The following is a 111122-nucleotide window of genomic DNA, read 5'->3' on the forward strand; positions in this document are numbered from 1 at the left end:
GGTCACGCAGGCCGACCAACTCCAGCACCTCGTCGACCCGCTGCTTCGGCAGCTCGCCGGCCTGGGCGAGCAGGCTCAGCGTGTCCCGCGCGGAGAAGTGCGGGAAGAACTGCGGGCTCTCCACGATGGCACCGACCTGGCCGGCCACCGCCGGCAGCGACCGCGGCAGCTCCTGGCCGAGGATGGCCATCCGGCCGCCGTTGGGCCGGATCAACCCGAGCAGCGTCCGCAGCGTGGTGGTCTTGCCGGAACCGTTCGGGCCGAGGAAGCCGTGCACCTGGCCGGCCTCGACCCGCATGTCGAAGCCGTCGAGCGCGTGGCGGACCCCGCGTTTCCGGCTCCGGTACGTCTTACGGAGACCCTCGATCTCCAGGACAGCCGACACAGCTGACCTCCCCCGATGTAGGTGACAGCGACACCATACGCGGTATGCACCGGAAGGCAATACCCGGTATGCACAGGCGCTCGGGGTGTCGCTCTCAGGCGCAGACGACGTGCACGCCGGCGTCGCGGAACGCCTGCACCACGTCCGGGGCCGCGCCGGAGTCGGTCACCAGCGTCTCCACCCGGTCCACCGGGCAGATCCGGGCGAATGCGTGCCCGCCCAGCTTCGACGAGTCGGCGATCACCACGACCCGCTTGGCCCGGGCCACCATCAGGCTGTTCATGGCCGCCTCGCCCTCGTGGTGCGCGGCGGCGCCGAGCTGCGGGTCGATCGCGTCCACGCCGAGCAGCGCGACGTCGAGCGTGACCTCGCGCAGCAGCGCCCCGCCCAGCGGGCCGACCAGCTCGAACGACTTCGGCCGGACCACGCCGCCGGCCACCACCACCTTCATCCGCGAGCGCACCAGCAGCTCGTTGGCGATGTTCAGCGCGTTGGTGACCACGGTGAGCTGGGCGCCCTCGGCGCTGGTGTTCAGGTCCGGGCGGACGGCCAGCGCGCGGGCCACCTCGGTGCTGGTGGTGCCGCCGTTCAGGCCGACCACGGTGCCCGGGGAGACCAGCGCGGCGGCGGCGGCCCCGATCCGCTGCTTCTCCGCCGAGTGCTTGGCGGTCTTGTAGCGCAGCGGCAGGTCGTACGAGACGCCGTTGGCGACCGCGCCACCCCGGGTCCGGGTGATCATCTGCTGCTGGGCGAGCTGGTCGAAGTCCCGCCGGATGGTGGCCTGGGAGACCGCCAGCCGTTCGGCCGCCTCCTCGACGGTGACCCGGCCGCTGTCGGTCAGCATCTCAAGCAGTGCGTTCCAACGCGCGTAGCGGTCCACCGCGGGGCCCTCCCCTGACTGTGCACGTACGGTGATTGGTTGCGTGCACAGTAGTGCGCGAAACTACGTCTGCGCAAAACCCTGGCCTGCGCGAATGAGGAGACGGTTGCCACGCCCGCCCCACTTCGCGCAGAATGACGCGCGAAAGAAGGCCCTATCGCGCCGTATTGCGCAAGGTCTCCCTCGGCGAGGAGTTGTCATGCCGTACGTGCACGCGGAGATCGCGAGCCAGCCCGACTGCTGGCGCGAGGCGGCCCGGCTCGCGCCGACCGTCGCCGACCACCTGCCGCGCTCCGGCGAGCGGGTCGCCGTGGTCGGCTGCGGCACGTCGTGGTTCATGGCGGCGGCGTACGCGGGCCTGCGCGAGCAGGCCGGTCTGGGCGAGACCGACGCGTTCCAGGCCAGCGAGTTCCCCACCGGCCGGCGCTACGACCGGCTCATCGCGATCACCCGCTCCGGCACCACCACCGAGGTGCTCGACCTGCTCGCCGCGCTGCGCGGGCGGATCCCCACCACGGTCCTGGTGGGCGATCCGGTCGCACCGGCCGGGTCGCTCGCCGACGCCACCGTCGCGCTGCCCTTCGCCGACGAGCGTTCGGTGGTGCAGACCCGCTTCGCCACCACCGCGCTCGCGCTGCTCCGCGCCCACCTCGGCGAGGACCTCGGCCGGCTGGCCGCCGACGCCGAGGTGGCCGTCCGGGCACCGCTGCCGATCGACCCGGCCGGCATCGACCAGGTCACGTTCCTCGGACGCGGCTGGACGGTCGGGCTGGCCCAGGAGGCCGCGCTGAAGTGCCGCGAGGCGGCCACGTTCTGGGCCGAGGCGTACCCGGCCATGGACTACCGCCACGGCCCGATCTCGATCGGCGCCCCGGGCCGGTTGGTCTGGGCGTTCGGCGGCATCCCGGACGGGCTGGCCGAGGACGTGGCGGCCACCGGCGCGGCGTTCGTGCACAGCCGTACGCACGGCTGCCGCACGGTGCTGACGAGCTGGGCGGCCGGCCGCAACCCGGTCGACCCGATGGCCGACCTGATCCTGGCCCAACGGTTCGCCGTGGCGCTGGCCACCAGCCGCGGCCTCGACCCGGACGCCCCCCGCCACCTGACCCGGTCCGTGGTTTTGGCGTGAGGGCGCGCGACGAGGTCGTCGTCGCGCTGGACGTGGGCGGCACCGGGATGAAGTGCGCCCTGGTCCGGCCGGACGGCACGACCGTGCACACCGAACGGCACGCCACCGCCGCGCAGCGCGGGCCGGACGCCGTGGTCGGCACGATCCTCGACGTGGCCGAAGGGCTGGCCGACAAGGCCCGCGCCGACGGGTTCACGCCGGTGGCCTGCGGCATCGCCGTGCCGGGCGTGGTGGACGAGGCCCGTGGCGTGGCGGTCTGGTCGGCGAACGTGGGCTTCCGGGACGTACCGCTGCGGAACCTGGCGGCCACCCGCCTGCGCCTGCCCGCGGCGCTCGGCCACGACGTGCGGGTGGGCGGCCTGGCCGAGGCCCGGCTCGGCGCCGGCCGGGACGCCGGCCACGTGCTCTTCGTGGCCATCGGCACCGGCATCGCCGCCGCGCACGTGGTCGACGGGTCGGCCGCCGCCGGCGCGCACGGCGCCGCCGGGGAGATCGGCCACATCCTGGTACGCCCCGGCGGCCCGCGCTGCGGCTGCGGTCGGGTCGGCTGCCTGGAGGCGGTGGCCTCGGCCTCGGCGATCGGCCGCCGCTACACCGAGTTGGCCGGCGCGCCGGCGACCGCCGCCGAGGTGGTCGACCGGGCGGTGTCCGGTGACCCGCTCGCCGGCACGGTCTGGCGGGAGGCGGTCGAGGCGCTCGCCGACGGCCTCGCCACCGGGCAGGCGTTGTACGACGTGGCGACCGTGGTGATCGGTGGTGGGCTGGCCCAGGCCGGTCCCCGGCTGTTCGACCCGCTGCGCGACGCGCTGCGCGAGCGGTTGACGTTCCACCGCGAGCCGCGCCTGGTCGCGGCGGCGCTCGGCGACGAGGCCGGTTGCCTCGGCGCCGCCCTGCTGGCCCTGGACACCCTGGCGAAGGAGAGTCGATGACCCGGCGCGTGACCGGCAAGGTGGTGACCCCGACCGGTGTCATCCGGCAGGGCTGCGTGGAGGTCCGGGACGACCGGATCACCGCGGTCGCCGACTACCCCTCGGTACGCGACGGGCACTGGATCGTGCCCGGCTTCGTGGACATGCACACCCACGGCGGCGGTGGACACACGTTCACCACCGGCGATCCGGAGTCGGCCCGCCAGGCCGCCGCGTTCCACCTCGACCACGGCACGACCACGCTGCTGGCCAGCCTGGTCAGCTCCCCGTTCGCGCTGATGCGCGACGCCACCGCCGCGTTCCGGCCGCTGGTCGAGGCGGGTGTGCTCGCCGGCCTGCACTTCGAGGGCCCCTACCTGTCGGCGGATCGCTGCGGCGCGCAGAACCCGGAGTTCCTCCGTGACCCGTCCACCGACGAGCTGACCGAGCTGATCGAGTTGGGCGGCGGCGCGGTGCGGATGGTCACGGTCGCCCCCGAGCGGGACGGCGCCACCGAGGCGATCGAGTTGCTGGTGGCGAACGGCGTGGTGGCGGCCGTCGGGCACACGGACGCCACCTGGGCGCAGACCCGCGCGGCGGTGGCTGCCGGCGCCAGCGTCGGGACCCACCTGTTCAACGGGATGCGCCCGGTGCACCACCGTGAGCCCGGCCCGGTGGTGGCGTTGCTGGAGGCCCCGAACGTGGTCTGCGAGCTGGTCGCCGACGGCGTGCACCTGCACGACGGCATGCTCGGGTTCGCCAGTTCGGTGGCCGGCCCGGAGCGGGCCGCCCTGATCACCGACGCGATGGCCGCCGCCGGCATGCCCGACGGGGAGTACGAGCTGGGTGGCCAGGCGGTCACCGTGGCCGGCGGTGAGGCCCGGCTCAGCCGGGACGGCGCCATCGCCGGCAGCACGCTCACCATGGACGCCGCGCTGCGGCACGCGGTCGGCGCCGGCGTCACGCTGCCCGACGCGGTCCGGATGGCCGCCACCACCCCGGCCCGCGCGCTCGGGCTGGGCGACCGGGTGGGCGCGCTCCGGGCCGGGCTGCGCGCCGACCTGGTGGTGCTGGACGACGACCTGAACGTGGTCCGGGTGATGCGCGCCGGCGAGTGGGTGCGGTAGGCGGCCGGTCGCCCGGCGGGCCGGCTCGCACCGCACGCCTATGATCAGGATCTGTTCCGCCACGCCGGCGAAGCTGTCCCGACTCAGCGAGGACCCAGATGGCCCGCCCGTACCAGCCCGGACCGAAGCAGTTCGTCTTCGCGGCCGGAGACGGCAACGACCAACCCGTCTCGGTGGGTGACCCGCAGGAGGCGTACGAGGCGTTCTCCGCGTTCTTCCGGGGTCGCGGGTCCGACACCTACACGATCAGCGACGAGGCGGCGGGGCAGCGGCTGGTGCTCATGCCCCGGCGGGGGGCGATCTCCCGGTTCGAGGACGCGGACCCACCCCGCTCGGCGCACCTCCTGGTCGACCGGCGCAACCGCTACCTGCCGAGCGCGATGCTGTTCTTCGAGAACGGGTACGCCGGTCTCGACCACTTCGGGCAGTGGCTGCCCGACCTCGCCGACCTCGACGCGACACCGGAGACCCGCGGCGCCGCCCGCGCCGCCATGTTCACCACGGAGGCGGCGGCGATCGGCGAGGTCGGCCGGATCTGGGCGGATTCCGGCATCGTCGACCCGACCGACCAGTACCACGTCTTTTTCGAGTCGCAGGGTCTCGACGACGACCGGGCCGAGCGGGCCGAACTGCTCCAGTTGATCGCATTCCTCGGTCTCGAACGCGTCGACGCCCCGGCCGGGGCCCCCGGGGGCGAGGTCTGGGTGCGTACCGAGCCGCGCCTGGACGCCGAGTGCGCCCGGTGGGCGTGAACGAGTTCGAGCGCTCCGTCGTCGACGGTAGTCACACCGTCGGGGTGGGGACCTCGACGCCCAGCACGGCCTGCTCGTCCGGGCGGTGCACCAGCACGTCGGCCAGGTACGAGTGGACGGCCCGGCGCATCCCGACGTCCCGGCCGGCCTGCTCGGAGAGCAGCCACTTGTGCTCGATGATCTGGGCGAACAGCTCCTGCGGCTCCAGCTTGCGCCGCAGGTGCGCCGGCACCGCCCGGACCACCGGCTCGAAGACCTCGGTGAGCCAGCGGTGCGCCGCCTGCTGCTCGTCGGTCAGATCGCTCTCCACCCGGTAGGCGTCCAGGTCGTTGAGGAGCTTGCGGGCCTGGTTCTCCTCGGCGTCCAGGCCGGTGAGCCGCAACAGCCGGCGGGTGTGGTAGCCGGCGTCGACCACCTTGGGCCGGACCAGGTAGCGCCCGTTGTCGACGGTCGACAGCGCCACCTCGGCCACGTCGAAGCCCAGCTCGTTGAGGCGGCGGATGCGGCCCTCGATGTCGTGCCGGGCGGCGCGCTCGACCTGCTGCTCGTAGGTGATCTCGTGCCAGAGCCGCTCGTAGCGCTGGACGACCTCCTCGCAGACCACCTCCGGGTCGATCGACTCGTGCAGCAGGCCGGCGGCCTGAAGGTCGAGCGCCTCGCCGAAGATGTTGACCCGGGCGATCTCCAGGTCCTCGCCGCGCTGGCCGTTGGAGAGCGAGGTGTGGAGCGCCCCGGTCTCGGCGTCCACCAGGTAGGCGGCGAACGCGCCCGCGTCCCGGCGGAACAGCGTGTTCGACAGTGAGCAGTCGCCCCAGAAGAAGCCGGTCAGGTGCATCCGCACGATCAGCGCAGCGAGCGCGTCCAACAGCCGGTTCATCGTCTCCGGGCGCAGCGTGTTGGAGAACAGCGCCCGGTACGGCAGCGAGAACTGGAGGTGCCGGGTGATCAGCACCGACTCGAGCGGCTCCCCGTCGTCGGTCTGCCGGTCGGCGACGATCGCCACCGCCTCGACCGACGGGAAGTCGATCCGCTCCAGCGCCCGCAGCAGGTCGTACTCCCGCTCAGCGATCCGCTCTCGGGTCTCCTTGAACGCGTACACGTAACCGCCGAGCCGGACGAACCGCACGATGTGCCGGGAGATGCCCTGGGGCAGCGCCACCAGATGCTCGGCAGGCCACTGCTCCAGCGGGGTCGACCAGGGGAGGTCGAGCAGCGCCGGGTCGACGAGGGCCGAGGTGATCCGCACGGCAACCAGTGTGACCGCTGACCCGGCGGAGCGCTTCCCTTCGTGGTTCGGCACACAACCGCCGATGCCCGGCCGCCGTCGCCGGCCGGTAGCGTGGTCGCGTGCGCCAGATCTCAGGGGTACGCCGCGACCTGCGGCTGCGGCCCGTCCGACCGACCGGTTGGTGGTGTGACGGGCTGCTGCTCGCCGCGCTGGTGGCGCTGACCGTGGCGCTCGCCGCCGGGCACCTGTTCGGGCTCGACCGGGCGGTCGCCGACTGGTCGGCCGCGCACCGGCCGACCGCCGCCCGGTGGGTGGCGATGGCGTTCAACCTGCTCGGTCAGGGCACCCCGCTGACGCTGCTGGCGGCCGGGCTGGGCGTGCTGCTGGCGTGGCGGATGCGCTCGGTGCGGGCGGTGCTGCCGCCGGTGACCGCGTTCGTGCTGACGTTCTTCACCATCGGCCCGCTGAAGGTGTGGACGGCCCGCCCGGCGCCGAGCGCGAGCGTCAAGGAGCCGTTCCTGCCGCCCGAGCAGACGCTGCCGTTGTTCCAGCACGAGTTGCCGGTGCGCTTCGCCCAGTCGTACCCGTCGGGGCACGTGGCGAACGCGATCGTCTGGTACGGCGTCCTCGCCCTGCTGCTGGTGCCGCTGCTGCGCACGGTCGGCCGCACCGTGCCGGCCGGGCTGGTCACCGTGGTCCGGGTGGTGCCCCCGACGGTGGTCTTCTGCACCACCGTCTATCTGGGCTGGCACTGGCTCACCGACTCGGTCGCCGGGTTGTTGCTCGGCCTGCTGCTGGACCGGCTGCTGCGCCGGGTGCCCTGGAACGCCGTGCCGCTGCCGACGCGGCTCGGCGGCTGGGCCCGGCCGGTCGACCAGCTCGACTGAAGAATCCGCCTCTTGTCCCGGCGCATCGACGCCGGTATACATTTAGCAACCTTAACAGTTAAGTTTGTTAAATGTAGGAGGTGCACGTGCTGGCGAGACGAATCAGCCGCTGGCTGTCGGCCGGCGCCGCCGGTCTGCTGACCGCGGCCATGGCGGTGGTGGTGGCCGCCCCGGACGCCCGGTCGGCCGTCGCCGACGACGAGGCGTGCCGACCCGACGGGCTCTACCGCACGCCCGGGGTGTCGGTGCCCTACTGCACCGTCTACGACACCGCCGGCCGGGAGAAGATGGGCGCGGACCACACCCGCCGGATCATCGGCTACTTCACCAGTTGGCGGACCGGCCGCAACGGCGCCCCGGCCTACCTGGTCAACCAGATCCCCTGGCAGAAGGTCACCCACATCAACTACGCGTTCGCGCACGTCGACGGCGCCAACAAGATCTCCGTCGGCAACCCGGCCGCCGCGGACAACCCGGCCACGAACATGACCTGGCCCGGCGTGGCCGGCGCCGAGATGGACCCGGCCCTGCCCTACACCGGGCACTTCAACCTGCTCAACAAGTACAAGAAGCAGCACCCGAACGTCCGTACGCTGATCAGCGTCGGCGGCTGGGCCGAGACCGGCGGCTTCATCGACGACAGCGGCAACCGGCTCGACTCCGGCGGCTTCTACCGGATGACCACCACCGGCACCAACACCGTCAACACCGCCGGCATCACCACGTTCGCCGACTCGGTGGTGACGTTCCTGCGCACGTACGGCTTCGACGGGGTGGACATCGACTACGAGTACCCCACCTCCAACAACAAGGCCGGCAACCCGCTCGACTTCGCCCAGGCCGACGCCAAGCGGGCCGGCCTGAACGCCTCGTACCAGGTGCTGATGCGCACGCTGCGGGAGAAGCTCGACCGGGCCGCCGCCACCGACGGCCGGCACTACCTGCTCACCGTGGCCGCGCCCGCGTCCGGGTGGCTGCTGCGCGGCATGGAGTCCTACCAGGCGTTGCAGTACCTCGACTACGTCAACGCGATGTCCTACGACCTGCACGGCGCGTGGAACCACTTCGTCGGGCCGAACGCGGCGCTCTACGACAACGGCGACGACGCCGAGCTGGCCGCCGGCGGCGTGTACGGCGCGTACTCCGGCATCGGCTACCTGAACACCGACTGGGCCTACCACTACTTCCGCGGCGCGCTGCCAAGCGGCCGGGTGAACATCGGCGTGCCCTACTACACCCGGGGCTGGCAGGGCGTCACCGGCGGCACCAACGGGCTGTGGGGGCGGGCCGCGCTGCCCGACCAGACGAAGTGCCCGGCCGGCACCGGCGGCTCGATCGGCTCCACCACCCCCTGCGGCAACGGCGCGGTCGGCATCGACAACCTCTGGCACGACCTCGACGCCGCCGGCAACGAGGTGCCCGGCGGCGCCAACCCGATGTGGCACGCGAAGAACCTCCAGGCCGGCATCACCGGCGACTACCTGACCGGGTACGGCCTCACCCCGGCCACCGACCCGGCCGACCGGATCAGCGGCAGCTACGCCCGCAACTACTCGGCGGCGCTGGCCGCGCCCTGGCTGTGGAACGCGGAGAAGAAGGTCTTCCTCTCCACCGAGGACGACCAGTCGCTCGCCGCCAAGGCCGACTACGTGGCCGCCAAGGGCATCGGCGGCGTGATGATCTGGGAACTGGCCGGCGACTACGGCTACGACGCCGCCAAGGGCCGGTACGGCATGGGCGACACGCTCACCACACTGCTCTACGACAGGCTGAAGACCGCGCCGGCGTACGGCGCCCGCAAGGCGAGTATCACCATGCCCACCCGGACGCTGGACGTGACGGTCGACATGGGCGGCTTCGCGCTCGGCGACAACAACTACCCGATCAACCCCGAGCTGCGGCTGACCAACAACACCGGCGCGCCGATCCCGGCCGGCGCGCAACTGGAGTTCGACTACCCGACCACCACCCCGGCCACGCTCAGCCAGCAGTCCGGCTGGGCGCTCACCACGGTCTCCACCGGCCACACCGGCAGCAACGTGGGTGGCCTGAAGGGCGACCACAACCGGGTACGCCTCACCGTGCCGGCCGCCATCGCGCCCGGCGCGTACGCCGAGGTGACGCTCAACTACCAGCTCCCGATCTCCGGCCCGGCGAACGTCACGCTCGCGTTCGGCGGCCAGACGTACGCGCTGGCCTCGGACCGGGCACGCGGTGGCGAGGTGGTCAGCCCGTCGCCGAGCCCGACCGGCTCCACCCCGCCCGGCGGGGGCACCTGCACCGCGCCGGCCTGGTCGGCGGCCACCGCGTACTCCGGCGGGGCGACCGTGTCGTACGCCGGGCGCACCTGGACCGCGAAGTGGTGGACCCAGGGCGAGACGCCGGGTAGCGCGGCGGTCTGGGCCGACCAGGGCGCCTGCGGCGGCTCCCCGACGCCCACCGCCGCGCCGACGCCCACCGGCACGCCGACGCCCACCGGCACGCCCTCGCCGACGCCCACCGGCAGGGCGTGCACGACGCCGGCCTGGGTCGCCGGCACGGCGTACTCCGGTGGTGCGGTGGTGTCCTACGGCGGGCACCGGTGGACCGCGCGGTGGTGGACCCAGGGCGACGTCCCGGGGACCAACAGCCAGGGCGTCTGGACCGACAACGGGCCCTGCTGACCTCGATCCCGGTGCCGCCGGCGGAATCCCGTCGGCGGCACCGGCCGTTCACGTCCGGCCCCTAGGCTGCCGGTGTGGAACAGCTGGCACGCCGGCTCGGCGTACCCGACGCGGTCGTCATCGGTCTGGGGTCGATGCTCGGCGCGGGCGTCTTCGTGGTCTTCGCACCCGCCGCGTCGGCGGCCGGCGGCGTCGGGCTGCTGGTCGCGCTCGCGCTGGCCGGCTTCGTCGCGTTCTGCAACGCCACCAGCTCGGCGCGGCTCGCCGCCCGCTACCCGGAGTCCGGCGGCACCTACGTGTACGGCCGGGAACGCCTGCACCCGTTCGCCGGTTTCCTCGCCGGCTGGGGGTTCGTGGTCGGCAAGACGGCGAGCTGCGCGGCCATGGCGCTGACCGTCGGGGCCTACCTGTGGCCGGGGCGGGCGCGGCTCGTCGCGGTCCTCGCGGTGGTGGCGGTGACCGCGGTGAACCTGCGCGGCATCGGCAAGACCGCGACCGCCACCCGGATCCTGGTCGCGGTGGTGCTCACCGTGCTGGCCGTGGTGGCGGTGACCGGCACGCCGCAGGTGACTGCCGACCGGCTCACCGCCTCCGCCGATGTCGGGGCGCACGGCGTGCTCACCGCCGCCGGCCTGCTCTTCTTCGCGTTCGCCGGGTACGCGCGGATCGCCACGCTGGGCGAGGAGGTGCGCGACCCGGAGCGCACCATCCCCCGCGCGGTGCCGCTGGCGCTCGGCGCGGTGCTGGCGATCTACCTGACGTTGGCCGTGGTCGCGCTCGGCGTGCTGGGCACCGACCGGCTGGCCGCCTCCCCGGCGCCGCTTGTCGACGTGGTGACCGCCGCCAGCCGGCCCGGACTGGCCTGGCTGGTCCGGGCCGGGGCCGCCGTCGCGGTGACCGGGGTGCTGCTCTCGCTGCTGGCCGGCGTCGGACGCACCACGCTGGCGATGGCCCGCCGACGCGACCTGCCGGGCGCGCTGGCCGCCGTGCACCCCCGCCACCGGGTGCCGCACCGGGCCGAGCTGGCGGTGGCCGCCGTGGTGATCGTGGTGGTGGCGCTCGCCGACGTCCGGGGCGCGATCGGCTTCTCCAGCTGCACCGTGCTGGTCTACTACGCGATCACCAACGCCGCCGCGCTGACGCTCGGGCGGGGCGGGCGGCTGCTCGCCGCGCTGGGGCTGGCGGGCTGCCTGGTGCTCGCGGTCAGCCTGCCGCTGCCCAGCGTGCTCGGCGGCTTCGGCGTGCTCGCCCTCGGCGCGCTCTGGTACGCCCTCCGCCGCGCCCGCACGACCTGAACCGGATCACTCGGTAGCGCGTGGGTGGCCGGCACCCGCGTAGGTCAGCCACAGCGTGCGGCGCTCGTCGTCGATCAGGTACCAGATCCGGCCGCCGCCGGTCACCTCGTACTGCCAGCGTTCCAGGTCCTGACCCTTCCAGTGGCTGGTCGCCAGCGAGCCCTTGAGGCGATGGTGACGGTCGGGATTGGCGGTGGATCGCGGGCCCGACCGAAGCGATTCGAACGCCCGGCGCAGGTTCGTCGGCACCTGGCGGGCCAGTTGCTCCCAGCCCTCGGCGGCAGCCGAGTCAGCGAAGCGCAGTTCGTACTCCCCGCCGACGGATGGTGGGGCCGCCCGGTCGCCCCGCTTGGGGCTCACGGCTGGGCGTCCGGCTCGGGCACCGGGCCGAAGTCGCCGCTGGGTTCCCGACCGACGTGTTCGAGCAGGGTGGGATCGGCGTGCACCTCGGCGGTGTGTCGCCACTGGGTGAGCAGGACCGCAACCGGCGACAGGTTCTCCAGCGAGGCGGCACCCTGCGCGGTCGTGGTCAGCTCGGCGAGCAACTGATCGACGTCCTCGTCGGGCAGGAAAGCCACCCAGGGCAGCGCTTCGCCCAACACGCGACGGACGACCGCCGACGGCTCGGTACGCACCATGCCGGCCAACAGCCGGGCGGTGAAGTCGACGACGACGGCGTCCCGTTCCAGCTGGTCGGCGCGAGTCAGCGCCAGGTCACCGGCACCCCGGCGGCGTAGCCGCAGGGCGCGTACCTTCTCCAGCCGGTCCGCGGTGGCGGCCGGATGGTGGAGGAATTCACTGAACGGAAGCTCTTCGTAGACCGCACCCACGACCTCCACACTACCGTGGAAGTCGACTCGACGGGATCACTCGTCCGGGTGCCTGGGCGGGGGCACGGGCGTGGTCTCGCGCAGCAGGGCGGTCAGCCCGGCCCGCCGGGCCACCACCGTCAGCCGGTCGCCGGCGTGCACCACCACACGCGGATCGACCGACCAGTCGCCCTTCTGCCCGGCCCGGGTGTGCGCCAGCAGGCGCACCTCGCCGGGGCGGGCCACCGCGCCGAGCGGGCGCCCGTCCAGCGGCGAGCCGGCCACCACCGGCACCTCGGTGACCAGCAACGCGTGCCGGTCGACCGGGATGGTGGCGATCACCGCGCGGTCCAGCAGGGCCGCCGCGAACGACGGCGCGGCCAGGTAGGAGACGCTGCGCGAGATGCCGATGCCGAACGCCTGCTGGATCCGCTCGGCGAAGTCGCCGTCGAACAGCCGCAGCACCACCCGCAGGTCGGCGTCGAGGGAACGGGCGATCAGCGCGGCGCGCAGGTTCGCCCCGTCGTCGGTGGAGACCACCACCAGCGCCTGGCTGGTGTCGACCGAGGCGGAGCGGAGCGTCTCCTCCAGGCCGGCGTCACCGACGATCACCGGCACCCCGAGCCGGTGCGCCAGCGCCGCGCCGCGTGCGTCCGGGTTCTTGTCGATGGCCACCACCTCGACGCCGAAGTCGTGCAACTGGGCCATCACCCGGGTGCCGATGTTGCCCAGCCCGACCACCACCACGTGCCCGGAGCGGTCCGGCTGGATCCGGCCGGTGTGCAGGGCCAGCCGGGCGTTGACGACGCCGTCGACCACGGCGGCCGTGATCAGCGGGATCAGCGCCAGCCCGGCCAGGTTCAGCACCACCTGCATGACCTGCGCGGCGACCGGCTTGTTGACGTCCGGGTCCTGGCCGCTGAGCGTGGTGACCAGGGTGAGGTAGAGCGCCTCACCCCAGGTGACCGCCGCCGCGCGGGCGTTCAGCCAGCCCAGCACCGCGATCACCCCGAGCAGCACCAGCACCGCGATGCCGATCTTGCGGGTGGCGAAGCTGCGGATCGCGCGGAGCAGCACCTCCACCGGCTGCCGGCGTCGCCGGGCCCGGACCAGCCGGCGCGCGGCCAGCTCGGTGCCGGGTGGCCGGCCGGTCGCCTCGGCCAGCACCACGTCGGCCGTGGCCTCGTCGGCGGGCAGCACCCGGACCAGCTCCGGGTCGGTCGTGACGGCCAGGCCGCAGACCACGTCCTGCGGGCGTACGTCGGCGCGGCGGGCCACGTAGAGCGTACGGCCGGCGTGCCGGAAGTGGGTCGGGGCCACTTCGCCCAGCGCGGCGGCGACGAAGGCGGGCGCGGCCATGGACGCGTCGGAGAGCACCGCCGAGCCGGGGAAGAGCTGCCGCAGCCCGTCCGCCAGGTTGGTGTTGAACATCCGCGCCACCAGGCGCAGGCGGGGCTCGACCTCCTGGGCGCAGAGCGCGGCGTGCATGTTGCCCACGTCGTCCTGGTGCAGCAGGGCCAGCCCGTCCGCGTCGGCCAGCCCGGCCCGGCGGAACGTGGCCTCGTCGAGCCGGTCCGCCGCGACCACGCGTACCCCGGGCACGTCCCGCCCGTCCGGGCCGTCGGAGCGGCGGCGCTCCGGCACCACGAGCGTGACCCGCACCTGACCGGCGGTCGGGCCGGCGCCGAGCAGTGCCCGGACCACCCAGTAGGCCAGCGGGTCGGAGCCGCAGACCACGAAGTGGGGGCGCTCGTCGCCGTTCGAGCGGAGCCGCCACCCGGTCGCGCGGCGCGCACGGTCGCGCAGGGGCTCGGCCATGCCCGGATCGTAGTCAGCCGCTCGCGAGGCGCACAGCCCCCTGCGATCTTGAAGGCATGGTGCCGCCGGGTACGGGTAGAGCACCGCCATGCAGACGTTCCTGCCGTATCCGGACTTCCTGGCCAGCGCCCGGGTCCTGGACCAGAAGCGGCTGGGCAAGCAGCGCGTGGAGGCCATCCAGGTGCTGCGCGGGCTGACCCGCCCGGACTACGGCTGGCGCAACCACCCGGCGGTGAAGATGTGGGCCGGGTACGAGGAGGCGCTCACCCGGTACGGGCTGGACATGTGCGCGGTGTGGTGCGAGCCGGGTCGGGCGGACACCTGCGCCGCCACGCTCGCCACCGACCTCGCCGCCGCCTGCGGCATCACCACGATCCGGGCCCAGGACGCGCTGGCCGCCACCGGTGACCTGCCGCCCTGGCTGGGCCGCGACGACCTGCACCGCAGCCATCGTTCGTCGCTGCTGCGCAAGGATCCCGCCCACTACGCGCCGCTCTTTCCCGCCGACACCCCGCCCGACCTGGACTACGTCTGGCCCCCTTCCGACCGCCCCCGCCACTGCCTGCCGTGAAAGGCGGGGGCCTTACACCTCGGGCAGGATGGGAGCACTGTTGAGCGGAGGGTGGGGCGTGGGGCTGTCGCAGAAGGTTGGTCGGCTCATCGGCGTACGCGAGCACGTGGTGGACCCGGGCGGTGGTGGCGCGCCGCGCGTGCCGCACCCGGCGTCGGCGCTGGTGGTGGGTGGTGGCATTGCCGGGATGTCGGCGGCGGTGGTGCTGGCCGAGCGCGGCGTGTCGGTGACCGTGCTGGAGGCCGCGCCGCACCTCGGCGGCCGGCTCGGCGCCTGGCCGGAGGCGCTGGCGGACGGCCCGCAGCAGAACGAGCACGGGTTCCACGCGTTCTTCCGGCAGTACTGGAACTGGCGCTCGATCCTGCGCCGCGTCGACCCGACGCTGGGGTTCCTCAAGCCGATCCCCGGCTATCCGATCCTGTCCGCCCAGTGGCCGACCGAGGAGTTCGGCAAGCTGCCACCGGCCCCGCCGGCCAACCTGCTGGCGCTGCTGCTACGCAGCCCGAGCCTGCGCCTGACGGACCTGCGCGCGATGGACCGGGACGCCGCGTTGCCGCTGCTCACCTACGACCCGGTGCGCACCTACGCGGAGTTCGACGAGCGGACCGCGGACGAGCTGCTCACCTCGCTGCGGCTGCCGGACCGCGCCCGCGCCATGCTGTTCGAGGTCTTCTCGCACTCGTTCTTCAACCACGAGGCGGAGATGTCGGCCGCCGAGATGATCGCCCAGTTCCACTTCTACCTGCTCGGCAACCCGAAGGGGCTGGCCTTCGACTGCCCGGACGAGGACTACGCGACGGCGATCTGGGAGCCGCTGACCCGGTACGTGGAGAAGCACGGCGGTCGGGTGCTGACCGGCACGCCGGCGGCCCGGCTGGACCGTACGCCGGAGGGCTGGCGGGTGACCGGCGCCGACGGCGACGGCTGGGAGGCCGGGCATGTCGTGCTCGCCGTCGACCCGCCGGCGCTGGCCGCGCTGGTCGACGCCTCCCCCGGCCTGGTCGCGACCGCGCCCGAGCTGGTGGCCCGGATGCCCGCGTTCGGCCGGCCCGGCCCGCCGTACGCGGTGGCGCGCTACTGGATGGACGGGGACGTCCGCCGGGACCGGGCGGTGTTCAGCGGCGTCTCCCGCCAGCCCACGCTGGACTCGGTGACGCTGTACCACCGGCTGGAGGCCGAGCCGCGCCGCTGGGCGGAACGCACCGGCGGTTCGGTGGTGGAGTTGCACGCGTACGCCTGCGAACCGGACGTGCCCGCCGACGAGCTGGCTGCCCGGATGCTGCGGGAGCTGACCGCGCTCTGGCCTGAGGTGGCCGACCTTCGGGTGCGTGAGCTGCGGGCCCGGGTCGAGGCGCAGGCCCCGGCGTTCACCCCGGGCAGCCACGCCGGCCGGCCGGGGGTACGCACCGACGCCGAGGGGCTCTATCTGGCCGGGGACGGGATCCGGACCGAGTTTCCGAGCGCGTTGATGGAGCGGTCGGCGGCCACCGGGATCATCGCGGCGAACCACATTCTGCGGGCGGAGGGCGCGGCGGCCGAGCCGGTCCGGTCGATCCGTCCGCGCGGCCTGCTGGCCGGCCGGTCCCGATGATCCGTCAATAAACAGTCAAAAAACGCATTATGGTCGGGCGGTGAGCACCGCGACGCGGACGGAGGAGCGGCGGGACGAACGGTCGGTCGTGGTCACCGCGCTGCGGCTCGGCTGGTCCATGGCGGACGCCTACCACCACGCGCAGACCGCCGACCTGACCGACGACGGGGACCGGCCGGCCACCGCCCCCGCGAAGCTGTCCAACCTGACCGAGATGTCGGGGCGGCACCGGCTCGGCATGTACCTGGACGGCGTGGACGTGGCGCTGGCCCGGATCGCCGCGCTGACCCCGGCCGGCCGGGTGCTGCCGGCGACCGCCGCCGCCCGGCGGGCCGCCGGGGTGGACCGCGAGCCGCTGCTGTTCGCGCTCGACGAGCTGAACGTCGACGTGCTGCGCTGGACGATGGCCACCGACCACCGGGTCGGGGTGGCGTACCGGCTCGGCCGTTCGCTCGCCGACACCGTCCGGCGCGGTGACGGCTCCGAGCTGGTCCGGCGGTTCGGCGGGCGGCAGATCCAGCTCAGCCGGTGGCTGGACGAGCTGGCCAGCGCGCTGCCGCCGTACTCGGCGGCGGTGGTGCGCCGGTCGCTGGCCGCCTGGACCACCGCGGTCGGTCGCGCCTCGGTCGGCGACCCGACCGAGGCCGGGCTCGCCGAGTTGGCCCGCGAGCTGCGCAACCAGGGCGACCTGTGGCGGGACGTGCTGACCGGCGGCCTGCATCCGCGGGACCTGCTGGACGAGGAGAACTGGGCGGTGGTGGCCCGGAACCTGATCATCCGGGACCGGAAGCTGGTGGTGCAGGCGGCCCGGGGCATCTTCTGGCCGGTGCTGGCGCCGCTGGTGGTGGTGCTGCTGGCGGTGGTCGGCGTCAGCGCCGCGGCGGCGGTCGGCTCCCCCACCACCCGGGCGGCGGTGGCGCTCGTCGGTCTCGGGGCCGGGCTCACCGCGATCTGGCGGTCGATCTCCACCCCGACGCTGTCGGTGGCCGCCGAGGTGAACCGGCCGCTGCTGGAGAGCGAGCTGGTGGCGCAGATGAGCGCCCGGATCGACCGCCCGCTCACCGCCGCCCGCCGGGCCGGACGGGCCGGCCGGCAGCGACCGCCCTCCGACGGGAGATCGAAATACGTTGCCCGGGTCTCCGGCGTGGACCTACCGTGAACGCGCAAGGTCAACCACCGCTCCGGGAGCCGTCCATGTCGCTGCGATCCGCCACCACGAAGACGTCGTGGCTGCTCGGCGACGGCTGCCCAGGGTCCGGACGGCCCGACTGACGCGCACGTCGCGCGCCCACGTCGTCGCCGCCCGGTCCCCGTGGACCGGGCGGCTTTTTCGTCGCCGCACCACCGACCGATCGTGAAGGGAGAGCCCGGTGGACGCCGTCCTCGTCATCAACGCCGACCTCGGCCCGCTGCACCGGGTCACCGTCCAGCACGCGATCCGGATGCTCTGCCGCCGGGTCGCGGAGATCCACGAGTCCGAGCCGGACCGGCTCATCGGCGTCTTCCCGATGCCGCGGGTGGTCCGCCTCGTCCGGTACGTGGTGACGCGCTGGCGGTTCAGCGCCGGCCCGGCCTGGTCCCGGGCCGGGGTGCTGGCCCGCGACGGCCGGCGGTGCGCCTACTGCGACCGCCCGGCCAGCACGGTCGACCACATCGTGCCCCGCTCGCGCGGCGGCCGTAACACCTGGGGGAACACCACCGCCGCCTGCTACGCGTGCAACCAGCGCAAGGGTGACCGGACCCCGGCCGAGGCGGGCATGCCGCTGCGGCGGGAGCCGGCGACGCCGAGCTGGGTCGCGCTGGCGCGGTGACGGACGGCCGGCGGGCACAGGGGGCGGCGCCGGGGGTACGCCTCCGGCGCGGCGCCCGCCGGCCCCACCGTCGCCGGTCCCCGCGTCTCGACCGTCACCGGTCGAGGTCGCGGGCGAGTCCGCCGAGCAGGAGGTCGAGTCCGCCGTCGAACTCGTCGTCCGGGCCGACCGCACCGGCCGCGCGCGCGGTCTCGGCCAGCAGGGGGAAGTCCTCCCGGGGCAGCGCCGCGATGACCGCCGTACCCGGGTCGGCCAGTGCGCCGAGGTGCTCCATCTGGATCGCGCCGACCACGTAGCCGAGCAGGGCGCGGAACGCGACCACCCGGCGGGTGCCGACGAGACCGGCCCGGGTCAGCACCGCGAGCACCGCCTCACCCCAACGCAGGATGCCCGGTGAGCGGTGGCGGTGCGCGGGGAGCAGCGGCACCACGGCCGGGTGGGCCGCGACCGCGACGCGCACCCGGCCGACCAGATCCCTGATGCCGTCCGGCCACGGGACGTCCACCGGCGGACGGGTGTCGACCCGGTCGAGGACCCGCTCGACGACCAACGACTCCAGTTCGTCACGGTCGGCGACGTAGCGGTAGAGGCCCATCGTGCTGGTGCCGAGCTGCGCACCGACCGCCCGCATGGTGAGGCCGGCGAGGCCGTCCCGGTCGAGCACCGCGAGCGCCGCGTCAGCGAGCTGGGCCGGGGTCAGGGAGCGGGGGCGGGGCATGGCCTTGACAGCGTACAAGATACGCCTACGGTTGTAGGAGTACGTCGTACGCCTACAACGGGAGCGCGCATGGACGTCATCACGCCACGCCACCTGACCAGCGTCACCGGCGACAGGATCGCCCTGCCGGACGCCGCCCGCCTGGTCCATCTCCAGTTCCGCCGCTTCGCCGGCTGCCCGGTATGCAACCTCCATCTACGGTCGGTCGTGCGCCGGCACGCCGAGATCGAGGCGGCCGGCGTACGGGAGGTGGTGCTCTTCCACTCCCCCGCCGACGAGCTACGCGAGCACGTCGCCGAGCTGCCGTTCGCCGTGGTGGCCGACCCCGACCGGCGGCTCTACCGGGAGTTCGGCGTGGAGTCCGCGCGACGGTCGCTGCTCGACCCGCGCGCCTGGCCGCCGATCCTGCGCGCCGTGGCGAGTGGCACCTGGCACGTCCTGCGCGGTCGGGAGCGCCTGCCGTCCCGCACACCGCACGGCGGGCGGCTCGGACTGCCGGCCGACTTCCTGGTCGCCCCCGACGGCCGGGTGCTCGCCGCGAAACACGGCGAGCACGCCTACGACCAGTGGTCGGTCGACGAGCTGCTCGCACACGTCAGCGCGAGCCGATCCGCGCGCTGATCCGCAGGTCCCGGCGGCGTCCCGGTCGGGAGGGGTGGCGGTCCATGCTTGGTCGCTTGTCGGCTCTGACCAGTGTCGCTCTGCGTAAGAACGCCGTGCGCCGCCGAGTTCGCCTCGCGCCACCTTTGCTCTGCAGCCACGGAAGCACCATGCACGTACCGTGACAACGACAGGTCGATCGCCGCCGCGCCGCGTGGATCGAAAACCCTGCTCGGAGCCCATGATGCGCCGGTGGTTGCAGAGCAAAGGAGGCAGAGGGCCACACCCGCCCTCGCGCTCAACGGCACGCTGAGTGACGATCGCGCGAAGTCACGCACAGCAACAACTGGATGCGGGCGGCGAGGGCTACGACCGGCGGTGCCGGCCAGCGCGCCGGCCACGAGACGGTCAGCGAGGGGCCGGCGGCGTCCAGCCGAAGCGCGGCGGTCGGCGGTCGTTGGCCGCCGCCACCCCCTCGCGGGCCTCGCCGCTGTCCCGCACCTGCGCGTGCCACCAGGCGATCCGGTCGGCGTCGGCGCGTCCGTCGATGATCTCCTTGGCGGCGGTCACGGTGAGCCGGGAGCGCCCGGCCACGGTGGCGGTCAGTGCCGCCACCCGGTCGGCGAGCGCGGCGGCCGGCAGCACCTCGTCGACCAGGCCGATCCGCAGCGCCCGTTCGGCGTCGACGAGGTCGCCGGTGAACAGCAGGTGCTTGGCGGCCGACGGCCCGACCAGGCCGGCCAGCCGGCGGGTGGTCGGCGCGGGATAGACCAGACCGAGCCGCGCCGGCGGTACGCCGAACCGGGCGTTCGACGCGGCCAGCCGCAGGTCGCAGGCGACGGCGAGCTGGCAGCCGCCGCCGACGCAGGCGCCCTCGATCGCGGCGACGGTGGGGCGGCCGAACGCGGCGAGCCGTTCCTCGGCGGCCACCGCGATGCTGTGGTCGCCGGCGGCCAGCAGTTCGTCCAGGTCGCCGAGGTCGGCGCCGGCGCAGAACGTGCCGGCCGCGCCGGTGAGCACCAGCACCCGGACCGCCGGGTCCGCCTCCAGGCCGTCGAGCAGCACCGGGAGCTGCCGCCACATGGCCGGGGTCATGGCGTTTCGCCGGGCCGGGTTTCGGATCACCACGGTCGCCACCGGGCCGTCCACCGTGACGGTCAACTCCGCGTCGGACATGGTGCGACCGTAACGGGCGGGGCCCGGCGACCACCCGCGTGGGGTGGCCGCCGGGCCCCGGGGTCGGGCGGTCAGGTCAGGAGACGTCGACCGCGGTGTCGTCGATGACGAACGACGTCTGGAGGGACGCGTCCTCGGTGCCGGTGAACTTCAGCGTCACGGTCTGCCCGGCGTACGCGGCCAGGGAGAACGACTTCTGGCTGTAGCCGGTGGCCTTGTTCAGGTTCGAGTAGGTCGCCAGCGTCGCCAGCACGGTGCCGGACGAGTTGAGCACCTGCACGTTCAGCTTGTCGTACTGCACGCTGGTGGTGGACTCGGCCGAGTCGATGTGCAGCCAGAAGCTGAAGTTGTAGGTCGAGCAGCCGCTCGGCAGCGCCACCGACTGGGCGATGTTCTCGTTGCTGCTGTAGCCGTAGCCGTTCAGCCACGCGAACCGGGTGCCGCTGTGCGCCGACTGGCCGGTGTAGGCGCCGATCGCGCCGGTGGTGCCGGTCCACGGGCTGGTGCCGGTCTCGAAGCCCGGGTTGCCGAGCTTCTGGCCGGCGCCGGTGCAGCCGCCGCCGGTGCCGGTGACGGTCAGCGAGTACGTGGCGGACTTCGCGCCCGACGTCGCGCTGCCGCTGACCGTCACCGAGTAGGTGCCGGTCGGCGTGCTCGCGCTGGTGGCGATGGTGAGGGTGGACGAGCCGCCCGACGTCACCGAGGCGGGGCTGAACGACGCGGTGGCGCCGGTCGGCAGGCCGGACGCGGAGAACGTCACGGTCTGCGCGGTCCCGCTGGTGGTGGCGGTGGCGACGGTGGCGGAGACGGACCCGCCCTGGGTGACCGAGCCGGCGGTCGGGGAGAGCGACACGGAGAAGTCGTTCCCGGTGGAGCTGCACGGCGCGTCGCTGCCGGCCACGTTCACCGCGGTCCACGCCGCCTGGACGGCCTTGTACTCGGTGGAGCAGTTGCCGTACAGGTCGGTCGCCGCCCGCAGGGTGTAGGCGCGGGCGGTGTTCGACGGGGTGGTGGTGTTCACGTACGAGGTGTTCGAGGTGAAGTACACGTCGAGCGCCCGGTACCAGATCTTCTCCGCCTTGGCGCGACCGATGCCGGTCACCGCCGGGGCCGAGCCGCAGACCGGCGAGGTGCCGTACGCGGTGGCGCCGGTGCCCTCGGCCAGGTTGAAGTAGAAGTGGTTGCCGACGCCGGAGGAGTAGTGCACGTCCTTGTTCTTCGTGCTGGTGGACCAGCAGGAGTCGGACGAGCCGTCCAGCGACGGGTTGTACATGTAGCGCAGCGGCGTGCCGTTGCCGTTGATGTTGATCTTCTCGCCGACCTGGTAGTCACCCGGGTCGCTGGGCGCGGCGGCGTAGAACTCCATCATGTTGCCGAAGATGTCGCTGGTGGCCTCGTTGAGGCCGCCGGACTCACCGGAGTAGACCAGGCCGGACAGCGCCTCGGTGACGCCGTGGCTCATCTCGTGGCCGGCCACGTCCAGCGAGACCAGCGGGCGGGAGTTGCTCGACCCGTCGCCGTAGGTCATCTGGGAGCCGTCCCAGAACGCGTTGACGTAGTTGTTGCCGTAGTGCACCCGGCTCGGCACGCCCTGGCCGTTACCGAAGATGCCGTTGCGGCCGTGCACGTTCTTGAAGTAGTCGAACGTCTTCGCGGCGCCGAAGTGGGCGTCCACGGCGGCCGACTGCCGGTTGGAGTTGGCGCCGTTGCCCCACGCGTTGTCGGCGTCGGTGAACGTGGTGCAGGTCGAGGTGCCGTTGTTCATGTCGCAGGTACGGCCGTTGCCGTGCGACGGGTCGATCATCGAGTAGGTGCTGCCGGAGAGCGTGGTGTCGATGCTTACCGAACCGGTGTAGATGCCCTGGCCGCTGCCGACCACCGACTCGATCTCGTCGTACGAGCCGATCACCTTGCCGGTGGTGGCGTCCGTGATGACGTGCAGCTTCGACGGCGTCTGCTTGTCCGCCTTCCAGCCGGAGGCGACCGTCTCCCAGGCCAGCCGGCCCTTGCCGCTGCTGGCGTCCACGAACAGCTCGGGCGCGCCGACCGAGGTGAGGCTGCCGGAGAACGCCTTGCGCGCGCTGGCCTTCGCGGCGTCCGCGCCGACCTTGGCGCTGGTGCCGAGCGTCAGCGGGGCGGACAGGCCGACCGAGGTGCCGCTCATGGTGCCGTTCGGCGCGGTGTGCACGACGAAGTCGCCGCCGTAGACCCGCAGGCCCTGGTAGGTCCGGGTGTAGCGGGTGTGTGCCGCCCCGGAGGGGTCGACCTTGGTGCGGACGGCCTGGTACGCCTCCCCGCCGGCACCCTGCACGGCACCGGGGTTGGCGCGGAGCAGGCTGTCGGCGCGCGCCGCGGCGGCACGCTCGGGGCTGGGGGCGCTGGGCGCTGCCGCTTGCGCCGTGCTGGTGACGCAGGCCAGCACGCCGCTGGTGAGCAGCGCTGCGCTGACGGCGGCGACGGTTCTTTTCACATGCCCTCCTGGAAGGAAGTTGTGACGGGGGTAGTCACTGGTGTAGATATAGCTGAGACATCGATGGACGTGAAAGAGGGCGACGGCTTCCCGTCTCAGACACTGACCGAACGGATGAGGGGGGCGCGGTGACCCGGAACCGGGTGGCCCCGTCGTGCGTCCGATCGGTATGAGAGCAGCCCCCGCCGCGGCGATCGCCCTCGCCGCCGTCCTCACCCCGCTCGCCGGCTGCGCCCGCGCCGACACGCCGGCCCCGGCCGGACCGGCCGCCACCGGACTGCCCGGCGTCGAGGTGGTGCTGGTGCGTTCCGGCGGCATCGCCGGGCTGACCGACACCATCACCGTGCGGCCGGACGGCCGTTGGACGAAGACCGACCGGGCCGGCGCCGCCCGCGACGGCCGGCTCACCGACGCCGACCTCGACCGGCTGCGGCAGCTCACCGTCGACCCCCGGCTGACCGCCGAGGCCGCCGTCACCGTGCCGGCGACCATGTGCGCCGACGCGTTCAGCTACCGACTCACCATCGGCCCGACCACCAGCTCCTACGTGGACTGCCCGCCGCAGGCGACCCCGCCGGCCGCCACCGCCGAGGTGGTCGGCCTGCTCACCCGCGCCACCGGCTGACCGGCCCGCTCACCAGCCGGACGCCGCCGCGAGCAGCGCCCGCCGCACGGCCTGCGTCTCGCGCCGGCCGGCCGCCGCCGGCCGGGCCGCGAGGAAGAGCGTGTTGAGCGGGGGCACCGGCGGCGTGAGCAGCGCGCGCACCGCATCCGAGGCCAGCTCACCCCGGCAGAGGTACGCCGGCAGCACGCTCGCCCCGGCGCCCGCCACCACGGCCGACCGGACCGCCCGTAGGTCGGCCACGACCAGGTTGGGGGTGCGGGTGAGCCGGGTGTCGAAGACGGTGCGCCAGTAGCGGCGCAGGATCGGCGCCTCCTCGCCGTAGGCGACCAGCGGCACGTCGCGCAGCGCCGCCGGGGTCACCGGGCCGGCCAGCCGCTCCGCCCAGGCCGGCGCCGCCACCAGCACGAACTCCTCGTCGTAGAGCGGCTCGACGACCACGCCGCGCCGGCGTGGCCGCACGCTCGTCACCGCCAGGTCGAGCCGGCCGGCGACCAGGTCGTCCAGCAGCCGCTCCGGCATCCCGGCGACCACCCGCAACTCCAGGCCGTCGGCCACCAGGCCGGCAAGCGCCGGCAGCACCCGCTCGCCGAGCAGCTCGGCCGGCCCACCGAGGAAGACCGTCCGGGCGTACGCCGCGTCCGGCTCCTCGGCCAACACGACGGCCAGCCGGTCCAGTGGCTCGGCCACCCGGCGGGCCAGCTCGTCCCCGGCGGCGGTCGGGGTGACGCCCCGGGGCAGCCGGTCGAACAGCGGTCGCCCGACCGCCTCCTCCAGCGCCCGGAGCTGCGCGGTCACCGTGGGCTGCGCCACCCCGAGCAGTTCGGCCGCGCCGGTGACCGACCCGGCCCGGTGCACGGCGAGGAAGCTGCGGAGCAGGTCCAGCGACACCTTCACATCAGCAAACCTATCGCCGACGTGACTCTCGCCTATTGGTCAGCTATGGCTCGGCGCGTCAGCATGGTGGGCATGACTCGTGCACTCATCGCGTTGACCAGCCATTCCGACCTCGGCACCACGGGCCGCAAGACCGGCTACTACGTGGGCGAGGCCGCCGAACCGTGGGAGGTCTTCCGGGCCGCCGGGTACGACGTCGACCTGGTGTCGGTGGCCGGCGGCGAGCCGCCGACCGACGGCCGGGACAGCGACGACAGGACCCAGAACGACTTCCTCGCCACCGCCGGCGTCACGGACACCCCGAAGGCGGCGGACGTCGACCCGTCCGGTTACGACGTGATCGTCTTCGCCGGCGGCCACGGCACGATGTGGGACTTCCCCGACGACCCGGACCTGGCCCGGATCGCCCGCTCGGTCTACGAGCGCGGCGGTGTGGTCGCCGCCGTCTGCCACGGTCCCTCCGCGCTGGTGAACCTCACCCTCTCCGACGGCTCGCGGCTGGTCGCCGGCAAGCGGGTGGCCGGCTTCACCAACGACGAGGAGGCCGCCGTCGGCCTCACCGACGAGGTGCCGTTCCTGCTCGCCGACAAGCTCGCCGAGGCCGGCGCGCAGCACGTGCCGGCGCCGAACTTCACCGAGCACGTGGTGGTCGACGGTCGCCTGGTCACCGGCCAGAACCCGCAGTCCGCCCGCGCCCTGGCCGAGGCCGTGGTGAAGCTGCGCGGCTGAGCGGCGGCGCGACGCCGGCCGTCAGTGCCCGGCGCGGCACCGCGCTGCCCGACCTGGACGACTGGGCCCGGCTGCGGATCGACGGTGCGGGTGGCCGGGACGCCGGCCGCCCGGTGCGGTGCGCGCCTCAGAAGCGGTAGTCGTCCGGCAGGCCGGTGGCGCGCAGCTCGGGCGGCAGGTGGGCGGCGTCGTTCAGGGCGACCACCGTCGGCGGGCCGGCCGAGCTGTAGCGGATCACGGTCAACGCGCAGTTGGCGTGGTTGAGCCCGATCCACCGGCGTTCCGGCGCCTCCAGGGCGTGCCGCACCAACCAGGCGACCAGGAAGTTGTGGGTCACCACCAGCTCACGGACGTCGCCGGAGGCGGGGGCGGTGGCGAACCGGGCCACCGCCTCCGCCGTCACGCACGGCCCGTCCCGCCGGTCCCGCTCGGAGAACTGGGTGAGGAACGCCGCGTACCGCTCCGGCAGGCCGGCCGGGTCGGTGTCGTGTGGCATGTGGTCACCGGCCCGGTCGTCGACGCCGACCGGGACACCCGGCAGCTCCGCGCCGACCAGCGCGGCGGTCTCCGCGGCCCGGGCCAGCGGCCCGTGGTGCACCGCGTCGAGGCGCGCGCCGCGCAGGCGTTGCCCGAGCAGCGTGGCCTGCCGACGGCCCCGCGCCGACAGGCCGGTGTCCCCCTCCTGCTCGGCAGCGTCCTGCTCGCCGTGTCGGGCCAGGAACAGCAGGCGGCTCGCCATCGGTCACCTCGTCAAGATCGGGATGCCGACCCTAACCGGCCGGCCGCGGTCCCCGCAGCCCGCGATCACCCGCGCGGATGCATCTGGCCGATCCGGATCCGGTTGCCGAACGGGTCGCGGATGCCGAAGTCGATCCCGTACGGCCGGTCGGTCGGCTCGTCGGTGACCTCCACACCCTTGGCCACCAGGTCCGCGTACGTCTGGTGCGCGTCGTCGGTGGTGAGGAACAGGAAACCGCCGGTGGCGCCCTTGGTGAGCAACTCCCGGACCTGCTCGGCGGTCTTCGGGTCCAGCGCCGGCGGGCCGGGCTTCTCCAACAGGATCTCCCGGTCGGGGTCGCCCGGCACGTTGACCGTGAGCCACCGCATGAAGCCGAGATCCTGGTCGGTGTTCACCTCCATGCCTAGCTTGCCGACGTAGAAGTCGAGGGCCTCGTCCTGGTCGAGCACGTAGATCTGAGAGCGGGAGATCGAAGTCATCGTCATGACGAGGACGGTAGAGCAGGCCCCCGGCCTGCTGCTTATCCAAAACTGCACGTTCGGTCGGCGGAGTGCACGCCCGTCCTGCGCCGCTTTGTTCCGCGTACCACACGCACACGTTACGTGCTGCTAACGTCACGGAAACGGTAGATACGTGACATCGGGGGAGCGCCGATGCAGGTGATGCTGGCCTGGACCGCTGACGGGCCGGACCCGGACGACGGGCGGACGGCCCGCGGCACCCGGTTCGACCGGGCCGCCGCCGAGCTGGTGCCGGAAAGCTGGCACCGCCACAGCTTCGGCGGCGCCGACTGGGGTCTGCTGGTGCTGCACCCGGCCGACCAGGGCGCCTACCGGTGGCCGACCGTCGCCGCCGACGGCCCGGTCACCGCCGTCTCGCTGGGCATCCCGGTCGGCGTCGACGATCCCGGTCCGGTGGCACTCGCCCGGCGACTGCTCGCCGGCGCGGACGTGCACCGGGAGGTCGTGCCGCCCTTCGGTCTGCTGGCGCTCGACCAGGACCGCTTCGCCCTGCAACAGGACTGGCTGGGCATGGCGCGGGTGTTCACCGGCACCGCCGGCGCGGTCACCGCCTGGTGCACCCGGCCCGGCCTGCTGGCCGCCTTCCTGCACGGCACACCCCGCCCCGACCTCGCCGGCTGGACCTCGTACCTCCTCTGCGGACACTTCGGCGGTGACCTGTCGCCACTTGCCGGCATCCGACTGCTCCGGCCCGGCGAACGGGTCACCGGGCGCCGCCGCCCCACCGGCGGCTGGCAGCTCACCACCGAGCTGCGGTACGCCACCGACGACGTCGTACGCGCCGGCCATGCCGAACGGGACCGACCGGTCGCCGAGCGGCTCGACCGGGCCGCCGACGCGCTGACCCGCGCCGTCACCAGCCTGCACCGGCTGCACGACGGGGAGGTCACGCTCGGTCTGTCCGGGGGCAAGGACTCCCGGCTCATCGCCGCGTCGCTGGTCGCGGCCGGCCGTACGCCGAACCTGGTCACCAACGACGACACCCCCGCCGAGGCCGAGGTGGCCCGGGATCTGGTCCGGCTCCTCCGGGAACGGCGAGGGCTCGCCCTGCCGCACCGCTCGGTGCCGGCCGCCGCCCCGGCCGACGTGCTCGGCGTCGGCCTGCGGGAACGGGCGCAGCGCCTCGCCGAGCGGCACGACCACCAGTTCCCGTCGACCTACCTGAGCCGGCCGGCGGTGTCCACCCGGCTGCCGGAGGCCACCCGCCCGGCGAGCCTCACCGGCGCGGCGGGCGAACTCGCGGTCGGCTACTGGTATCCCCCGGCCGGCGCCGACCCCGCGCCCACGCCCGAGCAGGGGGGCCTGACCCGGCTGCTGGCGGCGCTGCCACACGCCGCCGCGACGCCGGAGGCACTTGCCGCCGAGCGGCACCGGGTCATCGGCGTGTTGGCCCACGCCCGCGACCTGGGCCTTCGCGACGAGCACCTCATCGACCACCTCTACCTGGTGGAGCGGATGCGCCGGTGGTGCACCTCCGCCTACACCAGCGGCATGGTCACCCCGTTCCTCGCGCCGGGCTTCGTCGCCGCCACGTTCGCGTTCGGCGTCGCCGAGAAGCGGGCCCGGCTGCTGCACACCGCGTTGATCGCCCGGCTGGTGCCGGAGTGGGCCGAGGTGCCCTTCGTCAGCGCCGCCACCGGGCCGTCCCGGGCCACCCGGGTGTGGGAGGGCGACGGCGTCGCCACCGTGGCCGACCTGCTGGACACCGCGCACGGGCCGCTCACCGACCTGATCCGCCGGCCGGTCGTGGAGCGGGCGCTGCGTGCCGCGGCCCGGGGCAAGGAACCCGACCCACGGGTGTTGCAGCAGTTCACCGCGCTGGCGATCGCCTCCGAGCGGTTGGCGCCGGGGGCCACCCGCCCACCGACCGGCGCCACCTACGCCCGCGTCACCGCGCCGCCGCGTCCGCGTACCCCGCAGCGGGGCCGGCTGGCCGGGCTGCGTTGGATCCGGCGGAGCCGGCTCGGCGACCGGCTCTGGGTCATGGCGCGACGGCGGGTGCGCGGTCGCTGACGCCGGCCGGGGCCCGACCGTCGGCCGCCGGCCCCGGACCGGCCACCCCCGGCGCCGGCCCGGCGGGCCGTCCGACGGCGGCGCTCGGGCGCATCCACGCCCTGGTGAAGCAGCTCGGCACGTCGGCCGGGGCGACCTTGCGACGCCGGTAGGCCGAGGGGGACTCGCCGACGATGTCGTGGAACGTCCGGCTGAACGTGCCGAGGCTGCCGAACCCGACCAGGTGGCAGATCTCGGTGACCGGTTCCGTGGTGCGCACCAGCAGGTACATGGCCCGCTCGATCCGGCGGCGTTGCAGGTAGCGGTGCGGTGTCTCGCCGAACGTGGCCCGGAACGTGCGGATGAAGTGCGCCTCGGAGACGTACGCGATCCGGGCCAACGCGGGAATGTCCAGCGGCTGCGCGTACGCCCGGTCCATCGCGTCCCGGGCGCGCAGCATCGCCCGGTTCGACTCCTCCACCGCCCGACTCATCCCACCTCCCGCTGTGCAAGGAAGGGCCCCGGTTAACGCATTCTGCAGAGGTGGGCCCCGGTTAACACCACTCATCGTTCCACCCGATGACGCGGCGAGGACTGCCCGAGCGACCGATCCCGCCGACGCGCCGATCCGGAGCAGGGTAGAAGCGTGACATCCGTCGATTGACCGACCGCGCCGGACGGAGCCGCCATGGACGCGCTGCGGAAGACCTCGCTCGTCGCGGGCGGGTGCTACGTGCTCACCTTCGCCTCGATCCCGACCCTCACCCTGTACGCCCCGGTGCGTGAGGAGGACTACCTCCTCGGCAGTTCGCCGGAGACCCCGGTCGTGGCCGGCGGCGTCCTCGAGGTGATCGTCGCGCTCGCCTGCATCGGCACGGCCGTCGCGCTGTTACCCGTGCTCCGGCGACAGGGCGAGGCGCGGGCGGTGGGCTTCGTCGCGGCCCGCGTCCTCGAAGCCGGCGGCATCTTCGTCGGCGTCGCCAGCCTGCTGACGGTCGTGGCCCTGCGCCGGGCCGGCGCGGGAGCGGACGCGCTGGTCACCGGCCAGGCGCTCGTCGCTCTCTACGACTCGATGTTCCTGCTCAGCCAGAGCCTCATCCCGGCCGTGAACGCGCTGTTGCTCGGGTCCCTGCTGTACCAGTCCCGCCTCGTCCCGCGCGTCCTGCCGCTGCTCGGGCTCGCCGGGGCGCCCCTGCTCGTCGCCGCCGACATCGGCGTGCTCTTCGATCTCTGGGACCGGCTGTCCCCGGTGACCGCGGTCGCGGCCCTCCCGATCGCGGTGTGGGAGTTCTCGCTGGGCGTCTATCTGATCGTCAAAGGCTTCCGGCCCGCGCCGGTCATCACCGGCGCCCGGGCCGCCGGCTGACCGTCACGGGCACGCGCCGGCTGGGGCCGGGGGGATGCCTTGTGGAATTGGAGCCCCCGGCCGGGATCGAACCGGCGACATCTCGCTTACAAGCTCTGTGCATCGCGTCCGCACCGGTCCGTGCTCGGCCACACGCACGGAGCCTCGTCTGTGCTGGCACTCGTCCGCGTGCCGCCGTCCCGTGACGTTGCTGTCAGCGTTGCTGTCGCCAGACCTAGAGCGGCCGAACATCGCGGCGGACGCGTGTCGGTCGACGATACCAGAACCGAATCCCAGGACACTGCCGCTATGACAGAACCGGACGGGGAAATGCCTAGCGTGTACTTGACTGTTCCGGGCGTCGAGGACCTGGCGGGGGTGATCGCAATGTTGCGCGGTGCTGGCGCCACGGCCAGTGGTAGTCGGCGTGAGTTTGTCGTGAAGGGCCGGTTGACCGCAGAGCAGGCTTCTGCGGTCTGGCAGCTTGCCCAGCATGTTGACAGCGGCACCGAGTCCTCCCGGCTTAGCATGCGCGTGGACCCTGCCGGTGACCTAGCGGCTGCGTTGGATGTGATGTGTCCGGATGGGTGGACCATCGATGCCTTCACCCCCTCCGACGTGCACCGCGCCCAACCGAACCGGTGGTGGATGGAGCAACAACAACTTCCACGCATCTTGCGACGCTAGACCAGGGCATCGGCAAACCTGATCCGACGACAGTGGCACCCGGTTTAGGAAGAAGCTAGCCCCGACCTGCGATGCCCAGCCTCCGACTAGGAGGTACGTCGAACGGACCCCTGCCGATGCGCCTGCTCACTCGGCGCATATTCCGGACCTTGCTACGCCGCTCGTCTCCATCTTGCGACGACCTGCAAGCCTTAGGAGCCGTGGACGCAACCGCTGTTCTTGCTGGCCTTGGCTTGGTCACCACCATGGCCTCACCGCTCCTAGCATCTTGGTTCACGCATCGTCAAGGGCGCGAGGCCCGAGTCCGTGACCTGCGGATTCAGCTATACGTCGACGTCGGCGAGTACCTGGAGGGGGCGGCCAAGAGCCTGGACGCCGTCACGGAGTATTACCCGACCTCGGGGTCGCCTGGACCCAAGAACCTGGTGCATCCCACACTCCTGACTGCCCGCGTCGAACTACTGGCCGCTAAGTCCGTTCGCGAGGCATGGAGGAGCTTCGTGACGGCCGAGGACGCCATCTCCTGGGAATGGAGTGAGAATCCCGACTCCAACTCCGAGGGACATCCGTACATTCCGGAGGACCGACCTCAGGTCGGGACCTCGAGGGCGTCTATTGAGGCACTGCGGACCGCTCTCCGCTCGGCGATTACCAACCCGGATTCGAGGCGGTAGCAGCCATGTGGACACCTGACCTCGGAGACGCGCCCGGCTGGGCACAAGCCGTCTCCACAACGGCGGCTCTCTTCTGGGCATGGAGGGCGTCAAGGACAGCTCGGCAGCTTTACGACATTGAAGGCCAGCGCCAGCGCGAACAGGAACTGCGTTCCGCCAGAGCTCAGCCAGAACGGGTATGTGTCTGGATGGAGGAGGACCCAGAGAGCGAGGAGACCTTCGTCCAGCTCCCCCTACACGGCGGCGAAGTGGCGCAAGCTAGACGATGGGAGCCACTCGCTATCTTCCTGAATGGATCAGACCTTCCCGTCTTCGACGTGTCGGTCTTCTTTTCACGCACAGACGTAAGCGCCATCGACCGAGTGACCATCCCGGTCGTTAGACCTCAAGGCACAGTCAAAGTGAAGGTTCCGAGGGACGTATGCGAACCACCCGCATTCGGCGCCGGCGACCATGCCTACGAAGTCTCTGCTACCTTCCGTGATGCGGCTGGCTTTGCCTGGCACCGCGACACGATGGGTATTCTCACCGAGGACCCCACAGCGCGCTTTCTTGCTGAAAGAGGACGTCTCGGGGTACCAGCCCAGCCCGAGGGCAGATAGGTCTTTCTCCCCTATCATTTGGGCGAGAGGTGCGCCGCCCCCTGTCCGTCTTTCCCAGCCTCTTGGTTTGGCGAATTCGCCATCCTTCGATTCAGCGCTAACCACTGTGGCTATGACCTGCGCAGAATCACTAACTCACCGATCGCGGGAGTCAAGTCCATTGCGGGCATTCTGCACGAGGCGCTGCGGACGCCCGAGGACGGCCGAAGGCCGCCCGCAGGGCAGGCCGCGAGCGCGACGACGACCCCGTTATTGCAAAGATCAAGCTTACTGGCGGCCGTCGCCGGTGACTCCTGCTGACCTGCTCGCCCTGTCGCTCACCGTCAGCCTCGGGCTGGGTCCGTCGGCCGGCTTGGCTGTACGGATGGCTGTACAGCCGCCCACCTCCTCGGTGTGAACGTCAGTCTCGGTTGCTTTCTCGCTCCAATAAGCATCATCGGGTGCCAGCCCTTAGGTCTCCGCCGCCTCAGCAGACCGAACAGCGACGGATGCCGCTAACCCACCTGCTGACTTCCTGCCGACGCAGGGACCGGCCCGCTCGCCCCAGCCGACAGCCAGGCCGCAACCCGCTGACGTCTACGGGTCGCCGTTGTCCACGTTCTGTCGGATAACAGACTTCTCGTGATTCTTAGTCAGGAACAGTGCTATACACCCCTGACACAATTCATTAAGCGCAGAAGGAGCGCAGATGCCCACGCCACAAGGTGCACCAAAGCCCTCGTCGGCGCAAGGACGCGTTGAGCAACTACTCTCCATCACCAAAGATATAATGCACACCGAGAATCGGATTAGGAACGCCAGGCTATTGAATCTGGTGATCGCACTTGCCGTAATATTTGGCCCTCTCGCATTGCTAATCCTCACCATTATCACCATAGCCACCTCTGGCACTATCGATATGGGTCGAATCAATCTATCCGCCCTCCCGGTCGTCGCCATATCAGGAATCATCTGCGGGATTGCCGTTTCTCACCGCAGTGAGGTCCAGCAGCTCTCTGTGACCGACCTACGCCTTAAACTCTCCCTGCTTCGAGAGCAGAGGAGGCTGAAGGCTGCGGATATGACGCTCGACTCTCGATATGCAAGAAGTGCATACAAAGAAGAGATTTTGAGAGATGTGGAGGACTTCAGGAAGCAAAGCAGGTACTATCGCCGGGTCCACAACATCTTTCAATCCATAATAATCGTCGGGTCACTGGCCACTACCACCGTTTCTGGAATTGCACTCGACAGTAGCCCTCTGGGATTTGTGGTAATCGCGACGAGCTTTATGGTAGGTCTCGCTGCCGGCTTTACTGGATATTTCAAATACCGCGAGCGAGGTTTCTACCTTCAGCAAACCGCTGACGCAATTACTCAAGAATGGACCGCTGCCGAGCTTGCCATTTTCAGGTACAAGAATTTGCCCGAGGGTGAGCAGCTAGCGCTTTTCGTGGAGGAGGCTGAAAGACTTAAGTCAGAACAGAGAAAGCGCGAACAGAGCTTGGATCAGCCCTCAGGTCAAAGTCGTGATGCAGGTAACGCCGGCTGACAGCTCGGGAAGCCCCGAAGGTCTGCCGCCTCCGCTCTGTTGCTACTCTTCGAGCTCGAAGAACCGAGGGCCTGCCTTCCTGATCTCCTCGTGCACCTCACGCAGTTCGTCTCGCCAGCTCTTGGCCATGCGAGTCGACGCATCCGTGAAGTTGATGATGAAGTCGACCGGACCAAGCCCTTTCGGGGGTGGGTATTTCCCTTCGTCGTCTCCACCGAGATTCGCACCACGCAGGCTTGTAGCAAAGAGCAGCGCATCTCTGAGGTCGGCCCCCCAAAGTTCTGCTTTATCAAGGTTGGCAGCGGCTAAGAACGCTCCCCTGAGCTGAGTTCGTCGAAGGTTTGCACTCCTCAGGTCGGCCCCCTTTAGGTTCGCCCCGCTGAGATCGCAATCATTGAGCTGCGGCCCTTGCTGTTCCCTCCGCTTCGGGCGGCGTCCTAGAACCGTCAGTGCTGCTTGGACATCGATAGACGGACTTATTGAGGGACCGTCAGATGATACAAATTCCATTGACTTTGGCTGAATGGGAGCCGAATGACGGATGAACGCCGCCAACACATCGACTACGGACGAGTGTTCCCTCGCCGACTCTTGCATCAAGTGCTCAAGCGCGTAAATTCCGCCGAGCCTTTCATTAATCCTCTCGGACGCCAATAGGCCGATAGCCTTGACATAGCGATCGGTGATTTGACCACGGCGGGCAAGGTAATACGTTCTCGCGGTGAAGGCAAGCCCCACCAGTGCAGCACTACCACCCGCTGCGGCCAATAATGTCTGTCGCGTGCTGTTGACAGCTGCGGCCCGATCCTTGTCGGTAGGGGTCGCTCGATTTGCGACAGGCCCAAGGAGAAACGAGAGCGCCGCAATGGCGGCGATTCCCGCGCCGATTGTCAGGATGGCAACTCCCACTCGAATCAACGCACGGTTCATCCGCCTAGGCTGCCTCATAAAGCCGAATGGGGGAAGAGCCACGTCGGCTCAATGCCATCCCGTCTGCCGCCGACTCACACACCGTGGAGCAGACCAGGGCCAGGGCGACAAGGTGGAGCGCCCTACCGGACGAGTCTCAATGGCGGCTGTCAAGCGCCGAGGTGGGCGCCACGCGGTTTAGGAAGTGTGGACACGGCCGGAAGCCGCACGCCGGGGACCTGGCTTGGCCTGCGCCGCAAAACCGGCCGCCATGTCCAGGACCTGACCACCGTCGACCCTTGGCTCCCTCAGCAACGGGCACACGACGGGCACGGCCGGGGCCTGCGGCTTAGAAGACGATCAGGGATCACTTTGTCAGGGTCTGCTCCCCGGGCGACAGCCTCAGGCCGCCCTCGACTACCGCAGCGGCCGAACTAGTCGGCCTTCCCCTGCGGCGGCCCTTCGACGTTCCACGAGGTCTCGACGGTCTTGGTCACCGTCAATCGGCCCGAGGTGCCCAACGCGCGGGCCGGGGATTCGATCGGCTCGGCGGGTTGCTCCGAATCGAATCGACCCGGCTGGCCTGCCATGGTGACGGTGGGAGCGCCGAGGGTGACAGGTATCTCCAACCCGTCCGGGGCCACCGCGTAGCCGCTACCGCTGGCCGAGACGGACGCGTTGGTCAGGCGCACAATCGTCTGAAGGTTCGGATCCTCGGAGTCGAACCGTCCGGGCTGCGACACGGTCTGCCATGCCGATCCGTTGGCGACGATCGCAGGCGTGCACGGGTCGGAGGTCTCGTCGAGGATGCCTTGATAGGTGCCGTAGTGCGCGACGTGGGCCGCGAGCAGGAAGCAGAGACAGCCGGGTACGACGTGTGGTGCCACGGCATCCAGCATGACGCACGCGCTCAACATGGCCCAGCACGGCCCGCCCGATGGTAAGACGGGCGGAACTTGAACCGGCGACCGAGGGATTATGAGATCAAATTGCCCGCCCCATCGACCTGGCCAGATGGCGGCCTAGCAGTGGAAACGCCTCTTGACATCTCTCATTGCTCCCCCACTATCCGCCAGTTTCTTGCGGACCAGATGCGGACCGCTTGCCCACCCGAGGGCTCGTTGAGCGTCAGGTCAAGAAACATTCTCTCTCTTAATGACAAGCCGCGCAGCGAAGGCATCGAAATAGAGCCGCACCCCTTGGCGCATAGAGAAGTGGAATGTCAAATTACCGGCAAAAATGAGAATGAATGCAGCAGTAAGCACCACCGTCTTCATGCTTTTGTCGACATAGAATGCCACTCCGACCAACGCGACCCCTGAGATGAAGATGAAGACACTGCGTAGCGCCTGAAAAAGGTAGAAAATTAGGCGCCATGTGACTACATCGGGCTGCCCGGCAATGCTGGACGCCAACTCTTTTTCCTTGGTCCGCTTGGCCGCAATCCTGTCCCTATAGCGCTTGTTATAGCGCGAGATCAGGCGCTGAGTTGGGCCAGTTAGCGCATTGGCGAGTATTGACAGTGGAATGGCAAGGAAGAGACCGAGCCAGAACGCCATGTCCAATGAATTAGCTCCCAGGGAAGTCGCAGTCAAAGAGACGAGAGTCTCCGTATTGTGCCATCCCGTCTGCCGCCGACCCACACACCGTGGAGCAGACCAGGGCCAGGGTGACAAGGTGGAGCGCCCTACCGGACGAACGACCTTGTCACCCTGGCCCTGGTCTGCTCGGCTCTGCCTGGGTCGGTGGCTGGCGGGATGGCATCCCATCACCCACGAACCGGAACCGTTCGGCAACTCCATCCCGGAGTCGTCTGGCCCCCGCCGGAGGCAAGGCTCTTACCGGCCGGCGCGCCGGCCGATGCCGGCGCTTGCGCCGCCAGCAGGCCGAGCGCGGCCGGCGCGGCCCGCTTGCGGGCCGCCTTGATCATGGAGAGAGTGTTTCGGCAGTGGTGTCCTTGCGGACGCTGTCGTGTCACGGGAGATCCTTGACACGGGCGTCCCACCAGATGCGTGACATCACCTTTAGAAACGCACCGCGGCATCCCTAACGGTCTGCGACAGGGAGCAAGTCGTAACAGTTGAGGATGCTCGCCATGGTCAGCGGCTTAGCTGTCGAACCAAACAGCCAGCCGCACGTTGTCGTCGCCGTACCGCTCGGCAAGATCGCGCATAGTGTCCAGTAGCGCCCGCAGCAGCGGGTCGGCACGCAGGACGTCCCCGTGGGAGAGGCGCTCCACCCGCCACATCCGGTCGGCTGCACGCCATTCGGTTCCCTCCGGGTAGCTGCTGCCCCGGGGATCGGCATGTTCACCGGCCACTGCACGCCACGCGCGTCCATGGTGACCTGCTTTGCCGATGAAGCGCGGCCCTTTGCTTGTCAGCTTGTACTCATGGATGCGGTCGTCCACGCGAGGCGCTTGTGCACTCCAATCGATGCGGGCCAACTGCGGCCATGCCACCCAGGTGTGACCGTGTTCGCTGTCTGCAAGCCGGAGATCAAGCAGTTCCGTGCTGGCGTCTTCCGGCAGGCCACGGCCCGGCGATACAGGTTCGAATCCGGCGTAGTTCCGCACACCGAACAGCAGCCCGAAGGCGTCGTAGTGGCGAGGTAGGGCGTCCACACTGACGTCGGTCAGTAGCCAAGGTGACCCCGGACCGTGTGGCCGGATCTCTACCCCACCAGCGATATCGGTTCCCACGTCAGGTCGCCCTTCGAGGTTCTGCGGGCTGTTCCACCACATGGCGCACGCTTGCTGGCGGCTTCCTCAGATGGCGCTGCCGTGCTCGGCGTATGCGGAAGCACCGCCCCGGCGGGCCGCGATTGCGGTACGGATCCTGCGGGCCAGTCGCGACGGGCCATGCTCTTCCAAGGACTCTTCGCCTACGTAGCGCCATTCAGTGAGTTCGCCGTCCGCAAAGCGGATCTCGCGCTCGCTGTCGGGTCCGAGTGACCCGCCGTCGAAGATGAAGAGCAGTTTGTCGCCCTCGTGCTCTGCCGGTGCCCAGTCCACGACCAGCATCGGTCCGAGTGCGGGCGTGAGGCCGAGTTCCTCTCGGACCTCGCGCACGCAGGCTGCCCGCGGCGACTCGCCGGGTTCGACGTAACCGCCCGGGATGTCCCAGTGCTTCTTGTAGCTCGGGCGCACGAGCATCACCCTGCCTTCGTCGTCGAAGAACAGGGCGCCGGCGGCGACGCGTGGGGTCGCCACGGGTGGCATCTCGTTGGCCGTCACCAGGGCAGCCTAGATGCCTCGGTTCAGTCGAGCACCTTCAGCCGGCGAGCCAGGCCGACCAGTTCGGCCGGCGGCTTACCGCGCTGCCGGCGGACCCACGTCAGCGCCAGTTGCCTGCTGAGGAAGTGGTGTCTGACTTGCTCGGGCGCCATCTGCTCTGCTTCGAGCAACACAGCTTGGGCGTCGTCGACGCGGTTCCACGAACTGTAGGCACGGGCGACTTCAAGGGCGTGCCGTACCCGACGTTCCATCGGGAGTCCGGTGGTGTCGACGCGCGGGCCGAGGTCGACGGCCACCTGTACATCACCCAGCTCGGCTGCGGTGGCGACGCGGTGGATGGCGACGTTGGTCGGGCCGAACGCGGTCCAGAGGTGGTTGGCATCGTTTCCGAGCTGGTCGGCGGCGTGCTCTGCTGCGGCGAGGAAGGTGCGGGTGGTGCCGGCGTCGTTGGACCGGGCGGCGGCCATGGAGCCGGACAGGAACAGAGTGCCGTAGACGGAGAGCAGGGCCGGCGAGGCGTGCGCCAGGTGGGGCTCCAGGTAGCCGGCGGCGTCTTCGGTGAGGCGTACGGCTTCGGTGTAACGGCCGGTGGCGTGCAGGGCGTGGCCGACGGACCGGAACAGAGAACCGGTGATGAGCGGGTCGCCGGTGGGCCGGACGGCTGCCAAGCCACGGTCGGCAGCGATCCACGCGAGGTCGACCTCTCCGAGCTTGGTGAGCTGGGTGGCGGTCAGCTGATAGGCAAGGCCGAGGAGCCGGCGGGCTTCGTCCTGGTCGTCGCCCTCGTGGCGGTCGGCGGCGGCCTGGGCGCGGTGGAGCAGGTCGGGTAGCCGGCCGGTGACATACCCGAATCGAGAGTCTTGGTAGGCGTCCCAGAGCGCGCCGACGTCCTTCCGCAGCATGGCAACGGTCGGTGGTTCCCCGCGGGGAGTGCCGCCGAACGGGGCAATGGCGCGATAGTTCATCAGCGCCGACCGGAGAGCGGGGACGGTGTCGGTGCCGGTATCGGCGGTCCAGTCAAGCAGCATGGGTTCGCCGAGGAGGTCACCGAGGGATACGTCCAGGACCTCGGCAAGGGACTTGATGACGGAGAGTCGGTCCAGCTCGATGCGGTTGTTCTCGACCTTTCCGAGCCAATCAGCGGTGCGGCCGATGAGCCCGGCAAGGACTTCTTGCGACAGGCCGCGCCGGCGGCGGTACCAGGCGATGCGCTCGCCGATGGTCAGGGTGTTGGTTGTCCTGTGCACCGTTTCACCTTCTCCCCTCGGCCGGCTGCGACCCCGGAAGGATTTTCCGGGTCACTGGGCGGTATGTGCCACAACCTGTCTCCATGACGGGGCTGAACGTATCGACCAATTGCCAATCCTGCTCGGGCGCCGGCTGGAAGTACACCCTTGCGCGGTCCGCTACGCGGGCCTTCGGGCAAGGGTCGGAGCGAACTCGTTCCCTGGCTCGACGGTCCTGCATGGACTGCGCGGGCTCCGGTCGCACGACGACCTGCTGAGGCTGGCCCGGGGTGGGTGCTGGCATAGGACCGCGACCCGAACGCCGGTCCCGAGAGAGCCCGCCCACCCCGGCGCCCCGCAGACGGCACCCGGTTCCGGCGGGTGCGCCCAAGCCGGGTGAGCTGGTCTTCCTCGACGGTCGCGCATCGGTGCAGTTCGGCGGCGACCGGGCGCTGTGGCTGCGGGTGACCGCGATCGGTGACTGGCCGGCGTACGACGGCTGGGTGTGGCTGATCGGCTACGTCATCAACCCGGCCGACGGGCATGCGTCGGCGAAGCGGGAGGTCTTGGCGCAGATCGCCGGGCTTCAGATCAGCCCCCCATCGAGCATTCCGTCGCCGGCATTGGCGCGGACGGCAAGGAGGCGCGGTGTTTGACCTTCGGGTACGGCTCGGCATAGTGCTCCGGGTGGAAGCGGCCGACCGCTACCGTCCGTCCGACGGCCCTGTGATGCTGCGGGTGACCGGCGTTCGCCTGGTGCTCAACCGTCCAGAGCACGAGCAGTGGATCTGGGTCGAGGGAACCAAGGTGGTGCCGCGCGACCAACGCGGCGAGTACACCCAGATCCTCGTACCCGCCCGGCTGTTCTCACCCGGCGGTCCAACACGCTGATCGACTCCTCTCCATGACGTCGCCGTTGAAACTCAACGGTCGCCCTAACTTGTCCTGTCAAGCAAATAACTCATAAGCTGCTGTAACTCATGCAGCGTTCCTAGGTGGGGTGGCCCGCGATGGCGTACGAGATTCCGACGCCGAAATATCTGCGCGTGTTGAACACGCTGCGGAAGCGCATCGAAGACGGCGACTACGCGCCTGGGGCGGCGCTACCGTCGGAGAGCCAACTCTGCACGGAGTTCGGGGTGTCCCGGCCTACGGTGCTCAAGGCGCTCGGCATCCTCAAGCAGGACGGCTGGATCGAGTCGCAGCAGGGCAAGGGCAGCTTCGTCCGGGGTCGGCCCGCCTCCGGTCGCACCTCTCCCGAGTACGCGCGGGATGCGGTTGAGCTGGATGAGACCGGGGAAGCGGAGATCCTGCACGTCGGCCCGGTGCTCGCCTCGCTGCGGATCGCGGCCGAGCTGAAGATCCCCGAAGGCACGCCCGTCTACGAGCGGCGCCGCCGGACCGTCTCGGAGGTCGGCCCGGTCGACCTGATCGCCACGTTCGTGCCGGTCGACATCGCCGCCGGCACCGACATCATCAAGCCGGCGCCGATCCCCGGCGGTCTGCTCGACCTCATCGCGCGCTACAAGGGCTTACGGGCGGACTACGCCACCGAACGGATGACCGCCCGACGGGTAAGTCCGGCTGAGGCCGAAGCCCTGGACGTGGCGGCGGACGAGCCGGTGATGAGTGTCGTCATTACCGTCTACCAAGCATCTGGCGACCCGATCATGACGTCAGTGCTGGTGATGCCGGGCAGCCGCCACGAGATCGAGGACACGTACGCCATGTCGTAGTTCCCTTCAACGCGGCTGATCGGGGTGGGATGGCGCGCGGGGGATCCGCGAGACCTGGCCGTCTCCCCGGTCTATGCACAGCTCGTTGGCCCCACGGTCGACCCCGTACGACTGCTCGGGTGCGATGAACACCGGCCGGTCCAGGCAGAACCACTTGTCAACGGTGCTTACGAGCGTCAGACGCTCGACCGTCGTCCGCTCCTGCATCGCGTCCTCCCCCGGGTTCGCGGTCCCGCCAATCTCCACATTGTGCATTCGCCTCACGTTCCTCTTGCTTGTGTTTACAAGCTGACGTAACTTGTTAGCTCAACCGGTTGTCATGAAGACGACCGGTGGAGCTAGGAGGCTGTCCACGTGGTTCCGATGACGTTGAAGGTGCCGGTCCCGTCCGAGTACGTCTTCCCCGCCGGCGCGCTCTGCCTCGGCGTCTCGCCTCAGATCGACTTCGAGCGGCGGGGCGAGGCGGACAACCAGGCGCGAGACAAGGACACCGGCGAGCGGGTCTGGTTGGTGCGGGTGATGGACCTGGACCCGGAGGCGGGGAAGTTCGGCCGCTCGACCGAGGTGAAGGTCAAGGTCGTGGCTGCGCAGCAGCCGGTGCCGCCGCCGTCGAGCGTGCCGGGATACCCGCCAGCGGTGGAGTTTGAGGGTCTGACCCTCACCCCCTATGTCGACTCGCAGCGGTGCAAGCCGGGCCGCGCCTCGGGTGACTGCCGTTCCCGCATGGCGTACTCGCTGCGGGCCACTGCGATTCGTCCGGCGTCGGTGGTGCCGGGCTCGGCGGCGGCCTGACCGCTACCTGTTGTGCGCGCGGGGCGGGTCGTTTCCCCGCCAAGAGTCCCGACCCGTCCCGCGCTCTGCCATCCCTCATCTGGCGAAGGAGGGCGTGATGCCCACCGTAATTCCCCCTGCCCTGATCATCGCCGCGCCCCTGCTCCTCGGCGCGGCCCTGGCCCTCACCCGCACCCGCTCTCTCCTGGCCGGTCTGCGCCACGCCTACCGGGAGCTGGAGGCCGCTATCCGTTCGGCGCTATGGCTGCCGCCGGCTTCCGCCCGGGTGTACGCGATCCGCTGCCCCCGCTGCTGCCGGTGGGTAAAGCCGCGCCGGTTCGACCTGCGCCGCATGTCCTGCCACTCGTGCATCTCGACGCTGGGGCGCTCGGCTCGGGGAGGTGACCTGTGCCTCTGATCAACGTCATTCCCGGGGACAAGATCCCCATGGCGCCGATGAACGTGCGCCTTCCCGCGTGGCGGGTTCCGGGTTGGCTGCTGGTGCTGTAGTGGCTGGCCCGGGGCCTGTTCCGCGCCTGCGTGCTGGCGGTCCGGTACTGGTGGCTCACCGCCCCCGCCGCGCTCGCCCTGTGGGTACGGGTCGAGTTCGGCGGCCTGGTCCTGGCCGTCGCCGCCGGCTGCGCGGGGTGGTGGCGGTGGCATCCGTCGTCGTGGCTGCGGTTCGGCTGGTACCCGCTCGTCAGCCGCGTCCGCGCGCTGTTCGTCTACCGGCGGCGGTGGGCGTCGGTGATGGCAACCTGCGGGCTGGCGACCGCGTTCGCGGGTGACCGCTACGTGCCGCAACTGCTGAAGGTTCGGTGTGACCGGTTCGGCGATGAGCTGACCGTCCGGCTGCTGCCGGGGCAGATCCCCGACGACTGGGGGCAGGCCGCGGAACGCCTCGCCTACGCCTTCCGCCGCCGCAGCGGACAGGCGCGCTCCACCAACCGCCCGGATCGGGTGGTCGTGCGCCTCGTGCGCCGGGACCCCCTCGCCGCCGTGGTGGCGCCGCTCCCGGTCGCTGACGTGCCGGATCTGGGCGGGCTCGTTCTCGGCGTCGACGAAAACGGGCAGCCATACCGGCTGCGGCTGGCCGGGTCGCATGTGCTGATCGCCGGGGCGACCGGGTCGGGCAAGGGCTCGGTGCTGTGGTCGCTGCTGCGCTCCCTGGCCGGCGGCATCTGCTCCGGGCTGGTCGAGGTGTGGGCGTTCGACCCGAAGGGCGGCATGGAGCTGGCGGCAGGGGTGCCGCTGTTCACCCGCTTCGCCTACGACGACCCCGACAGCATGGCCGGCCTCCTCGAAGAGGCCGTGAAACGGATGCGGCTGCGGGCCGCCCGGCTGCGCGGGGTGACCCGCCAGCACGTGCCGACCCAGGAGGAGCCGTTGCTCGTCCTGGTCGTCGACGAGCTGGCCGCGCTCACCGCGTACATCACCGACCGGAAGGTCCGCGACCGGATCAAGGAATCACTCGGGCTGCTGCTGTCGCAGGGCCGCGCGGTCGGCGTGCACGTGGTCGCCGCGTTGCAGGACCCGCGCAAAGACGTGCTGCCTTTCCGCGACCTGTTCCCCACCCGCATCGGGCTGCGGCTGACCGAGCCCGAGCAGGTGGACATGGTCCTCGGCGACGCCGCCCGCGACCGAGGAGCCCTCTGCGACCGCATCCCGGAGTCGTCGCCCGGGGTGGGGTTCGTGGTCCTCGACGGCGTCCGCGAACCCGTCCGGGTCCGGTTCGCCTACCTCACCGACGACGACATCCGCCAACTCGGCCGCGACTACCGCCGCCTCTGCGACGACACCGACCAGGAGGTGACCCCGTGAAGAAGACCGACACCGAACGCGCCGAAGGGCTCGCCCTGGTGCTCATCGTCCTCACCGTCGGCGGCCTGGCCGGCGCCGCATCGTTCACCCACGTCCACGACTGGACCATGGCCAACTCGCCTACCGGTACCGGGGACTGGTTCGGCTGGGCCAACGCCGCCATCTCCGAACTCCTCCCCTTCGCCGCACTGCTGACCATCCGGCGACGCCGCCGCACCGGCGGCCCTGTCGGGTACCCGCTGTTCCTGCTCGTCTGCGCCGTCGCCCTGTCCCTCACCGCGCAACTCGCCGTGGCGAAGCCAAGCCCGTCCGGGTGGCTGCTGTCGGCCGTGCCCGCGCTGGCGTTCCTCGGCCTGTCCAAGCTCGTCTTCTCCGCCACCCCGGCGGCGCCCGTCGACCAGCCGGCCGGCGACCGGGGTGAGGTGCCACCCGGCTACGACCCGACCAAGGAACACCGGCCCGTCGTGGTCGACGCCGTCGACGAGGACCAGGCGGTGACCGTCGAACCGGCCCGGCCGGCGGCAGTGGCGGCGCAGCGGCCCGGACTGGTGCCCGTGCCCGCAGCGGCTTTCCCCGCCCGCAACGGCACCCCGTACGGCGCGGAGCGTGACCAGTGACCCAACTCCCCCTCATCCCCGAGACTCCGTCAGAGGAGCAGCCGCGGCCCGGGTCGCGGGCCGACCGGATGCGCAAGCCCCTCGCCAAGGACGCGCTCAAGCAACTCGCCGAGTCGCACGGCGTCTGCGTCCGCCCCCTCGCGCTGCGCCGCACCGACACCGCCACCGGCCACACCGAGGTCGTGGAAGTGCCGTGCGGGGCGACCCTGGCCGTCAAGTGCAAGCCGTGCGCCGAGAAGGGCCGGCGGCTGCGCATCCAGCAGATCCGGGAGGGCTGGCACCTGGCCGACGAGCCCGCCGTCCGACCCGACAAGCCCGGTGAGGACGCCCTCGCACTGGTCCGGGTGCGGGCGCACCTGGAGTTCGAACGCGAAGCCGTCCAGTACCAGCCGATGACCCCCGACGAGCGGGCCGCCCAGGTAGCCGAAATCGACGCCGCCATAGCGGAACTCGACGAAGCCCTCGGCGAGACCAGCCTGCGCGGCCACCTCACGCCGAAGGAACGCGACGAGCGGCCCCGCCGCAAGCGGTCCACCCGGCGGCGTCAAGACTCGCCCGACCTGCCCCGGCTACCCGTCGACCCGCGCACGGTCGGCCGGGCCTACTCGGGCCGGACGGGAAAGACGTACCGGCCGTCGATGCTGGTCACGCTGACGCTCGACTCGCACGGGGCGGTGCACTCCCACCTCCGTCGCGGCGCCTACGCCGCGCCGTGTGAATGCGGCACCCGGCACGGCCCGCACGATGGCCTCCTCGGCACCCCGGTCGACCCGGCCGGCTACGACTACCGGCGCGCGGCCCTGGATGCGATCCACTTCGCCCGGGTCCTCGACCGGTGGTGGCAGAACGTCCGCCGCGCCGCTGGCTGGAACGTCCAATACGCCGGAGCCGTCGAGCTGCAACGCCGGCTCGCCCCTCACGCGCACTTCGCGATCCGGGGCACCCTGCCGCGTCGGCTGCTCAAGCAGATCGCCGCCGCCACCTACCACCAGGTGTGGTGGCCACCGTTCAACGAGCCGGTCTATCGGGTGGACAAGCCGCCGGTCTGGGACGTCGACCGACAGGCATACGTCGACCCGAAGACGCGTGAGTCGCTGCCCACGTGGGGTGAGGCTCTCGACGCCCTGGAGGAGCCCGACAGTCGTCCCGCCTACGTCGCCCGCCTCGGGCGCATTGACGCCCGCGGCATCGAGCAGGGCACCAAGGATGCGGAACGGTCCATCCGTTACGTGACCAAGTACGTCACCAAGGATCTGACTGACCAGGCCAAGCCTCGCTCGGACCCGCAGAAGGCGCACTTCGACCGCCTGCACGCGAAACTGTCGGTCCTGCCGTGCTCGCCGACGTGCGCCAACTGGCTGCTCTATGGCGTCCAACCGGACGGCGTCAAGGCCGGCTTGACCCCGGGCCGCTGCACCGGGAAGGTCCACCAACGCTCCACCCTCGGCTTCACCGGCCGCCGCGTCCTCGTCTCCCGCCAATGGTCCGGAAAGACCCTCGCCGACCACCGCGCCGATAACCGGGCATGGGTGCGCGCCATCCTCGCCGGCGGCATGGCCGACACCGAGGAGCACGACCAGGCGGCCGACGACGGATCCAAGCGGTACCGGTTCGAACTGGCTCGGCCCGAAGATCCGGACGTGCCGCCCCTGGAGCACCGACTCCTGCGCGCGATATCCGCCCGCATCCGCTGGCGCACAGACCTCGACAACGCACGCCTACGAACAGCCGCGGTCACACCGGCATCCGATCAACCCGCTGCGCTCGCGGCCTGCGCCCAGTAATCGCCCTTGCCGGTCCGACTCCCCCGCAACCCGCCCCTCCCCTCCGCACACGAGGAAGGCCAGTCGATGAACGCCACCAGCTCGATCACTCCTCGCGTGCTGCGCGTCGAGGAAGCCGCCCATGCGCTCGGCATCGGCCGCTCGCTCGTCTACGACCTGATCCGCTCCGGCCGGCTCCGCTCCTTCAAGGTCGGAAGCCGCCGGCTCATCCCCGCATCGGCCATCGACGAGGCCATTGCCACGCTCACGGAGGAAGCCGCCTGATGCCCAAAGATCCGAAGCAACGACAGTCGGCTGCCCGCCGCAACCCCAACGGGGAAGGCTCGATCTATCAGCGTTCGAGCGACGGCCGGTGGGTCGGGCAGGCGTACGTGCTCGCCACCGACGGCAATCGCAAGCGAAAGTTCGTCTACGGCGCTACCTGGGACGAGGCACACGCCAAGCTCATCGAGCTGAAGGCGCAGTCTCAGCGCGGCATCCCCGTCCCCGACCGGGCGTGGAAGCTGGCCGACTATCTGCCCTATTGGCTGAAGACGTACGTCAGTGATCTGAAGCCGACCACCGTTCGGGGCTATGAGAGCGCCGTACGGCTGCACCTGGTGCCGGCCCTCGGCACGAAGCGTCTCGGCGGCTTGCAGGTGCAGCACGTCAAGGCGTTCATGGACGGCTTCCGTCGTAAGTGCCTCTGCTGTACCAACGGTCTCGACAAGATCCGCCCGGCCGGCCGGCGGTGCTGCTCCGTCGGTCGCTGCTGCCAGAGCTACCCGAGCGCTCGTCAGGTGCAGTTCGTGCACGCGGTCCTGCGCAACGCGCTGCAACACGCGATGCGGGAGGAGTTGGTGTCGCGCAACGTGGCGAAGCTGGTGCGTGTCCCCTCACCGCGCTACAAGATCGGCAAAGGGCTCTCCGTCGACCAGGTGCGCAAGATCCTCGCCGCCTCCTCCGGCCACCGGCTGCACGCTCTTTACGTCACCGCGGCCACGATGGGCCTCCGCCGCGGGGAACTGGTCGGGCTCCGCTGGTCGGATGTCGACCTCGACGACGGCACCCTTCGGGTGCAGCAGACCGTGCAGCGGGTCGCCGGGACGCTTCACGTCCTGGACGCCAAGACGGAGGACTCCGAGGCGGTGCTACCGCTGCCCGAGTTCACCTGATGGAGCACCGGGAGCGCCAGCAGGAGGAGCGGGCCGCTCTCCCCGAGGTCTGGGAGGATCACGGGCTCGTCTTTCCCTCCGAGCGCGGTACGCCGATGGAGCCGACCAACCTCAGCCGCTCCTTCGCCCGCCTCCGGGAAGCCGCCGGCCTACCCGGTGTCCGGCTGCACGACCTGCGGCACACGGTCGTGTCGCTGCTGATGGAGCTGGGCGTGCCGCCGCACGTCGTCCAGGCCATTGCCCGGCACGCCGACGTGAAGGTGACGCTGAAGGTCTACGCTCACGCCAACCTCGACGCGATGCGTCAGGCGCTCGGCAAGCTCGACGGGCGGCTGTCGTGACCCCCGTTGCTGTCAGCGTTGCTGTCAATCGGGGGAACCACGACGGCCACCGGCCGGGAACGCCTTGTGGAATTGGAGCCCCCGGCCGGGATCGAACCGGCGACATCTCGCTTACAAGGCGAGTGCTCTGGCCAGCTGAGCTACAGGGGCGCGTGTGACGGGCCCAGCATAGCGACTGGGCTCGGGAAATCCCGCCTGGCAGGGCTCCCGAGCACGGAAAACGTCAGTTACCTCACCAGGTCGACCGACCGATCGTCCGCTGATAGCGCTCACAGCGGGGAGATTGATGCCTCTCAGTGCCCGACTGACCGAAATGTGTATGCCGTCCGTCCCACCCGCTGCGTCTCGTCTTGGCACGAACGCGAAAGCCGTTTACGGTGCAGTGACACGGACGACACTCCGGCCGGCCTCGGCTGCCCGGGCGACGCTCCCGTTGGCCGGCGCCCTGGGTGCCGGTCGCTCCTTCACTCGGATCGTCCGGCACGTTCCTGCCGGTGAAAGGAAGCGCTTCATCATGGCTACGGTCACCTACGCGAAGGCGTCCCGGATCTATCCGGGCACCGAGCGCCCCGCCGTCAACCAGCTCGACCTCCAGATCGGTGACGGGGAGTTCCTCGTCCTGGTCGGCCCGTCCGGCTGCGGTAAGTCCACCAGCCTGCGGATGCTCGCCGGCCTGGAGGACGTCGACGACGGCGCCATCTACATCGACGACCGGGACGTCACCCACCTCCCGCCGAAGGCCCGCGACATCGCGATGGTCTTCCAGAACTACGCGCTCTACCCGCACATGACGGTGTACGAGAACATGGCGTTCGCGCTCAAGCTGCGCAAGACCTCGAAGTCGGAGATCGACCGGCGGGTCAAGGAGGCGGCCGGGCTGCTCCAGCTCGAGGAGTTCCTCAGCCGCAAGCCGAAGGCGCTCTCCGGCGGTCAGCGCCAGCGGGTCGCCATGGGCCGCGCGATCGTCCGCGAGCCGCAGGTCTTCCTCATGGACGAGCCGCTGTCGAACCTCGACGCCAAGCTGCGTGTGCAGACCCGTACCCAGATCGCCTCGCTCCAGGCGAAGCTCGGCGTCACCACCGTCTACGTCACCCACGACCAGGTCGAGGCCATGACCATGGGTCACCGGGTGGCGGTCATGCTGGACGGCGTGCTCCAGCAGGTGGACACGCCGCGGGCGCTCTACGACACCCCGGCCAACGTCTTTGTCGCCGGTTTCATGGGCTCCCCGGCCATGAACATCAAGACGGTGAAGCTGACCGACCAGGGCGGCGCGTTCGCCGAGATGATCGTGCCGCTGACCCGTGAGCAGGTCGAGGCGGCCCGCGCCGAGGGCGGCGACGGCAAGGTGACCGTGGGCTTCCGCCCGGAGGACTGCGACCTGGTGAGCCCGTCCGAGGGCGGCATGCCGGTCGTGGTCGAGCTGGTCGAGGATCTGGGCTCCGACGCCAACGTCTACGGCCACGCCGCGCTGGAGGGCCACAACGAGCGGTTCGTGGTCCGCACCGACCGGCGCAGCATGCCGAACATGGGCGACACCGTGTTCGTCAAGCCGCGCGCCGGCCGCAACCACGTCTTCAACGCCGCCACCGGCAAGCGGATCTGACGTACGCGAAGCAGGAGGGGCGGCCCGCCACGGCGGACCGCCCCTCCTTCGTACCTGCGGGTCAGCCCTCGACCGCGCGGCGGCGGGCGACCTCGGCGAGCGTGACCGCGGCGGCGACGCTCGCGTTGAGCGACTCCACGTCGGAGATCATCGGAATGCTGACGGTCAGGTCGCAGGTCTCGCCGACCAGGCGGGACAGCCCGCGCCCCTCCGAGCCGACCACCACGACGAGCGGGCCGACCGCGGCCTCCAGGTCGTACAGGTCGGTCTGCCCGTCGGCGTCCAGGCCGACCACGATGAAGCCGGCCTCCTTGCACGCCTTCAGCGACCGGGTCAGGTTGGTGACCTGGGCGACCGGGACGCGCGCTGCCGCGCCGGCGCTGGTCCGCCAGGCGGTCGCGGTGATCCCGGCGGCCCGTCGCTCGGGCACGAAGACACCCTGCGCGCCGAACGCGGCGGCCGACCGGATCACCGCGCCGAGGTTACGCGGGTCGGTGACCCCGTCCAGCGCGACAAGCAGCGGGGCGGCCTGCTCCAGCGCGGCGGTGACCAGGTCGTCGAACGGCTCGTAGGCGAACGGCGGCACCTGGAGGCCGACGCCCTGGTGCAACACCCCACCGGTCATCCGGTCCAGCTCGGCGCGGCTCACCTCGAGGATCGCGATGCCCCGGTCGGCGGCGGTGCGGACGATCTCCTTGACCCGGTCGTCCATGTCGATGCCCTGCGCGGTGTAGAGCGCGGTCGCCGGCACCTGGGCGCGCAGCGACTCCAGCACCGGGTTCCGGCCGACGAGCAGCTCGGGGCTGTCCTTCGCGGGGTTCGACTTGCGCCCCGGGGAGACCCGGGGCCCGCCGGACCGGCCGGCCGGCTTGCCGCCGCCGCGGCCCTTGGCGGTGGGTATGCCCCGACCGCCGCCCTTGCCCCAGGTGGTGTCCTTGCTGCCGGGCTGGCCGATCTTGGGCGCGCGGCCCTCCTCGGCCGCGGCGCGACGCTCCTTGTCCTGCTTCCAGGCGGTGCGCTGGGGCAGCTTCTCGGTGCCCGAGTAAGCCTTGTGCCAGGGACGCTCGTCGGCCGGCAGGGTGCGCCCCCGGCCGGCGAGGGAGTCCTTGTTCTTGCCACCGGTGCCCTTGGGGGCGCCCGCCTTCGGCGTCAGTCGCCGGCCACGGCGCTGCGAGTTGCCGGCCATCAGTCCTGCTCTCCAATAGTCCAACGCGGGCCCTGGGGGGTGTCCTCGACGACCACGCCGGCCTGCTTGAGCTGGTCACGGACCGCGTCGGCGGCGGCCCAGTCCTTGCGGCCACGGGCCTGCGCGCGCTGCTCCAGGGCCAACGCGACGAGGGAGTCCACCACGCCGCGCAGGTCGTCCGTGCGGTCGCCACCGGTCCAGGCCGGATCCAGGGGGTCGACGCCGAGGATATCCAGCATCGCCCGCGCGGCGGCCAGCGTCGTGCGGACGGTCACATCGTCGCCGCCGCTCAGCGCGGTGTTGCCGTCCCGGACGACCTCGTGCAGCACGGCGAGCGCCGCCGAGGTGTTGAGGTCGTCGTCCATCGCCGCCACGAAACCGGCGGGCAGCTCACCGGGTCGGCCCACGCCGACCCGCTCGACCGCCCGCTGCACGAAGCCCTCGATCCGCCGGTACGCGACCGCGGCCTCGCGCAGCGCGTCCTCGGAGTAGTCGATGCGGGACCGGTAGTGCGCGGCGGCGTAGTAGTAGCGCAGCTCCACCGGGCGCACCCCGAGCGAGGCCACGTAGTCGAGGTCGAGCGTGTTGCCGAGCGACTTGCCCATCTTGGTGCCGCCGATGCCGAGCAGGCCGTGGTGCACCCAGTAGCGGGCGAACGGCAGGTCGGCGGCCTGCGACTGGGCGATCTCGTTCTCGTGGTGCGGGAACGTCAGATCGAGCCCGCCGCCGTGGATGTCGAACTCGGCGCCCAGGTAACGCCAGCACATCGCCGAGCACTCGATGTGCCAGCCGGGCCGGCCGCGGCCCCACGGCGACGGCCAGGCGGCGTCGGCCGGCTCGCCCGGCTTGACGCCCTTCCAGAGCGCGAAGTCACGCGGGTCGCGTTTGCCCCGGTCGGGGGCGTCGCCGGCCGGCTGCATGTCGGCCGGGGACTGCCCGGACAGTGCGCCGTACGCTGGCCAGGACGCCACGTCGAAGTAGACGTCGCCGGAGCCGTCGGTGGCCGGGTAGGCGTGCCCGGTCTCGATCAGTCGGGCGATCAGCTCGTGCATCTCCGGGATGTGACCGGTGGCCCGCGGCTCGTAGGTCGGCGGGAGCACGTTCAACGCCCGGTAGGAGGCGGTGAGGATCTGCTCGTTGGCGTACGCGATCGACCAGAACGGCCGGCCGTGCTCGATGGCCTTGGCCAGCACCTTGTCGTCGATGTCGGTCAGGTTGCGGATGAAGGTGACCTCGAACCCGTTGCCCAGCAGCCAGCGACGCAGCACGTCGTAGTTGACGCCGGAACGAAGGTGACCGATGTGCGGGGGCGCCTGAAGTGTGAGACCACACAGGTAGACCCCCACCTTGCCGGCTTCCCGCGGGACGAAGTCCCGCACCGATCGGGTGGCGGTGTCATACAGGCGTAGCGTCACCTCCCAAGGGTAGCCCTCCACACATTTCCGGGTCAGCCCGAGCCGGGTCGTACGCTGCGTGCTGTGGACACGGCGGCACGCCCGGGAGAGACCGCGCAGACCCTGGACCGGGGTCTGCGCCTGCTGCACCTCGTCGCGGACGCGCCGGGCGGGCTGACCGTCACCGAGGCCGCGCACCGGCTCGGCATCGGCCGGGCGGCCGTCTACCGGCTGGTCGGCGCGTTGACCGGGCACGGCATGGTGCGGCGCGACGGCGAGGGCCGGCTGCGGCTCGGCGTGGGCGTGCTGCACCTGGCCCGCCGCGCGCAGCCGCTGCTCGCCGAGGGCGCGCTGCCGGCGCTGCGCCGGCTCGCCGAGCGGACCGGCGCGACCGCCCACCTGACCGTGGTGGAGGGCGGCGAGGGGGTCGCGCTGGCCGTGGTCGAGCCGAGCTGGACCGCGTTCCACGTGGCGTACCGGACCGGCTCCCGGCACCCGTTGGAGCGGGGCGCGGCCGGCCGGGCTGTGCTGGCCGGGCGGGCCGGCGAGTCCGGCCCGGTGAGCACCAGCGGGGAACTCCAGTCCGGGGCGTACGGGGTGGCGGCGCCGGTGCTGGGCGTGCCGGGGCTGGAGGGCAGCGTCGGCGTGGTCTCGCTGACCCCGCTGGACGTGACCGAGGTCGGCGCCCAGGTGACCGCCGCCGCCGAGGCGGTCGCCGCCGCGCTCTCCTGACCGACCCGCCGCCCGCCCCGCCCGGGCCCCGCGGGGCGGGCGCAAGTTCGAGGAAGTGGCGGCATCCGCCCGGGTGGCATACGCCCACCTCGGCGAAATGGCGGCGCCACCCGCCGCGGATACGCCCATCTCGCCGGAACGGCGTCTCCTCGCCGCAGCGGCGGTGCGGGAACGGGTGCGCGTCCCTAGCACATCGCGGGCCTCGGTGAGGGCTGTCCACAGCCGTGGCACGGCCTCGGCCGTGGTGGTTGTCCACAGGGGTGTCGACAGCCGTCGCGGAGCCACCAGGCTTGTCGTATGCCACCTCACCCGCATCGCCCACCGCAGTTGGCCTGGCAGGTCTTCCGAGGCTCGGACGCGGTCCGGAACGGGCTGCTGTCCCGCCACCACCTCCGGGGCGCGTCCTGGCTCCGACTCCGGCAGGACGTCTACGCCGACGCCCGCCTCGACCGCGACCACGAGCTGGCCTGCCGCGCCGTGCTGCTCCGCATGCCGCCCGGCACACTGATCGCCGGCCCGTCGGCGGCCTACCTGCACGGGGTCGAGCACGCCGCCACCTTCACCGACGACGTGCACGTCCTGCTGCCGGCCGCGATCCGAGCCGACTCCCAACCCGGCGTCCGGGTGCACCACGCCCCGGTGTCCAGCACCCGCAGCGGCCTGCTGGTCCCCGCCGGCGCCGCCACGGCACCGACGAGCACCGCCACGGCACCGACGAGCACCGCCACGCCGACCCGCTTCGGCCCGATGCCGGCACGCGCCGCCATGTCGACCGGCACGACCACTCGGCGCGGCGCGGGCAGACGACTCCCGGCCGTCCGGCCACCCGACGCGGTGGAGCCGGGCCGGCCGCCGGTTCGGCACCGCCCGCCGCGTCCGGCAGGCCCGACGACTCCCCCCGGATCGCCGGCCGGACCGACCGGTCCCCAGGAACTGACCGGGCCGCCCGCCCCGGCCGGGCCACCGCCACGCACCGCGCCCGCCGTCTGCGCCTGGGAGACGGCGGTCTGGGCCGATCCCGTGCGGGCCGTCGGCATCCTCGACGGGCTCCTGCGCATCGGGGTGGTCAGCCGGTCCGAGCTGGCCGCCGAGGCGGCCCGAAACGCCGGGCGTCCGGGTGGCCGCCGGGCGTCGTGGATTTTCGGCCTGACCGACGGCTGCGCCCAGTCGCCACCCGAGTCCCATCTGCGGGTGCGGCTGATGTTCGCCGGCCTGCCGCGTCCCGCGGCCCAACATCCGGTACGCGTGTCGACCGGCCTCGTTCTCCATCCCGACCTGGCGTGGCCGGAGTTCCGGGTCGCCGTCGAATACGACGGTCGGTGGCACGCCGATCCGGATCGGATGCACCTCGACCGGCGCCGGCTCAATCAACTCGTCGAGGCGGGTTGGCTGGTGCTGCACGCGACCAGCCAGCGCCTGGGCAGGGAGTTCCCCGTCCTGGTCCGCGAGATCCGCGCCGCCCTGGTCGCCCGGGGCTGGCGACCGTGACGAGCCGTACCGGCCGGTTCCGGTGGCACCACGCCGCCGACTCGCCGACACGGAGAAGCCCGGGCGACGTGCGTCGCCCCGGCTTCTCGGAACCGCGATTGTCGTTACGGCCGCGCGTTGGGCTTCAGCGGCGACTTCACCGCGGCGTAGGCGTCGACGATGCCGTAGCCGTAGAAGCCGTTGAAGTTCAACGAACCCGCGCAGTACGCGTTGTACGTCTCGTCCCGACCCTCGTTGGTGTAGGTCTGGAGCCGCGGCTCCGGGCAGGCGTGCTCGGCCGCCGTCCGGTAGAGGTGCTGCTCGACCTGGTCCGGCGCCATGCCGTAGCCGTTGCGGCCCTGCTGCTTGCCGTACCGGCTGACGATCAGCGCGGCCACGCCGGAGACGTGCGGGGACGCCATCGACGTGCCCTGGAGGTAGGTGTAGTAGCCGCACTCGCCCTTGGCCGTGCACTGCTTGAACACCGAGTCCTCGAAGCCGGCCACGATGTTGCCGTCCTCGTCGACCGACCCCTCCTCCTGGAGCACCTTCTTCGGGTACGTGGAGAGGATCATGTTGGCGTCGGTGCGGTAGGTGTCGGTGCCGAAGCCGTCCCGGAACCAACCACCCGGGGCCGCCACCGAGATCTGCTCGGTGCCGTAGTTCGAGTAGTCGGCCTTCTTGCCGGACGGGCCGACCGCCGAGACGCCGATCACGTGCGGGCCCTCGACCGGCAGGTCCCAGCAGCTCGCGTTGTCGATCGGCCGCGGGTACGGCGGGGTGTCACCGTAGTCCGGGCTGCTCTCGTCGGTCCGCGGGTCGCCCAGGTCCTCGTTGTTGTTGCCGAGCGAGCCGACCAGCGTGACGCCCTTGCCGTGGGCGAAGTTCAGCGCCCGCTTCATGGCCTCGATGATGGTCCGCTGCTCGGCCTGCTGCTCCGGGTTGTCGGCCGGGTTGGCGGTGCAGTTGTAGAGCCACGGGTCGACGTAGAAGGACATGTTGACCACGTCGAGCCCGGAACGGCCGGCGTGCACCAGCGCGTTGACCACCGGGTTGAGGAAGAAGTAGCCGCTGTCCTGGCCGCCCTTCAGCTCGACCAGGGAGACCTTCGGGGCCACGCCGGAGAGGCCGAAGCCGTTGGCGGCGGCGCCGATCGTGCCGGCCACGTGGGTGCCGTGACCGCCGTCGTCGGTGCCGACCGGGTCGAGGCAGCTCGCCACCTCGCACGGGCCGTCGACGTCGGGGATGTCCGGCGCGAAGTTGCGGGACAGCGCCCAGTTGAAGTTCGGGGCCAGGTCGGGCTGGCTGGCGTCGACGCCGGTGTCCAGGACGCCGACGGTGACCCGGCGGTCGCCCGGCTCGATCTTGCGGGCCTGGTCGGCCCGGATCATGTCCAGGCCCCAGAGCTTGTCGTCAAGCGGGTCCATCTTCTTGGCGTTGCCCTTGGCGACCTTGCCCTTGGTCGCGGCGGCGGCCACCAGGTGCTCCTGCTCGACCCGGTCGAGCTTGGGCTTGCGGCCGATCGCCTTCTCCTCGGCGGCGCCGAGGAGCGCGCCGGCTGCGGTGGCGCGGCTGGCGAAGTCCGCCCGGTCGCTGCGCACCTGGAACAGGCCGACGTCGTCGGTGCGGGAGACGACAGTGCCGCCGGCCGCCTTGATCGCGGCGATCGCGGCGTCGGTGGAGACGCCGCTCTCCGCCAGCACGGTGAAGGTCCGGGTGCTGGACGGTGCGGCCGTCGCCGGCACACCCAGACCGGTCACCGTGAGTGCCAGCGAGGCCGCGACCGCGACCGCACCGGCGGTGAAGCGCTTGCTCACCACATCAGATCCTCTCGTTGAGGGACGTGGCAGTCATCCCACATCACGGGAGCGGGTTTCGCCAGATGTGCGCCCGGAATAAGCCACAATCAGGCATTCGCCCTCGTCAACGCGGCGAGCACCCCGGGCAGCTCGGCCAGCGTGGACACCTCGGCGTCGGGTTCGAGGCCGGTCGGCCGGGGCAGCCCGGCCCGGTTGAGCCAGACGGCCCGCAGGCCGGCCCGCTGGGCGGCGACCACGTCGTGTTCCGGCGAGTCGCCGACGTGGACGATCCGGGCGGCGGGCAGCCCGGCGGCGGCCACCACGGCGGCGAAGAACGCCGGTGCCGGTTTCTTCGGCAGGCCACCGTCGTGCGCGTACAGGGCGAAGGCGAACCGGCCGTCGAGGCCGCAGCGTTCCGCGCGGCTGTTGCCGTTGGTGGCGAAGCCGAGCAGGTGGTGCGGACGCAACGCGGTCAGCGCCGGCAGCACGTCCGGGAACGGCCGGCTCAGGGCGTACCGGCGGGCGAAGAAGAGCGCCGCGAACTCGTCCAGGTGGGCGTCGAGCCCGGCCCGGGCCAGCGACCGGGCCAGCGCGGCGCGACGGATCTCCCCGACCGGGGCCGCGCTGAGCCCGCCGAAGACCGCACCCCAGTCCCCCTCCAGGTCCGCGAGCGACACCTCGGCCGCCGCCGGGGTCCACCGCCGCATCTCCTCGAGTACGGCCACCAGCGCGCCGGTGACCGCCGGGCGCAGGTCGACCAGGGTCTCGTCGGCGTCGAAGACGACAGCGGTCCGCGGTGCGGTCACCGCTCACCGACCAGCGCCGACCCGGCCGGGGCCGGTGACGCCTTCCCGGGGCCGGCCCGCAGCTCGTCCACCCGGACCAGCGCGACGCCGCCGACGATGAGCGCGCCGCCGACCAGTTGGATCGCGCTCGGCAGTTCGTTCAGCACCAACCAGGCGATCAGCACCGCGAACATCACCTCGGTCAGCCCGACGAAGGAGGAGAGCCGGGCGCCGAGCAGCCGCGCCCCGGCGACCCCGGCCAGGTACGCGACCACGGCGGCGATCAGCGACAGCCCGACGATCGGCACCAGCCAGCTCACCCGGTGCCCGGCGAAGCTGACGTCGGCGGTGCCGGCGGCCAGCGGGAGCACCCCGACCGCGCCGAGCAGGAGCAGGATCGCGGCGCCGACGGCCATGCCGCCGCTGGCCATCACCACCGAGGGCAGGTCGGCGTCGACGCGGCCGGCGATGACGTAGTAGCCGGCCAGCCCCACGCCGGCGCCGAGCCCCCAGAGCACGCCGACCGGGTCGAGCCGACCGGCGCCGGTGAGGTCGAGGACGAACACCAGCCCGGCCAGCGCGGTGAGCGAACCCGCCACGGTCAGCACCCGGGGTCGCTGGCCGTGGACCAGCCACATCCAGCCGACCACCAGCACGATGCCGAGGTATTCCAGCAGCAGTGCCACGCCGACCGGCAGGTACCGGACCGCGTTGAAGAAGCACGCCTGGGCCAGGGCCACCCCGAGCAGCCCGAACAGCACCACGGTGAGCGCGTTGCGGCGCAGCACCGGCCAGCGACCGCGCAGCACCAGCAGGGCGGGCACGGCCAGCACCAGAGCGGCGATGCCGACCCGGGCGATCACCACGGCGACCGCCGACCACTCACCGGTGATCAGCGGCCGGGCGAACGTGCCCGAGGTGGCGAACGTGAGCGCGGAGAGCAGGGCCAGGCCGAGCCCGGTGCCGGACCGTTCGCGCATCGACATTCCCCCGGTCATGAGTGAAGAAGCGTTACGCTGATGACGTTAGGGGTGCCGTCCGACAGGAGTCAAGTTGCTTTTCGCTCATGACACCGAGTGCGGGTTGGTGGCCGCCGCCGCACTGGTGAACACCACCGGGCCGAGCCGGGAGGATCTGCCGGACGTCACCGCGCTCGACGCGTTCTTCACCGCGTACGGGTGGAGCGGCCGGCACGAGCACACCGAGGCGGAACTGCGCCAGGTCCGCACGCTGCGGCCCCGGCTACGCCGGATCTGGTACGCCGACACCGACGAGGTGGTGGAGATCGTCAACGGGCTGCTCCGCGAGTCGCACGCCCTGCCGCAGCTCATCCGGCACGACGACGAGCCGTACCATCTGCACGCCGTGCCCCGCGACGCGCCGCTGGCCACCCGGATGGCGGTCGAGGCCGCGATGGCCGTGGCCGACCTGGTCCGCTCCGGTGAGCTGAGCCGGCTGCGCCGCTGCGACCACCCCGACTGCGACAACGTGCTCGTCGACCTGTCGAAGAACCGGTCCCGCCGATTCTGCGACGCCGGCTGCGGCAACCGGGCCGCGGTCAGCGCCTACCGGGCCCGCAGGGCGGCGTCCCACTCCTGACGGATCGCGGGCCAGTCCGCCCGGAGCAGCTCGTACTCCACCTCGCCGTGCTCCGTACCCGGGATCGGGTCGTCGAAGTCGAGGTGGAACGTGCGGGTGTAGCGCAACCCGGCGCGGGTCATCACCGCGCGGGACCTGTCGTTCACCGCCATGGTCTGCGCCCACACCCGCCGCACGCCGACCGTGTCGAACGCGTGCCGCACCAGCGCCCGCGCGCCCTCGGTGGCCAGCCCGTGCCCCCACACCGCGCGGCGCAACCGGTAGCCCAGCTCCGCCTCACCGCCGTCGTCGGACGGATCGAGCGCCAGCCAGCCGAGGAACTCCCCGGTGAACCGGTCGAGGGCGGCCCACCGACCCAGCCCGGGATGCCTGTCGTACTGCGCGAGCAACCGGGGCAGCACCTCGTCGCGGATCGTCGCGGCCGGCGTGGGCGCACCGTTGGTGAGGAACCGCATGACCTCCGGGTCGGCGTCCAGCGCGACCAGCCGGTCCACGTCGGCCATGGTGAACCGGCGCAGCGTCAGCCGACCGGTCTCCCGCAACACCCCGTCGTCGTCAGGCACGGTCGGATCATCCCGCCGACCCGCCGCCCGGGGCGAGGCAATTACCGCCGCGGTGGCGCGGCCAGGAAAACCCGCCAGGGGTACGCGTCGAAGGTGAGCACCGGCCCGGTCGGGTCCTTGCTGTCCCGCACCCCGACCACGCCCGCCAGGTCGGTAGCGACCTCGACGCAGTCATTGGTCTGGGCACTCCGACTGCTCTTCCGCCAGGTGGCACCGCTCAGATCCATGACTCCGCCACCTCCCTCACGAACTCAATCGACTCCTGCGGGGGCAACCCATCACCGAGAATAGCCTCCCAGACCCGCTGCAACCGACTGAGATCCGTCGGTTGGTCAAGCTCCTGCCCGCCCACCTGCGTGGCGAGGAATGCCAGCTCAGTCCCCTCCCGCAGGGTTGCCAGAAGGAACGGGCCGCCGAGCCCGGGATACTCCTGTGCGGACCTGGGCACGACATGCAACTGGACCCGTGGATGCTCGGTGGCGATCCGCGCCAGGTGAACAGCCTGGTCACACATCGTCTTGCGGGTGCCGACCTGCCGGCGCAACGCGGCCTCGTCGAGCACCACCCACAACCGTGGTGGCCGCTCGTCGTACAGGATGCGCTGCCCCTCCATCCGTTCGGTGAGCCGACGCTCGACATCGTCCGGTTCGAGCAGGCCACGCGCCTCGAAGACGGCGCGGGCGTACGCCTCGGTCTGGAGCAGGCCGGGCACGTACAGCGGCTCGTACCACCGCAGCACTCGCGACTGCGCGACGATCTCGCCCCGACCGCGTAGCCAGGGTTGCGCCCGGTCCAGGCTGACCAGTTCGGTGAGCATGCGGCCGAAGAGGCCGCCGGTGTCGAGCGCCTGGTCGACCAGCTCCACGTATTTTGCCGTGGGCGGCTGGTGGCCCAGCTCCACCGCGCTGACCATCGACGCCGAATAGTTGACCGCCTTGGCCAACTCCTCCTGGCTCCAACCTCGCCGGGCGCGGGCCCGACGCATCTCGGCGACCAGGAAGGCCCCCGCCGTCATCTGCCCGCCCGACATTTCCAGCCGCCCTCCAGGATCGAAATGATCGACTCCGAGGGCACGCCACCGGTCGAGCGGCCTGCCACAGCAGGTCTCGGACAACACCCCCGAAGCCTTCCGAGCGTAGTCACGTCATCAGCAGACTGTGAAGCGTGACACCGCTGCTCACTTCCCCCGAGCGCGGCGTCGCGGTGGGACCGTCCCGCTCCCCCGGCCGGGCGGTCCTACGCCAGCCGGGGCGGCGATGTCACGAACGACTCAGCTCGAAAGGGACCGCACATGCCCCTCCCTGACCGGCCCCACCTACCGCTACGCCCGCTCTGGCTCTGCCGGACGTGCGGCACGCCCTGGCCGTGCGCCGACGCGCGCCTCACCCTGCTCGACGAGTACGCGGGCGACCCGGTCGGGCTCAGCGTCTATCTCTGCGGCGTGCTCCACGAGGCGACCGCCGACCTGCACCGGCTGCACCCGGCCGACCGGCTCGACCCGGCCGCCCTGTTCGCCCGCTTCCTCGGCTGGGCGCGACGACGGGCCATGCCCTGACCTCAGGGGTGCGTCATCCGGAGCAGGTCCAGCGCCTCGTCCAACTGGGTCTCGGTGAGCTTGCCCGAGTCGACGTGCCCGCGCGAGATCACCACCTCGCGGATGGAGACCTGCTTGGCCAGCGCCTCCTTGGCGATCGAGGCGGCCTCGTCGTACCCGAGATGGCGGTTCAGCGGGGTGACGATCGACGGCGAGCCCTCCGCGTACGCCAGGCAGACCTCGGCGTCCGCGACCAGGCCGGCCACCAGGCGCTCGGCGAAGAGCCGGCTGGACGCGGCGATCAGCTTGATCGACTCCAACAGGTTGCGGCCCATGACCGGGAGCATCACGTTCAGCTCGAAGTCGCCCTGCGAGCCGGCGAAGGCCACCGCCGCGTCGTTGCCGATCACCTGCGCGCAGACCTGCCGCATCGCCTCGGCCACCACCGGGTTGACCTTGCCCGGCATGATCGACGAGCCGGGCTGGAGGTCGGGGATGCGCAGCTCGCGCAGGCCCGCGCGGGGACCGGAACCCATCCAGCGTACGTCGTTGGCGATCTTGTAGAGGCCGACCGCGACGGTGCGGAGCTGCCCGGACGTCTCCACCAGCGCGTCCCGCGCGCCCTGCGCCTCGAAGTGGTTGCGTGCCTCGGACAGCGGCAGGCCGGTCGACTCCCGCAGCCGCCCGATCACCTTGCCCGCGAACCCGAGCGGGGTGTTGATGCCGGTGCCCACCGCGGTGCCGCCGAGCGGCAGCTCGGCCAGCCGGGGCAGCGCCGACTCCAGCCGCTCGACGCCGTAGCGGACCTGGGCGGCGTACCCGCCGAACTCCTGCCCGAGCGTGACCGGCGTGGCGTCCATCAGGTGCGTCCGGCCCGCCTTGACCACGGTCTCGAACTCGGCCGCCTTCGCCTCCAACGCCATGGCGAGCTGCGTCAGGGACGGGAGCAGATCCTCCACCACGAACTGGGTGGCGGCCAGGTGGATCGAGGTCGGGAACACGTCGTTGCTGGACTGCGACGCGTTCACGTGGTCGTTCGGGTGCACGTCGCGGCCCAGCTCGCGGCTCGCCAGCGACGCGATCACCTCGTTGGTGTTCATGTTGGACGACGTGCCGGAACCGGTCTGGAACACGTCCACCGGGAACTGGTCGTCGTAGCCCCCGGCGGCGACGTGCGCGGCGGCCGTGGCGATCGCCTCGGCCACGTCCGCGTCGATCACGCCCAACTCGCCGTTGACCTGGGCAGCCGCCCCCTTGATCTGGGCCAGCGCCTTGATCTGGGCCGGTTCGAGCCCGCGTCCCGAGATCGGGAAGTTCTGCACCGCGCGCTGGGTCTGCGCCCGCCACAGCGCCTCGGCGGGCACCTCCACCTCGCCCATCGAGTCACGTTCGATCCGGTAACCGGTCGCCTCTGGAGTCGTCACGCGTACCATCCTGCCGCGCCGCCGGCCGGTACGCAGGGAAAGCGACGCGGGCCTCAGCCCAGCTCGGCCAGCAGCTCCTCGGTCGCCCGCCGGCCCGGGGACTCGATCTGACGGAACAACACCAGGGCCCGGCCGGCGTAGCGGCGGGCCTGCCCGGCATCCGTGTCGCGCAGGCACCGGGCCATGCCGTCCAGCGCACGGGCCTGCTCGTAGCGGGCCCCGAGCCGGGTCGCGTCGGCGAGCACCCGGCGGTGCAGGTCGAGCGCGCTGGCCACGTCACCCTGGTCGAGCAGCGCCTGGGCGAGCAGGTTGCGCGAGGCGCACTGACCGATCCGGTCGCCGGAGTCGGTCACCACCACCAGCGCCTCCCGGTGCAGGTCGGCCGCCCGCTCGGGCCGACCGACCCGCCGCTGGAGGGCGCCCATCTCGTTGAGCACCTCCGCTTCGCCGTACCGGCCGACGTACTTCTTCTTGAGGCGCAGGGCGACCCGCAGCAGCCGCTGGGCCGGCTCCAGGTGACCCATCCGGTGCCGAATCATGCCGGTGTGCGCGACCGCGTTCGCCAACTGCCGGAAGTCCCCGTTCTGCCGCGCCAGCACCAGGTGGGACCGGCTGAGCCGCAGTGCCTCGGCGTGGCGGCCGGCCGACAGCAACGCGTAGGCCACGTTGTTGATCAGGTTGGCCAGCTCCGCCGTGTGGTCGGCGCCGCGGATCATCTGCATCGCGGTGTCGAGGCACTCCATCCCCTGCTGGTGATCCCCGTTAGCCGAGTAGGACACCCCGAGGTTCCACAGCGACACCCGCATCTCGTCGCGGAGCCCGAGCCGCCGGCGGATCTCCAGGGCCCGCCGCATCAACCGGATGGCTTCGGGAAACCGGGCCTGCCGGTAGTAGACCGAGGACAGGTAGTTGTAGATGGTGCCCACCGCCGCCTCGTCACCGAGCGCCTCGGCCGCGCGCAGGCCGACGGTGTGCGTCTCCAACAGGTCGTCCAGGTGTCCACTGTCGAAGTTGGCCCGCCAGCAGGCCCGGGCGAGCTGCCAGCAGTGCCGCCGGAAGCCCTCCGCCTCGGCGAGCTGGACCAGCGCGGTCAACAGCGCCGCGTGCTCGTCGAACCAGGCCCGGCCCTGCGGCAGCGTGGCATCCACCAGATCGGGCCGGCGCGGCGGGTTGGCGGGCAGGGACCGTAGGCTGCCCGCCGACTCGATCGTCCGGGCGATCGCCGAGGCCACGTCGAGATGGTGGTCCAGCAGCCGTTCCAGGGCCGCCCGGCGCTCCCCGGCCCGCCCCGGCTCGGCGAGCAGCGTCCGGGCGTACTCGCGGATCAGGTCGTGCAGCCGGTAGCGGCCCGGATCGGCCTCCTCCACCAGGTGCGCGTCCACCAGCTCGTCGAGCAGATCCTGCGCCTCCGCCAGCGGGATGTCGGCCAGCGCGGCGGCCACCCGATTGTCGAACCCGCCACCCGGCGGCAGACCGAGCAGCCGCAGCATCCGCTGCGCCGTGGGCGACACCTGGGCGTACGAGAGCGCGAACGCCTGCCCGACGGAACGCTCCCCGGCGGCCAGCTCGGCCAGCGGGTCCCCGCTGGTGGCCAGCCGTTCGGCCAGGTCCGCGACCCGCCAGCGGGGCCGGTGCGCCAGCCGGGCCGCCGCCAGCCGCAGCGCCAGCGGCAGGTGCCCGCAGCGCCGCGCCACCTCGGCAGCCGCCTCCGGTTCGGCGGCGACCCGGTCCCGGCCGACGATCCGGCCGAGCAGCTCCACCGCCTCCTCCGGGTCGAGCACGGGCAGGGACGACGGGCGCCCCTCGTCCAACCCGACCAGTCGGCGGCGGCTCGTGATGAGGACGAGGCAGTCCGGGCCGTTCGGCAACAGCGGCGTGACCTGCGCGCTGTCGGCCGCGTTGTCGAGCACCACGAGCGCGCGGCGGCCGGCCAGCTCGGTACGCCACAGCGTCAACCGGTCGGCCAGATCCAGCGGCATCCGCTCCGGCGGCACCCCGAGCTGGCGCAGCAGGACCGCCACCGCCGCCGCCGGGGTCAACGGCATGCGCTCGCTGTGCCCGTGCAGATCGACGAAGAGATGCGCGTCCGGGTAGCGGTCGCCGAGGGCGGCGGCCAGGTGCACCGCCAGCGTGGTCTTGCCGCTGCCGGCCATGCCGTCGATGAGCTGGACCCGGACCCGGTCCTCCTCGATCTCCTTCACCAGCCGGACCACGGTCTGCTGGCGGCCGGTGAAGTCACGTATCGCCCGGGGCAGCGAACGGACCGGCACCGTGGACCGGTGCTCCGCGACCCCCAGGGCCAGGTCGCCGGCGAGCACCCGCTGGTGCAGGTCCTGCAACTCCGGACCGGGCTCGATGCCCAACTCCTCGGCGTACAGTCGGCGGCCCTCGCGGTAGACCGCGAGCGCGTCGGCCTGCCGGCCCACCGCGGCGAGGGCCCGCATGAGCTGGCCGCGCAGCCGCTCCCGCAGCGGGTTCCACTCGACGCTCTCGGCCAACTCGTCGACCAGGTCGGTCGCCGGCCGCAGGCGCAGCTCGATCTCGACGCGCTCCTCCAACGCCGCCAGTCGCTGCTCGTCGAGGGCCAGCGCCCGCCGGCGTACGCTCCGGCTGGGAATGCCGCTGAGCGCCGGCCCCCGCCAGAGGGCCAACGCGGCCCGGTAGTGGCGTCGCGCCTCCTCGGACTGGCCGGCGGCGACCGCGGCCCGCGCGGCGTCGACCGCCCGGCCGAAGATGTCGGCGTCGAGGTCGTCCGGTGCGACCCGGATGCCGTAGCCGGCCGGATCGGTGACGATGACGTCCGGCGGCAACCCCAGCACCGCGAGGCGCTGTCGCAGTCGCGACACGCAGATCTGCAACTGGGCTCGCGCGGTGGCCGGCGGACGGTCCTCCCAGACCGCGTCGATCAGCTCGTCGAACGGCACCACGCGACCGGCGCGCAGCAGCAGGAGGGCGAGCACGGTCCGGTCCCGACCTGCGGTGACGGTGGCTTCGCCCCCGCCTACCCGCAAAGGTCCCAGGATCCCGAACCGCATGCGCCGCCCCCGTACGCCTTTGTGCACTTACAGCAGCGTAACCCGCTGGTAACCGCATGACGCGTCGAGGCGATAGTGATCTGATAGCGGATCGACAGCGACGCGGGACAGACTCGTCGCGGTTGTCGGTGACGACATCCGACGGGGGCGGTGCGCCCGTCCGGTCGCGAGGCCGGGCGAGCGCACCGATGTCGGAAGGTGGAACCGGGCCGCGCGCAGCGGGTAGTATCGCAGTCGCCAGGAGCAGTAGCTTCTGGAAGTGGACCCGGCAGCCTTCCGGACGGTGGGTGGGCCGGGTCTCGCGTTTGAGTGGCCCGGCTTCAGTCGCCCACCGGTCGCACCTCGTCCACCATCGGGCGCGCCATCGCCTTCCATTCGCCGCCTCTGGCCCACGACCAGGCAATCGCGTCGGGGAGCGCGAGCAGGTGGTCCTCGTGGGCCCGCAGGTGGTCGTACCGCAACTGCTCGGCCACCCCGGCCAGCCGTAGCTCATGGTTGAGCGTGCGCACGTCGGCCACCCGGCGGGAGTCGTCCAACTCCAACACCAGACGCTCGGCACCGACCTTGGCGGCGTCGGCGATCAACGCCCGGAGGCACGCTTCCCGGGCGGCACGATTGTCGCGGTGACTCGATGCGTCGTAGAGCACAACCGCCGCGCCGAGCCTGCGGAACGCCATGAGGATCTCCCGCCGCCGTTCAGGTCGTTCCTTGCAGAAGTGGATGCTGCGCTGACCGCGCAGCGTGAGCCCGGATACGACCTGACGAGCCGCGCTCACCCGGTGCCGGGCGAGGACGGCTGCCGCGAGTATCAGGCCGCGTTCCTTGGTCTCGTCCACGAAGATGTGTGGCCCCACCGCTCACCTCACCGATGCCGCAGCGTCTGAAGCGGCGCGGCGGTCTCCGCGATGAGGAAGAAACTCCAACCGTTGCGGTGCGGGCTCACCTCGGGGTTGTAGTGCTTGACGATCTCCCGGGCCGCCTGGCTCGGCGTCTTGAAGACGCGTCCGGCCAGCGGCCCTGAGGTGATCTCGATGCGTCCCGGCCCCGGAACGAACGACGCGAAGGTGCGGTGCCCGGCGTAGTCGGCATACACCTGGACGGCCGAGGGCTCGTCACCGGCACCCGCTTCGCCTGCCCGCGCCTCGGCGCGTGCTCTCGCCTCCCTGACCATGCGCGCCACGACCTGCCCCTTGGTCAGGCCCGCAATGTCGGCGGCGAACGCCACGTAACGGTCGGTTTCTTCGTCTACGTCGATCGACGGCATGTGGCCCTCCTCGTCAGCCCGACCAGGCTATGAGAAGGGGGGAACTCCACCAAGCATCAAAACGCCAAAGATTCCTGAGAACTTAAACTTCTCAGCGGCGGCCGACGGTGAGCACCGGCTTGGTGACCTCGGCGAAGAAGTCGTTGCCCTTGTCGTCGACCACGATGAAGGCTGGGAAGTCCTCCACCTCGATCCGCCAGACCGCCTCCATGCCCAGCTCCGGGTATTCGAGCACCTCGACGTGCTTGATGCAGTCCTGGGCCAGCCGAGCCGCCGGGCCGCCGATCGAGCCGAGGTAGAACCCGCCGTGGGTGTCGCAGGAGCGGGTGACCTGGGCGGACCGGTTGCCCTTGGCCAGCATCACCATCGAGCCGCCGGCCGCCTGGAACTTCTCGACGTAGGCGTCCATCCGGCCGGCCGTGGTGGGGCCGAACGAGCCGGAGGCGTAGCCCTCGGGGGTCTTGGCCGGGCCGGCGTAGTAGACCGCGTGGTCGCGCAGATATTGCGGCATCGGCTCGCCCGCGTCCAGCCGCTCGGCGATCTTGGCATGCGCGATGTCCCGCGCGACGACCAGCGGGCCGGTCAGGGACAGGCGCGTCTTCACCGGGTACTTCGACAGCTCGGCGCGGATCTCGTCCATCGGCCGGTTCAGGTCGACGCGGACGACGGTCTCGGTGTCCAGCGTCTCGTCGGTGACGTCGGGAAGGTAGCGGGCCGGATCGGTTTCGAGGCGCTCCAGCCACACGCCCGACGGGGTGATCTTGGCAACCGCCTGCCGGTCGGCGGAGCAGGAGACCGCGATGGCGACCGGGCAGGACGCGCCGTGCCGGGGCAGCCGGACCACCCGCACGTCGTGGCAGAAGTAGCGTCCGCCGAACTGCGCGCCGATGCCGAAGTTGCGGGTCAGCTCCAGCACCTCCGCCTCCAGCTCCAGGTCGCGGAAACCGTGCGCGCTCATCGAGCCCTGCGTCGGCAGCGCGTCCAGGTACTTCGCGGAGGCGTACTTGGCGGTCTTCAACGCGTACTCCGCGGAGGTGCCGCCGATGACGACGGCCAGGTGGTACGGCGGGCAGGCGGCGGTGCCGATCAGCCGCAGCTTCTCCTCCAGGAACTGCATCATCCGCGTCGGATTCAACAGCGCCTTGGTCTCCTGGTAGAGGTAGGACTTGTTGGCCGAGCCCCCACCCTTGGCCATGAACAGGAACTTGTACGCGTCCGGGTGGCCGTCCGGGTCCTCGGCGTACAGCTCCACCTGGGCCGGCAGGTTGCTGCCGGTGTTCCGCTCGTCCCACATGGTCAGCGGCGCGAGCTGCGAGTAACGCAGGTTCAGCTTCGTGTACGCCTGGTAGACACCGCGCGAGATCGCCTCCGCGTCGGTGCCGTCGGTGAGCACGTGCCGCCCGCGCTTGCCCATCACGATCGCGGTGCCGGTGTCCTGGCACATCGGCAGCACGCCACCGGCCGCGATGTTGGCGTTGCGCAGCAGGTCGAGCGCGACGAACCGGTCGTTCGGCGAGGCCGCCGGGTCGTCGATGATCGACCGGAGCTGGGCCAGGTGGGCCGGGCGCAGGAAGTGGGCGATGTCGTGCATGGCCTCGGCGGTCAACGCGGTCAGCGCGGCCGGCTCCACGGTGAGGAAGCGGCGACCACCCGGGCCGTTGACGACGTCCACGCCCTCGTCGGTGACCAGGCGATATTCCGTCTGGTCCGGACCGGTCGGCAGGAGGGGCGCGTACGAGAAGGCGGCGGCACTGCTCATGACCGAAAAGCCTAGGGCAGAGCGGTCGATCGGTGACACCCGCCGGTGGGGTCCTGGGACGCCGATCTCACCCGGCGTCACTTCCCGTCGGCGCAGAGTTCCTTCTTCGGCCCGCAGTCGCCCCGGTTGCCCGGGGGACGCCAGGTGTCGCCCGGGTCGGGCGCCGGCACGGCACCCTGGTCGGCCGGCGGCGCTCCGGCGCCACCGGTGCCCCAGCGGACGTACCCGATCTCCCGCCCCTCCCCGACGATCATGCCGTTCGGGCCGACCGCCAGCGCGTTCGCCGACGTGCGCAGCTCGGCCAGCACCCGACCGCCGCGCGGCTCGACCGCGACCAGCCGGGACGGTTTCTCCTCGGTGAGCACCACCGCGTACGGGGTCAGGGCCGCGCCGCTCTTCTGACCGGCCGGCCGGGTCCACCGGGTCCGGTCGGCGGACAGCTCGCGGCCGAGCAGCGAGTCCTTGTCGGCGCTGCGCATTACCGCGTACCGGTCGTCGACGGCGAGCAGCTTCTCGCCCTCCGCGCCCACCTGGAGCAGCCGGCCGTCGTAGCCGTCGAGCACCGCCTCCCGACCGTCCGGGGCCACCCCGATGAGCACGTTACGGGCGCCCTGCGGGTCCTCCCGCTGCACGCAGCCGGCGGCGTCCGCGGTACGCAGGTTGATCCCGGCCCGTCGCCACACCTGCTGGCCGGTGGCCGGGTCGACGGCGGTGACGACGAAGTAGCAGCTCCCGTCGCGGGAGGTGGCCGCGACCCGGAGCAGCCGGCCGCCGACCACCGCGAGCCGCTCCTCCCGACCGGGCTGGACGTTCTGGAGCACCCGGCCGGTGGCGGTGTCCACCACGTGCACCCGGCCGTCGACCGGGAACCCGAGCAGCGGCGGGACCGACTCCGGCCCGGCCACCCCGCCGTCGATGCGGGTCGCGCCCAGCCGGCGGGTGCCGAGCAGCTCCGGATTGTCGGCGAGCACCCCGCTGTGCACGCCGGGCAGGAACGCGCTCCACAGCGGAGCGGTGCCGCGCGGGTCCCAGGCCCGCAACGTGCAGTCGGTGGCCTGCACGCAGTACGCGTCGAGCAGCAGGTTGCGGTACGTCCAGACGGCGATCGCGCGCTCGTCGCGTCGGCGGGTCACGCCGGTGGCCGGGTCGAGGATTTCGTACCCCTTGTCGAGCAGCTTGCCCACGGCGACGACCGACTCCCGGCCGCTGCCGGCCACCGCCGACCAGTCGGCCTTGCGCTCCCAGAGCTGGCTGCCGTCGGCGAGCTTGCGGGACTCGATCCGGGTGCGCTGCTCGACGATCACGGTGTCACCCGCGATGGTGACGCTGCGCGGGGTGCCGCCGACGCGTTGCTGCCAGACCACGTCCGGCTCGGAGATCGGCTTGCTCCGGTCGACCCAGTCCCAGAGGCGGGGGAAGGGGTTCCAGACGCCGGTGGCGGCGAGCACGACCACGGTGATGAGCCCGAGCAGCAACCAGCCGCGTATGCCTAGGCCCTTCACACCGGACACGGTAGCGACGATCACCGTTCCCCGGGCTCCGTGCGGGGCGTGTCGCGCCGCTTCTTGCCCGGCCGGAGGTGTTAGAGGGGCCCCGTCTCTACCGGAGGCGTTAAGCGGGGGGCTTTCCTTCGCCGCGGGCGGCGGAGCGCACGAGGGGCAGCGTGCGGTAGGGGATCTGCTCGGCCAACGCGATGATGGTGGAGGCGCGCCGGATGCCCTCCGAGGCGACGATCTGGTCGATGACCCGCTGGAGGTCGGTGTTCGACCGGGCCACGATGCGGCAGAGCAGGTCGCTGGAGCCGGTGATGGTGTGCGCCTCCAGCACCTCCGGGATGGCGGCCAGGTGCGCGGTGACCTGGTCGTGGCCGTGCCGCTGGCTGATCTCCAGGGTGACGAAGCTGGTCACCCCGAACCCGATCGCGGCCGGGGAGATCTCCGGCCCGAAGCCGCCCACCACGCCCCGGCCGACCAGCTTGTCGAGCCGGGCCTGCACGGTGCCCCGGGCCACGCCGAGCCGCCGGGAGCACTCCAGCACCCCGATCCGCGGTTCCTCGGCGAGCAGTTCGATCAAGCGCGCGTCCAACTCGTCGAGCTGTACATCCTGACCAGTGTTCACGGTGGTTGACGATACCGAATGCGCAACCTGACCAGGAAAACCACTAACTATTGCCCAACCGGAGGCGGTCCGGAGATGCTCGCCGGAAGCACATCCACGGCGGCCCACGAGGCCGGCCGGTACGCGAGGGAGGCCACCATGACCCAGGCGATCGACCGACCCCAGTTGACCGAGGAGGTCGACGCCGACGTGCTCGTCGGCGCCGTCAACCACGACATCAGCCGGGACCCGTTCCCGGTCAAGGGCCTCGACCACCTGCACTTCCTGGTCGGCAACGCCAAGCAGGCGGCGCACTACTACTCCACCGCCTACGGCATGACCTGCGTGGCGTACCGGGGGCCGGAGCAGGGCTACCGGGACCACGCCCAGTACGTGCTGACCAGCGGCTCAGCCCGGTTCGTGCTGACCGGCGTGGTGCGCCCGGGCGCCGACGGCGAGGCGCACGTGGCGAAGCACAGCGACGGCATCTCCGACATCGCGCTGGAGGTGCCGGACGTGGACGCCGCGTACGCGCACGCCACCGCGCAGGGCGCGACCGGCCTGCTGGAGCCGCACGACGTCAGCGACGAGCACGGCACCGTCCGGATGGCGGCCATCGGCGCGTACGGCGACACCCGGCACACGCTCGTCGACCGGTCCCGCTACACCGGGCCGTTCCTGCCCGGCTTCGTGGCCCGCGCCCCGATCGTGGACCGCCAGCCGATGATCGACGCCGGCCTCCAGCCGAAGCGCTTCTTCCAGGCGGTCGACCACGTGGTCGGCAACGTGGAGCTGGGCCGGATGGACGAGTGGGTCGAGTTCTACAAGCGGGTCATGGGCTTCAGCAACATGGCCGAGTTCATCGGCGACGACATCGCCACCGACTACTCCGCGCTGATGAGCAAGGTGGTGGCCAGCGGCACCCGCAAGGTGAAGTTCCCGCTCAACGAGCCGGCGGTGGCCCGCAAGAAGTCGCAGATCGACGAGTACCTGGAGTTCTACCAGGGCCCCGGCGCCCAGCACGTCGCGGTGGCCACCAACGACATCCTGGCCAGCGTGGACGCCATGCGGGCGGCCGGCGTCGAGTTCCTGGACACCCCGGACTCCTACTACCAGGACCCGGAGCTGCGCGCCCGCATCGGCAAGGTGCGGGTGCCGATCGAGGAGCTCCAGTCCCGCAAGATCCTGGTGGACCGGGACGAGGACGGCTACCTGCTCCAGATCTTCACCAAGCCGGTGCAGGACCGCCCCACCGTCTTCTTCGAGCTGATCGAGCGGCACGGCTCCCTCGGCTTCGGCAAGGGCAACTTCAAGGCCCTGTTCGAGGCGATCGAGCGGGAGCAGGAGAAGCGCGGCAATCTGTGACACTGTCCGCGTGACCCAGCCTCCCCCGAACACGACGCCGCCGCCCGCCGGGCCCCCGCCCGTGGGCGGCGGCTTCGCGCCGCCCAGCGGCCCGGCGGTGCCCGCACAGCCCATCCCGCAGACGTACCCGCCGCTCCCCGGCTACCCGCCCCCGCCCGGGTACGCCCCGCACGTCGCGCCCGTGCCACCGGCCCTGGCTCCGAACGGCCAGCCGCTGGCCGGGTTCGGCGAGCGGCTGGTGGCCTGGCTGATCGACACGGCGGTCGCCACCGCGGTGGCGATGGTGCTCTTCGCGCCCGTCTTCATCTGGCTCGTCCTCCGCATGATCGACCGGATGCCGGCGCCCGGCCCGGACGGCACCGTGGCCGAGCCCGACCCGTTGGTGATCTTCGGCGACTTCCTCCTGCCGGTGCTCCTGGCCGAGCTGGGGCTGTTCCTCCTGCTGCTGGTCTTCTACTGGCTCTACCACGTGGAGTACGCCCGCCGGACCGGGCAGACGCTCGGCAAGAAGGTGATGAACCTGCGGATCATTCCGGCCCGACCCGACGCCACGCTGACCCGGGGCATGCTGGGCAAGCGCTACCTGGTCGAGTTCGTCGCCGCCTCACTGGTGCCGTTCCTCAACTACCTCGACGGCCTCTGGCAGCTCTGGGACAAGCCCTGGCAGCAGTGCCTGCACGACAAGGCCGCCGGCACGGTCGTCGTTAAGGTGGCACCGTGACCGTGAACGAGTGCAGCGAGGCATGTCCGTGAGTCTGGAACCCGGCTGGTACGTCGACCCCGCCGAACCGGAGACCCGCCGCTGGTGGGACGGCGAGGGCTGGATCGGTGCGCCGATCCCGGTCGACGTCACCCCGCCCGACGGTCCACCGCCCGCCGAGCCCGAACCGGCCGCCACGACGCCGGTCACCGGCTCCGCCCCCGACCGGCCGACCTCCGGCGCGCCGGGTGGCCCCACCGGTCGGCCGGTCGGGCCGGGCCCGTCCGGTCGACCCGGCCACGGCTGGGGACAGCCCGGGCAACCGGGCCAGGCGGGCCCGTGGCCCGGACAGCCCGGACAGCCCGGACAGGCCGGACCATGGCCGGGGCAGCCGGGGCAGCCCGGCCAGGTCGGGCAGCAGGGGCCGCCGCCGGGGTGGCCGTACCCGCAGTGGCCGGGCCGGCCGCCGGTGCCGCGTCCGCACGGGCTGCCGCTCGCCTCGTACGGTGCCCGGCTGGTCGCCCGCCTCATCGACCTGGGCGTGGTGTTCCTGCTCAACGTGGTGGTGAACGGCTGGTTCGTCTACCGCTACTTCGAGGCGATCGAGCCCTACCTGCGGGAGACCATGCGTCGGGCGTTGAACGGGGACACGTCCACCGAGGGGCTGCCCCAGATCGACGACCAGGCCGGCGGGTTGCAGGTCGCCATCCTGCTGATCGCCACCGCGCTCTGGTTCGCGTACGAGGTGCCGTCGATGGCGGCGCGCGGGCAGACGTTCGGCAAGCGGGTGGCCCGCGTACGCGCGCTGCCGATCGACGCGGACCAGCCGCTCGGCTTCGGCCGGGCCACCCGGCGGTGGAGCACGATGGGCCTGCCCACGCTGCTCTGGTACTGCTGCGGGCTGGGCCTGCTGCTCCAGTTCGTCGACGCCGTCTCGCCCCTGTTCGACCAGCCGCTGCGCCAGGCGCTGCACGACAAGCGGGCGCAGACCGTGGTGGTCCAACTCCCCCGCGACCGGCCCGACCCCCGTACCGCCCCGCGCGACCGCGCCGACCCCCCGGGAGACACCCCATGACCGAGACCGGACGTCACCAGCCTCCGCTGCGGCTCACCCGCGTCGACCTGGACGCGCTGCCCAACTACGTGCCCGGCCGCAGCCCCGCCGACCTGGCCCGGGAGCTGGGCCTGCCCGAGGCGATCAAGCTGGCCAGCAACGAGGTGCCGTACGGCCCGCTGCCCGGCGTGGTGGAGGCGGTCACCGAGGCGGTCGCCGGTTCGCACCGCTACCCGGACATGGGCGTGGTCGCGCTGCGCCAGGCGCTCGCCGAACGCTACGGCGTGGACGCCGACCGGATCGCCACCGGCTGCGGTTCGGTGGCGCTGGCCGAGCACCTGGTCCGGGCCACCTGCCTGCCCGGTGACGAGCTGCTCTACTCGTGGCGCTCGTTCGAGGCGTACCCGATCATCGCGGCGACCAGCGGCGCGACAAGCGTGCGGGTGCCGAACGACGCCGGCCACGGGCACGACCTCGCGGCGATGGCGGCGGCGGTGACCGACCGGACCCGGATGATCCTGGTCTGCAACCCGAACAACCCCACCGGTACGGCGGTGCGCAAGGCCGAGCTGGACCGCTTCCTCGACACGGTGCCGGACGACGTGCTCGTGGTGATCGACGAGGCGTACCGGGAGTTCGTCACCGACGCCGAGGTGCCGGACGGCCTGAGCTACCTGGACCGGCCGAACGTCGCGGTGCTGCGCACGCTGTCCAAGGCGTGGGGCCTGGCCGGCCTGCGGATCGGCTGGCTGGTGGCCGCGCCGGCCGTGGCCGCCGCCGTCCGCAAGGTGGTCACCCCGTTCTCCACCAGCATGGCCGCCCAGGCCGGCGCGCTGGCCGCGCTCGCCCAGGCCTACGAGGTGCAGCGGCGCTGCGCGCTGGTGGTGGCCGAGCGGGACCGGGTCACCGAGGCGCTGCGCAAGTTCGTGCCGGACGTCCCGGCCAGCCAGGCCAACTTCGTCTGGCTGCCGCTGGGCGACCGGGCGGTCGAGTTCGGCAGGGCGTGCGAGGCGCGCGGCGTGATCGTCCGGCCGTTCCCCGGCGACGGCGTACGGGTCACCATCGGCACCCCGGCCGAGAACGACGCGTTCCTGGCCGCCGCCGAGGCCGCGCTGGCCTGACCGGAAGGAGGGGCCCCTGCTTGACGCCTGGCATCGAGAAGGGGCCCCTTCTCACCGGCCGGTTCAGGTAGCAGCGAGCAGCACCGGCTCGGCCATCAGGAACCAGCCCTGGTCGTCGTCGATCTCGGTGGCGTGCTCCCGCACCCGTTCCACCGCCACGTAGCCGTCCACCGCGTACGCCCGGCCCGGTCGCCACCCGATCCCGGCCCGCCCGACGTCCAGCACGAACTCCGACCGGGACGCGCCGGTGAGCGGGTCCAGCGTGACAAGTTCCCGCCGGTCGGTCAGCAGGTGCACCCGGCCCGGCTCCTGGGCGAGCACCCGGGCCGGGTGGACGTCGGCCCGGCGCCACAGCTCCTCGCCGGTGCGGGGGGACCGCCCGACCACCATGCCGCCGGACGTGTCCACCACCCGCTCGCCGTCCAGCACTGAGCCGGAGGCGTCCAGGCCCGGCGCGGCAACCGGCTCGCCGGGATCGGTCACCAGCCAGCCCCGACTCTGCTCGCCGCCCGGCCCGGCGGTACGCAGGCCACGACAGCCGGAGTGCCCGTCGCGGCAGCCGACCGGCGTGACCACGAGTTGGCCCGGTGCGTCCGGTGGCCGCCAGCGGGTCCGTACCGTGCCGGTCCCCGCGTCCCGCAGCTCGACCGCGACCGGTCCCGCGCAGTTGTCCACCCCGACCAGGTCACCGCTCGCGGTGCTGCCCACGTCGGTCCGGCAACCCCGGCCGACGTCGGCACGCCAGAGCCGGCGGCCGTCGGCCAGCGCGTATCCGCCGACTGCGCCCGGACCGGCGGCGAGCAGCACGTCGAGGCCGTCGGCGGTGCGGGCGACGTGCAGGCCGGCCGGATCCCAGACCGTGGCCGCGAACGTGCGGCGGGGCTTCGGCACCGACCCCGGCACCGGGCCGTCGGCCCGCCAGGCCACCCGCCCGGTACGCGCGTCCAGCGCCACCAGCTTCCCGTCGGACCAGCGGCTGACCACCGTGGTGCCCTCGGCGAGCACCCCGACCAGCGTCGCCGGCCACCGGCGGTAGGACCAGAACGGGGTGACCCGGTGCCGGCCGGTGACCGGCTGGTCCGCGTACACCTGGCGGGTGCCGGCGTAGACGCGGAGCCGGCCGTCCACGACCAGCGGCGCCACCGGCAGCCGCCCGATCACCCCGACGGTCGGTGCGGGCGCCTCCGGGTACGGGTCCCGGGCCACGGTCTCGACCTCGGCCGGAGCCAGCACCCGGGCGACCACGGCGACCGACGCCGCGACGGCCAGCACCGCCACCAGCGCCACCACGGCCCGCCGCCTGCCGGCCTTCGCCATCCGCCACCTCCGCCCCGGCACCCTACCGGCCGGGGTCGGGCCGCGATCCGGTCGCCCGGCTCACGGCGGCACGGTCAGCCCGAGCCGTGGTCGCCGGGGCGACCACCAACGCGGCACGGTGGGCTCAGGCCGCCTCGGTGGAGTGGGTGGGACCGGCGGCCAGCGCCAGGTCGGCCAGGTCACGCCGGAGCGCGCTGTCCACCGCCCGGGCGGCCAGGCCGCCGAGGATGAGCGCCAGCACCCGACCGTACGGCCGGTTCGGCACCGCCTCCTGCTCGACGGTGACCTCGGTGCAGCCGCGCCGCCGCCGCTCGACGGTGCGCAACGTGAAGGTGATCCGGTAGTCGACGCCGGACCCGGGTGAGCCGAGCACCAGGCGGCGCGGGGCGACGGCCTCGACCACCTCGAACTCCTCCGGCTCGGCCCCGCCGTCCGGCCGGAGGCGGGTCTCCCGCCAGGTGGTGCCCGGCCCGAACGCACCGGCGGTGAGCACCTCGACCGCGCCGACCGCGGAGAGCCAGTCGGCGCGCGCCGGGAGGTCGGTGAGCAGGCGCCAGAGGTCGGCGTCCTGCGCCTCGATGAAGGCGGAAACGGTCACCGTCGACATGGCACCTCCCGTGTCGTCCACGGTACGGCCCGTCACCGGTGTGGGGGAGCCCCGCCGTGACATTTCCGCCGCCGGTGCCCCCACGGCGGGACACCGGGGTCGCCGGAGTCGATCAGTCGCGGAAGGCGTCGCGTCGCAACGCCGTGACGAACGCGCTCCACCCCGGCGGGCTCACCGCGAGCGCCGGACCGGTCGGGTCCTTGGAGTCGCGTACGCCCACCACGCCGTGCGCGGCCACCACGTTCGTGGCCACCTCGACGCAGAGGCCCTGATCGTTGGAACGGCTACTGGTGCGCCACACGGCACCGATCAGCTCGGTCATGCTCGGTCCTTCCTGTGTTTCCTCCTGGATGCGCCCGGACCGGCACCGCCCAGGGCCGGCACCGCCCGGGCGCACCCGATCCGCGTCGATCAACGCGCGAGGAAACGGCCCCGGTCGCACAATGGGTGCGACCAGGGCCGTGGGCTCGGAAAGCCGGATCTCAGCGGGCCGGGACGACCGTCCCGGTGACCTCGCCGAGCGCGATCGTGGTGCCGTCCGGTCCGGGCGCGGTGGCGGTGATCGTCACCGTGTCGCCGTCCTCCAGGAACGTCCGCTGGCTGCCGTCGGCGAACTTCACCGGCTCGGACCCGCCCCAGGTGAGTTCCAGGAACGAGCCGACCTGGCCGCGTTCCGGCCCGGACACGGTGCCGGAGGCGTAGAGGTCGCCGGTGCGCAGCGACGCTCCGTTGACGGTGAGGTGCGCGAGCTGCTGGGCCGGCGTCCAGTACATGGTGGCGAACGGCGGCTCGGCCACCCGCTCGCCGTTCCACTCCACCGACAGCGTCAGGTCCAGCCCGAGGTGCGGGGTGTCGCGGAGGTACTCCTGCACCGGCGGGTCCTGGTCGGGCGCGGGCACGAACGCGTCGGCGAGCGCGTCCAACGGGGTGACCCAGCCGGCGACCGAGGTGGCGAACGACTTGCCCAGGAACGGGCCGAGGGGTTGGTACTCCCAAGCCTGGATGTCCCGGGCCGACCAGTCGTTGACAAGCACCACGCCGAAGACGTGGTCGGCGAAGTCGGCCACCGGCACCGGATCGCCGAGCCGACTCGGCACGCCGACCACGAAGCCGACCTCGGCCTCGATGTCGAGGCGGACGGAGGCGCCGGTGGTGGGGCCCTGGGCGCTGGCGCGCTGCCCGGTGGGGCGGACCACGGGCGTGCCGGAGACGACCACCGTGCCGGCCCGGCCGTGGTAGCCGATCGGCACGTGCTTCCAGTTCGGCAGCAGCGGCGGCTGACCGGGCCGGAAGATCTGGCCGACGTTCGAGGCGTGGTGCTCCGAGGAGTAGAAATCGACGTAGTCCGCGACCTCGAACGGCAGCAGCAGCTCGATCTCACCCACCGGCGCCAGCAGCGGCTCCACCGCCGGCCGGTGCGCCGGATCGGTGAGCAGCTCGGTGACGCGCTCCCGGACGGCGGTCCACTGCGGCCGGCCGAGCGCCAGGAACGCGTTCAACGTCTGCCGGCCCAGCGCGCCGCCGGCCAGCACCAGACCGGCGGCCTCCGCGCCGGCCAGGTCCAGCACGAGGTCACCGATGCGGACACCGACGCGCGGCTCGCGGTCGCCGTGCCGGAACACGCCGTACGGCAGGTTCGTCACCCCGTACGGGGAACCCGCCGCCCCCTCAACCCACGTCATGCCGTGCTGGCCGGGCATGCCCTCACGGCCCTCGCTCCGCTCGGTGCGTTCGCTCATGCCTCGTAGCCTCCGTTCACCAGCCCCAGCCGGATCAGATCGGTAAGTGGTTCGGAGATGCTGCACGACCCGTACCCGACCCAGAGCGGGCGTTGCGCCTCGCGCCGACCCCGGGCCGCCTCGACCACGCGCACCACGTCGGTGACGGCCAGCAGCTCGGCCACGCCGTCCACGTCGGCGCCGTCGACCGCGGCCAGCGTGGCGGCCAGCACGTTGACGAAACCGTGGTGGGTGAAGCCGGTCTCCGGGTCGCGGTGCCGGATCGCGTGGTGCAGCCCGGCGGTGAGCTTGAACGGCAGGTCGCGGTCCCGGCAGGCGCAGATGACGGCGGCCAGCTCGACCGGGGTGGGGAACAGTTCGGCGGCCAACCCGCCGGTGCGGAACTTGGCCGCCACCGACAGTCCGCCGGCCCGCGCCTCGGCGAGCGCGTCCAGCGCCCCCATCAGCCCGAAGGTCAGCGGGATCTCCGCGTAGACGGCGGTGTCGTCGAGCCGCCCGGCGAGTGCGACCAGCTCGGCGAGGCCGGGCTGCGGATCCTCGCCCCGCTTGGCGACCGACGCCTCGACCTGCCGGGCGGTGACGCCCTCCGGCGTCAGGGCGGCGAGCGCGGCGGGCAGCCGGTCGAGGCCGGTGTCGCCGATCAGCCCGATGACGAAGCCCTCGGCCGGGTCCACCCGGCCGTGCAGCGCGCCGTCCTCGATCTCCGAGGCGGGCAGCAGCAGCGGGCCGACCAGGCCGGCGTACCAGGCGTCGCGGTGCCGGCGGTGCGCGGTCACCGCGTCGGGCAGCGCGGCGTTGCCGGGCGGGAAGACCGCGGCGTCGTCGACCAGGCCGGCGAGGAGGCGGGGCACCTGCGTTGACACGAGAGAAGAATGTACGGGACGCTACGAGGAACGGACAACCGCGTCCGATTATCGGACGCCACCGGCCGGCCAACGGGACATAACGGAGGCGAGATGCCGTACTACCGCAGCGTGGGCGAGGTGCCCCGCAAGCGCCACACCCAGTTCCGGCAGCCCGACGGCACGCTCTACGCCGAGGAGCTGGTCGGTCAGGAGGGCTTCTCCTCCGACTCGTCGCTGCTCTACCACCGGCACGCGCCGACCGCGATCCTCGCCGCCGAGGAGTTCGCCCCGCCCACCGTCACCCGGGTGCCGAACCTGCCGCTCAAGCCGCGTCACCTGCGCACCCACAAGCTGGACGGCAGCGGCGCGGACCCGGTGCTCGGCCGGCGTTACCTGCTCGCCAACGACGACGTCCGGATCGCGTACGTGCTGGCCGACCGGCCGTCCCCGCTGTTCCGGGACGCCACCGGCGACCACTGCCTCTACCTGGAGTCCGGCTCGATGCGGGTGGAGTCGCCGTTCGGCGTGCTCGACGCGGTGGCCGGCGACTACGTCGTCATTCCCACCTCGACCATCCACCGCCTGGTGCCGACCGGTGACGAGCCGACCCGGCTGCTGGCCGTCGAGGCGTCCGGCCACATCGGCCCGCCCAAGCGCTACCTCTCCGTACGCGGGCAGTTCCTGGAGCACTCGCCCTACTGCGAGCGCGACGTCCGGGGACCGGACACCCCGCTGCTGGTCGACGGCGAGGAGGTGGAGGTGCTGGTCAAGCACCGGCGCGGTTGGACGAGGTACGTCTACGCGAACCACCCGTTCGACGTGGTCGGCTGGGACGGGCACCTGTACCCGTGGGCGTTCTCCATCCACGACTTCGAGCCGATCACCGGGCGGATCCACCAGCCGCCGCCGGTGCACCAGACGTTCCAGGGCCCGAACTTCGTGATCTGCTCGTTCGTGCCGCGCAAGGTCGACTACCACCCGGCCGCCATCCCGGTGCCCTACAACCACCACAACGTCGACTCCGACGAGATGCTGTTCTACACCGGCGGCAACTACGAGGCCCGGCGCGGCTCCGGCATCGAGCAGGGCTCGATCTCGCTGCACCCGTCCGGCTTCACCCACGGCCCGCAGCCGGGTGCCGCCGAGCGGTCGATCGGGGCGGACTTCTTCGACGAGCTGGCGGTCATGGTGGACACGTTCCGCCCGCTTGACCTCTGCGACGCGGGCACCGCGTGCGAGGACGACGGCTACGCCTGGACCTGGGCGCGCAAGCCCTGACGTACGCGACGAGGGGCCGCCCGCAGGCGGCCCCTCGGCACCGGTCGGAGCGTCAGAACGTGGACGCGTCGATGACGAAGCGGTAGCGCACGTCGGACGCGAGCACCCGCTCGTACGCCTCGTTGATCTTCTCGGCCGGAATCACCTCGATCTCGGCGCCCAGCCCGTGCTCGGCGCAGAAGTCGAGCATCTCCTGGGTCTCCGCGATGCCGCCGATGCTCGACCCGGCGAACAACCGCCGGCCCGGGATCAGCGAGAACGCGTGCACCGACAGCGGCTCCTCCGGGGCGCCCACGTTGACAAGCGTCCCGTCCACCGCGAGCAGCCGCAGGTACGCGTTCATGTCGATGGTCGCGCTCACCGTGTTGATGATCAGGTCGAACGAGCCGGCCAGTTCCGTGAACGTGTCCTCGTCGGAGGTCGCGAAGTAGTGGTCGGCGCCGAGCCGCAGCCCGTCCTCCCGCTTCTTCAACGACTGGGACAGCACCGTCACCTCGGCGCCCATCGCGTGGGCCAGCTTCACGGCCATGTGACCGAGACCGCCCATGCCGATCACGGCCACCTTCCGGCCCGGCCCGGCGTTCCAGTGCCGCAGCGGCGAGTACGTGGTGATACCGGCACAGAGCAGCGGCGCGGCGGCATCCAGCTCGATGCCGTCCGGAATGCGCAGCACGAAGTCCTCGGTGACCACGATGGCCTGCGAGTAGCCGCCCTGGGTCGGCTTGCCGTCCCGGCCCACGCCGGCGTACGTGCCGGTGCTGCCCTTCAGGCAGTACTGCTCCAGGCCCCTGCGGCAGCTGTCGCACTCCCGGCAGGAGTCGACCAGGCAGCCGACGCCGACCCGGTCGCCGACGGCGAACTTCGTCACCGCGGAGCCGACCTCCCGCACCACGCCGGCGATCTCGTGGCCGACCACGATCGGGTAGCGGGTCGGCCCCCACTCACTGCGCGCGGTGTGGATGTCGGAGTGGCAGATACCGGCGAACTTGATGTCGATGAGGACGTCGTCCGGGCCGAGGTCCCGCCGCTCGATGGTGGTCGGCGTGAGCGGGTCGGTCGCGGACGTCGCCGCGTAGGCGTTGACAGTCAGCATTCCACTTTCCTACCCCCGGTTGAGCAGGGCGAATCCGGCGACCACCGAGGCCGTGACGGCGCCCACCAGCGGCCACGGGCCGCCGACCAGCGCGTAGACCACCAGCAGCACCGGCGCGGCGGCCCCCGCGTAGACGGCCGGCGCCAGACCCCGGGACATCGCGTCCCGCGCGCCGGGCAGCCGGCTCACCGGCCGCCAGGCCAGCAGCCCCACCCCGACCGCCGCCAGCACCGCGAGCAGGCGGGACGCGACCGGCGCGGTCGGTCCCAGCGCGGCGACCAGCACGGTCGCGGCCAGCGACCAACCGGCGGCGGACAGCACGAGCCGGCGTACGCCCGCGTCGACGGCACGCACCGGATCGGGACCGGGCGGGGAGATGTCGGCCACCTCGGTCAGGTGCTCCAGTGTCTCCGCGTAACGCCGCCGGTCCAGCCGGGCCACGCCCGGGTCCCGCCCCGCGTCGGCCAGCTCCGGGTCCAGCCGCAACGCCTCCCGGTAGGCCCGCTCGGCCAGGTCGAACAGCTCCAGCCGCACCGCGACCAGGCCGAGCACCAGGTGCGCCTCCGGCTCGTCCGGCGTCAGCTCGACGCCCCGCCAGGCGGCGTCCAGCGCCGGCTGCCCGTTGCGCGAGGCGGACAGGATGGCGGCGGCGCTGCGCTGCGCGTACGCGTCGGCCGGGCCCAGCGCCAGGAGTTCGTCAGCGGTGCCCGCGGCGGCCTTCCAACGCTCCAGGTCGAGCAGCGCGAACCCGCGTGCGACAAGCGCCGGCGCGTTCCCCGGCGCGGCGGCGACCGCCGCCTCGGCCACCGTCAGCGCCTCGTCGGGACGACCGGCGGCGAGCTGCATCCGGGCCAGCATGGTCAGCGCGGCGAGGTGCGCGGGCTCCGCCGCGATCAGCGCGGTCAGCTCGCCGATCCCCTCGTCGTAGCGGCCCAGCTCGGCGAGGAGGTGGGCACGTTGCAGGTAGCCATCGGCGGCGGACTGGTCGGGGGCGGCGTCACTCGGCATCCCGGCGAGCGTAACCGCCCCGGCTCGTCAACCGCCCGTCAGCGCGCGGTCAGGTGCCGCGGCAGGACGCGCCCGCCCCGCCCCCGCAGGTCCCGAGGCTGCACCACCTGCGCAGGCCGCTCTCGTCCAGGAACAACCACCCGCAGCGTTCGTCCGGGCAGGCCCGAACCGTGAGCCGGCCCGGATCGGCGAGCAGTTGCGCGGCGCTGAACGCGGCGGCGTGCACGGGCAGCCGCAGCCCGGCGGCGAGGTCGATCCACCAGCGACCGCGCCCGTCCGCCGCCCGCCGGAACACCGCCGTCCGGGCAGCCGCCCCGGCGGCGCGGGCGACCGTGTCGAAGGCCCGACGGTCGGCCGGATCGACCAGGCTGGCGTAGAGCGCGGTCCGCAGCGTACGGGCCTCGGCGAGCACCGCCTCCGCGGTGCCGGGGTCACGTCGGGCGAGGTGCAGCAGGCGGTTCACCGACACCTCGTCGGTCAGCCCGACGTGGCCCGCCCAGACGGCGAGCGTCCGGTAGCCGCGCAGCCACTCCGCACCGGGCAGGGGAGAGTCCCGGCCCCACCCCGCGTACGTGTTGCAGAAGTCGAGCGCGGGATGGCCGCCGACGCTCCACGGCAGGCTCTCGTCGCGGACCCGGACCTCGTACACCGGCCGCCCGGACCGCTCCAGCCGGTCGTCACCGGCGAGCACCCGGCGGTACACCTCCCCCAGCCGGGGCCCCGGCTCGACGCCGACGTCCGCCGCGAGCCGCTCCCGGGTGGTGCGGTAGAGCCGCAGCGCGTCGGCCCGCCGGGCCCCCCGGTACAGCGCGGTCATCAGGACGGCCACGAGCTGTTCCCGGGTGGGGTGCCGGGCCGCCAGCGGCAGGAGATCCGCGATCGCCGATCCGTGCCGGCCCAACGCGAGCTGCGCCTCGGCACGCAGCTCCACCGCGACCAGGCGAAGCTCCTCGACGGTTCCGTGCAGCCGGTCGCGCAGCTCGCCGTCCGCCACGTCGGCGAGCAGCGGCCCCCGCCAGAGGGCCAGCCCCCGGTCGAGCAGCCGCACCCGCGCGTCCGGCTCGGCGGTGACGCCGGCCACCCGGACCAGGTCGCCGAACTCGTCGACGTCGACCCGATGCCCGACCCGGTCGACGACGTAGCCCCCGCCCCGGGTGCCGATCCGCACCCCGTACGGGTGCAACGCGGCCCGCAACCGCCCGACGTACGTCTGCACCGCGCCCCGGGCCGCGGCCGGTGGCCGGCCGTTCCACAGCAGGTCGGCGAGCCGGTCGGTCGACACCACCCGGCCCGTGTCGAGCAGCAGCAGCCCGAGCAGGCAGCGCTCCTGCCGCCGGACGCCGAGTTCGACGGCCCGGCCGTCGTGGCGGGCCTCGAACGGCCCGAGCAGGCGGAACTCCATACCGAACAGGACGAGGGGACCCGGGCCGGCGGTTGTCACCCGGCGGTGAGCGCGTGGTGGGCGGCCCGGCCGCCGGGCGGGGACGGCCGGACGATCGACCCGACTGCCGGGGCGAAAGCGGTGAGCCGATGGTGATCCGGTGGCACGATCCTGGTCCGGCCCGGGTCAGCGACAGGACGGAGTGACCATGCGATTCACAATCAGCGCCGCGGTGACGGCGGTCGTGACGGCGGTCGTGGCGACGCTTCCCGGTCCGGCATCCGCCGCCGACCGTTCGCCGGGCGCCTGGGTGCCGGCGCCGCAGGAGGCGTTCGAGTTGCCCGCCGGGGCCCGGTGCACGTTCGCGGTTCGGGTGGAGCCGATCGTCGACGAGGTGCGGAAGCTGACGCTGGAGACCTACCCGGACGGCTCACCGAAGCGGGAACTGTTCACCGGCGCCCTGCTCGACCGGGTGACCAACCTGGAGACCGGTGCCACCTCCACGGCCGACGCGAGCGGCACCTCGCTCGTCGTCCACGGCACGGACGGGTCGATGACCTGGTACGTCACCGGCCCGGTGCTGCTCGGCTTCCGGGAGAACGCCGGCACGCTGCCGAAGGGGCTGTGGATCGTCGACGGCCAGTTCCGGGTGGCGTTCACGCCCACCTTCGACAAGACCATCACGATGCTCCACGGCACGACCCACAACGTCTGCACCGACGTGGACTGAGCCCCGGCCCGGCGACCGGCCTCCCCGGTCGCCGGGTCACGCCGTCGGCGCCTGGTACACCAGCGCCACCGCGATGCCGGCCAGCCCCTCGCCGCGCCCGGTGAAGCCCAGGCTGTCGGTGGTCGCCGCGGACACGGTGACCGGCGCGCCGACCGCCTCGGAGAGCACCCGCTGCGCCTCGTCCCGACGCGAACCGATCCGGGGCCGGTTGCCGACCACCTGCACCGACACGTTGCCGATCACGAAGCCGGCCGCCCGCACCCGGCGCGCGCTCTCGGTCAGCAGCGCCACCCCGGAGGCGCCGGCCCACTCCGGCTGGTCGACGCCGAAGTTGGCGCCCAGGTCGCCGAGGCCGGCGGCGGAGAGCACCGCGTTGCAGGCGGCGTGCGCCACCACGTCGGCGTCCGAGTGGCCGGCCAACCCGTCCTGCCCCGGCCAGTGCAGACCGGCGACCCAGCAGGGCCGACCGGCCGCGAACGCGTGCACGTCGGTGCCGACGGCCACCCGAGGAACGATCATGACGCCGAGCGTACGCGTACGCCGTGATCAAGGAGTTCGGGTCACCGTCGGTCCGGACGGCGACGCAAACCCCTTGGTCAACTCCGGAGGGCGGAGGGCGGAGGGCGGAGGGTCAGGCGCCGGTGGCCAGGAGGTGTTCGGCCAGCGTCAGGTCGAACGGGCGGGTGATCTTCAGGGCCAGCTCGGAGCCGGGCACGCAGAACACCGCGACGCCCTGCTTCTCCACCAGGCCGGCGTCGTCGGTGAGCGAATCACCTGCCGCCCGGTGCGCGGCGGTCAGCACCGGCCGGCGGAAGCCCTGCGGCGTCTGCACCGCGCGCAGGACGGCCCGGTCGACGGTGCCGAGCACCCGCTCGACGGCGTCGACCTCCTTGATCGTGTCGACCACCGGCAGCACCGGGATCACCGCGTCGTGCCCGCCCCGGACCGCCGCGGCCACCGACTCGACCAACTCGGGCGGGGTGAGCGCCCGGGCCGCGTCATGGACCAGGACGATCTCCGGCCCGGCCGGCACGGCGGCGAGCGCCGCCGCGACGGAAGCCTGGCGTTCGGCGCCGCCCGGCACCACGGTCACCGGCGCCACCGGGGCCAGCAGCGCGCGCACCGATTCGACGTCGGCGGCCGGCGCGGCCACCACGATCGTGTGCACCGACGGCGCGGCGGCGATCCGGCGGACGGCGTGCACCAGCAGCGGCTCGCCGCCGAGCGCCCGAAGCGCCTTGGGAGCGCCGGGGCCGAGGCGTACGCCGGCACCGGCCGCAGGAACGAGGACCGCGACGTCACCGCGCGGATTGAGCTGCGCGGTCACGTCGCGGTCCTCGGTTTCGTTCATGGTGCTGCGGGTAGAGGCAGCGGTGCGGATCAGGCTTCGGTCAGCACCTTGTCGAGCAGCGACTCCGCCTCGTCCTTCGTGCTCTTCTCGGCCAGCGCGACCTCGCCCACGAGGATGTCACGGGCCTTGGCGAGCATGCGCTTCTCGCCCGCCGACAGGCCCCGCTCCCGCTCCCGGCGCCACAGGTCGCGGACGACCTCGGCCACCTTCAGCGGGTTGCCGGAGGCCAGCTTCTCCAGATTTGCCTTGTAACGCCGCGACCAGTTGGTGGGCTCCTCGGTGTGCGGAGCACGGAGCACGTCGAAGACCTTGCCCAGGCCCTCTTCGCCGACCACCTCGCGCACACCCACGATCTCGGCGTTCTCGGCGGGCACCCGGACCGTCAGGTCACCCTGCGCGACCCTCAGGACGAGGTACTCCCTGGGCTCGCCCTTGATGACCCGAGTCTCGATTGCCTCGATGAGTGCGGCCCCGTGGTGGGGGTAAACAACGGTCTCGCCGACACTGAAAACCATAGGTTCGAAACCCCTTTCGCTGTGTCTAGGGTAACACGCTCAGGCACCGATGTCTCACCGCTGTCCTGATCGTTGGCGCAGCTCAGGGGCCCTGTGAGAGGTATTTCTTCGGCTTGACAGGAGGCCAAGACGATGGTTTAACCACGCTCCGTGACGAACAAATAACTACCCGGTACGGGTGACGACCGGAGCGATCAGATCTAGGGCAATGCGCTCCTTCCATGGTAGCTCCGCAACTCCACCCGCGCCCAGGTGTGGCGGTACGGCCCCCGGTGCGGGACGCTGGTGGTGGACGTGACGTCCGCTCGCCGAGACGTTCCTGGGGGTCCGATGGGCGTGCCTGACGCTGACGGCCAGGGGCCGGCGGACGGGTTGCCGGGGCTGCCCCCGGAGTGGGGTCGCATCGTCGTGCCCGACGACGCCTCGGCGCTCGCCGACGAGGCCCGGCAGATCCGCCGGGAGCTGCGCCGCGCCCCGCGCCCCGCCGGGCGTCCGGCCCGGTTCACGCTTCCCCTGCTGGCGCTGCTGGCCTCGGTGTTGATCACGCTCGCCGGGCTGGCCACCGTCACCTGGCCACGGCCCCACCGCTCCCCCGGCGCGCCGACCGTGCTGCCCCGGTCCACCCCCGCCACGCCCGCGGCGATCGGCCCGCTGCCCGCGCTCGACCTGGTCGGCGCCGACGACACGCCGGTGCCCCTGCGCAGCCTGCTGCCCGCCATGATCATCCTGGTCGACGCCTGTGCCTGCGCCGAACAGGTCGGCACGGCGGCGGCCACCGCGCCCGCCGGAGTCACCGTGGTCACCGTGACCGAGGGCCGCCGCGCCGGGCCCGCCACCGCGACCGGCGTACGCCCGCTCGGCGACCCGGCCGGCGGCCTGCGTTCCTACCTGCATCTCTCGGCCCGACCGGGCACCGCCGCCGCACTGCTCGTGGACCGGCGGGGCACGCTTGTCAGAATGGTGCCGGAGCTGGGGCCGGCGGCGGACTACCAGGCCGACCTGGCCCGGTTGGCCGGCTGAACCCGGCCCAGCGGCTCAGCGGCTCAGTAGAGCGCCTCCAGCCGGGCGTTCAGCTCGACCTCGCCCCGCAGTGCGGCGAACCGCACCCACACCGGCGCGCCCGTGCCGTCCAGGAACCCGACGTTCACCTGCCCGCCGCAGCTCAGCACTCGCTCGACGCCGTCAGCGCCGGCACCTGTCACCCGCATCGACACGGCGCCGTCGCCGGCGCAGCCCACCGACAGCCGGTACTCGTCACCCGGCGCCGGGTTCGCCTGCCGCACGACCGGCGGGCCACCCGGCACCAGCCGGGACGTCTCCCGCCACACCACGTGCGACACGTTGCCCCGGCGCGTCCCCCCGTCGGGCTCCACGTCGACCACCACCGGCGCACGGACCTCACCGGTGCGGGGATCGACCTCGACCACCATCCGGGAGCGGGGTGCCGGCGGCTCGGGTGTCGACCCGGCCCCCGCGCCGAGATCCACCCGGGACCGGGCGAGGTCGTCGGTGGAGGCGCCGACCGTCGTGCCCAGCCACGGCGCCGCCGACCGCCACCACCACGCGCCGACCGCCAACGTCAACACGGTCAGGCCCGCCAGCACTGCCCGCCGGATCCGCTCCTCCGAGGCCATGCCGGCAGCGTATCGACGCCACGGGGAACCGTCAGCCCGTGCGCTCCAGCAACGCCGCGTAGAGCGTCAGCCCCGGCCCGAACGCGAGCATCACCACCCGGCGCGGCGGCGGCGTACGGCTCAGCCGGTCCAGGATCAGCAGCACCGTCGGGGACGAACAGTTGCCGTGCTCGGCGAGCGTCTCCCGGGACGCCGCCAGCGCCGTCGGCGGTAGCTCCAGCTCGCGCTCCACCACGTTGAGGATCCGGGGACCACCCGGGTGCACCGCCCAGCCGTCCACCCCGGACCGGTCGCACCCGTGCCGGGCCAACAGGTCGTCCACCAGGTCACGGACGAACCGGGACAGCACCTTCGGCACCTTCGGCGACAGCCCCATCCGGAAACCGGTGTCGGTGACGTCCCAGGTCATGTGGTCGGCGGTGGAGGTGTCGGTGACGGAGGTGACCTCGCGCAACGCGTACCCCGGGCCGCCGGGGACGACCACGGCGGCGACCGCGGCGTCCGAGAACAGCGCGTGCGAGACGATCTGCTGGGTGTCCACCCGGGCGCCCGGCGGCTGGATGTGCAGGCTGGTCAGCTCCGCGCAGAGCAGCAGCGCCGGCCGCCCCCGGGCGGTGACGAAGTCGCTCACCGCGCCGAGCCCGGGCAGCGCCGCGTAACACCCCATGTGGCCGACGAACATGCGCTGGGTGTCCGGGGCCATGCCGAGGTCACGGGCCAGCAGGATGTCCAGGCCGGGCGTCGCGTAACCGGTGCAGGAGCAGACCACGAACAGCCCGACGTCGCCGGCGTCCAGGCCGGCGGCGGTGAGCGCGCGGCTGACCGCCTCCTTCCCGAGCGGCAACGCCTCGACCTGGTAGCGACGCATCCGACGCTCGGTCGGCCACTCCGAGACGTCCTCCAGCAGCGGATTCACCGCCGCCTGCCGCCGGGTCACCCCGGAGTTGGCGAAGATCTTCTCGGCCAGCACCCGCGTGGTGCCCGAGAAGTGCTTCTCGAAGAAACCCGTCCACAGCTCGTCCTGCGCGGCGCCCGGCGGCACCGCCGTGCCCAGACCCGCGATCACCGGTACGCCCACGTCCCCCACCTCTCGACGACTTTCTCCGCTCCAGGGCCGACCTTCGTTCGCGACCGCGGGGCTCGCAGAACCGGCTCACTCCTCGCGCTCACCAACGAGGGACCGTGCTGTCCCGGTCCGGGTCGCCGCCGAGCGCGGCGATGCCGAGCCAGTCGGCGCACACGTCGGAGGTGGCCGGGTGCAGCGAGCCGCACCGGGCGTCCCGGTAGAGGCGCTCCAACGGGTGACCGCGGCGGGTCGCCGACGTGCCGGCCGCCTCCAGCATGGACGCCGCCACCTCCGCGGCGGTGGTGCCGGCCAGCAGCTTGGCCCGCCACACCCAGCGGTTCGTCTCGGCGGAGCCGGGTTCCTCGTCGACCCGGCGGGCCGCCTCGGCGACCACCAGCTCGGCGGCGGCGGTGGCCGCGTCCGCCCGGCCCAACCGGGCCCGGACCGCCGGCAGCCCGGCCAGGCCGCGGGTGTTCAGGTGCTCGGCGGCGGCGTCGATCGCCGCCCGGGCCACCCCGACGTAGACGGCGGCGTAGCTGGCCACCAGCCAGTGCGGCATGAGCTGGGCCACCACCAGCGCCAGCCCCTCCACGCCGCCGAGCAACCGGTCGGCCGGGACGGTCACGTCCAGGTGCAGGTCGTGCGAGGAGGTGGCGCGCATGCCGAGCGAGTCCCAGGTCGGCTCGACCGTGATGCCCTCCCCGGCCGGCACCAGGAACTGGGAGACCACCGACTGGTCGGTGGCGCTGCGCGCGGCCACCAGGTAGCCGTCCGGGTGGCCCGCGCCGGAGCAGAACGTCTTGCTGCCCTTGACGTGCCAGCCACCGTCGACCGGTTCGTAGACGGTGCTGAGCTGGGACAGCCGCGCCCCCGCGCCGCGCTCGCTCATCGCCACCGCGTACCACGCGCCGTCGGCCGCCGCGCGCAACAGCCGGTCGCGGGCGGCCAGCGCCTCCTCCGGTACGCCGAGCGCCTCGGCCAGCTCCTCGGTCACCGCGCCCAACGCCCCGGTGACCGAGGCGTGCATGTTGAACACCAGCGCGGTGGCGCCGTTGCCCCGGGCCAGCTCGGTGGCGACGGCGGCGTACTCGGCGAAGGTCGCGCCCTGCCCGCCCAGCTCACGCGGGACCATCAGGCCGAACAGGCCGGCCTGGCGAAGGTCGGCGAAGTCGTCCACCGGGAACGAGCCGTCCCGGTCGTGCCCGGCCGCCCGGGCGGCCAGTCGCGGCGCCAACCGGCGGGCCGCCTCCAGCGCGTACACGGTCATGTCGCCCCCTTCTCGGCGTCCCTTACCCCCGGTGACCTCCGCTATCCGCCCCGGCGCCCGCTGCCCTGGTAGAGCACCGCCGTCGACCGCGTCGGCACGATGCGCGGCTCCGTCCGCACCGGACGGTCACCGCCCCGCCACCGGCGCACCAACCAGGCCAGCGTGCCGCCCAGCTCCGGCCGGACCCCGCGCAGGCGCAACGACACGCCGTGCCGGGCGCACTCGGCGACCAGCGCGCGGGCGTCCACGAACAGCCGGTGGTCGTGGATGCCGCGCGGCACGGTGGGTAGCCGCTCGCCCAGCTCCACCGCGACCAGCCGGGCCAGCAGCGTGTCGTTGAGCGTGTCCAGCACCAGCAGCCCGCCGGGCCGCAGCAACCGGCACGCCTCGGCCACCGCCCGCCGCCAGTCCGGCACGTGCTCCAGCAGCTCACCGGCGGAGACCACGGCGGCGCAGCCGTCGGCCAGCGGGACGGCGGTGGCGTCGCCCTGGAGCACCGTCACGCCGTGCGTGGCGGCCTGGTCGAGCGCGGAGCGGGTCAGGTCCACCCCGACGTGCCGGTAGCCCTTGCCGGCCAGGTGCGGCGCCAGCAGCCCGGCCCCACAGCCGAGGTCGACCAGCAGGTCGTCCCGGGTGGACGCCGGGGGCACCAGGGCGGCGCGGGCGCGGGCCAGCCAGTGCAGCATGGCGAAGGCGCCGTCGGGCCGCCACCACTCGCCGGCCAGGTCGTCGTACTGCCGGGGGTCGTTCCGGGACAGCGCCCGGTGCGGGCTGGACACCGGCGACGCGTCGGGCATGGACCGAGCGTGGCACGACTACCCGGTAACGACCAGACTTCCCTTATGTCGACGCGGGTGTTAGGGCTGGTCAGAGCGAGCCATCCGGAGCCGGCCGCGGCGGTGGTCGTGGTCGCCGCGCTGCTCGCCGCCGGTGTCGGGCACTCCGCCGCCGGCGTGGCCACGGTGGCGCTGACGGTGCTGGCCAGCCAGCTCGCCGTCGGCTGGAGCAACGACCTGATCGACGCCGACCGGGACGCCGCGGTGGGGCGTACCGACAAGCCGGTGACCACCGGCGCGGTCGCCCGCCCGACGCTGGCCCGGGCCACCGCGGTGGCTGCCGTCGCCACCCCGCTGCTGGCGCTGACCGGCGGCCCGGCCGCCGCGGCCTGCGCCACGCTGGGGCTGGTCTCCGCGCTGCTCTACAACAAGCCGCTGAAGTCGACGGCGGTGTCGGTGCTGCCCTACGCGGTCTCGTTCGGCGCGCTGCCCGCGTTCGTGGTGCTGGCCCGGCCCGGCTCACCCGCGCCGCCGGCCTGGCTGGTGGCCGCCGCCGCGCTGCTGGGCGCCGGGGCGCACTTCGCGAACGTGCTGCCCGACCTGGCCGACGACGCCCGCACCGGGGTGCGCGGGCTGCCCCACCGGCTGGGCCCCGCGGGCAGCCGGCTGGCCGCCGCCGGACTGCTCCTCGCCGCCACCGTCGCGCTGGTGTTCGGTCCGCCCGGACCGCCGTCGTGGACCGGCCTGTCGGCGGTGGCCGCCGCCGTCGCGGTGCCGGCCCTCGGTTGGTACGCCGGGCGCACCGCGACCGCCACCGGCGGCCGGCCGGTGGCCGCCTTCCGCTCGGTGCTGGTGGTGGCGCTCATCGATGTGGTGCTGCTGGTGGCGAACGGCCGGGTGGTCTGAGCCGTCGCCGCCGAGGATGGCATTGCCGGGTCCGCGTGCGGGCCTCGATCAGCTCCAACTACCCTGGAGCGCGGTCTGCGCGGGTATGGCCACCCCGTGTCCGGGGGTCGACCGGGCGGGGATCGTGACGAGGAGGACCGACGTGACGCGCTCGATCAGGGGTTCCCGGCGACCGGCCCTGCTGTTGGCCGGCTCGGCGGCGGCGGCGAGCCTGCTGCTGTCCGGGTGCGGCGCCGGTCAGATCGCCGAGACCGCCAACAAGATCCCGTCGGTCCAGGGCGTCAACGTCCAGACCTCCGACAACCTCTACAAGGTGCGCGGGCTCTACGTGCAGTTCCCCGGCCCGGAGGGCTACCAGGCCGGCGCGACCGCCCCGCTGAACGTGGTGATCTACAACGACAGCGAGGCCCCGGTGACGGTGACCGTCACCACCGACAGCGCCCGGGAGATCCTGCTGACCGGGGCGGCCGGCTCCAGCGGCGCGGCCACCCCGACCGGCTCGCCGACCGAGCCGGCGTCCGCGTCGCCCACCGCCATCGACCCGAGCGCCTCCCCCAGCCAGTCGCTGGAGGTGCCCGCCTCGCCGTCCGCCTCGCCCAGCGAGTCGGCGTCGGAGAGCGCGTCGCCGTCGGAGAGCGCGTCGGCGCCCGCCGGCCAGCCGGCCCGGATCGAGATCCCGGCGCTCGGCTACGCGCAGCTCAACAGCGGCAACCCGCGGTTCCTCCAGCTCGTCGGCCTGAACCAGAAGCTCCTCGTCGGCCAGCAGGTCAACCTGACCTTCGACTTCGGCGGCGGCAAGGTGATCAGGACGCCGGCGCCGATCGGTGTCCCGCTGACCCCGCCGGCGCAGCCGTCCCAGATCGTCAACCCGCGCGAGCACTCCGCCGAAGAGGGTGGCACCGAGGGCGGCAGCCACGGCTGACGCCGTACCCCGTTCCGTCCGACACCGCCGCGGTGGCCAGCGCCACGCGGCGGTGTCGTCGTCTCGGCGGTGGGCGTTCGTCGTACCGGCCGGATAGCGTCCGGTGGTGACCACGCCCCGATCGACCCCGTCCCGCGCCGGCGCCGGCCGCGGTCGCGCCGCCGCCCGCGAACCCCGCCCGGCCTACGAGTGCGACGCCTGCGGCCACCAGCCGCCCAAGTGGATGGGCCGGTGCCCCGAGTGCGGCGAGTGGGGCTCGGTGGTCGAGTCCACGGTCACCGGCCCGCTGGTCTCCGGCCGGGTGGTCAGCTCCCGGATGCCGGCCGAGCCGGCCCGGCCGATCGCCACCATCAGCGCCGCGCCGGCCCGGGCCCGGCCCACCGGCGTCAGTGAGCTCGACCGGGTGCTCGGCGGCGGGCTGGTGCCCGGCGCGGTGGTGCTGCTGGCCGGTGAGCCCGGCGTCGGCAAGTCGACGCTGCTGCTCGACGTGGCCCAGCAGTGGGCGGCCGGCGCGGGCAGCCCGTCGCTGGTGGTCAGCGGCGAGGAGTCGGTCAGCCAGGTGCGGTTGCGGGCCGAGCGGATGGGCACCCTGCACGACCAGCTCTACCTGGCCGCCGAGAGCGACCTGGCGGCGGTGCTCGGCCACCTCGACGCGGTCAAGCCGGGCCTGCTGGTGCTCGACTCGGTGCAGACCATCTCCACCACCGGCACCGAGGGCGTGCCCGGCGGCGTGACGCAGGTGCGCGCGGTCACCGCGGCGGTGGTCGCGGTGGCCAAGGAACGCGGCATCGCCACCGTCCTGGTCGGGCACGTCACCAAGGACGGCCAGGTGGCCGGCCCCCGGGTGCTGGAGCACCTGGTGGACGTGGTGCTCCACTTCGAGGGCGACAAGCACTCCTCGCTGCGCATGGTGCGCGGCGTGAAGAACCGGTTCGGGGCCGCCGACGAGGTGGGCTGCTTCGAGATGCACGAGGGCGGCATCAGCAGCCTGGCCGACCCGTCCGGCCTGTTCCTGACCCGCTATTCCGAGCCGGTGCCGGGCACCTGCGTCACGGTGGCCATGGAGGGCCGGCGGGCGCTGGTCACCGAGGTGCAGGCGCTGATCGGGGCCACGGTCGCCGGTTCGCCGCGACGCACCGTCTCCGGTCTCGACGGCGCCCGGCTGGCCATGGTCCTGGCGGTGCTCCAGCGGCGCACCGAGCGGCTGACGCTGCACGACCGCGAGGTCTTCGCCGCCACCGTCGGCGGCATCCGTGTGGTCGAGCCGGCCGCCGACCTGGCGGTGGCGCTCGCGGTGGCCTCCGGCGGGCTCAACCTCGCGCTCAACCCGCACCTGGTCGCCATCGGCGAGGTCGGGCTCACCGGTGAGGTGCGCCGGGTCGGCGCGGTGTCCCGGCGGCTGGCCGAGGCCGCCCGGCTGGGCTTCCGACTGGCCCTGGTGCCGCCCGGGGCCGGCCCGGGCAGCGGCGGCGTGACCCCCGAGCAGATGCGGGTGATCGAGGTCACGGACGTGCGCGCGGCACTCCAGGCCGCCGCCCGCGCATCCGCGGAGTGACCGTGGGTAGTCACGTGCCGGGCGCGGCCGGACGATTCCGGACAGGTCACGCCGTCCGGGGGTGGCCCGTCGCGTCCGACATCACGACACATCACAGTAACCACTACGAGAGCACCCACCGCACCGCAGTCCGTAGACTGTGCCCGTGCCGATCGACCGCGATGCCACCAAGCCCGCAACGGCGACGCCGCAGGCCCGCACCGGCGCCGTGAGCGGCAATCCCACCCGCGCCATCAGCGTGAGCGTCGCCGGCAGCGTCGGCGGGGCCGGCGCCGACCCGCTGCGGGCCAATCTCGCCCTGATGGCACCGGGCACCGCGCTCCGCGACGGCCTGGAGCGGATCCTGCGCGGTCGCACCGGCGCGCTGATCGTCCTCGGCTACGACAAGGTGGTCGAGCAGATCTGCACCGGCGGCTTCCCGATGGACGTCGAGTTCTCCGCCACCCGGGTCCGCGAGCTGTGCAAGATGGACGGCGCCGTGGTGCTCTCCAGCGACGGCACCCGCATCGTCCAGGCCGGCGCGCACCTGATGCCCGACCCGTCCATCCCCACCGAGGAGTCCGGCACCCGGCACCGCACCGCCGAGCGGGTGGCCCGACAGACCGGCTACCCGGTCATCTCGGTCAGCCAGTCGATGCGGATCATCAGCCTCTACGTCAACGGCCAGCGGCACGTGCTCGACGACTCCGCGGCGATCCTGTCCCGGGCCAACCAGGCGCTGGCCACGCTGGAGCGCTACAAGCTGCGGCTGGACGAGGTCTCCGGCACGCTCTCCGCGCTGGAGATCGAGGACCTGGTCACCGTCCGCGACGCGGTCGCCGTGGTGCAGCGGCTGGAGATGGTCCGCCGGATCGCCGACGAGATCGCCGGCTACGTGGTGGAGCTGGGCACCGACGGGCGGTTGCTGGCGCTCCAGCTCGACGAGCTGATGGCCGGCGTGGACGCCGACCGCACCCTGGTCATCCGCGACTACCTGCCGGTCGGCCGCAAGTCACGCACGCTCGACGAGGCGCTCGTCGAGCTGGACCTGCTCAGCGCCACCGAGCTGATCGACCTGGTGGCGGTGGCCAAGGCGATCGGCTACCCGTCCGCCTCGGACGCGCTCGACGCGGCGGTCAGCCCGCGCGGGTTCCGCCTGCTGGCCAAGGTGCCCCGGCTGCCCGTGGCCGTGGTCGACCGGCTGGTGGTGCACTTCGGCAGCCTCCAGCGGCTGCTCGGTGCGACAGTGGAGGATCTCCAGGCGGTCGACGGGGTGGGCGACGCCCGCGCCCGGGGCGTCCGCGAGGGCCTGTCCCGGCTCGCCGAGGCGTCCATCCTGGAGCGGTACGTCTGACCCGGCTCAGCCGGTGACGGTCAGCTTCACCGGCTCGCTGATCTTCGTGCCGACCCGGGCGAAGACCTGGTACGTGCCGATCGGGGCGTACGGGCCGGCGGCCAGCCCGTCGGCGCAGCGGGTGGTGTCCCGCCCGTTCCAGCCCAACTCGTAGGCGCGCTCGAAGTTCGGTGTGAACGACTGCACGTCCGAGCCCTTGCCGGTGCCGCAGGTGTCCGACGACCAAATCTTCTCCGCGCCCGCCTTGACGTAGAGCTCCTGGAGGTCGGCGCCGACGTCCCGGCTGCACGTGCGGTTCGAGACGTTCTTGACCTTGAGGCGCAGCGTGACCACCGTGCCCCGCTGGGCGGCGGCCGGCACCGCGACCGGCGTCACCTGAAGCTCGGCGTCGGTGCAGGCGCCGTCGGCGGAGACCGGCTCGCCGGACGCGCCGCCGTCGCCCGGGCCCGAGCCGCCGCCGGTGTTCGTACCGCCCCCGGTGTTCGTACCGCCGCCGCCGCTGCTCGTGCCGCCACCGTCAGCGCCGGCGTCACCACCGGAGGCGTCGGGCGCCGGCGACGGACTGGCCGTCTGCGGGGTCAGCACCGAGCCGGACGGGCCCGGGGCCGCCCCGGCGGAGCCGCCCGGCGACGGGTCACCCCCGCCCGGCCCGCCGGCGTTACGGTCCGTGCCGGTGCAGGAGTAGAGCAGGACAATCAGGAAGAGCAGGCCCGCGCCGAGCACGACGGCGCGACGCCGCCAGTACACGGTGGGGGGCAGGGGGCCGACCGTCAGACGCATGATGCGCCTACCGTAGCCGCGCGACGCCCGGTGTGCCGGTCCGACGCGCCGGTGACCGCGCGTCACCCCGATCCGGGCATCCACTGTGGAACGCCACCGGTTCGGTCAGAGATAGACCTGCCGCTGGTAGACGGCGTGCGCCCCGGCCACCCGGTCGAGGAAGAGCAACCCGGCGCAGTGGTCGATTTCGTGCTGGAGCGCACGCGCCTCGAAACCGTCGGTCACCAGCCGTACCGGCTCCCCGCTGCCCGGCAGCGCCCCCTCCACCACCAGACGACTGGCCCGCTTCACGTCGCCGGTCAGGTCGGGCACCGACATGCAGCCCTCGCGGCCGGTCTTCCACCGGCTCGCCTCCACCACCCGGGCGTTGCACAGCACGAACGTGCCGTGCACGGTGACCGCCTTCGGATGCCCCGTCACGTCCACCGCGAACACCTGGGCGTTCACCCCGATCTGCGGCGCCGCCAGGCCCACACAGCCCGGCGAGACGCGCATGGTGGCCACCAGGTCGGCGGCCAGCCGCACCACCTCGTCCGAGGTGGGGTCGACCTCCGGACCGGGCCGGCTCAGCACCGGCTCCGGGGCGGCGACCACCGGACGGACCTCGCCCGGGACGCCCAGCTTCTCCGGTGTCCAGCCCCCCAGACCGGCGTACCCCTCGCCGGTCACAGCAGGTCCGAGTCCGCCGGACGGAGGCTGACGCCGACACCCAGCTCGGCCGCCGCCCGGGTGAGCCGGCCGGCCACCTCGTCCGAGCTGTCCGGCGGCAACTCCACCTCGGCGACCACCACGTAGAGCGAGCCGGTCAGCCGGGTGCTCAGGTCGGTCACGTTGCCGCCGGCGTCGGCCAGCACCCGGGTCATCGCCGCGACGATACCCATCCGGTCCGCGCCGTGCACCGCCAGCACGTACGGCTCGCCGACCGGCACGCTGGCGCTGTCCGGGGCGACCGCGCGTACGGTGGCCAGCAGGTACCCGTCGGCGGCGAGCGGGGCCAGCGCGGCCTCGACGTCGGCGGCGGCCGGGCCCACGCAGATCAGCGTCATCGCGAAGTGGCCGCGCAACCGGGTCATCGTCGAGTCGGTGAGGTTCGCGCCGAGCCGGGCGAGGGCCTCCGCGACGTCGGCGACGATGCCCGGCCGGTCCCGGCCGATGACGGTGATCGCGAGCTCGTTCATTCGGACATTCTGCCGCGCCGCCGAAGTGCCCCCCGCGTCGGCCCACCCGGCCCGCCCAACCAGCGGGATCTCCGCCCGTGACATCATCGGCACCGCCATGACTGAGCCCACCTTCGCCACCCAGGTCAGCCGGTGGTACGAGCGCAACGCCCGCGACCTGCCCTGGCGCAAACCCGGCATCGGCGCCTGGGCGATCCTGGTCAGCGAGGTCATGCTCCAGCAGACGCCTGTGGTCAGGGTGGTGCCCGCGTGGGAGGCGTGGCTGGCCCGCTGGCCGGAACCGCGCGCGCTGGCCGAGGACACCCCGGCCGAGGCGATCCGGATGTGGGGTCGGCTCGGCTACCCCCGCCGGGCGGTACGCCTGCGCGAGTGCGCGGTGGCCGTGGTGGATCGGCACGGCGGCGTGGTGCCCGACCGACTGGAGCAGTTGCTGGCGCTGCCCGGCGTCGGCACGTACACGGCCCGGGCGGTGGCCGCGTTCGCATACGGGCAGCGGCACCCGGTGGTCGACACGAACGTCCGGCGGGTGGTGTGCCGGGCGATCGCCGGTGAGCCGGACGCCGGCCCGACCACCCGACCGGCCGACCTGGTCGCCACCGAGGAGCTGCTGCCGACGGAGCCGGCGGCGGCGGCTCTGGCCAGCGCCGCCTTCATGGAACTCGGGGCGGTCGTCTGCACCGCCCGGTCGCCCCGCTGCGCGGTGTGTCCGGTCGAGTCGAGCTGCGCCTGGCGGGCCTCCGGGCAGGCCGCCCCGGACGGGCCGACCCGCCGTCCGCAGCGCTACGCCGGCACCGACCGGCAGGTACGCGGCCTGCTCCTGGCGGTGCTCCGGGAGACCACCGGGCCGGTGCCGCACCAGCGGCTGGACCAGGTCTGGCACGACGACGTACAGCGGGCCCGGGCGCTGGCCGGGCTGGTCACCGACGGACTGGTGGAGCCGGTCGGCCCGGAGTCCTTCCGACTGGCCGGCGACGGCCCCCCGGTCCCGCTGCCCTGACCCACCGCGCCCCACCCGTCCCGGGACGGAAAGGCGACGGCCCCGGCGGCTCTCGCCGACCGGGGCCGTCGCCCTGGAACTGTTGCCCGCCTTACGCGGCGGCGTCGTCCGCGCCGGTGGCGGCGGCGCCGAGATCCGCCGGGACCGCGTCCGGCACGGCGTCCGGCCGGTCCGCGCCCCGGAAGACGAGCTTGGACTTGTCGATGTTCTCCGGGTCGCCCTCGCAGTCCACCACCACGATCTGACCCGGGGTCAGCTCGTTGAAGAGGATCCGCTCGGACAGGTTGTCCTCGATGTCGCGCTGGATCGTGCGACGCAGCGGCCGGGCCCCCAGCACCGGGTCGAAGCCCTTCTTCGCCAGGTACTTCTTGGCGTTGTCGGTCAGCTCCAGACCCATGTCCTTGTTGCGCAGCTGGCCCTCGATCCGCTGGATCATGATGTCCACGATCGAGAGGATCTCGACCTCGCGCAGCTGGTGGAAGACGATGGTGTCGTCGATCCGGTTCAGGAACTCGGGCCGGAAGTGCTGCTTGAGCTCGTCGTTGACCTTCTGCTTCATCCGGTCGTAGTTCGACTCGGAGTCCTCCGAGGCCTGGAAGCCCAGGGAGACCGCCTTGGCGACGTCACGCGTGCCGAGGTTGGTGGTCAGGATGATGACCGTGTTCTTGAAGTCCACGATCCGGCCCTGACCGTCGGTGAGACGCCCGTCCTCCAGGATCTGGAGGAGCGTGTTGAACACATCCGGGTGCGCCTTCTCGATCTCGTCGAAGAGGACCACCGAGAACGGCCGGCGGCGCACCTTCTCGGTGAGCTGGCCCCCCTCGTCGTAGCCGACGTAGCCGGGAGGGGCACCCACCAGCCGGGAGACCGTGTAGCGGTCGTGGAACTCGGACATGTCCAGCTGGATGAGGGCGTCCTCGCTGCCGAAGAGGAACTCGGCGAGCGCCTTGGACAGCTCGGTCTTACCGACACCGGACGGGCCGGCGAAGATGAACGAGCCGGACGGGCGCTTCGGGTCCTTCAGGCCGGCCCGGGTCCGCCGGATCGCCTTCGAGACCGCCTTGACCGCGTCCTCCTGGCCGATGACGCGCTTGTGCAGCTCGTCCTCCATGCGCAGCAGGCGCGAGGTCTCCTCCTCGGTCAGCTTGTAGACCGGGATGCCGGTCCAGTTGCCGAGCACCTCGGCGATCTGCTCGTCGTCGACCTCGCTGACGACGTCCAGGTCACCGGCCTTCCACTCCTTCTCCCGCTGGGCCTTCTGGCCGAGGAGCTGCTTCTCCTTGTCGCGGAGCTGAGCGGCCCGCTCGAAGTCCTGCGCGTCGATCGCGGACTCCTTGTCGCGGCGCACCTGGGCGATGCGCTCGTCGAAGTCACGCAGGTCCGGCGGCGCGGTCATCCGGCGGATGCGCATCCGGGCACCGGCCTCGTCGATCAGGTCGATCGCCTTGTCCGGCAGGAAGCGGTCGGAAATGTACCTGTCGGCAAGCGTCGCGGCGGCCACGAGCGCGGCGTCGGTGATGCTCACCCGGTGGTGCGCCTCGTAGCGGTCCCGCAGGCCCTTGAGGATCTCGATGGTGTGGGCCAGCGACGGCTCACCCACCTGGATCGGCTGGAAACGGCGCTCGAGCGCGGCGTCCTTCTCCAGGTGCTTGCGGTACTCGTCGAGCGTGGTGGCGCCGATGGTCTGCAGCTCGCCGCGGGCCAGCATCGGCTTGAGGATGCTGGCGGCGTCGATCGCGCCCTCGGCGGCGCCGGCGCCGACCAGGGTGTGGATCTCGTCGATGAACAGGATGATGTCGCCGCGGGTGCGGATCTCCTTGAGCACCTTCTTGAGGCGCTCCTCGAAGTCACCGCGGTAACGCGAGCCGGCCACCAGGGCACCGAGGTCGAGCGTGTAGAGCTGCTTGTCCTTGAGCGTCTCGGGCACCTCGCCCTTGATGATCTTCTGGGACAGGCCCTCCACCACGGCGGTCTTGCCGACGCCGGGCTCGCCGATCAGCACCGGGTTGTTCTTGGTGCGGCGGGACAGCACCTGCATGACCCGCTCGATCTCCTTCTCGCGCCCGATGACCGGGTCGAGCTTGCCCTCGCGGGCGGCCTGGGTCAGGTTGCGGCCGAACTGGTCCAGCACGAGGCTGGTCGACGGCGCGGCCTCGCCCGGCGCGGCGCCCGCCGCGGCCGGCTCCTTGCCCTGGTAGCCGGAGAGCAGCTGGATCACCTGCTGGCGGACCCGGTTGAGGTCGGCGCCGAGCTTGACCAGCACCTGGGCGGCCACGCCCTCGCCCTCGCGGATCAGGCCGAGCAGGATGTGCTCGGTGCCGATGTAGTTGTGGCCGAGCTGCAGCGCCTCGCGCAGCGACAGCTCCAGCACCTTCTTGGCCCGCGGCGTGAACGGGATGTGCCCGCTCGGCGCCTGCTGGCCCTGGCCGATGATCTCCTCGACCTGCTGGCGGACGCCCTCCAGGGAGATGCCGAGGCTCTCCAGGGCCTTCGCCGCGACACCCTCACCCTCGTGGATCAGGCCCAGCAGGATGTGCTCCGTACCGATGTAGTTGTGGTTGAGCATCCGGGCCTCTTCTTGGGCCAGGACGACAACCCGTCGCGCTCGGTCGGTGAACCGCTCGAACATGCCCTCGTGCTCCTCACATGCCGTGCGCCTTGATGGTCAGATCTCGGCGGGGCCGGTGCGCGGACGTCCGGGACGGGCGTCCGTGCCTCCTTACTCTATCGCCGCGGACCGTCTCCGCTGAGGTCGTGTGACCCCGCCGATGACCGTTCCGACGTCGTTTCTGCCAACCGTCCACGCTCAGGAGGTGTTCCGGGACCCCCGCCTGTACGCGCAGAGCGAAATTCGACCGTCGGCGGAAGGCCCGGTCGAGGGGGCTCGGGCGGCATCGAGGCGCCCGCAACGGTCGTCCACAGCCTGTGGACGGAATCTCCACCGCCTGTGGACAACTCCCCCGGGCACCGGATTCTTCCCGGTTCGGCGGCCCGTCCCGACCGCCCACCGGGCCCCTGGCCGGGAAAGAGACATCGGGGACGAAGAGGGCGAAACGCCGACGCCGGCCCGGAGTCGTCCTCCCGGCCGGCGTCGGTCGCCGTCGCGTGCGGTCGGTGTCAGCGCCCCGCCTTGGCGTGGAACTCGTCCACGATCTCCTGCGGGATCCGGCCCCGATCGGAGATGTCCTTGCCGTTGCTCTTGGCCCACTCCCGGATTGCCTTGTTCTGCTCGCGGTCCGCGGTCGCGCCGCCCCGGCCACGTGCGGCCCGGCCACCCACGACCACTCCCCCGCGGCCGACCTTCGTTCCGTGCGCGATGTACTGCGCGAATGCATCGCGCAATTTTTCAGCGTTGGAAGCCGAGAGGTCGATCTCGTACTGCACGCCGTCCAGCGCGAACTTGACAGTCTCGTCAGCGTCCCCGCCGTCCAGGTCATCGACCAGCTTGTGAATGATCTGCTTGGCCACGTCCCACATTCCTTTCGAGCAGGGTTGCGCTCCTGCATTACTCAGAGCACGATAACCTGCCCGATGCTTGCTCCGTCAATAGGATGGCGTAACAAGCCGGAGAAGCTTTGCCGCCCTACTCCGGCCGGACCAAGGGGAACAGGATGGTTTCCCGAATTCCCAGGCCGGTCAGCGCCATCAGCAGCCGGTCGATTCCCATTCCCATACCGCCGGCCGGCGGCATTCCGTACTCCATCGCCCGGAGAAAGTCCTCGTCGAGTCGCATGGCCTCGTCGTCGCCACGCGCCGCGAGCTGCGCCTGGGTCACCAGCCGCTCCCGCTGCACGACCGGGTCCACCAGCTCGGAGTACGCCGTGCCCAGCTCGAAGCCAAGCACGTAGAGGTCCCACTTCTCGGCCAGGCCGGGCTCGCTCCGGTGCGCCCGGGTCAGCGGGCTGGTCTCCTCCGGGTAGTCGCGGACGAACGTGGGCGCCCGCAGGGACGGCACCACCAGTTCCTCGAACAACTCCTCGGCCAGCTTGCCGGGACCCCACTTCGGGTCGACCGAGAGACCGATCTTGTCCGCGTACTCGACCAGGCGTGACCTTTCGGTACGGACGGTGACTTCCTCACCGAGCGCTTCCGAAAGAACACCGAACAGCGTCACCGACCGCCACTCGCCGCCCAGGTCGAACTCGCTGCCGTCGGCGTGGGTCACCACGGTCGAGCCGGCGACCGCGACGGCGGCCTGCTGCACCAGATTCCGGGTCAGCGCGGCCATGCTGTCGTAGTCGCCGTAGGCCTGGTACGCCTCCAGCATCGCGAACTCCGGCGAGTGCGAGGAGTCGATGCCCTCATTACGGAAGTTGCGGTTGATCTCGAAGACACGGTCGACGCCACCCACCACCGCCCGCTTGAGAAACAGTTCCGGTGCGATTCGCAGATACAGATCGGTGTCGAGTGCATTGCTGTGGGTCACGAATGGTCGGGCGGTCGCGCCACCGTGCAGCAGTTGCAGCATCGGCGTCTCGACCTCGATGAAGTCCTGCCCGTGCAGGGTGTCCCGCAGGCTGCGGACCGCGGCGGCCCGGGTCCGCACCATCTGCCGGGCCTGCGGACGGACCACCAGGTCGACGTAGCGCTGACGGACCCGGGACTCCTCACTCAGCGGCTTGTGCGCCACCGGCAGCGGGCGCAGCGCCTTGGCGGTGACCACCCAGTCGTCGGCCAGCACCGACAGCTCGCCGCGCCGGCTGGTGATCACCTCGCCGGCCACGCCGACGTGGTCACCGAGGTCCACCAGGCGCTTCCAGTCCGCCAGCCGCTCCGGGCCGACCCGGTCCAGCGAGAGCATCGCCTGGAGCTCCGTGCCGTCGCCGTCGCGCAGCGTGGCGAAGCAGAGCTTGCCGGTGTTCCGAATGAAGATCACCCGCCCGGTGACCGAGGCCCGGTCCCCGGTGGCGGTGTCGGTGGGCAGGTCGGCGTAGCGCTCCCGGAGCAGCGCCAGCGTGGTGGTCCGGGGGAAGCCGACCGGGTACGGCTCGACGCCCTCGGCGAGCATCCGGTCCCGCTTCTCCCGGCGGACCTTCATCTGCTCGGGAAGGTCGTCGGCGGGATCTGTTGGCAGGGCGTTCTGCTCGGTCACGGCACGCTTCCTCAGGCCTTGGGGAACATCGGCGGGGTCAGCCCATGAGCGTACTCAAGCGTCCTGCCGGCCGTTACGGGATAACCTGCCGGCCATGACCGACCCCACTGCGGCGCTCTCGTTCGGCGCCGCCGCAGCCGAGTACGACCGGTTCCGGCCCCGCTATCCCGGGGCGGCGCTGCGCTGGGCGTTGGACGGGTCGCCGGCCCCGGCCCGGGTGGTCGACCTCGGTGCCGGCACCGGCATCCTCACCCGTGGCGTGACCGCGCTCGGGCATCACGTCGTACCCGTGGAACCCGATCCGGGGATGCGGGCGCAACTGGCCGCCGCCACGCCGGGCACGACGGCGCTCGCCGGCAGCGCGGAGTCGGTGCCGCTGCCGGACGGCGACGCGGACGCCGTGCTGGCCGGGCAGTCCTACCACTGGTTCGACCGGGACCGCGCGCACGGCGAGGTGGCCCGGGTGCTGCGCCCCGGCGGCACGTTCGCGCCGGTGTGGAACGTGCGAGACGAACGGGTCGGCTGGGTGGCCGAGCTGACCCGGATCGCCCATCTCGACCACAACACCGGTGACGTGACCGGCCGGTACGCCGACTTCGGCCCCGCCTTCACCCCGGTCGAGGTGGGCGAGTTCGGCCACACCACCACGCTCACGCCGGACGACCTGGTGGCGATGCTGCACACCCGCTCCTACTGGCTGACCGCCACTCCGGCCGAGCGGGCCCGGGTCGACGGCGGGCTGGCCGAACTGCTCGCCACCCACCCCGAGCTGGCCGGCCGGGCCACCGTGGGACTGCCCTACCGCACGATCGTGCTCCGGGCGCGGCGGCGTTAGGAGGGGCCCCTCCTATACCGGAGGCGTTAAGAGGGGCCCGTCCTGGCACGTCAGGTGTTGCGGTCGTAGACCATCCGCAGGCCGATCAGCGTGATCATCGGCTCGTGGTGCGTGATCGTGCGGCACTCGCCCACCACCAGCGAGGCCAGGCCGCCGGTGGCGATCACCGCCCGCACCTCGCCCAGTTCCTCGGACATCCGCTCGACGATCCGGTCCACCTGGCCGGCGAAGCCGAAGTAGAGCCCGGACTGGAGGCACTCGACCGTGTTCTTGCCGATCACCGAGCGCGGCCGGGTGGCCTCCACCTTGCGGAGCTGCGCGGCGCGGGCGGCCAGCGCGTCGAAGGAGATCTCGATGCCGGGCGCGAACGCCCCGCCGAGGAACTCGCCCCGATCGCTGATCACGTCGAAGTTGGTGGTGGTGCCGAAGTCGACAACGATCGACGGCCCGCCGTAGAGCGTGTACGCGGCAAGTGTGTTGACCACCCGGTCCGCGCCCACCTCCTTCGGGTTGTCGATGGCGAGCTGCACGCCGGTGCGGACCCCGGGCTCGACGATCACGCTGGGCAGGTCGGCGTAGTAGCGGCCCAGCATGGTGCGCAGCGACCGCAACGCGGCCGGCACGGTCGAGCAGGCGGCCACCCCGGTGATCTCCACGGCGTCACCGGCCAGCAGCCCGCGGAACATCAGACCCAGCTCGTCCGCGGTGGAACGGGCGTCGGTCTTGATCCGCCACGAGTGCACCAGCTTGTCGCCCTCGAAGGTCGCCAGCACGGTGTTGGTGTTTCCGATGTCGATGCAGAGCAGCACAGCGGCAGCCTAGACGGTCACCCGGCGCGCAGGTCGAGGGCGATGTCGAGGATCGGCGACGAGTGGGTCAACGCGCCGACGGAGAGAAAGTCCACGCCGGTCGCCCCGTACTCGGCCGCCACCGGCAGGGTCAGCCCGCCGGTCGCCTCCAGCTCCGCCCGGTCGCCCACCGTGGCCACCACCTCGCGCAACTGCGCCGGGGTCATGTTGTCCAGCAGCAGGAACCCGGCACCGGCCTCGACCGCCTCCACCGCCTCGGCCGGCGTGTCCACCTCCACCTGCACCGGAACGTCGGGGAACGCCTCCCGCACCCGGCGGAACGCCGCCGCGATCCCGCCGGCCGCCACCTTGTGGTTGTCCTTGATCATGGCGACGTCGTGCAGGCCCATCCGCTTGTTGGTGCCGCCGCCGGCCCGGACCGCGTACTTCTCCAGCGCGCGCAGCCCCGGCGTCGTCTTGCGGGTGTCCAGCACCATGGCCTTCGTGCCGGCCAGCGCGTCCGCCCAGGCCCGGGTGTGGGTCGCCACCCCGGACATCCGGGAGAGCAGGTTGAGCGCCGTCCGCTCGGCGGTCAGCAGCAGCCGGGTCGGCCCGGTCACGGTCGCCAGCACGTCGCCGCGCGCCACCCGCTGCCCGTCGTGGGCCACCAGCGACACCTCGACCGTACGCCCGGCGCCGGTCACGTCGCCGACCAGCTCGAACACTGCGGCGGCCACCGGCAGCCCGGCCACCACGCCGTCCGCACGCGCCACCAGGTCGGCGGTGTCCTGCTGCTCGGCCGGAACGGTGGCGACGCTCGTCACGTCGAGGAAGTCCGGGCCCAGGTCCTCGGTCAGCGCGTCGACCACGACCCGCCGGACCCGCTCCGGATCCAGGCCGCCCTCGCGCAGCGCCCGCACCGTCGACTCGATCATGAATTCTTCTCCTCGTTCACCACGTTCGCGACTGCGGGACTCACCGAACCGGTTCCTCCCAACGCTCGGCGAGCAGCCCGTCCCGGCCCACCTCGGCCACCAGGTGCCCCCGCCACCGGTCGTCGGCGACCGGGAAGTCCTCCCGCCAGTGGCAGCCCCGCGTCTCCTGCCGGGCGTACCCGGCGGCGACGAGCGTGGACGCCACCGTGAGCAGGTTCGTGGCCTCCCAGTCCGCGGTACGCGGCACGCCCGCCCCCTCGCCCAGCGCGCGCAGCGTGGCGGCGGTGGCGGCCAGCGTCTCCGCCGAGCGGAGCACACCCGCGCCGCGGGTCATCGCCCGTTGCAGCTCCGGCGTGCCGGCCGCCGGCACCAGCCGGCCCGGCCCGCCCACCCAGGCGCCGGTCTCCGCCGGGCGGGCCTGCTCGGGCAGCCCGGCGGCGATGTCCTCGGCGATCCGGCGGGAGAAGACCAGCCCCTCCAGCAGCGAGTTGCTGGCCAGCCGGTTGGCGCCGTGCACACCGGTGCAGGCCACCTCGCCGCACGCGTACAGGCCGGGGATCGAGGTTCGACCGTGCAGGTCGGTCCGGACGCCGCCGGAGGCGTAGTGGGCGGCCGGCGCGACCGGGATCAGGTCGGTCGCCGGGTCCACGCCGATGGCCAGGCAGGACGCCACGATGGTGGGGAACCGCCGGGCCAGGAAGTCACCGCCCAGGTGCCGCGCGTCCAGGAACACGTGATCGGCTCCGCTGGCGAGCAGCACCCGGTGGATGCCCTTGGCCACCACGTCACGGGGGGCCAGCTCGGCCAACTCGTGCTGACCGACCATGAACCGCTTGCCGTCGCCGTCGACCAGGTGGGCGCCCTCGCCGCGCAGCGCCTCGGAGACCAGCGGCTGCTGCGCGAGCCCGGCGCCCGGCCCGCCCGCCGGCACGATCAGCGCGGTCGGGTGGAACTGGACGAACTCCAGGTCGGTGACGGCCGCGCCGGCGCGTAGCGCCAGCGCCACCCCGTCGCCGGTGGAGACCGCCGGATTGGTGGTGGCGGCGAAGATCTGCCCCATCCCGCCGGTCGCCAGCACCACCGCACGGCCGAGGATCGCGCCGACGCCGTCCTCGCTGCCCTCGCCGAGCACGTGCAGCGTGACGCCGCAGGCCGGCCCGAGGCCGCCGGGGCCGTCGCCCGGCGCGCGCAGCAGGTCCAGCACCAGGGCGTGCTCGACCAGCCGGATCCACGGGTCGCGGCGCACCGCGGCGTGCAGCGCCCGCTGCACCTCCGCGCCGGTGGCGTCGCCGCCGGCGTGCACGATCCGGTCGGCCCGGTGACCGCCCTCCCGGGTGAGCATCAGTGAGCCGTCCGGGTTGCGGTCGAACTCCGCCCCGATCCGCATCAGCTCGCGCAGCCGGGTCGGGCCCTCCTCCACCAGGGCCCGTACCGACGCCGGGTCGCAGAGGCCGACGCCGGCCACCTCGGTGTCGTGGGCGTGCGCGGCCGGGCTGTCCGCCGGGTCGAGCACCGCGGCGATGCCGCCCTGCGCCCAGCGGGTGGAGCCCTCGTCGATGTCGACCTTGGTGACGACCGTGACGTGCAGGCCGGCCTCACGCAGGTGCAGCGCGGCGGTCAGCCCGGCGACCCCGGAGCCGACCACGATCACGTCGGTGGTCTCCACCCAACCGGGCGCGGGCGCGGCGAGCAGCCGGGGCAGTGCCGGCAGGTCGACCGTGGGAAGGTCCATGAGCACAGTCAACCCGAAGCATCCTCGGCCCGGGCGACGGGGGCGGGACGAGTGGTTCCGGCTACCTCGTCCGAACCGGCATCCCGGCCGGGCCGGCGCCCTTCAGCGAGACGCTCACCTTGCGGTGGCTGAGCCACAGGTAGCAGCGGACCCCACGGTCGCCGACCGCCCAGCGGCCGGGGCCGGGCGGCCGGACCACCACGTCGCTGCGGTACCGCAACACCGGGTCGGCGGGCACGCCGGTCCAGCGCGCGATGGCGGCGTAGCAGCCGGCGTAGAGCGGGGCCCAGTCCGCCGGCTTCTTCGGGTACGGCCGGTCCGGCGCCGCCCACACGCCGACGAACTCGGCGTCGTGCGCGGTCGCGCAGTCGACCGCGGTGAGCGTCTGCACCCGCCGCCGGTCCTGGCCGGTGCGCTGGCAGCCGAGGCGCAGCCGGGAGGGCTGCTTGAGCGCGTCGCGCAGGCTGCCCGTCCGGGTCACCACGGTGGCCGCCGCCTCGGTCGTGTTCAGCTCGGTCAGGTCGCACCGGAACCAGCGGGAACCGGCCGTCCACCCGGTGCCGGTGGGCGTCGCCACGGCCAGCCGGAGCCGACCGGCACGCCAGTCGTCGCCGACGTAGCCCCGGGCCCGGGTGTCGCACTCGGCGAACGCGGTACGCAGCTCCGGCGAGGTGAGCGCTGGCGGAGCGGCCCGGTCGACGGTGAACGCGCCGACGTGCACCGTCTCCACCCGGTGCGGCGCGTCGCAGCCGACCGGCGCGTACCCGGCCAGGCCCACGGTCGGGGTGAAGTCGGCGACCTGGCAGACGCCGGCCACCGGCGTGAACGGCCCGGCGGGGCCCAGCGCCGGCCAGTCGTCGGCGAGGTCCCCGTCCACCCCGCCCGACGAGGCACACCCGGTCAGCACCACGCCCGCGACCACCGCGGCGACGAGGCTGCGCATCGCACGGCCCATCGCGCCTCCCCCAGCCCGACGACCGTCGATTCCGACGGCCCGCCCAGGGTAGCCGAAAATGACCTTCCCGTAACAGACCGCGCTGCCCCACTCCACGTCCCGCTCTACCGCCCGGCTCGTCGATCTTGCGGTTGTCGCCCCGACAAATGACACAAAGGGGGGCAGACGAGGGGCACCAACCGCAAGATCGCCGGGGGTCAGGAAAGGACAGGGCGGGTCGGGTCGGGTTAGGTCGGGCTAGGTCAGGGCGGCGGCTAGGGGGTTGGGGATGGGGGTGCCGGCGGTGCCGGGGGCGGCGGTGGTGGGGTCGGCGGTCAGGTCGACGATGCGGTTGTCGGCGTCGACGTGCACCACCCGGGGCTGCCAGGTGCGGGCCTCGGCGTCGTCCATCTGCCCGTACGAGATGAGGATGACCAGGTCACCGGGGTGCACCAGGTGCGCGGCGGCGCCGTTGATGCCGATCACGCCGCTGCCCCGGCGACCCGGGATCACGTACGTCTCCAGCCGCGCCCCGTTGGTGATGTCGACGATCGCGACCTGCTCGCCGGGGAGCAGGTCCGCGGCGTCCAGCAGATCCTCGTCCACCGTCACCGAGCCGACGTAGTGCAGGTCGGCCTGGGTCACCGTGGCCCGGTGGATCTTCGACTTGAGCATGGTCCGGAGCATCGGGTTGCCTTTCCGCAGTTCGTGGAGGGGTCAGGGACGCGGCGCGAGGTGGATCGCCGTGTTGTCGATCAGGCGGGTGGCGCCCACCCAGGCGGCGATCAGCAGCCGGGCCGCGCCGGAGACCGGGCCGGGCTCCAGGTCGGTGTCGGTGAGCACCAGGTAGTCGAGGCGGGCCTCCGGCGCGTCGAACGCCCGGTGGGCGGCGGCCAGCACCGCGCCCGCGTCGTCACCCCGCTCCGCCGCCGCCGCACCGGCGCTCAGCGCGGCGGAGAGGCTCAGCGCGGCCCGCCGCTCGGACGCGGAGAGGTAACGGTTGCGGCTGGACAGCGCCAGGCCGTCCGGCTCGCGTACGGTCGGCACGCCGACGATCTCGGTCGGCACGTCGAGGTCGCGGACCATCCGGCGGACCAGGGTGAGCTGCTGGTAGTCCTTCTCGCCGAAAAAGGCCAGGTCCGGACGGGTGAGCTGGAGCAGCTTCAGGACCACGGTGAGCACGCCGTGGAAGAAGCCGGGACGGCTCAGGCCCTCCAGGTCCGCGCCGAGCGGACCCGGGTCGAGCCGCACGGTCGGCTGTCCCTCCGGATACATCTCGTTCACCGTGGGCGCGAAGACCAGGTCCACCCCGGCCCGGCGACAGATCTCCAGGTCCGCGTCGAGCGTGCGCGGATAGCGGTCGAAGTCCTCGTTCGGGCCGAACTGGAGCGGATTCACGAAGATCGTCACCAGCACGTGGTCGGCCCGCTCCCGGGCGGCCCGCAGCAGCGTCTCGTGCCCCGCGTGCAGCGCGCCCATGGTCATCACCACGCCGACGCTGCCGGCCAGCCCGTTCCGGGCCACCGCCAGCTCCTTCCGCGTGTGCACCACGTTCACCACGAGGAGGTCACCTCCATCCCGTCCAGCACGTCCCGCAGCGGCGCCGCGTCCGCCGGGTGCAGGCGACCCGCCGCGACGGCGCGGTCCGCCGTCCGTCGGGCCAACGCCAGGTAGGCCGGCACCGATTCCGGCGCGGTCGCGGCCAGCCGGTCCAGGTGCCGGCGTACGGTGCCCGCGTCGCCCCGGGAAACCGGGCCGGTCAGCGCGTCGTCGCCGAGCCGCAACGCGTTCTCCAGAGCGGCCCGCAACAGCGGGGCCAGCACCTTCTCCGGCCGGTCCACCCCGGCGTCGCGCAGCCGGTCGGCCGCGTCGTTCACCACTGTCACCAGGTGGTTCGCGCCGTGCGCGAGCGCCGCGTGGTAGAGCGGCCGGTCGGCCTCGCCCACCCACTCCGGCACCCCGCCGAGGTCGGCCACCAGCCGGGCCGCGAACGGGCGCAGCTCGGCCGGGGCGGTCACCCCGTAGGAGCTGCCGGCCAGGCGGGACAGGTCGTCCGGCGTACCGGTGAAGGTCATCGCCGGGTGCAGCGCGAGCGGCCGGGCGCCGGCCGCGGCGGCCGGGGCCAGCACGGCCAACCCGTGCGCGCCGGAGGTGTGCGCCACGACCTGACCCGGGCGCAGCGCGCCGGTGGCCGCCAGGTCGGCGACCACGGCGGCCAGGGCGTCGTCGGGGACCGCCACGAGCAGGAGGTCGGTGGCGGCGCGGGCCACGGCGGGCGCGGCGCGGTGCGGGGTCTGCGGCAGCAGCAGCGCCAACCGGGCCCGCGAGGCGCCGGACGCGCCGGACGCGGCGGCCACCCGGTGACCGGCGGCGGCGAGCGCCGCGCCGAGCACGGCGCCGACCCGGCCGGCGCCGAGCACACCGACGGTGAGGGTACGGGGAAAGGCGGGCGGGGCGCGGTGGACCCGCGGGCGCAGCGGTGCGCTCATGGCAGCGATCCAGTCCTCGAAGGGGGTACCGGTCGATGGCAAGTATGCGCCGTGGTCACGGAGCCGGACCAAGAAGGTGTGAAAACCTTCACCGGTGTGGAAGGGCCGGCGCGCACCGTTGCGGTCCGCCTGGTGGCCGGTCACCGTAGGGTCGGCACGGTGACGTCCCGGGAACGAGGAACGAATTGACGGCGCTGCGCTGGCGCGACGCGATGGAGACCGCGCTCTACGGCCCGGACGGCTTCTTCGTCTCCGGCCCGGGGCCGGCCGCCCACTTCCGCACCAGCGTGCACGCGTCCCCGGTGTTCGCCTCCTGCCTGCGGCACATCCTCACCGCGCTCGACCTCGCGCTCGGCCATCCCGCCCGGCTGGACGTGGTCGATGTGGGAGCCGGGCGGGCCGAGTTGCTCCGCGCGCTGCTCGGCGCCGTCGTGGCGACGCCCACCGAGCCGTCGCTCGCGGAGCGGATCCGGCTCGTCGCGGTGGAGAAGGCCGCCCGCCCGGCCGACCTGCCCGCCGAGATCGAATGGCGGCCCGACCTCCCGCCGGAGATCACCGGCCTGCTGCTGGCCACCGAGTGGCTCGACAACGTCCCCCTGGACGTCGCCACCCATACCCCCGACGGTTGGCGTCACGTCCTGGTCGACCCCGCCACCGGCGCGGAGTCCCCCGGCCCGCCGCTCTCCCCCGCCGACACCGCCTGGCTCACCCGCTGGTGGCCACTCCCGCCACCACCGTCCCCGGTGATCAAGGAGTTCGCGTCGGGCCCGACGCCGGACGGCGACGCCAACTCCTTGATCACCG

General features: G+C 72.4%; 113 protein-coding genes and 1 tRNA gene (2 of these 114 running past the window's edge). 50 read left to right on the forward strand and 64 right to left on the reverse strand.

All coding sequences use genetic code 11. The features are described 5' to 3' along the window. Both ACIA6B_RS15635 and ACIA6B_RS15640 read right to left on the reverse strand, forming a co-directional pair. Positions 1 to 385 carry the beginning of an ATP-binding cassette domain-containing protein gene (locus ACIA6B_RS15635; RefSeq protein WP_396773817.1) on the reverse strand. The gene continues 614 nt to the left of window position 1, outside the view, so 385 of the gene's 999 nt are visible here — the first part of the coding sequence; the start codon lies at positions 383 to 385; the stop codon falls past the left edge of the window. A 94-nt stretch (positions 386 to 479) separates the two neighbouring features. Then, complete coding sequence (locus ACIA6B_RS15640) at positions 480 to 1265, reverse strand: DeoR/GlpR family DNA-binding transcription regulator (protein ID WP_396773819.1); 786 nt, start codon at positions 1263 to 1265, stop codon at positions 480 to 482. Between the two features lie 199 nt (positions 1266 to 1464). On the opposite strand from ACIA6B_RS15640, the gene ACIA6B_RS15645 reads away from it, so the two are divergent. From ACIA6B_RS15645 to ACIA6B_RS15660, 4 genes are all read left to right on the forward strand, one after another. After that, positions 1465 to 2394 carry an SIS domain-containing protein gene (locus ACIA6B_RS15645; protein WP_396773821.1) on the forward strand — a complete coding sequence of 310 codons (930 nt, stop codon included), beginning with the start codon at positions 1465 to 1467 and terminating at the stop codon, positions 2392 to 2394. Next, positions 2391 to 3323, forward strand: coding sequence for an ROK family protein (locus ACIA6B_RS15650; RefSeq protein WP_396773823.1), 933 nt, complete (start codon positions 2391 to 2393; stop codon positions 3321 to 3323). The genes ACIA6B_RS15645 and ACIA6B_RS15650 overlap by 4 nt, the downstream gene beginning before the upstream one ends. Further along, positions 3320 to 4429 carry an N-acetylglucosamine-6-phosphate deacetylase gene (gene nagA, locus ACIA6B_RS15655; RefSeq protein WP_396773825.1) on the forward strand — a complete coding sequence of 370 codons (1110 nt, stop codon included), beginning with the start codon at positions 3320 to 3322 and terminating at the stop codon, positions 4427 to 4429. The genes ACIA6B_RS15650 and nagA overlap by 4 nt, the downstream gene beginning before the upstream one ends. Positions 4430 to 4527: 98 nt before the next feature. Continuing rightward, on the forward strand, positions 4528 to 5181 hold the full coding sequence (locus ACIA6B_RS15660) for a hypothetical protein (protein ID WP_396773827.1): 654 nt from the start codon (positions 4528 to 4530) through the stop codon (positions 5179 to 5181). Positions 5182 to 5212: 31 nt separating this feature from the next. On the opposite strand, the gene ACIA6B_RS15665 is transcribed toward ACIA6B_RS15660, so the two are convergent. After that, positions 5213 to 6481, reverse strand: a complete 1269-nt coding sequence (locus tag ACIA6B_RS15665; protein WP_396773829.1) for a DUF4032 domain-containing protein — start codon at positions 6479 to 6481, stop codon at positions 5213 to 5215. A gap of 47 nt (positions 6482 to 6528) precedes the next feature. Between ACIA6B_RS15665 and ACIA6B_RS15670 the strand changes: the two genes are divergently transcribed. The 3 genes from ACIA6B_RS15670 (at position 6529) to ACIA6B_RS15680 (ending at position 11254) form a co-directional block, all read left to right on the forward strand. After that, on the forward strand, positions 6529 to 7296 hold the full coding sequence (locus ACIA6B_RS15670) for a phosphatase PAP2 family protein (protein WP_396773831.1): 768 nt from the start codon (positions 6529 to 6531) through the stop codon (positions 7294 to 7296). 86 nt (positions 7297 to 7382) lie between these two features. Then, positions 7383 to 9959, forward strand: coding sequence for a chitinase C-terminal domain-containing protein (locus ACIA6B_RS15675; protein WP_396773833.1), 2577 nt, complete (start codon positions 7383 to 7385; stop codon positions 9957 to 9959). A gap of 74 nt (positions 9960 to 10033) precedes the next feature. After that, positions 10034 to 11254: an APC family permease gene (locus ACIA6B_RS15680; RefSeq protein ID WP_396773835.1), complete on the forward strand. Its 1221-nt coding sequence runs from the start codon at positions 10034 to 10036 to the stop codon at positions 11252 to 11254. Between the two features lie 6 nt (positions 11255 to 11260). Here ACIA6B_RS15680 and ACIA6B_RS15685 read toward each other — a convergent pair whose 3' ends face one another. The 3 genes from ACIA6B_RS15685 to ACIA6B_RS15695 are packed head-to-tail and all read right to left on the reverse strand — an operon-like array spanning position 11261 to position 13881. Then, entirely contained in the window at positions 11261 to 11614 is a 354-nt protein-coding gene (locus ACIA6B_RS15685; protein WP_396773837.1) for a hypothetical protein, read from the reverse strand. Then, the gene (locus ACIA6B_RS15690; RefSeq protein WP_396773839.1) at positions 11611 to 12084 is read right to left on the reverse strand and encodes a hypothetical protein; all 474 of its coding nucleotides are present in this window, start codon (positions 12082 to 12084) and stop codon (positions 11611 to 11613) included. The genes ACIA6B_RS15685 and ACIA6B_RS15690 overlap by 4 nt, the downstream gene beginning before the upstream one ends. 36 nt (positions 12085 to 12120) lie before the next feature. Continuing rightward, positions 12121 to 13881 carry an NAD-binding protein gene (locus tag ACIA6B_RS15695; protein ID WP_396773841.1) on the reverse strand — a complete coding sequence of 587 codons (1761 nt, stop codon included), beginning with the start codon at positions 13879 to 13881 and terminating at the stop codon, positions 12121 to 12123. A gap of 88 nt (positions 13882 to 13969) precedes the next feature. Here ACIA6B_RS15695 and ACIA6B_RS15700 point away from each other — a divergent pair, with 88 nt between their 5' ends. From ACIA6B_RS15700 to ACIA6B_RS15715, 4 genes are all read left to right on the forward strand, one after another. Next, the gene (locus ACIA6B_RS15700) at positions 13970 to 14452 is read left to right on the forward strand and encodes an MSMEG_6728 family protein (RefSeq protein ID WP_396773843.1); all 483 of its coding nucleotides are present in this window, start codon (positions 13970 to 13972) and stop codon (positions 14450 to 14452) included. A gap of 58 nt (positions 14453 to 14510) precedes the next feature. Continuing rightward, positions 14511 to 16043, forward strand: a complete 1533-nt coding sequence (locus ACIA6B_RS15705) for an FAD-dependent oxidoreductase (RefSeq protein ID WP_396774144.1) — start codon at positions 14511 to 14513, stop codon at positions 16041 to 16043. 40 nt (positions 16044 to 16083) lie between these two features. Continuing rightward, on the forward strand, positions 16084 to 17202 hold the full coding sequence (locus ACIA6B_RS15710; protein ID WP_396773845.1) for a hypothetical protein: 1119 nt from the start codon (positions 16084 to 16086) through the stop codon (positions 17200 to 17202). Positions 17203 to 17413: 211 nt separating this feature from the next. Beyond that, positions 17414 to 17854 carry an HNH endonuclease gene (locus tag ACIA6B_RS15715; RefSeq protein ID WP_281934552.1) on the forward strand — a complete coding sequence of 147 codons (441 nt, stop codon included), beginning with the start codon at positions 17414 to 17416 and terminating at the stop codon, positions 17852 to 17854. Positions 17855 to 17948: 94 nt separating this feature from the next. On the opposite strand, the gene ACIA6B_RS15720 is transcribed toward ACIA6B_RS15715, so the two are convergent. Beyond that, complete coding sequence (locus tag ACIA6B_RS15720; RefSeq protein WP_396773847.1) at positions 17949 to 18572, reverse strand: TetR/AcrR family transcriptional regulator; 624 nt, start codon at positions 18570 to 18572, stop codon at positions 17949 to 17951. Between the two features lie 69 nt (positions 18573 to 18641). Between ACIA6B_RS15720 and ACIA6B_RS15725 the strand changes: the two genes are divergently transcribed. Continuing rightward, positions 18642 to 19193: a peroxiredoxin-like family protein gene (locus tag ACIA6B_RS15725; RefSeq protein WP_396773849.1), complete on the forward strand. Its 552-nt coding sequence runs from the start codon at positions 18642 to 18644 to the stop codon at positions 19191 to 19193. Positions 19194 to 19580: 387 nt separating this feature from the next. Here ACIA6B_RS15725 and ACIA6B_RS15730 read toward each other — a convergent pair whose 3' ends face one another. Both ACIA6B_RS15730 and ACIA6B_RS15735 read right to left on the reverse strand, forming a co-directional pair. Continuing rightward, the gene (locus ACIA6B_RS15730; RefSeq protein WP_396773851.1) at positions 19581 to 20348 is read right to left on the reverse strand and encodes an enoyl-CoA hydratase/isomerase family protein; all 768 of its coding nucleotides are present in this window, start codon (positions 20346 to 20348) and stop codon (positions 19581 to 19583) included. Between the two features lie 76 nt (positions 20349 to 20424). After that, positions 20425 to 22818 carry a M4 family metallopeptidase gene (locus ACIA6B_RS15735; protein ID WP_396773853.1) on the reverse strand — a complete coding sequence of 798 codons (2394 nt, stop codon included), beginning with the start codon at positions 22816 to 22818 and terminating at the stop codon, positions 20425 to 20427. A 169-nt stretch (positions 22819 to 22987) separates the two neighbouring features. On the opposite strand from ACIA6B_RS15735, the gene ACIA6B_RS15740 reads away from it, so the two are divergent. Further along, positions 22988 to 23443, forward strand: coding sequence for a hypothetical protein (locus ACIA6B_RS15740; RefSeq protein WP_396773855.1), 456 nt, complete (start codon positions 22988 to 22990; stop codon positions 23441 to 23443). A gap of 9 nt (positions 23444 to 23452) precedes the next feature. On the opposite strand, the gene ACIA6B_RS15745 is transcribed toward ACIA6B_RS15740, so the two are convergent. Further along, positions 23453 to 24337: a LysR family transcriptional regulator gene (locus tag ACIA6B_RS15745; RefSeq protein ID WP_396773856.1), complete on the reverse strand. Its 885-nt coding sequence runs from the start codon at positions 24335 to 24337 to the stop codon at positions 23453 to 23455. Between the two features lie 72 nt (positions 24338 to 24409). Here ACIA6B_RS15745 and ACIA6B_RS15750 point away from each other — a divergent pair, with 72 nt between their 5' ends. After that, on the forward strand, positions 24410 to 25066 hold the full coding sequence (locus ACIA6B_RS15750; RefSeq protein ID WP_396773858.1) for a type 1 glutamine amidotransferase domain-containing protein: 657 nt from the start codon (positions 24410 to 24412) through the stop codon (positions 25064 to 25066). A gap of 127 nt (positions 25067 to 25193) precedes the next feature. On the opposite strand, the gene ACIA6B_RS15755 is transcribed toward ACIA6B_RS15750, so the two are convergent. Next, positions 25194 to 25805, reverse strand: a complete 612-nt coding sequence (locus ACIA6B_RS15755; RefSeq protein WP_396773860.1) for a histidine phosphatase family protein — start codon at positions 25803 to 25805, stop codon at positions 25194 to 25196. 65 nt (positions 25806 to 25870) lie between these two features. Beyond that, complete coding sequence (locus tag ACIA6B_RS15760) at positions 25871 to 26290, reverse strand: VOC family protein (RefSeq protein WP_396773862.1); 420 nt, start codon at positions 26288 to 26290, stop codon at positions 25871 to 25873. Between the two features lie 168 nt (positions 26291 to 26458). Between ACIA6B_RS15760 and ACIA6B_RS15765 the strand changes: the two genes are divergently transcribed. Beyond that, on the forward strand, positions 26459 to 28339 hold the full coding sequence (locus ACIA6B_RS15765; RefSeq protein WP_396773864.1) for a hypothetical protein: 1881 nt from the start codon (positions 26459 to 26461) through the stop codon (positions 28337 to 28339). Here ACIA6B_RS15765 and ACIA6B_RS15770 read toward each other — a convergent pair. Further along, positions 28308 to 28811 carry a helix-turn-helix domain-containing protein gene (locus tag ACIA6B_RS15770; protein ID WP_396773866.1) on the reverse strand — a complete coding sequence of 168 codons (504 nt, stop codon included), beginning with the start codon at positions 28809 to 28811 and terminating at the stop codon, positions 28308 to 28310. The genes ACIA6B_RS15765 and ACIA6B_RS15770 overlap by 32 nt on opposite strands. Positions 28812 to 29006: 195 nt before the next feature. Here ACIA6B_RS15770 and ACIA6B_RS15775 point away from each other — a divergent pair, with 195 nt between their 5' ends. The 5 genes from ACIA6B_RS15775 (at position 29007) to ACIA6B_RS15795 (ending at position 33157) form a co-directional block, all read left to right on the forward strand. Then, the gene (locus ACIA6B_RS15775; protein WP_396773868.1) at positions 29007 to 29684 is read left to right on the forward strand and encodes a DUF4386 domain-containing protein; all 678 of its coding nucleotides are present in this window, start codon (positions 29007 to 29009) and stop codon (positions 29682 to 29684) included. A 150-nt stretch (positions 29685 to 29834) separates the two neighbouring features. Beyond that, entirely contained in the window at positions 29835 to 30350 is a 516-nt protein-coding gene (locus ACIA6B_RS15780) for a hypothetical protein (RefSeq protein WP_396773870.1), read from the forward strand. A 200-nt stretch (positions 30351 to 30550) separates the two neighbouring features. Next, positions 30551 to 31024, forward strand: coding sequence for a hypothetical protein (locus ACIA6B_RS15785; RefSeq protein ID WP_396773871.1), 474 nt, complete (start codon positions 30551 to 30553; stop codon positions 31022 to 31024). 188 nt (positions 31025 to 31212) lie between these two features. Beyond that, positions 31213 to 31626, forward strand: coding sequence for a hypothetical protein (locus ACIA6B_RS15790; RefSeq protein ID WP_396773873.1), 414 nt, complete (start codon positions 31213 to 31215; stop codon positions 31624 to 31626). A 688-nt stretch (positions 31627 to 32314) separates the two neighbouring features. After that, positions 32315 to 33157, forward strand: coding sequence for an SLATT domain-containing protein (locus tag ACIA6B_RS15795; RefSeq protein WP_396773875.1), 843 nt, complete (start codon positions 32315 to 32317; stop codon positions 33155 to 33157). 42 nt (positions 33158 to 33199) lie between these two features. On the opposite strand, the gene ACIA6B_RS15800 is transcribed toward ACIA6B_RS15795, so the two are convergent. From ACIA6B_RS15800 to ACIA6B_RS15825, 6 genes are all read right to left on the reverse strand, one after another. After that, entirely contained in the window at positions 33200 to 34087 is an 888-nt protein-coding gene (locus ACIA6B_RS15800; protein ID WP_396773877.1) for a pentapeptide repeat-containing protein, read from the reverse strand. A 413-nt stretch (positions 34088 to 34500) separates the two neighbouring features. Then, entirely contained in the window at positions 34501 to 34965 is a 465-nt protein-coding gene (locus ACIA6B_RS15805) for a hypothetical protein (RefSeq protein ID WP_396773879.1), read from the reverse strand. Positions 34966 to 35199: 234 nt separating this feature from the next. After that, entirely contained in the window at positions 35200 to 35625 is a 426-nt protein-coding gene (locus ACIA6B_RS15810; RefSeq protein ID WP_396773881.1) for a hypothetical protein, read from the reverse strand. Between the two features lie 548 nt (positions 35626 to 36173). Beyond that, complete coding sequence (locus ACIA6B_RS15815) at positions 36174 to 36689, reverse strand: hypothetical protein (RefSeq protein ID WP_396773882.1); 516 nt, start codon at positions 36687 to 36689, stop codon at positions 36174 to 36176. A gap of 144 nt (positions 36690 to 36833) precedes the next feature. Further along, positions 36834 to 37301 carry an NUDIX domain-containing protein gene (locus ACIA6B_RS15820; protein WP_396773884.1) on the reverse strand — a complete coding sequence of 156 codons (468 nt, stop codon included), beginning with the start codon at positions 37299 to 37301 and terminating at the stop codon, positions 36834 to 36836. A gap of 23 nt (positions 37302 to 37324) precedes the next feature. Further along, on the reverse strand, positions 37325 to 38548 hold the full coding sequence (locus tag ACIA6B_RS15825; protein ID WP_396773886.1) for a helix-turn-helix domain-containing protein: 1224 nt from the start codon (positions 38546 to 38548) through the stop codon (positions 37325 to 37327). A gap of 407 nt (positions 38549 to 38955) precedes the next feature. Here ACIA6B_RS15825 and ACIA6B_RS15830 point away from each other — a divergent pair, with 407 nt between their 5' ends. The 3 genes from ACIA6B_RS15830 to ACIA6B_RS15840 all read left to right on the forward strand — a co-directional run bounded on the left by ACIA6B_RS15830 (position 38956) and on the right by ACIA6B_RS15840 (position 40263). Further along, a complete protein-coding gene (locus ACIA6B_RS15830; RefSeq protein ID WP_396773888.1) occupies positions 38956 to 39183 on the forward strand; it encodes a hypothetical protein in 228 nt (75 codons plus the stop codon). Further along, the gene (locus ACIA6B_RS15835) at positions 39176 to 39418 is read left to right on the forward strand and encodes a hypothetical protein (RefSeq protein WP_396773890.1); all 243 of its coding nucleotides are present in this window, start codon (positions 39176 to 39178) and stop codon (positions 39416 to 39418) included. The genes ACIA6B_RS15830 and ACIA6B_RS15835 overlap by 8 nt, the downstream gene beginning before the upstream one ends. A gap of 119 nt (positions 39419 to 39537) precedes the next feature. Next, entirely contained in the window at positions 39538 to 40263 is a 726-nt protein-coding gene (locus ACIA6B_RS15840; RefSeq protein ID WP_396773892.1) for a GntR family transcriptional regulator, read from the forward strand. Between the two features lie 6 nt (positions 40264 to 40269). Here ACIA6B_RS15840 and ACIA6B_RS15845 read toward each other — a convergent pair whose 3' ends face one another. Then, positions 40270 to 40518 (reverse strand): hypothetical protein, encoded by a 249-nt coding sequence (locus ACIA6B_RS15845; protein WP_396773894.1) that lies wholly within the window; start codon positions 40516 to 40518, stop codon positions 40270 to 40272. 108 nt (positions 40519 to 40626) lie between these two features. On the opposite strand from ACIA6B_RS15845, the gene ACIA6B_RS15850 reads away from it, so the two are divergent. The 8 genes from ACIA6B_RS15850 to ACIA6B_RS15885 all read left to right on the forward strand — a co-directional run bounded on the left by ACIA6B_RS15850 (position 40627) and on the right by ACIA6B_RS15885 (position 46751). After that, a complete protein-coding gene (locus tag ACIA6B_RS15850; protein WP_396773896.1) occupies positions 40627 to 41055 on the forward strand; it encodes a hypothetical protein in 429 nt (142 codons plus the stop codon). A gap of 97 nt (positions 41056 to 41152) precedes the next feature. Beyond that, positions 41153 to 41452, forward strand: a complete 300-nt coding sequence (locus ACIA6B_RS15855) for a hypothetical protein (protein WP_396773898.1) — start codon at positions 41153 to 41155, stop codon at positions 41450 to 41452. A 122-nt stretch (positions 41453 to 41574) separates the two neighbouring features. Beyond that, positions 41575 to 42855, forward strand: coding sequence for an FtsK/SpoIIIE domain-containing protein (locus ACIA6B_RS15860; RefSeq protein ID WP_396773900.1), 1281 nt, complete (start codon positions 41575 to 41577; stop codon positions 42853 to 42855). Continuing rightward, positions 42852 to 43472 carry a DUF2637 domain-containing protein gene (locus ACIA6B_RS15865; RefSeq protein WP_396773901.1) on the forward strand — a complete coding sequence of 207 codons (621 nt, stop codon included), beginning with the start codon at positions 42852 to 42854 and terminating at the stop codon, positions 43470 to 43472. Before ACIA6B_RS15860 ends, ACIA6B_RS15865 begins: the two co-directional genes overlap by 4 nt. 68 nt (positions 43473 to 43540) lie before the next feature. Further along, complete coding sequence (locus ACIA6B_RS15870) at positions 43541 to 45256, forward strand: replication initiator (RefSeq protein WP_396773903.1); 1716 nt, start codon at positions 43541 to 43543, stop codon at positions 45254 to 45256. 66 nt (positions 45257 to 45322) lie between these two features. Further along, on the forward strand, positions 45323 to 45520 hold the full coding sequence (locus tag ACIA6B_RS15875; RefSeq protein WP_181570675.1) for an excisionase family DNA-binding protein: 198 nt from the start codon (positions 45323 to 45325) through the stop codon (positions 45518 to 45520). Beyond that, positions 45520 to 46410 carry a tyrosine-type recombinase/integrase gene (locus ACIA6B_RS15880; RefSeq protein WP_396773905.1) on the forward strand — a complete coding sequence of 297 codons (891 nt, stop codon included), beginning with the start codon at positions 45520 to 45522 and terminating at the stop codon, positions 46408 to 46410. Before ACIA6B_RS15875 ends, ACIA6B_RS15880 begins: the two co-directional genes overlap by 1 nt. Continuing rightward, positions 46410 to 46751, forward strand: coding sequence for a tyrosine-type recombinase/integrase (locus ACIA6B_RS15885; protein ID WP_396773907.1), 342 nt, complete (start codon positions 46410 to 46412; stop codon positions 46749 to 46751). Before ACIA6B_RS15880 ends, ACIA6B_RS15885 begins: the two co-directional genes overlap by 1 nt. A 73-nt stretch (positions 46752 to 46824) precedes the next feature. On the opposite strand, the gene ACIA6B_RS15890 is transcribed toward ACIA6B_RS15885, so the two are convergent. Further along, a tRNA-Thr gene (locus tag ACIA6B_RS15890) sits at positions 46825 to 46901 on the reverse strand. Positions 46902 to 47265: 364 nt separating this feature from the next. Here ACIA6B_RS15890 and ACIA6B_RS15895 point away from each other — a divergent pair. Then, positions 47266 to 48357: an ABC transporter ATP-binding protein gene (locus ACIA6B_RS15895; protein WP_396773909.1), complete on the forward strand. Its 1092-nt coding sequence runs from the start codon at positions 47266 to 47268 to the stop codon at positions 48355 to 48357. 61 nt (positions 48358 to 48418) lie between these two features. Here ACIA6B_RS15895 and rlmB read toward each other — a convergent pair whose 3' ends face one another. Both rlmB and cysS read right to left on the reverse strand, forming a co-directional pair. Continuing rightward, positions 48419 to 49543, reverse strand: a complete 1125-nt coding sequence (rlmB, locus tag ACIA6B_RS15900; protein WP_396773911.1) for a 23S rRNA (guanosine(2251)-2'-O)-methyltransferase RlmB — start codon at positions 49541 to 49543, stop codon at positions 48419 to 48421. After that, positions 49543 to 50958, reverse strand: a complete 1416-nt coding sequence (gene cysS / locus ACIA6B_RS15905) for a cysteine--tRNA ligase (protein WP_396773913.1) — start codon at positions 50956 to 50958, stop codon at positions 49543 to 49545. The genes rlmB and cysS overlap by 1 nt, the downstream gene beginning before the upstream one ends. Before the next feature lie 63 nt (positions 50959 to 51021). Between cysS and ACIA6B_RS15910 the strand changes: the two genes are divergently transcribed. Further along, positions 51022 to 51669: an IclR family transcriptional regulator gene (locus ACIA6B_RS15910; protein ID WP_396773915.1), complete on the forward strand. Its 648-nt coding sequence runs from the start codon at positions 51022 to 51024 to the stop codon at positions 51667 to 51669. A 297-nt stretch (positions 51670 to 51966) separates the two neighbouring features. Then, positions 51967 to 53157, forward strand: a complete 1191-nt coding sequence (locus ACIA6B_RS15915; protein ID WP_396773917.1) for a hypothetical protein — start codon at positions 51967 to 51969, stop codon at positions 53155 to 53157. A gap of 104 nt (positions 53158 to 53261) precedes the next feature. Here ACIA6B_RS15915 and ACIA6B_RS15920 read toward each other — a convergent pair whose 3' ends face one another. The 3 genes from ACIA6B_RS15920 to ACIA6B_RS15930 form a co-directional block, all read right to left on the reverse strand. Next, positions 53262 to 54953 (reverse strand): S8 family serine peptidase, encoded by a 1692-nt coding sequence (locus tag ACIA6B_RS15920; protein WP_396773919.1) that lies wholly within the window; start codon positions 54951 to 54953, stop codon positions 53262 to 53264. A gap of 89 nt (positions 54954 to 55042) precedes the next feature. After that, positions 55043 to 55741, reverse strand: coding sequence for an HAD family hydrolase (locus tag ACIA6B_RS15925; protein ID WP_396773921.1), 699 nt, complete (start codon positions 55739 to 55741; stop codon positions 55043 to 55045). Further along, positions 55738 to 56700: an EamA family transporter gene (locus ACIA6B_RS15930; protein WP_396773923.1), complete on the reverse strand. Its 963-nt coding sequence runs from the start codon at positions 56698 to 56700 to the stop codon at positions 55738 to 55740. Before ACIA6B_RS15930 ends, ACIA6B_RS15925 begins: the two co-directional genes overlap by 4 nt. Before the next feature lie 73 nt (positions 56701 to 56773). Here ACIA6B_RS15930 and ACIA6B_RS15935 point away from each other — a divergent pair, with 73 nt between their 5' ends. Beyond that, the gene (locus tag ACIA6B_RS15935) at positions 56774 to 57319 is read left to right on the forward strand and encodes a CGNR zinc finger domain-containing protein (protein ID WP_396773925.1); all 546 of its coding nucleotides are present in this window, start codon (positions 56774 to 56776) and stop codon (positions 57317 to 57319) included. Here the strand turns inward: ACIA6B_RS15935 and ACIA6B_RS15940 are convergent. From ACIA6B_RS15940 to ACIA6B_RS15950, 3 genes are read right to left on the reverse strand one after another with little or no spacing between them, the layout of a single operon-like run. Further along, entirely contained in the window at positions 57286 to 57882 is a 597-nt protein-coding gene (locus ACIA6B_RS15940; RefSeq protein ID WP_396773927.1) for a GNAT family N-acetyltransferase, read from the reverse strand. The two genes, ACIA6B_RS15935 and ACIA6B_RS15940, sit on opposite strands and share 34 nt — an antisense overlap. Before the next feature lie 41 nt (positions 57883 to 57923). Then, a complete protein-coding gene (locus tag ACIA6B_RS15945) occupies positions 57924 to 58109 on the reverse strand; it encodes a DUF397 domain-containing protein (RefSeq protein ID WP_396773929.1) in 186 nt (61 codons plus the stop codon). Further along, entirely contained in the window at positions 58100 to 58897 is a 798-nt protein-coding gene (locus ACIA6B_RS15950) for a Scr1 family TA system antitoxin-like transcriptional regulator (protein WP_396773931.1), read from the reverse strand. Before ACIA6B_RS15950 ends, ACIA6B_RS15945 begins: the two co-directional genes overlap by 10 nt. Before the next feature lie 276 nt (positions 58898 to 59173). On the opposite strand from ACIA6B_RS15950, the gene ACIA6B_RS15955 reads away from it, so the two are divergent. Further along, positions 59174 to 59437 (forward strand): hypothetical protein, encoded by a 264-nt coding sequence (locus ACIA6B_RS15955; RefSeq protein ID WP_396773933.1) that lies wholly within the window; start codon positions 59174 to 59176, stop codon positions 59435 to 59437. 2 nt (positions 59438 to 59439) lie between these two features. Here the strand turns inward: ACIA6B_RS15955 and ACIA6B_RS15960 are convergent, their stop codons facing one another. The 7 genes from ACIA6B_RS15960 to ACIA6B_RS15990 form a co-directional block, all read right to left on the reverse strand. Further along, a complete protein-coding gene (locus ACIA6B_RS15960; RefSeq protein ID WP_396773935.1) occupies positions 59440 to 60849 on the reverse strand; it encodes a class II fumarate hydratase in 1410 nt (469 codons plus the stop codon). Positions 60850 to 60893: 44 nt separating this feature from the next. Further along, positions 60894 to 63875, reverse strand: a complete 2982-nt coding sequence (locus ACIA6B_RS15965; RefSeq protein WP_396773937.1) for a BTAD domain-containing putative transcriptional regulator — start codon at positions 63873 to 63875, stop codon at positions 60894 to 60896. A 320-nt stretch (positions 63876 to 64195) separates the two neighbouring features. Beyond that, positions 64196 to 64729 (reverse strand): hypothetical protein, encoded by a 534-nt coding sequence (locus ACIA6B_RS15970; RefSeq protein ID WP_396773939.1) that lies wholly within the window; start codon positions 64727 to 64729, stop codon positions 64196 to 64198. A gap of 8 nt (positions 64730 to 64737) precedes the next feature. Next, entirely contained in the window at positions 64738 to 65139 is a 402-nt protein-coding gene (locus tag ACIA6B_RS15975) for a hypothetical protein (RefSeq protein WP_396773941.1), read from the reverse strand. A gap of 91 nt (positions 65140 to 65230) precedes the next feature. Next, positions 65231 to 66898 (reverse strand): fumarate hydratase, encoded by a 1668-nt coding sequence (locus ACIA6B_RS15980; protein ID WP_396773943.1) that lies wholly within the window; start codon positions 66896 to 66898, stop codon positions 65231 to 65233. 77 nt (positions 66899 to 66975) lie between these two features. Further along, positions 66976 to 68409, reverse strand: a complete 1434-nt coding sequence (locus ACIA6B_RS15985; protein WP_396773945.1) for a PQQ-binding-like beta-propeller repeat protein — start codon at positions 68407 to 68409, stop codon at positions 66976 to 66978. Positions 68410 to 68509: 100 nt separating this feature from the next. Then, positions 68510 to 69016: an Lrp/AsnC family transcriptional regulator gene (locus ACIA6B_RS15990; protein ID WP_396773947.1), complete on the reverse strand. Its 507-nt coding sequence runs from the start codon at positions 69014 to 69016 to the stop codon at positions 68510 to 68512. 138 nt (positions 69017 to 69154) lie between these two features. Here ACIA6B_RS15990 and hppD point away from each other — a divergent pair, with 138 nt between their 5' ends. Genes hppD through hisC form a run of 4 tightly spaced genes read left to right on the forward strand, consistent with a single transcriptional unit; the run spans position 69155 to position 73235 of the window. Further along, a complete protein-coding gene (hppD, locus tag ACIA6B_RS15995) occupies positions 69155 to 70360 on the forward strand; it encodes a 4-hydroxyphenylpyruvate dioxygenase (protein WP_396773949.1) in 1206 nt (401 codons plus the stop codon). 10 nt (positions 70361 to 70370) lie between these two features. Further along, positions 70371 to 71081, forward strand: coding sequence for an RDD family protein (locus ACIA6B_RS16000; RefSeq protein ID WP_396773951.1), 711 nt, complete (start codon positions 70371 to 70373; stop codon positions 71079 to 71081). 28 nt (positions 71082 to 71109) lie between these two features. Further along, entirely contained in the window at positions 71110 to 72135 is a 1026-nt protein-coding gene (locus ACIA6B_RS16005) for an RDD family protein (protein WP_396773953.1), read from the forward strand. Further along, positions 72132 to 73235, forward strand: coding sequence for a histidinol-phosphate transaminase (hisC, locus tag ACIA6B_RS16010; RefSeq protein WP_396773955.1), 1104 nt, complete (start codon positions 72132 to 72134; stop codon positions 73233 to 73235). The genes ACIA6B_RS16005 and hisC overlap by 4 nt, the downstream gene beginning before the upstream one ends. 63 nt (positions 73236 to 73298) lie before the next feature. On the opposite strand, the gene ACIA6B_RS16015 is transcribed toward hisC, so the two are convergent. From ACIA6B_RS16015 to ACIA6B_RS16035, 5 genes are all read right to left on the reverse strand, one after another. Next, on the reverse strand, positions 73299 to 74552 hold the full coding sequence (locus ACIA6B_RS16015) for a PQQ-binding-like beta-propeller repeat protein (protein ID WP_396773957.1): 1254 nt from the start codon (positions 74550 to 74552) through the stop codon (positions 73299 to 73301). 124 nt (positions 74553 to 74676) lie between these two features. Beyond that, the gene (locus ACIA6B_RS16020; protein WP_396773959.1) at positions 74677 to 75159 is read right to left on the reverse strand and encodes an SRPBCC domain-containing protein; all 483 of its coding nucleotides are present in this window, start codon (positions 75157 to 75159) and stop codon (positions 74677 to 74679) included. 112 nt (positions 75160 to 75271) lie between these two features. Beyond that, positions 75272 to 75481 (reverse strand): DUF397 domain-containing protein, encoded by a 210-nt coding sequence (locus ACIA6B_RS16025; RefSeq protein ID WP_281934463.1) that lies wholly within the window; start codon positions 75479 to 75481, stop codon positions 75272 to 75274. A gap of 160 nt (positions 75482 to 75641) precedes the next feature. After that, positions 75642 to 76841, reverse strand: a complete 1200-nt coding sequence (gene fahA / locus ACIA6B_RS16030; RefSeq protein ID WP_396774145.1) for a fumarylacetoacetase — start codon at positions 76839 to 76841, stop codon at positions 75642 to 75644. A gap of 53 nt (positions 76842 to 76894) precedes the next feature. Beyond that, complete coding sequence (locus ACIA6B_RS16035; protein ID WP_396773961.1) at positions 76895 to 77761, reverse strand: hypothetical protein; 867 nt, start codon at positions 77759 to 77761, stop codon at positions 76895 to 76897. Positions 77762 to 77854: 93 nt separating this feature from the next. Here ACIA6B_RS16035 and ACIA6B_RS16040 point away from each other — a divergent pair, with 93 nt between their 5' ends. Beyond that, entirely contained in the window at positions 77855 to 79021 is a 1167-nt protein-coding gene (locus tag ACIA6B_RS16040; RefSeq protein ID WP_396773962.1) for a homogentisate 1,2-dioxygenase, read from the forward strand. Positions 79022 to 79073: 52 nt separating this feature from the next. Here ACIA6B_RS16040 and ACIA6B_RS16045 read toward each other — a convergent pair whose 3' ends face one another. Genes ACIA6B_RS16045 through ACIA6B_RS16055 form a run of 3 tightly spaced genes read right to left on the reverse strand, consistent with a single transcriptional unit; the run spans position 79074 to position 82524 of the window. After that, a complete protein-coding gene (locus tag ACIA6B_RS16045) occupies positions 79074 to 80114 on the reverse strand; it encodes an NAD(P)-dependent alcohol dehydrogenase (protein WP_396773964.1) in 1041 nt (346 codons plus the stop codon). Between the two features lie 9 nt (positions 80115 to 80123). Beyond that, on the reverse strand, positions 80124 to 81122 hold the full coding sequence (locus ACIA6B_RS16050; RefSeq protein ID WP_396773966.1) for a tetratricopeptide repeat protein: 999 nt from the start codon (positions 81120 to 81122) through the stop codon (positions 80124 to 80126). A 49-nt stretch (positions 81123 to 81171) separates the two neighbouring features. Further along, the gene (locus ACIA6B_RS16055) at positions 81172 to 82524 is read right to left on the reverse strand and encodes a BTAD domain-containing putative transcriptional regulator (protein WP_396773967.1); all 1353 of its coding nucleotides are present in this window, start codon (positions 82522 to 82524) and stop codon (positions 81172 to 81174) included. Between the two features lie 187 nt (positions 82525 to 82711). Between ACIA6B_RS16055 and ACIA6B_RS16060 the strand changes: the two genes are divergently transcribed. Further along, positions 82712 to 83233: a hypothetical protein gene (locus ACIA6B_RS16060; protein ID WP_396773969.1), complete on the forward strand. Its 522-nt coding sequence runs from the start codon at positions 82712 to 82714 to the stop codon at positions 83231 to 83233. A 36-nt stretch (positions 83234 to 83269) separates the two neighbouring features. Here the strand turns inward: ACIA6B_RS16060 and ispF are convergent, their stop codons facing one another. From ispF to ACIA6B_RS16075, 3 genes are all read right to left on the reverse strand, one after another. Then, on the reverse strand, positions 83270 to 83752 hold the full coding sequence (gene ispF, locus ACIA6B_RS16065) for a 2-C-methyl-D-erythritol 2,4-cyclodiphosphate synthase (RefSeq protein ID WP_396773971.1): 483 nt from the start codon (positions 83750 to 83752) through the stop codon (positions 83270 to 83272). A gap of 112 nt (positions 83753 to 83864) precedes the next feature. Beyond that, the gene (gene ispD / locus ACIA6B_RS16070; RefSeq protein WP_396774147.1) at positions 83865 to 84560 is read right to left on the reverse strand and encodes a 2-C-methyl-D-erythritol 4-phosphate cytidylyltransferase; all 696 of its coding nucleotides are present in this window, start codon (positions 84558 to 84560) and stop codon (positions 83865 to 83867) included. A gap of 53 nt (positions 84561 to 84613) precedes the next feature. Continuing rightward, positions 84614 to 85099 carry a CarD family transcriptional regulator gene (locus ACIA6B_RS16075; protein WP_091610855.1) on the reverse strand — a complete coding sequence of 162 codons (486 nt, stop codon included), beginning with the start codon at positions 85097 to 85099 and terminating at the stop codon, positions 84614 to 84616. A gap of 330 nt (positions 85100 to 85429) precedes the next feature. Here ACIA6B_RS16075 and ACIA6B_RS16080 point away from each other — a divergent pair, with 330 nt between their 5' ends. Next, positions 85430 to 86119: a hypothetical protein gene (locus ACIA6B_RS16080; RefSeq protein WP_396773973.1), complete on the forward strand. Its 690-nt coding sequence runs from the start codon at positions 85430 to 85432 to the stop codon at positions 86117 to 86119. A gap of 23 nt (positions 86120 to 86142) precedes the next feature. Here ACIA6B_RS16080 and ACIA6B_RS16085 read toward each other — a convergent pair whose 3' ends face one another. The 4 genes from ACIA6B_RS16085 to ACIA6B_RS16100 all read right to left on the reverse strand — a co-directional run bounded on the left by ACIA6B_RS16085 (position 86143) and on the right by ACIA6B_RS16100 (position 89863). Further along, positions 86143 to 86733 (reverse strand): hypothetical protein, encoded by a 591-nt coding sequence (locus ACIA6B_RS16085; protein ID WP_396773975.1) that lies wholly within the window; start codon positions 86731 to 86733, stop codon positions 86143 to 86145. 31 nt (positions 86734 to 86764) lie between these two features. Next, positions 86765 to 87820, reverse strand: coding sequence for a type III polyketide synthase (locus ACIA6B_RS16090; RefSeq protein ID WP_396773977.1), 1056 nt, complete (start codon positions 87818 to 87820; stop codon positions 86765 to 86767). Between the two features lie 79 nt (positions 87821 to 87899). Beyond that, positions 87900 to 89066, reverse strand: coding sequence for an acyl-CoA dehydrogenase family protein (locus tag ACIA6B_RS16095; RefSeq protein WP_107161733.1), 1167 nt, complete (start codon positions 89064 to 89066; stop codon positions 87900 to 87902). Between the two features lie 41 nt (positions 89067 to 89107). Next, the gene (locus tag ACIA6B_RS16100; protein WP_396773979.1) at positions 89108 to 89863 is read right to left on the reverse strand and encodes a methyltransferase domain-containing protein; all 756 of its coding nucleotides are present in this window, start codon (positions 89861 to 89863) and stop codon (positions 89108 to 89110) included. Between the two features lie 45 nt (positions 89864 to 89908). Here ACIA6B_RS16100 and ACIA6B_RS16105 point away from each other — a divergent pair, with 45 nt between their 5' ends. From ACIA6B_RS16105 to disA, 4 genes are all read left to right on the forward strand, one after another. After that, the gene (locus ACIA6B_RS16105; RefSeq protein ID WP_396773980.1) at positions 89909 to 90748 is read left to right on the forward strand and encodes a UbiA family prenyltransferase; all 840 of its coding nucleotides are present in this window, start codon (positions 89909 to 89911) and stop codon (positions 90746 to 90748) included. Positions 90749 to 90890: 142 nt separating this feature from the next. Next, on the forward strand, positions 90891 to 91670 hold the full coding sequence (locus tag ACIA6B_RS16110; RefSeq protein WP_396773982.1) for a hypothetical protein: 780 nt from the start codon (positions 90891 to 90893) through the stop codon (positions 91668 to 91670). Positions 91671 to 91776: 106 nt separating this feature from the next. Beyond that, positions 91777 to 93225, forward strand: a complete 1449-nt coding sequence (gene radA / locus ACIA6B_RS16115) for a DNA repair protein RadA (protein WP_396773984.1) — start codon at positions 91777 to 91779, stop codon at positions 93223 to 93225. Positions 93226 to 93370: 145 nt separating this feature from the next. Beyond that, entirely contained in the window at positions 93371 to 94558 is a 1188-nt protein-coding gene (disA, locus tag ACIA6B_RS16120) for a DNA integrity scanning diadenylate cyclase DisA (RefSeq protein WP_396773986.1), read from the forward strand. Between the two features lie 6 nt (positions 94559 to 94564). Here disA and ACIA6B_RS16125 read toward each other — a convergent pair whose 3' ends face one another. The 3 genes from ACIA6B_RS16125 to ACIA6B_RS16135 form a co-directional block, all read right to left on the reverse strand. Then, positions 94565 to 95338, reverse strand: coding sequence for a hypothetical protein (locus ACIA6B_RS16125; protein WP_396773988.1), 774 nt, complete (start codon positions 95336 to 95338; stop codon positions 94565 to 94567). A gap of 105 nt (positions 95339 to 95443) precedes the next feature. Then, positions 95444 to 96007 carry a peptide deformylase gene (locus tag ACIA6B_RS16130; RefSeq protein ID WP_396773990.1) on the reverse strand — a complete coding sequence of 188 codons (564 nt, stop codon included), beginning with the start codon at positions 96005 to 96007 and terminating at the stop codon, positions 95444 to 95446. After that, on the reverse strand, positions 96004 to 96516 hold the full coding sequence (locus ACIA6B_RS16135) for a glycine cleavage system protein R (protein WP_396773992.1): 513 nt from the start codon (positions 96514 to 96516) through the stop codon (positions 96004 to 96006). Before ACIA6B_RS16135 ends, ACIA6B_RS16130 begins: the two co-directional genes overlap by 4 nt. 97 nt (positions 96517 to 96613) lie before the next feature. Here ACIA6B_RS16135 and ACIA6B_RS16140 point away from each other — a divergent pair, with 97 nt between their 5' ends. Continuing rightward, positions 96614 to 97513, forward strand: a complete 900-nt coding sequence (locus ACIA6B_RS16140; RefSeq protein WP_396773994.1) for an A/G-specific adenine glycosylase — start codon at positions 96614 to 96616, stop codon at positions 97511 to 97513. A 91-nt stretch (positions 97514 to 97604) separates the two neighbouring features. On the opposite strand, the gene ACIA6B_RS16145 is transcribed toward ACIA6B_RS16140, so the two are convergent. The 3 genes from ACIA6B_RS16145 to lysS form a co-directional block, all read right to left on the reverse strand. Beyond that, positions 97605 to 100142, reverse strand: coding sequence for an ATP-dependent Clp protease ATP-binding subunit (locus ACIA6B_RS16145; RefSeq protein ID WP_396773996.1), 2538 nt, complete (start codon positions 100140 to 100142; stop codon positions 97605 to 97607). 488 nt (positions 100143 to 100630) lie between these two features. Further along, positions 100631 to 100981 (reverse strand): Lsr2 family protein, encoded by a 351-nt coding sequence (locus ACIA6B_RS16150; RefSeq protein ID WP_199199943.1) that lies wholly within the window; start codon positions 100979 to 100981, stop codon positions 100631 to 100633. A 115-nt stretch (positions 100982 to 101096) separates the two neighbouring features. Next, on the reverse strand, positions 101097 to 102605 hold the full coding sequence (gene lysS, locus ACIA6B_RS16155; RefSeq protein ID WP_396773998.1) for a lysine--tRNA ligase: 1509 nt from the start codon (positions 102603 to 102605) through the stop codon (positions 101097 to 101099). A gap of 94 nt (positions 102606 to 102699) precedes the next feature. On the opposite strand from lysS, the gene ACIA6B_RS16160 reads away from it, so the two are divergent. Continuing rightward, a complete protein-coding gene (locus ACIA6B_RS16160; RefSeq protein ID WP_396773999.1) occupies positions 102700 to 103440 on the forward strand; it encodes a class I SAM-dependent methyltransferase in 741 nt (246 codons plus the stop codon). A gap of 50 nt (positions 103441 to 103490) precedes the next feature. Here the strand turns inward: ACIA6B_RS16160 and ACIA6B_RS16165 are convergent, their stop codons facing one another. From ACIA6B_RS16165 to ACIA6B_RS16195, 7 genes are all read right to left on the reverse strand, one after another. Continuing rightward, complete coding sequence (locus ACIA6B_RS16165) at positions 103491 to 104249, reverse strand: type III pantothenate kinase (RefSeq protein WP_107161757.1); 759 nt, start codon at positions 104247 to 104249, stop codon at positions 103491 to 103493. A 17-nt stretch (positions 104250 to 104266) separates the two neighbouring features. Continuing rightward, on the reverse strand, positions 104267 to 105163 hold the full coding sequence (gene nadC, locus ACIA6B_RS16170; RefSeq protein WP_396774001.1) for a carboxylating nicotinate-nucleotide diphosphorylase: 897 nt from the start codon (positions 105161 to 105163) through the stop codon (positions 104267 to 104269). Positions 105164 to 105203: 40 nt separating this feature from the next. After that, the gene (locus tag ACIA6B_RS16175) at positions 105204 to 106895 is read right to left on the reverse strand and encodes an L-aspartate oxidase (protein WP_396774003.1); all 1692 of its coding nucleotides are present in this window, start codon (positions 106893 to 106895) and stop codon (positions 105204 to 105206) included. Between the two features lie 61 nt (positions 106896 to 106956). Continuing rightward, positions 106957 to 107850 carry a septum formation family protein gene (locus ACIA6B_RS16180; RefSeq protein ID WP_396774004.1) on the reverse strand — a complete coding sequence of 298 codons (894 nt, stop codon included), beginning with the start codon at positions 107848 to 107850 and terminating at the stop codon, positions 106957 to 106959. Between the two features lie 237 nt (positions 107851 to 108087). Beyond that, complete coding sequence (gene panD / locus ACIA6B_RS16185) at positions 108088 to 108516, reverse strand: aspartate 1-decarboxylase (RefSeq protein ID WP_396774006.1); 429 nt, start codon at positions 108514 to 108516, stop codon at positions 108088 to 108090. Positions 108517 to 108546: 30 nt separating this feature from the next. Continuing rightward, on the reverse strand, positions 108547 to 109389 hold the full coding sequence (gene panC, locus ACIA6B_RS16190; protein WP_396774008.1) for a pantoate--beta-alanine ligase: 843 nt from the start codon (positions 109387 to 109389) through the stop codon (positions 108547 to 108549). Further along, complete coding sequence (locus ACIA6B_RS16195; protein ID WP_396774009.1) at positions 109383 to 110318, reverse strand: DUF2520 domain-containing protein; 936 nt, start codon at positions 110316 to 110318, stop codon at positions 109383 to 109385. The genes panC and ACIA6B_RS16195 overlap by 7 nt, the downstream gene beginning before the upstream one ends. Positions 110319 to 110530: 212 nt before the next feature. Here ACIA6B_RS16195 and ACIA6B_RS16200 point away from each other — a divergent pair, with 212 nt between their 5' ends. After that, on the forward strand, positions 110531 to 111122 hold the 5' portion of the coding sequence (locus ACIA6B_RS16200) for an SAM-dependent methyltransferase (RefSeq protein WP_396774149.1). Its footprint extends 494 nt past the window's final position; 592 of the gene's 1086 nt are visible here — the first part of the coding sequence; it begins with the start codon at positions 110531 to 110533; its stop codon lies beyond the right edge, outside the window.

Source organism: Micromonospora sp. NPDC051141, from assembly GCF_044455765.1.
In the GTDB taxonomy this organism is placed as follows: Bacteria; Actinomycetota; Actinomycetes; order Mycobacteriales; family Micromonosporaceae; genus Micromonospora.

Excerpts from the sequence above, each read along its gene's own strand:
- ACIA6B_RS15645 (WP_396773821.1), top strand. The coding sequence starts at position 1,465 with ATGCCGTACGTGCACGCGGAGATCGCGAGCCAGCCCGACTGCTGGCGC.
- nagA (WP_396773825.1), top strand. The coding sequence starts at position 3,320 with ATGACCCGGCGCGTGACCGGCAAGGTGGTGACCCCGACCGGTGTCATC.
- ACIA6B_RS15660 (WP_396773827.1), top strand. The coding sequence starts at position 4,528 with ATGGCCCGCCCGTACCAGCCCGGACCGAAGCAGTTCGTCTTCGCGGCC.
- ACIA6B_RS15695 (WP_396773841.1), bottom strand. The coding sequence starts at position 13,881 with ATGGCCGAGCCCCTGCGCGACCGTGCGCGCCGCGCGACCGGGTGGCGG.
- ACIA6B_RS15700 (WP_396773843.1), top strand. The coding sequence starts at position 13,970 with ATGCAGACGTTCCTGCCGTATCCGGACTTCCTGGCCAGCGCCCGGGTC.
- ACIA6B_RS15720 (WP_396773847.1), bottom strand. The coding sequence starts at position 18,572 with ATGCCCCGCCCCCGCTCCCTGACCCCGGCCCAGCTCGCTGACGCGGCG.
- ACIA6B_RS15725 (WP_396773849.1), top strand. The coding sequence starts at position 18,642 with ATGGACGTCATCACGCCACGCCACCTGACCAGCGTCACCGGCGACAGG.
- ACIA6B_RS15730 (WP_396773851.1), bottom strand. The coding sequence starts at position 20,348 with ATGTCCGACGCGGAGTTGACCGTCACGGTGGACGGCCCGGTGGCGACC.
- ACIA6B_RS15740 (WP_396773855.1), top strand. The coding sequence starts at position 22,988 with ATGAGAGCAGCCCCCGCCGCGGCGATCGCCCTCGCCGCCGTCCTCACC.
- ACIA6B_RS15750 (WP_396773858.1), top strand. The coding sequence starts at position 24,410 with ATGACTCGTGCACTCATCGCGTTGACCAGCCATTCCGACCTCGGCACC.
- ACIA6B_RS15755 (WP_396773860.1), bottom strand. The coding sequence starts at position 25,805 with ATGGCGAGCCGCCTGCTGTTCCTGGCCCGACACGGCGAGCAGGACGCT.
- ACIA6B_RS15760 (WP_396773862.1), bottom strand. The coding sequence starts at position 26,290 with ATGACGATGACTTCGATCTCCCGCTCTCAGATCTACGTGCTCGACCAG.
- ACIA6B_RS15765 (WP_396773864.1), top strand. The coding sequence starts at position 26,459 with ATGCAGGTGATGCTGGCCTGGACCGCTGACGGGCCGGACCCGGACGAC.
- ACIA6B_RS15770 (WP_396773866.1), bottom strand. The coding sequence starts at position 28,811 with ATGAGTCGGGCGGTGGAGGAGTCGAACCGGGCGATGCTGCGCGCCCGG.
- ACIA6B_RS15775 (WP_396773868.1), top strand. The coding sequence starts at position 29,007 with ATGGACGCGCTGCGGAAGACCTCGCTCGTCGCGGGCGGGTGCTACGTG.
- ACIA6B_RS15790 (WP_396773873.1), top strand. The coding sequence starts at position 31,213 with ATGGAGGAGGACCCAGAGAGCGAGGAGACCTTCGTCCAGCTCCCCCTA.
- ACIA6B_RS15795 (WP_396773875.1), top strand. The coding sequence starts at position 32,315 with ATGCCCACGCCACAAGGTGCACCAAAGCCCTCGTCGGCGCAAGGACGC.
- ACIA6B_RS15800 (WP_396773877.1), bottom strand. The coding sequence starts at position 34,087 with ATGAACCGTGCGTTGATTCGAGTGGGAGTTGCCATCCTGACAATCGGC.
- ACIA6B_RS15805 (WP_396773879.1), bottom strand. The coding sequence starts at position 34,965 with ATGCTGGATGCCGTGGCACCACACGTCGTACCCGGCTGTCTCTGCTTC.
- ACIA6B_RS15810 (WP_396773881.1), bottom strand. The coding sequence starts at position 35,625 with ATGGCGTTCTGGCTCGGTCTCTTCCTTGCCATTCCACTGTCAATACTC.
- ACIA6B_RS15840 (WP_396773892.1), top strand. The coding sequence starts at position 39,538 with ATGGCGTACGAGATTCCGACGCCGAAATATCTGCGCGTGTTGAACACG.
- ACIA6B_RS15845 (WP_396773894.1), bottom strand. The coding sequence starts at position 40,518 with ATGCACAATGTGGAGATTGGCGGGACCGCGAACCCGGGGGAGGACGCG.
- ACIA6B_RS15850 (WP_396773896.1), top strand. The coding sequence starts at position 40,627 with ATGACGTTGAAGGTGCCGGTCCCGTCCGAGTACGTCTTCCCCGCCGGC.
- ACIA6B_RS15855 (WP_396773898.1), top strand. The coding sequence starts at position 41,153 with ATGCCCACCGTAATTCCCCCTGCCCTGATCATCGCCGCGCCCCTGCTC.
- ACIA6B_RS15870 (WP_396773903.1), top strand. The coding sequence starts at position 43,541 with ATGCGCAAGCCCCTCGCCAAGGACGCGCTCAAGCAACTCGCCGAGTCG.
- ACIA6B_RS15875 (WP_181570675.1), top strand. The coding sequence starts at position 45,323 with ATGAACGCCACCAGCTCGATCACTCCTCGCGTGCTGCGCGTCGAGGAA.
- ACIA6B_RS15880 (WP_396773905.1), top strand. The coding sequence starts at position 45,520 with ATGCCCAAAGATCCGAAGCAACGACAGTCGGCTGCCCGCCGCAACCCC.
- ACIA6B_RS15885 (WP_396773907.1), top strand. The coding sequence starts at position 46,410 with ATGGAGCACCGGGAGCGCCAGCAGGAGGAGCGGGCCGCTCTCCCCGAG.
- ACIA6B_RS15895 (WP_396773909.1), top strand. The coding sequence starts at position 47,266 with ATGGCTACGGTCACCTACGCGAAGGCGTCCCGGATCTATCCGGGCACC.
- rlmB (WP_396773911.1), bottom strand. The coding sequence starts at position 49,543 with ATGGCCGGCAACTCGCAGCGCCGTGGCCGGCGACTGACGCCGAAGGCG.
- ACIA6B_RS15915 (WP_396773917.1), top strand. The coding sequence starts at position 51,967 with ATGCCACCTCACCCGCATCGCCCACCGCAGTTGGCCTGGCAGGTCTTC.
- ACIA6B_RS15930 (WP_396773923.1), bottom strand. The coding sequence starts at position 56,700 with ATGCGCGAACGGTCCGGCACCGGGCTCGGCCTGGCCCTGCTCTCCGCG.
- ACIA6B_RS15945 (WP_396773929.1), bottom strand. The coding sequence starts at position 58,109 with ATGGATCTGAGCGGTGCCACCTGGCGGAAGAGCAGTCGGAGTGCCCAG.
- ACIA6B_RS15950 (WP_396773931.1), bottom strand. The coding sequence starts at position 58,897 with ATGACGGCGGGGGCCTTCCTGGTCGCCGAGATGCGTCGGGCCCGCGCC.
- ACIA6B_RS15955 (WP_396773933.1), top strand. The coding sequence starts at position 59,174 with ATGCCCCTCCCTGACCGGCCCCACCTACCGCTACGCCCGCTCTGGCTC.
- ACIA6B_RS15960 (WP_396773935.1), bottom strand. The coding sequence starts at position 60,849 with ATGGTACGCGTGACGACTCCAGAGGCGACCGGTTACCGGATCGAACGT.
- ACIA6B_RS15965 (WP_396773937.1), bottom strand. The coding sequence starts at position 63,875 with ATGCGGTTCGGGATCCTGGGACCTTTGCGGGTAGGCGGGGGCGAAGCC.
- ACIA6B_RS15975 (WP_396773941.1), bottom strand. The coding sequence starts at position 65,139 with ATGCCGTCGATCGACGTAGACGAAGAAACCGACCGTTACGTGGCGTTC.
- ACIA6B_RS15980 (WP_396773943.1), bottom strand. The coding sequence starts at position 66,898 with ATGAGCAGTGCCGCCGCCTTCTCGTACGCGCCCCTCCTGCCGACCGGT.
- hppD (WP_396773949.1), top strand. The coding sequence starts at position 69,155 with ATGACCCAGGCGATCGACCGACCCCAGTTGACCGAGGAGGTCGACGCC.
- hisC (WP_396773955.1), top strand. The coding sequence starts at position 72,132 with ATGACCGAGACCGGACGTCACCAGCCTCCGCTGCGGCTCACCCGCGTC.
- ACIA6B_RS16015 (WP_396773957.1), bottom strand. The coding sequence starts at position 74,552 with ATGGCGAAGGCCGGCAGGCGGCGGGCCGTGGTGGCGCTGGTGGCGGTG.
- ACIA6B_RS16020 (WP_396773959.1), bottom strand. The coding sequence starts at position 75,159 with ATGTCGACGGTGACCGTTTCCGCCTTCATCGAGGCGCAGGACGCCGAC.
- ACIA6B_RS16025 (WP_281934463.1), bottom strand. The coding sequence starts at position 75,481 with ATGACCGAGCTGATCGGTGCCGTGTGGCGCACCAGTAGCCGTTCCAAC.
- fahA (WP_396774145.1), bottom strand. The coding sequence starts at position 76,841 with ATGACGTGGGTTGAGGGGGCGGCGGGTTCCCCGTACGGGGTGACGAAC.
- ACIA6B_RS16040 (WP_396773962.1), top strand. The coding sequence starts at position 77,855 with ATGCCGTACTACCGCAGCGTGGGCGAGGTGCCCCGCAAGCGCCACACC.
- ACIA6B_RS16045 (WP_396773964.1), bottom strand. The coding sequence starts at position 80,114 with ATGCTGACTGTCAACGCCTACGCGGCGACGTCCGCGACCGACCCGCTC.
- ACIA6B_RS16050 (WP_396773966.1), bottom strand. The coding sequence starts at position 81,122 with ATGCCGAGTGACGCCGCCCCCGACCAGTCCGCCGCCGATGGCTACCTG.
- ACIA6B_RS16055 (WP_396773967.1), bottom strand. The coding sequence starts at position 82,524 with ATGGAGTTCCGCCTGCTCGGGCCGTTCGAGGCCCGCCACGACGGCCGG.
- ACIA6B_RS16060 (WP_396773969.1), top strand. The coding sequence starts at position 82,712 with ATGCGATTCACAATCAGCGCCGCGGTGACGGCGGTCGTGACGGCGGTC.
- ispF (WP_396773971.1), bottom strand. The coding sequence starts at position 83,752 with ATGATCGTTCCTCGGGTGGCCGTCGGCACCGACGTGCACGCGTTCGCG.
- ACIA6B_RS16075 (WP_091610855.1), bottom strand. The coding sequence starts at position 85,099 with ATGGTTTTCAGTGTCGGCGAGACCGTTGTTTACCCCCACCACGGGGCC.
- ACIA6B_RS16080 (WP_396773973.1), top strand. The coding sequence starts at position 85,430 with ATGGGCGTGCCTGACGCTGACGGCCAGGGGCCGGCGGACGGGTTGCCG.
- ACIA6B_RS16085 (WP_396773975.1), bottom strand. The coding sequence starts at position 86,733 with ATGGCCTCGGAGGAGCGGATCCGGCGGGCAGTGCTGGCGGGCCTGACC.
- ACIA6B_RS16095 (WP_107161733.1), bottom strand. The coding sequence starts at position 89,066 with ATGACCGTGTACGCGCTGGAGGCGGCCCGCCGGTTGGCGCCGCGACTG.
- ACIA6B_RS16100 (WP_396773979.1), bottom strand. The coding sequence starts at position 89,863 with ATGCCCGACGCGTCGCCGGTGTCCAGCCCGCACCGGGCGCTGTCCCGG.
- ACIA6B_RS16105 (WP_396773980.1), top strand. The coding sequence starts at position 89,909 with ATGTCGACGCGGGTGTTAGGGCTGGTCAGAGCGAGCCATCCGGAGCCG.
- ACIA6B_RS16125 (WP_396773988.1), bottom strand. The coding sequence starts at position 95,338 with ATGCGTCTGACGGTCGGCCCCCTGCCCCCCACCGTGTACTGGCGGCGT.
- ACIA6B_RS16135 (WP_396773992.1), bottom strand. The coding sequence starts at position 96,516 with ATGAACGAGCTCGCGATCACCGTCATCGGCCGGGACCGGCCGGGCATC.
- ACIA6B_RS16140 (WP_396773994.1), top strand. The coding sequence starts at position 96,614 with ATGACTGAGCCCACCTTCGCCACCCAGGTCAGCCGGTGGTACGAGCGC.
- ACIA6B_RS16145 (WP_396773996.1), bottom strand. The coding sequence starts at position 100,142 with ATGTTCGAGCGGTTCACCGACCGAGCGCGACGGGTTGTCGTCCTGGCC.
- ACIA6B_RS16160 (WP_396773999.1), top strand. The coding sequence starts at position 102,700 with ATGACCGACCCCACTGCGGCGCTCTCGTTCGGCGCCGCCGCAGCCGAG.
- nadC (WP_396774001.1), bottom strand. The coding sequence starts at position 105,163 with ATGATCGAGTCGACGGTGCGGGCGCTGCGCGAGGGCGGCCTGGATCCG.
- ACIA6B_RS16175 (WP_396774003.1), bottom strand. The coding sequence starts at position 106,895 with ATGGACCTTCCCACGGTCGACCTGCCGGCACTGCCCCGGCTGCTCGCC.
- ACIA6B_RS16180 (WP_396774004.1), bottom strand. The coding sequence starts at position 107,850 with ATGGGCCGTGCGATGCGCAGCCTCGTCGCCGCGGTGGTCGCGGGCGTG.
- panD (WP_396774006.1), bottom strand. The coding sequence starts at position 108,516 with ATGCTCCGGACCATGCTCAAGTCGAAGATCCACCGGGCCACGGTGACC.
- ACIA6B_RS16195 (WP_396774009.1), bottom strand. The coding sequence starts at position 110,318 with ATGAGCGCACCGCTGCGCCCGCGGGTCCACCGCGCCCCGCCCGCCTTT.